The organism is Stutzerimonas stutzeri, assembly GCF_002890915.1.
Classification (GTDB): domain Bacteria; phylum Pseudomonadota; class Gammaproteobacteria; order Pseudomonadales; family Pseudomonadaceae; genus Stutzerimonas; species Stutzerimonas stutzeri_AF.
In genome coordinates this window covers 56,991-170,637 of sequence record NZ_POUT01000007.1, presented here as the reverse complement: position 1 = coordinate 170,637, position 113,647 = coordinate 56,991, and the positions used below count along the sequence as shown (strand labels likewise).

Below are 113,647 nucleotides of genomic sequence, written 5' to 3'. Positions count from 1 at the left end.
GGGCGGTACCGCCGGACGACCGATGCTGACGGCCATCGAAGGGCAGGATTTCGACCGGGTGGTGGTGGTGGTGATTCGCTGGTTCGGCGGGATCAAGCTCGGTACCGGCGGCCTGGCACGCGCCTATGGCGGCACCACGGCGAAATGCCTGCAGGCCGGTGAGCGCAGCGAACTGGTGGCGCGCTCGCGCTGCCGCTGCCATTGCCGGTTCGCCGAGCTGGCCTTGCTCAAGGCACGCCTGGCGGACTTCGAAGCGCTGCTCGAGGGCGAGCAGTTCGATGCCGAAGGCGCCACCCTGGATATCGCCCTGCCCGCCGCCAACCTGCCGCCTCTCGAACGGCTGCTCGCCGACATCAGTCGCGGCCGCAGCCAGCTGGAAATGCTGGACGAATAAACCGCCCTTTCCTTGCTCAAGACGATCGGAGCCCTGTAGGTTGGCGCTGAGCGCCGCAAAGCCCAACAGGCTCTGGCTCGAACGTGTTGGGCGCGCCTCTGCGCGCCCCAACCCAATCTACATGCTATGCGGCATAGCTTTTTCTTTGCCCACAGATATTGTGGACGCGGCTGTGGATAACCCCTGGATGCCACGCTGCAACACCGGCCCTGCGCGGCCCGGCAGAAACTGATCGTTTTTTGAACGGCTCACCCTATACGTACCAGCGCTGGATCTTAACTTATTGAATTACGTGGTTTTCGACCGGCCAGCTCGATAATGACGGAATGCCATCCCCCATTATTCGCAAGGCCTGCAAGTTATGCCCGGATGACGTGGAGAACCTTGTGGATAACATTGGGAACAAACGCGCCGGCACCCGCCAGCACTGGGCTGCAGAGCGCTGGTCGTTTTTTCGCCAATCGCCGGTTCATCATCAAAGGGCAACGCTGCACGAGTAGAAGCGCCGCGGCGGCGTATCTTCTGCCACACGACATTCGAACTCGAATGCCCCATCGCCGGCACAGCCCACTAGAATGAGCCGATACCCGAACGACGAGAATCCAGCAATGTACGAATCGCTCAACAACCTGCCCAAGGCCGAACTGCACTTGCACCTCGAAGGCGCGCTGGAACCCGAACTGCTGTTCAGCCTGGCCGAGCGCAACAAGGTCGCCCTACCCTGGAAGGATGTGGAAACCCTGCGCAAGGCCTATGCCTTCAACAACCTGCAGGAATTCCTCGACCTCTACTACCGCGGCGCCGACGTGCTGCGCAGCGAGCAGGACTTCTACGACCTGACCTGGGCCTACCTGCAAAAATGCGAAGAGCAGAACATTATCCACACCGAGCCGTTCTTCGATCCACAGACGCATACCGACCGCGGCGTGCCGTTCGAGGCGGCGCTCAACGGCATCAGCGCGGCGCTGGCCGACGGCCGCGAGCTGCTCGGCATCAGTAGCGGGCTGATCCTCAGCTTCCTGCGCCATCTGCCGGAAGAGGCCGCCTTCAGGACGCTGGAGCAGGCCATGCCCTATCGCAACGCCTTCTTCGCCGTGGGCCTGGACAGCGCCGAAGTCGGCCATCCGCCGAGCAAATTCCAGCGGGTCTTCGACAAGGCCCGCGCCGAAGGCTTCCTCACCGTCGCCCATGCCGGCGAGGAGGGCCCGCCGGAATACATCTGGCAGGCGCTGGACCTGCTCAAGGTCAGCCGTATCGACCATGGCGTGCGCGCCGCCGAAGATCCCAGGCTGATCGCCCGGTTGATCGAGGAGCAGATCCCGCTGACCGTCTGCCCGCTGTCCAACACCAAGCTCAAGGTGTTCGCCGACATGCGCCAGCACAACATCCTGCAGCTGCTGGAACAGGGGGTGAAGGTCACGGTGAATTCCGACGACCCGGCCTATTTCGGCGGCTACGTCACGGAGAACTTCATGGCCCTGTACGAAAGCCTGGGGATGACCGAGGAGCAGGCCCGTCGCCTGGCGCAGAACAGCCTGGACGCACGCCTGGCGTACTGAGCCGCCGGCGCGCCGACCCTGCCGCGTCAAATAGAACCGAGGCGGTCGGCGGGTATTGATACCCATCAAAAGCGCAAGGCCCGGTCTCGACTAGACTGGGCTTTCCTTTTCCACGAGGTGATCGCCATGAACATTCTCGTCCGCCCCTTGGCCCCCTTCCCCGACAGCCCTTGGCAGGTGCGACTCGACCACCACAGCGTCACCTTCCGCAGTGAAGCCGAGGCCAAGGCCTTCGTCGATACCCTGCGCCAGCGCCTGAAAGCGCCGCACCCGCTGCCAATCAGCGCCTGAGCCGCCTCACTCGGTGCTGGCGCGTGCCGTACCGTAGGCAATCAGCGCCGCCAGCAGCCCGCACAGGCTGATGATCGCCGCCAGCGGCACCGCCGTGCCGTTGTGCAGCGCACCGACCGCCGAGGCGGTCGCCGCGGCGACGCCGAACTGCAGGCTGCCGAGCAGCGCCGAAGCGCTGCCGGCATTGGCGCGCTGATCGGCCATGGCACAGGCCGTGGCGTTGGGCAGCAGGCAGCCGAGGCAGGCCACGCAGCAGAACAGCGGGATCAGCAATGGCCACAGCGCTGCCGGTCGCGCCGCGGCGACGGCCAGCAACACCAGCGCACTGCCGAAGAAGAACCACACCCAGCGCCGTACCCAGAACTCCGGACCGCGCCGGCGCACCAGGCGTACGTTGACTTGCGACATCAGGATGAAGCCGGCGGCATTGATGCCGAACAACCAGCCGAAATGCTCGGCGGGCACGCCGTACAGTTCGATGAAGACGAACGGCGAGCCGGCGATATAGGCGAACATGCCCCCCATGCACAGCGCGCCGGTGAGCACGTGCCCAAGGAAGAAGCGATCCCGGAACAGCCGCCGGTACTGGCCCAGCGCGCCGGACATGGGCTGGCGGGCGAGCCCGGCCGGGTAGGTTTCCGGCAGCCACAGCGCCACGGCGGCCAGGCAGGCGGCACTGAACAACGTCAGCGCGATGAAGATCGAGGGCCAGCCGAACGCCGCCAGCAGCGCACCGCCGCCCAGCGGGGCGAGGATCGGCGCCAGCCCCATCACCAGCATCAGTTGCGAGAACACCTTGGCACTGGTCATCGGATCGCAGAGGTCGCGCACCACCGCACGCGCCACCACCATCCCGGCGCAGCCACCCAGGGCCTGGACGAAACGGACACCGATCAGCCAGTCCATCGAGGGCGCGAAGGCGCTCGCCAGCGAAGCCAGCGCGAACAGCACCACGCCGACCAGCAACGGGCCACGCCGGCCGTAGCGATCGGCCAGCGGCCCGTAGCCCAGCTGGCCGATCGCCAGCCCGATGAAATAGGCCGCCAGCGAAAGCTGCACATGCTCGACGCTGGTTGCAAAATGTCGCGCCAGGCTGGGGAAGGCCGGCAGGTACATATCGATGGCCAGGGGGCCGAAGGCGCTGAGCGCGCCCAGTATGAGGAGGATCCGCAGGGGCATCAGAGGCTCACAGGCAAGGGAAAATGGGGCACCGATGGCACTCGAGCCGACTCGAATGAAGACCCCGGACATTTACAGGAGTGCAAGATGCTGTTACATACACAACCGATTGTAAACCTGCAACGCGACGAGCCGCGCCATTACACTGCCCGGCCCCATCGCTGCTCCTGAAGCGGCTACCCGCCCGAACCTGTCGTCATGCGCCGAACCAAAGAAGAAGCCGAGAAAACCCGTCATGCCATCCTCGCATCCGCCGAGCGGCTGTTCCTGGACAAGGGCGTGGCCCATACCAGCCTCGACCAGATCGCGCGCGATGCCGGCGTGACGCGAGGTGCGGTGTATTGGCATTTCCAGAACAAGGCGCACCTGTTCCACGAGATGCTCGATCAGGTTCGCCTGCCGCCCGAGCAGATGACCGAACGGCTCTGCGCCTGCAATCGGCAACAATCGCTACAGTCGCTGATCGCCTTGCGCGACCTGAGTATCGAGGCCATCGGCGCCCTCGCCAGCAACGAACAGAAACGGCGCATCTTCACCATCCTGCTGCACCGCTGCGAGTTCACCGAGGAACTGCGCGATGCCGAGGAGCGGCACGAGGCCTTCATCAACCAGTTCATCGATATGTGCGAGAAGCTGATGGAGAACGCCGCCGAGCATCTGCGCCCCGGCGTCACGCCGCGACTGGCCGCGCTGTCGCTGCATGCATTGATGGTCGGCTTGTTCACCGACTGGACGCGCGATCCACAGCTGTTCGCAGCACAGACCGACGCCCGCGCCCTGATCGATCCGCTGTTCCGCGGCCTGGTCCGCAACTGGCCGGAACAGCTGGACCAAGCCTGACAGCACGGCCCCCTATTCCTCAGCGAACCTGATAGCCCTCCGCCTCGATCGCCTCGCGAATCACTTGCTCGTCCAGCGCGCTGTCGACCCGCACCGTACCGGCGGCCAGGTCCACCTGCACCTGCACCGCCGGGTCCAGCGCCTGGATCGCCTGGATCACCGCACGCTCGCAATGGCCGCAGCTCATGCCCGTCACATTGAATACTTGCATCGTTCTACTCCTTTAGCGGGTGGAGCGCCGATTCTCGACCTTGCCACCCTGGCAAGGTCAATGGGCGCAACTGTCGCAGGTCAAAGGCTTGACCTTTCCATAGGGTCAGGGTTGATCCTGTCCGCCATCGCCACCAGGAGTGCCTCACCCCATGTCCAGCGCTACCTATACCCTGCCGGTCAGCGGCATGACCTGCGCCAGCTGTGCCGGCCGCGTCGAACGCGCCCTGCTGAAAGTCCCGGGCGTGGAAGCGGCGAGCGTCAACCTGGCCAGCGAGCAGGTCCGCGTCGAGGCCGCCAGCGGCGATCTCGCCGAGCTGATCCAGGCAGTGGAAAAGGCCGGCTACGGGGTGCCGGCGCAGAGCCTCGAGCTGGCTATCGAAGGCATGACCTGCGCCAGTTGCGTCGGCCGCGTCGAGCGCGCCCTGCGCAAGGTCCCCGGCGTGCGTAGCGCCTCGGTGAACCTGGCCAGCGAACGCGCCCATGTCGAGGTGCTCGGCGCGCTGGAGCCAGCGGCACTGATCCAGGCCGTGGAGAACGCCGGTTACCACGCCACGGCCAGCGCCGACGCACAACCGCAGGCTGACAGGGCCGAACAGCGCCTGCGCCGCGAACGCTGGACGGTCATCGCCGGGCTGCTGCTGGCCGCGCCGCTGGTGCTGCCGATGTTCGCCGAGCTGTTCGGCGGACACTGGATGCTGCCGCCATGGCTGCAGTTCCTGCTCGCCACGCCGGTGCAGTTCGTCCTTGGCGCACGCTTCTACGTCGCCGGCTGGAAGGCGCTGCGCGCCGGGGCCGGCAACATGGACCTGCTGGTCGCCATCGGCACCAGCGCCGGCTACGGCCTGAGCCTCTACCAGTGGTGGGCGACGCCGGCCGGGCAGATGCCGCACCTGTATTTCGAGGCCTCGGCCGTGGTCATCGCCCTGGTGCTGCTCGGCAAGTACCTGGAAAGCCGCGCCAAGCGCCAGACCAGCGCGGCGATCCGCGCGCTCGAAGCGCTGCGTCCGGAACGCGCCACGCGGCTGGTCGACGGCCGCGAGGAAGACGTCGCCATCGCCGCTTTGCGCCTCGATGACCTGGTGCTGGTCAAGCCCGGCGAGCGTTTTCCGGTGGACGGCGAAGTGGTCGAGGGCGAAAGCCAGGCCGACGAGGCGCTGATCAGCGGCGAAAGCCTGCCGGTCAGCAAGCAGCCCGGCGATCGCGTCACCGGCGGCGCCATCAATGGCGAAGGCCGCCTGCTGGTGCGCACCACCGCGCTCGGCGGGGAAACCGTGCTGGCGCGGATCATCCGCCTGGTGGAGGACGCCCAGGCGGCCAAGGCGCCGATCCAGAAGCTGGTGGACAAGGTCAGCCAGGTATTCGTCCCGGCGGTGCTGATGATCGCCGTCGCCACCCTGTTCGGCTGGCTGCTGGCCGGCGCGCCGCTGGAAGTCGCGCTGATCAATGCCGTCGCCGTGCTGGTCATCGCCTGCCCCTGCGCCCTCGGCCTGGCCACCCCGGCGGCGATCATGGCCGGCACCGGCGTGGCGGCGCGCCATGGCATCCTGATCAAGGACGCCGAAGCGCTGGAGGTGGCTCATGCGGTGAATGCCGTGGCGTTCGACAAGACCGGCACGCTCACCTCGGGCAAGCCGCAGATCATCCATCTGCATACCGTGGACGGCGACGAATCCAGCCTGCTGCGGCTGGCCGGCGCCCTGCAGCGCGGCAGCGAGCATCCGCTGGCGCGGGCGGTGCTGGAGCGTTGCGAAACGGACGGCATCGAGGTGCCGGATGTCGAGAAAAGCCAGGCACTGAGCGGCCGCGGCATCGCCGGCAGCCTCGACGGCCGGCAACTGGCACTGGGCAACCGGCGCATGCTCGAAGAATTCGGCTTGCAGCCGGGCGAGCTGCTGGACACTGCCCAGCGTTGGGAAGCCGAGGGCCGCACCCTGTCCTGGCTGGTGGAAAGCGCGCCGCAGCCGCGCGTGCTCGGCCTGTTCGCCTTCGGCGACAGCCTCAAGGATGGCGCCGCCGCCGCCATCGCCGCGCTCGATGCCCGGCACATCCGCAGCCACCTGATCACCGGCGACAACCGCGGCAGCGCCCGCGTGGTGGCCGAAGCGCTACGCATCGACGACGTGCACGCCGAAGTGCTGCCGGCGGACAAGGCCGCCACCGTCGCCGCGCTGAAGCAGGGCGGCGCGGTGGTGGCGATGGTCGGCGACGGCATCAACGACGCCCCGGCACTGGCCGCGGCGGACGTCGGCATCGCCATGGGCGGCGGCACCGACGTAGCCATGCACGCCGCCGGCATCACCCTGATGCGCGGCGACCCGCGGCTGGTGCCGGCGGCGCTGGAGATCAGCCGGCGCACCTACCGCAAGATCCAGCAGAACCTGTTCTGGGCGTTCATCTACAACCTGGTGGGCATCCCGCTGGCGGCCCTCGGCTTTCTCAGCCCGGTGGTGGCCGGTGCGGCGATGGCCTTGTCCAGCGTCAGCGTGGTGAGCAACGCATTGCTGCTCAAGACCTGGAAACCGCAAGACTGAGCGAGGGCAATCCCATGAATATCGGCCAAGCCGCCAAGCACAGCGGGCTCACGGCGAAGATGATCCGCTACTACGAATCCATCGGCCTGCTGACGCCAGCCGGACGCGGCATCAACGGCTACCGCCACTACAGCGAGCGCGATCTGCATCAGCTGGCGTTCATTCGCCGGGCGCGGGACCTGGGTTTTTCGCTGGAGGAAGTCGGCAAGCTGCTGGCACTGTGGCTGGATCGCCAGCGGGCCAGCGCCGACGTGAAAGCGCTGGCCGGCGCCCATATCGAGAAGCTGAACCGCAAGATCAGCGAGCTCGTCGGCCTGCGCGATACCCTGCAGGAGCTGGTCAGCCACTGCCAGGGCGACGACCGCCCGGACTGCCCGATCCTCAAGGATCTGGAGTCCGGCGGTTGCTGCGGAACCGCGGAGTGATCGCCGCGCGGCCCGCCGCCGCCGATCAACTGGCCTGGGATTGCAGGTAGTTCTGCAGGCCGATGCGGTCGATCAGGCCCAGCTGCTGCTCCAGCCAGTAGGCGTGATCTTCCTCGGTGTCCTTGAGCTGGGCAGCGAGCAGATCACGGGTGGCGTAGTCGCCGTGCTGTTCGGCCAGGGCGATGCCCTTGGCCAGCGCGGCGCGCACCCTGTACTCCAGCGCCAGGTCATTGCGCAGCATCTCCGGTACGCTGTGGCCCGGATTGATCGGCTCCGGCGTCATGTCCGGCGTGCCTTCGAGGAAGAGAATCCGGGTCAGCAGGACATCGGCGTGCTGGGTCTCTTCCTCCATCTCGTGATTGATGCGCTCGTAGAGCCGGGTGAAGCCCCAGTCGGCGTACATGCGCGAGTGCAGGAAATACTGGTCGCGGGCCGCCAGCTCACCGCGCAGCAGCTCCTTCAGGTAGTCGATTACCGGTGCCTGGCCTTGCATTGCGTTCTCTCCATATCCGATGCCGCCCTTCAAGCGGGCAAGCATCCCCGTTGAGCCAGCGGGGGTCAAGCGCGCGAAAGCCGCAGCCGCGCCCACTGCAAGTGTGGCAGAGCCCCGGCGAAAGTCGACTGCCGCCGCCAATGCCTCAGGGCTCCGCCCGGCCCGTGCAGAGCTTTCTCATTTCGCCGCATATACCGGATAGTGGCGGCACAGAGCCGTCACCTGGTCTCGCACCCGGCGCGTCACCTCTTCGCCCGCACCGGATTCCAGCGAATCCAGCACGTCGCACAACCAGCCGGCCAGCCGCTCGCACTCGGCCACGGCGAACCCTCGGGTCGTCACGGCCGGCGTGCCGATGCGCAGCCCCGATGTCACAAAAGGCGAACGAGGGTCATTGGGGACCGAGTTCTTGTTCGCAGTGATATGGGCGGCGCTCAAGGCTCTATCCGCATCCTTGCCGGTATAGGGCCTGGCGGTCAGGTCGATCAGCATCATGTGATTGTCGGTGCCGCCGGAGACGATCCGGTAGCCGCGCTGCTGGAGCATGGCGGCCATGGCCCGGGCATTGGCCACGACCTGCTGCTGGTAGGTCTTGAAGCTGGGCGACAATGCCTCCTTGAAGGCGATCGCCTTGGCGGCGATCAGGTGCATCAGCGGTCCGCCCTGGATGCCAGGGAACACCGCCGCGTCGAGCCTCCTGTAGAAGGCATCACCCTGCGCGCTGGACAGGATGATGCCGCCACGTGGGCCACGCAACGTCTTGTGGGTGGTACTGGTCACCACGTGGGCATGGGGCAGCGGATCGGGGTACTCACCGGCCGCGACCAGGCCGGCCACGTGGGCCATGTCCACCCAGAAGAGCGCGCCCACCCGGTCGGCGATGGCACGCATGCGAGCCCAGTCCATCTGCCGGGAATATGCGGAGAAGCCGCCGATGAGCAGCCTCGGGCGGGTCTGAAGGGCGATACGCGCCATCTCGTCGTAGTCGATCAGCCCGGTCTCCGGGTCGAGGCCATAGGGAACGATCCGGTAGTGCCGACCGGAAAAGTTGGCCGGATTGCCATGCGTCAGGTGTCCGCCTTGGGCCAGGTTCATCCCCATGACGGTATCGCCGGGATTGACCAAGGCCAGGAAGACGGCGGCATTGGCCTGGGCACCGGCATGCGGCTGGACGTTGGCGTAGTCGCAGCCGAACAGCGCCTTGGCTCGCTCGATGGCCAGGCGCTCGGCTGCGTCGACGTATTCGCAGCCGCTGTAATAGCGTTTGCCGGGGTAGCCCTCGGCATACTTGTTGGTGAAGACCGAATCCTGAACGGCCATTACCAGCGGGCTGGCGTAGTTCTCGGAAGCGATCAGTTCGGCATGGTCTTCCTGACGGCGCTCTTCGTGCTGGACAGCCGCAGCGAGTTCGGCGTCGAATTCGGCAAGGGTCACCGACGATTCGTACATGTTGCCCCCATGGGTGGCTGGTGAATAGCGGTTGGCCCCGGCCGCCTGCCCGCAGGTTCCTGATGAATCCGGTCAGCGGGCCGAGCACCAGCGTTCAAGAGCAGCGCCAGGCGCGCCACGATGTCCTCTATCTGTGCCTCCTCGCATACCAGGGGCGGCAGCAGCCGGATGGTCCGCTCGCGCGTCACGCTGATCAGCAGGCGCTGCTCCTCCAGCGCGCGCCCGACCAGCTCGGTGCAACAGCGGTCCAGCTCGATGCCGACCATCAACCCCAGCCCCCGGATGGAGACGATGCCGGGGTGTCCGCCCAACGCTTCCCGGAGCCCCGCCAGCAAACGCCGCCCCAGCGTGGCGGCGCGCTCCGGGATACGGTCGCGTGCCATGATGTCGAGTACCGTGCAACCGACCCGACAGGCAAGCGGGTTGCCACCGAAGGTGGAACCGTGATGGCCGGGCGAAAACAGCTCCGCTGCCGATCCGCGGGCCAGGCAAGCGCCGACGGGAAAACCGTTGCCCAGCCCCTTGGCCAGGGTGATGACATCCGGTAGCACGCCCGCGTGCTGGTAGCCGAACCAGGTGCCGGTACGGCCCATTCCGGCCTGCACCTCGTCGATGATCAACAACCAATCGTGCCGGTCGCATAGCGCCCGCAGTGCCTCCAGGTAGCCAGCGGAGGGCGTGCGGACGCCGCCTTCACCCTGTACCGACTCGAGTAGCACCGCCACGATGTCCGGCGTGCTGCCAGCCGCGCGGCGGGCCGCTTCGATGTCGTCATAGGGAATGCGCAGGAATCCCGGCAGCAGTGGCTCGAAACCTCGCTGCACCGCCGGATTGCCGGTGGCGGCCAGGGTCGCGATGGTGCGACCGTGAAAGCTGTTTTCCATCACCAGCACCTGGGGCTGCTTCACCTTTCTTCGGTTGCCGTGCAACCGCGCCAGCTTGAGTGCGGTCTCGTTGGCTTCGGCCCCGGAGTTGCAGAAAAACGCCCGCTGCATCCCGGATAGCTCGCACAGCCGCTGGCCCAGGCGCTCCTGCCAGGCAATGCCGAACAGGTTCGAGGTGTGCAGCAGCAATCCAGCCTGCTCGGCGATGGCCGCGGCGACTTCCGGATGAGCATGGCCGAGGTTGGCGACAGCGACACCGGCGATGGCATCCAGGTATTCGACCCCGCGGTCATCCCAAAGGCGCGCGCCGCATCCACGAACGAAGGAAACCGACTGCCGTGCATAGGCCTGCATCAAATGAGCGTCGGCTGGGGGCATGGACGGAGCTGACGGCATCATTTACCCACCTCCTGACCGCCGGCGGGGGCGGCAGCAGGATCGAACGCGCTCGTGGAAGCGCCCTGGCGACGCGGCAAACGGCCATTGAGCAGCGCATAGGCCACCAGGCCGATCACCAGCCCCCAGAAGGCACCGCCAATCCCTAACAGGGTGATGTTGGCGGCGGCGGCCAGGAAGGTGATCAGGGCCGCTTCGCGGGTGTTCGGATCGGACATCGCACTGGCGAGGCTGCCGCCAAGGGTGCCCAGCAGGGCCAGCCCTGCCAGCGTGGTGATGAACGTCGCCGGAAAGGCCATGAACACGGCGGCGAGCGTGACGCCGAAGACACCGACGAGGATGTAGAAGACACCTGCCGCAACACCTGCAATCCAGCGCTTGGATGGATCCTCATGGGCCTGCTTGCCGGTACAGATCGCTGCGGTGATCGCTGCGATGTTGAATGCATGCGAGCCGAACGGAGCCATGAGCAGCGAGCCCAGCCCGGTGACGGTCACGATGGGATTGGCACTGGTGGTGTACCCGTCATTGCGCAGCACCAGCATGCCGGGCATGTACTGCCCGGTCAGGGTGATCAGGAATAACGGCAAGGCGACACTCAGCAAGGCGTTGAACGAAAACGCCGGCATGGTGAGGATAGGCGCGGCGAGCTCGAACTCCAGCCTCGACAGATCGACCCGCCCCTGAACGAGCATGAGGACCACCCCCAGCAGCAGGATGCCGACCACCGCGTAGCGTGCGGTCAGGCGCTTGAACGCGACATAGGCGACGATCAGCAAGCCCGCTAGCAGGGGATCGAGGCTCATCCCGCCGAAAGCGCCGATGCCGAACTGAAGCAGAATGCCGGCCAGCAGTCCGGCAGCCAGGCCCGGAGGGACTCGCTGGATGATCCTGTCGAAACAGCCCGATAGGCCGAGCGCCATGAAGGCAGCGGCCGAGATCAGATATGCCCCCACCGCCTCGGCATAGGACGTCGTCCCCAGCGCCACGACGAGAAACGCCACCGCCGGCGTCGACCAGGCGGTGATGATTGGCGCACGGGTGATCCAGCTGAGGAGTATCCCGCTCACCCCCACGCCGATGGACACGGACCACACCCACGAGGCCGTCAGTTGCGGGCTGAGTCCCGCCGCCTTGGCAGCCTGGAAGACCAGGATGAAGGTGCCACCATAGTTGACGATGACCGAAACGAGCCCCGCCACGATGGGATGGGTGAGATCGCCTGGGCGGATGGATGATGGTGCTGTGAAGGACGACATGTTCTATCCCCGACTCCTTGGAATATTGGCGCCTGGCCCGAAGTGAAGTAGGTTTATACGCCCGAAATGGAAGGCTGTTCCCCGCCACTTTCATGAAGGAAGGCAGACCAATTGTTCAAGCATTCCCAACTCGAATCCGTCAAAGCCTGGCTAGCGAACCCCGCACATGCAGCCTTTCCGCTGCATTCACGCATCCAGCGGGCGATCCGGCAGTTGATCCTCGATGGAGCGCTCGGCGTCGGGAAGCCGCTCCCGGCATCGCGGGCACTGGCCAAGTCGCTCGGCGTCTCCCGGGATACCGTCGAGGCCGCATACGGCCAGTTGCACGGCGAGGGTTACATCGAGCGGCGCGTAGGCAGCGGCAGCTTCGTTTCGCACATGGCGCAGCGCGTGCCGGGACGCCACCTGTCGCAGCGCCGCAAGCCGTCGCAGGCCCCGCCCCCCAACCTCAGCCGGCGCGGTAGCGCGATGCTTGAAGGGGGCGGAGTGCGTGATTTCCTGACACCCCGCCCGTTCGCACCGGGCGTGCCGGAAACGCGGGGGTTCCCTCTACAGATCTGGGAGCGCCTGGAACGGCAGGTTCTGAAGGAGTATGCAAACAAGGCCCTGCTGCATGGCCATCCACAAGGAATGGAACCGCTGCGCCGCGCCATTGCCGATTACGTCAATCTCGAACGTGGCGCACATGCTACGGCCGAGCGCGTGCTGATCCTGACCAGCTCGCAGCAAGCCATGACGTTGTGCGCCCACGTACTGCTCGATGCCGGCGACCGGATCTTCGTCGAAGATCCGCTATACCACGGGGCCCGCAAGGCATTCGATGCCGCCGGCCTCGCATGCCTCCCCATCCCCGTGGACGCTCACGGCATGCGGGTCGAAGTCCTGCGCAGTGCCTCGACCCCCGCCAAGGCGGTCTTCGTGACCCCGTCGCACCAGTTCCCGACCGGCACCACTCTGCCCCTGGACCGGCGGCTGTCGCTGATCGAATGGGCCAGGCAACACCCGGCCTGGATCATCGAAGACGACTACGACAGCGAATTCCACTATGCCGGCAAACCGACAGCCTGCGTTCAAGGGCTGGATTCGCACGAGCGCACGATCTATATCGGCACGTTCACCAAATCGCTGTTTCCCGGCCTGCGGATCGCCTATGCCGTGCTGCCCGCGCAACTGGTGCAGCCCATGACTGTCGCCCGCACGCTGCTCGACGGGCACAGCGCCACGATCCCGCAGCTGACCTTGGCCCGGTTCATCGAAGGCGGTCATTTCGGCGCGCATGTGCGCACCATGCGCAGCATCTATGCACACAGGCTCGCGACACTGGAGCGCCTCGTCCGCCAGCACCTTGGCGCCTACGTCGAGCCGAGTGTGCCGACCGGGGGCATGCAGATGCCCTGCCTGCTCACCAGCGGTCTTTCCGAGCAGGCGGCTATCAACGCCGCACGCCGGGCCGGCATCGAACTCATGGGGTTGACGGGGCTGCACGCGTCGAGCGATTGCAGGGCCGGATTCCTGATGGGGTTTGCCGCCTATACGCCCACCGAGCTGGAAGCGGCGGTCAAGCAGCTCGCCTGCGCGTTCCAGACGCTCGAAGACTGACTACGGCCCGCAACCACGCGCGCGCGAAGCGAACGCCGCGGCGGCGGCTTCACCCGCGCAGCCACGGCGGCGGCGGCTCGTCCCTCGGCGCCTCGTCGGCGTTGCGCAGCGCCTCGCGCCGCGCCTGCTCGGCCAGGGTCGCCTTGATCTCGCGCATCACCGCGGCGATGTCGGCGGCGTCCTCCGGCTCGGCGAACACGCCGGTGAGCGCCGTCTCCGGCGTCAGCTTGCCCTGCTCGTAGAGCGCCCACATCTCCTTGGCGTAACGGGTGTACTTGAGCTCCGGCGCGAAGCGGCCGAAATAGGCGGCCATGTTGCCGACGTCGCGTTCGAGCATCTCGAACGCGTGGTTGTTGCCGGCGGCATCCACCGCCTGCGGCAGGTCGATGATCACCGGGCCGTGCTCGTCGAGCAGCACGTTGAACTCCGACAGGTCGCCATGCACCAGCCCCGCGCAGAGCATCTTCACCACCTCGTGGATCATGAAGGCATGGAATTCGCGGGCATCGTCCGGATGCAGCTCGACGTCGTTGAGCCGCGGCGCCGCATCGCCATCCTCGCCGGCGATCATTTCCATCAGCAGCACGCCGTCGAGGAAATCGTAGGGTTTGGGCACCCGCACGCCGGCGTCGGCCAGGCGGAACAGCGCGGCGACCTCGGCGTTCTGCCAGCTCTCTTCCTTCTCCTTGCGCCCGTGCCGGGAACCCTTGGCCATGGCGCGGGCATCGCGGCTGTTGCGCACCTTGCGCCCCTCCTGATACTTCACGGCCTGGCGGAAACTGCGCTTGTTGGCTTCCTTGTAGACTTTGGCGCAGCGCAGCTCATCGCCACAGCGCACCACGTATACCGCCGCTTCCTTGCCGCTCATCAGCGGCCGCAGCACCTCGTCGATCAGGCCATCCTCGATCAGCGGTTCGAGTCGTTTAGGCGTTTTCATCAGCGGCTTGCAGGTCCTTCTCGTCAATGCGGTGCTGCAGGTTACGGTAATCGCCAGCGGGCTTCCATGTTCCCCATCGAGTTTGAAAGCACGCTTTGGATTGGCGCACAACCGGCCCAGGGACGACAATCGCACCATCGGATCATGGAGCACCGTCATGCTCGACCAAGACCGCTGCTGGCAAGCCCTGTGCGAACGCGACGCCGCCTTCGACGGCCGCTTCGTGTTCGCCGTGCGCTCGACCGGCATCTTCTGCCGCCCCAGCTGCCCGGCACGCCGGCCGCTGCGCGAACGGGTGAATTTCTATGACAGCGCCGCAGCGGCCGAAGCCGCCGGCTTTCGCCCATGCCGGCGCTGCTCGCCGCAGGGGCAGAGCCCGAGCCAGCAGCTCGATGCGCTGGTGATCGCCGCCTGTCGCCTGCTCGACGAAGCCAAAGGACCACTGCCCTTGCGGCAATTGGCGGCGCGCATCGGCCTGTCGCCGGCCTACCTGTCGCGCGCCTTCAAGGCGCGTACCGGGCTGACGCCGCGCGCCTGGACCGCAGCCCGGCGCCGCGAACGGCTGGAAGCGCAGCTGCCGGATGCCACGTCGGTGCTGGGTGCCGCCCTCGCCGCCGGCTATTCCGGAACCCGCGCGCCCTATACCGAAGCCACGGCGCTGACTCCGGCCCAACGCCGGCGCAAAGGCGCCGGGGAAAGCCTGCGCTACGCGCTGGCGCCCTGCCCGCTCGGCCTGCTGTTGGTCGCCGCCAGCGACAAGGGCGTCTGCGCGCTGCTGTTCGGCGACGACGAGGCGACGCTGGAGGACGAGCTGCGCACGCGCTTCGGCGCCGCCCGGCTACAGCGCGACCAGGCCGGGCTGGGCGACTGGCTGCAGGCGATCGTCGAGCAGTTGGAGGAGCCCCGGCACGCCGCACAGCTGCCGCTGGACCTGCGCGGCAGCGCCTTCCAGCAGCGCGTCTGGCAGGCGCTGCAGCAGATTCCGGTCGGCGAGACCCGCCGCTACGGCGAACTCGCCGAAGCGCTCGGCAGCCATGCCCGCGCGGTGGCGCGGGCCTGTGCCAGCAATCCGGTCGGGCTGCTGGTGCCCTGCCACCGGGTGGTCGGCAGCCAGCAGGCGCTGACCGGCTATCGCTGGGGGCTGGCGCGCAAGGCGGCGCTGCTCGAGCACGAGGCACGGCACAAGACGGGAGATTGAGCGAATTCTGGCGGTCGGATGGTTTAGCCCCCCGCGAAACCGAGAACCGCCATGACCGAATTGAAGCGCTACCGCATCCACTACCGCATCAATGGCCAGCCCGCCTCGCTGGTCATCAGCTCCTTCGAGCAGCCGGGTCTCGAGCAGGCCGAGCTGGAGATCCTCCTGCAGCACGTGCATGAGCCGCGTGCTGCGATCGATGCGCCGTGGGAGAGTCCGATCCGCCCGAGCGAGGAGAGCCGCATGGCCGAACTGGGTGTCAGCGACATCCAGATCGAGGAGGAAACCCGTTGATCCCGCGGTAGCATTGTCCTTACCCAGCCGCAGGTCGAACGGAATTTCATCGTGCAGTTGATCGACACCCACACCCACCTCGACTTCGAGCATTTCGATGCCGACCGCGAGCAGGTCCTGGCGCGCTGCGCGGCCAGCGGCGTCGAGCGCATCGTCGTGCTCGGCGTGCACGAAGGAAACTGGCAGCGGGTCTGGCTGCTGGCCTGCGAGCAGCCGGCGGTGCATGCCGCGCTGGGCCTGCATCCGGTGTTCCTCGAACGGCACCGCGACGAACACCTGCAGGCGCTGCACGGCTGGCTGCAGCGCCTGCATGGCGAGCGCAAGCTCTGCGCCATCGGCGAGATCGGCCTGGACTACTACATCGACGATCCCGACACCGAGCGCCAGCAGCGCCTGCTCGAAGCGCAGCTGGAGATGGCCGCGGAATTCGCCCTGCCGGTGCTGCTGCACGTGCGCCGCGCCCATGCGCCGATGATCGCCACGCTCAAGCGGCACCGGCTCGAACGGGCCGGCATCGTCCACGCCTTCAGCGGTAGCTGGGAGGAAGCGCGCGAGTACCTGCGCCTGGGTTTCAGGCTCGGCCTCGGCGGCGCCGGCACCTGGCCGCAGGCGCGGCGCATGCAGCGCGTGCTCCGCCAGTTACCGCTGGACGGCATCGTGCTGGAAACCGACGCCCCGGATATTCCGCCGGCCGGCCACGGCGGCGAGCGCAACAGCCCGGAGCTGCTGCCGGAAATCTGCCGGAGCCTGGCCAGCATCAAGGGCATCGACGCCGAGGAACTGGCCGCCGCCAGCTACCGCAACAGCTGCGAGCTGTTCGGCTGGCCTTGAGCCCGCCCCTCTCCTGACGCGGCCGTTTGTCGCCGAGCGCTCAGACGCGGAACGCCGCGATCAACGTCTGCAACCGCCCCACCAGCTGGGTCAGCTCGCGGCTGGCTTGTTCGGTGTGCCCGGCACCTTCGGCGGTGCGCTGGCCGGCCTCGTTGATGGCGACGATATTGCGGTCGATATCGTGCGCCACCGCGGTCTGCTGCTCGGCGGCGGCGGCGATCTGCTGGTTCTGGTCGACGATCAGGCCCACCGCGCCGAGGATGTTCTCCAGCGCCTGCTCCACCTGCGCCGACTGGCCGACGGTGTCCTCGGCCAGTGCGTGGCTGGCGTGCATGGTCTTCACCGCCGCGCCGACGCCCCCCTGCAGCCGCGCGATCATCTGCTCGATCTCCGCGGTCGACTGCTGCGTGCGCTGGGCCAGCCCGCGCACCTCGTCGGCGACCACGGCGAAACCGCGGCCCTGCTCGCCGGCCCTCGCCGCCTCGATGGCGGCGTTGAGCGCGAGCAGGTTGGTCTGTTCGGCGATGCCCTTGATCACGTCGAGCACCTGGCTGATCGCCTTGCTGTCGCCGGCCAGTTGATTGATCACGCCAACCGACTGCTCGATCTCCTCGGCCAGCCGCTGGATGCCGCCGACCTGCGCCACCACCAGGCTGCGACCGCTGACGGTTTCCTCGTTGACGCTCTGCGCGCTGCCCACGGCGGCCTCGGCACTGGTGGCGACGGCCTGGGCGGTGGCCGACATCTGGTTCATCGCCGTGGCCACCTGCTCGATCTGGCTGCGCTGCTCGGAGACCGTCTGGTTGCTCTCGCCGGAGACGCTTTCGACCCGGCCGGCCTGGCGCTCGACCTCGGCGACGGTCTGCCCGACCCGCTCGATCAACTCGCGGATCTGCGCCACGGTGGTGTTGAAGACCTGGCCCAGTTCGCCCAGCTCGTCGCGGCTCTGTACCGCGTAGCGCGCGGTCATGTCGCCGGCGGCGACCTGGTCCATGACCACGCCCAGGCGCTTCAGCGAGGCCCGCGTGGAGACATAGAAGCCGGCGTAGAGGTAAGCCACCAGCCCCAGCACCACCGCCAGCGCCGACAGCAGCAGGGTCATCAGCAGGCGCTTCTGCTCCAGCCGTTCGCCGAGCTGCACCTCGAGAAAATCGAGAATGGCGTCGTTCAGCTGGTAGGTCTTCGCCATCTCGGCGCTGATCTGGTCGTAGAACGCGTCCCAGGGGCGCTCGAAGGCATCGGCCATGATCACCTCGTCCTGGAAGATGTCCGCGCTGGCCTGCAGCGATTCGCGGCTGGCGCCGGCATGCACGTCCAGCCGGCTGCGCACGGCCGCGCTGCCGCCGATGGCGTCCTGCAGCTGCACCGCGTATTGCGCCTGCTGTTTCTCCAGCTCCAGCACGAGGTTGTCCAGCGTGTTGCTGGCATCGGAATTGAGGTAGCCCTGGCCGAAGGTGTACGCGCCCACCGCACGCCCCTGGCCCAGCAGCATGCTGATGGCCGGCGTCACCGAGGTCAGTAGCTCGGAGAGCTGGCGCACCTCGCGGTCGGCGTCCTGGCTCAGGCCCGATTGCCCGGCGACCAGCTTGATCAGTACCTGCGACTGGCCCAGCAGCACCTGCGCCATCGCCGCCTTCGACTGCAGCGACTGCTCGGCCTGGGCGGCGCCCAGCGCGGCGACGAGTTCGTCGCGGCGACCGTTGAACTCGGCCACCTGCTCCGCGGCGTCGCTGACCGGTTCGAGCGCCTGCAGCTGCGACGAGAGTTCGCCCTCCACCTGCTCCAGCCGGGCGATCAGCGTCTCGACGTTGCCGGCCTGGCCGATGATCGACTCGATCTGCACCAGGTCCTTCCAGTCCTCCATGCTGCGCCGCACTTGCAGCGCCGCGCCGAGCAGCTCGAGGCTGCGCAGCTCCGTGCGGGTGCCGACGAACTCCCGGTACGAATCGCGCACCAGGTAGAAGTTGCTCAACAGCATGGGAACGAAGAAGAGGACGCTGACCAGGCTGAACTTCATGCCGAAACTCAGCCGGTTCATGAACGCGACAGCGGGATATAGCAGGCTATTCACACGACGTCTCCCAAATATTATTGGTATCGCTTACGGCCGGCGCGGACCGTAGCAGGGTTCGTCAGAGAGGTGGCATCGAGCCGAGTTATACGGGATATCGGTTCGCTGTTTTGTAACTTAAGGTAATGGCCAGGTGATATCAGGCCGACGAGCGGTCGGCGGCGGATGGCAAGACGTCTGGCATGCGGGTTATGCGGATGCACCCCGAAACGATCATGGAACGATCGTATGAGTCGGTATTCAGATGGCAGGCTTTCACCACCACCAGGGCACGCTCGCAGGGCCGAGTATGCGCGAGTCTTTGTAGGGCACGATCGAAAGCGGCTTGCTCCGGCTCGTATCTGAAGCGCTGGCTCCCCTGGTAGGAGCAAGCCATGCCTGCGAACAGGATCGACACATCGATACGGCCGCTTTTTCGCGGGCATGGCCCGCGCCTACGACGCTCGGGAACCGAAACAGCAACAGCCGGCTAGGCCAGAATGGTCCAGATCGCGATGACCGCGTACCAGAGCACGCGGGTGCGCACCAGCAGCGCGGCCAAGCCATCGAGCCGGTCGATGCCGGCCTCACCGTCGCTCGCTGCCGGCAGGTCGGCGGCCAGCGGTCCGGCATCGGCGAGCAGGCGCGGGGCCGGGACGTCCCAGCTCAGCAGTTCGTGCAGCAGCGCGCGATTGACCGCGACGAAGTTGCCGACCAGGGCGAAGCTGGCCAGCAACAGGCGTACCGGCAGCCAGTCGAAAGCATGTCGCAATTGCTCGGCGCGCTCGCGCAACCCGGCCTGCTGCGCGTGCGCCATGCACAGCGCCAGCAGCCGATAGGCCAGCGCCGCCATCGGCCCGAGCAGCAGGTACCAGAAGATCACCGCGAAGAAGCCTTCGTAACTGCGCCACAGCAGGTGCGCCTGGACCGCCTGCAGCAGGCCCGACGGACTCTCCGCGCGCAAGCCGGCATCGCGCTCGGCGGCCAGCGCCGCGGCCTCCTCGTCACCGCGCCGCCAGGCATCGCGGAAGGCGCCGAGTTCGGCCTTGGCGTGGCCGCGGCCGAGGCTGTAGAGCAGCACCAGCAGGTGCAGCGGCAGGCTCAGCCAGCCGTAGGCCAGCGGCTCCAGCGCCAGCAGCAACAGGCCGAGCAGCAGCACCGGCAGCAGGACCAGCACCAGCAGCGCCAGCCAGGGCGTGGCGCTCAGGCGCGGGCTGGCTTCGACCTGGCGTAGCCGCGCGAGCCAGAAGCCATCGTGCTGCAGACGCGGCCGCCAATCGGAGAATTTCTCCACCAGCAGCACCAGCAGGACCACCAGAAAACTCATCTTCGCTTCCTTCCGTCAGCAGGTAATGGCGGCCGCGCGCAGGCGCGACCAGTCGAATGCAGGGCCGGGATCGGTCTTGCGCCCCGGGGCGATATCGCTGTGGCCGCAGACCCGCCCGGGGGTGATGGCCGGATAGGCCCGCAGCAGCAGCCGGCAGAGGGCGATCAGCGAACGGTACTGCGGCTCGGTGAAAGGCTCGCAGTCGGTGCCCTCCAGCTCGATGCCGAGGGAGAAATCGTTGCAGCCCTCGCGCCCCTCGAAACAGGACACGCCGGCGTGCCAGGCGCGGTCCAGGCAGGAAACGAACTGGGTGATGGTGCCATCGCGCTCGATGAGGAAATGCGCCGACACCTGCAGCCCGGCGATCTCCTCGAAGAACGGATGCTCGCCGCACGGCAGGCAGTTCTGGAAGAACTGCTGGACCTTGCCGGTGCCGAACTGGCCAGGCGGCAGGCTGATGTTGTGGATGACCAGCAGCGAAATCTCGCCATCCGGGCGCTGATTGAAGTTCGGTGACGGACAGTGGCGGATGCCGTGGCACCAGCCCGTCGCGGAGTCCAGGTGCATCGTACGGGCTCTTGCTGACTACTGCCTCGCAGGCTATCGCCAGCCGCCCGCCGGCTGCAAGCGTGCGAATGTATCGAGACACTGGCGCCCGGTGCAGCGGACGGCGCCCCTCATTCGATAGGTAGCCGCAGGCTGGCAGCCTTCTCGTCGCGGCGCGAGGCCAGGCGGTCGGCCAGCCGGGTCGGCTCGGGCAGGCGATAACGGGTCACGTACTGCATCACCAACTGCGGCGCCGTGGCCAGGCTGACGCGATTGCCCGGCGAGATGATCAGCGGTCGCACCTTGTCCTTGCTGCGCAATACGCTGCCGATCACCTCGCCGCTGCGCTTGTCGCGCAGGTCCACCCGTGCGCCACGCGCCAGGCCCAGCTCGTCGTGATCGCCGGTGAGAATCTTCTTCGCCACGCCGATGGTCGGCAGCCCGGTCACCACGCCGAGATGCGCGGCGATCCCCAGCCGCCGCGGATGGGCGATGCCGTGGCCGTCGGAGAAGATCAGGTCGGGCACTTCCGGCAGCGCCTCGAGGGCCTGCAATACCGCCGGCAGTTCGCGGAACGACAGCAGCCCCGGGATGTAGGGCATGCTGGTGGGAATCCGCGCCAGGCTCTGGGCGACCACCTCCAGCGTCCTCGCATCCAGCAGCACCACGGCGGCGCGGGTGATGGCGCCGCCTTCCTCGAAGCCGACATCCACCCCGGCGATCAGGCGCAAGGACGGAAAGTCGTCCTCCAACCGCACCTGCTCCGCCAGGGTCTTCTGCATTTGCCGCGCCGCGGCAGGCGTGCCGTCCCAGTCGCCGAACGGCGCGGCGGGATAGGGATGTTGCGCATCGCTCATGGTTTTCTCCTGCATGTCAGCCGTTCGACGTGTCGGCACAGGGGGCGGTTCAGTCACGCCGCGCTGGACAGCCACGCAAAAAAATAGGACGCTCCAGCCACCTTGCGGCAGTTTTACCGCACCCACAATAATCAGAATCGCATGCCCATGGCCAATTCCGAATCACTCAAGCACATCGGCATCCTCGCCAGCGAAGGTGTCTTCGCCTCGACGCTCATGCAGGCCAAGGACTTCTTCCACATGGCCAGCCTGCGCCACGGCAAGCAGCTCGGCCTGGACCTGACGCCCGCCTTCGAGACCCGCCTGGTCAGCCCGGACGGCAAGCCGGTGACCACCTTCAGCGGTACCGTCATCGACGTGGACGGCGCCTTGAGCGATGCCGACCTGATCATTCTGCCGGCCTTCTGGGGCGATTTCGATGCGCTACGCAAGCGTTACCCGCAGGTCACGCCCTGGCTGCGCGAGCGGCACGCCGCCGGCAGCGCGATCTGCGGCGAGGCCACCGGGGCGTTCTGGATGGCCCAGGCAGGCCTGCTGGATGACCGCGAGGCGACCACCCACTGGCGCTTCTGCAGCGAGTTCGCGCAGCGTTTCCCACGGGTGCAGCTCAGCACCGACAAGCACCTCACCGACAGCGACAACCTCTACTGCGCCGGCGGCACCACCTCGGCCTGCGACCTCTACATGTACCTGGTGGAGCGCTTCTGCGGCGCCAACGTGGCGCAGGGCATGGCCCGCGACGTGCTGTTCGAGCTGCAGCGCAGCTACAGCCCGGGGCGGCTCGGCTTCGGCGGGCAGAAGCTGCATCTGGATACGCGCATCCTGCAGATCCAGGAATGGCTGGAAGCCCACTTCGCCGATAAATTCCGCTTCGAGGACGTGGCGCGCCAGCACGGCATGAGCATTCGCAACTTCATGCGCCGTTTCCAGGCCGCCACCGGCGACAAGCCGCTGCACTACCTGCAGCGCCTGCGCATCGAGACGGCCAAGAGCCTGCTGGCCACCACCGGCAAGAGCATCAAGACGATCAGCTACGAAGTCGGCTACGACGACGCCAGCTTCTTCGCCCGCCTGTTCCGCCAGCACACCGAGCTATCACCGAACCAGTATCGGCAGCAGTACCGGCACAAGAGCAGCTGAAAGCTGGAAAGCGTTCGGCGCAGCGTAGAAAGACTGCAAGCTTGCACGGCTTCCTGTAGGAGCCAGCTTGCTGGCGATGCTGTTGGCGTGCCGATCGCCCGCAAGCGGGCTCCTACAGAGGGCCCTTTCGGAAGTCGAACGATTACTGAGACCGTAGAACAACCTGCCAAGCTTCTACTGCCTTTGCTTCCAGCTTCAGCTGCTTCCCTACGGCTTGTGCGGCCGCGCCAGGTATTCGTGGGACTGCATCTCCAGCAGGCGGCTGAGGGTGCGTTGGAATTCGAATTCCAGGCGGCCGCCGGCATAGAGGTCCTTGAGCTCCACTTCCGCGGAGAGGATCAGCTTGACGTTGCGGTCGTAGAATTCGTCGACCATGTTGATGAAGCGGCGGGCCATGTCGTCCTTGGCCACGTTCATCTGCTCGATGTTGGAAACCAGCACGGCCTCGAAGATCTTGCCCAGTTCGATGTAGTCGTTCTGGCTGCGCGGCCCGTCGCAGAGGGCGCGGAATTCGAACCAGGCGACATCGTTGGCGACCTTGCGCGCCATGATCTCGCGGTTCTCGATCATCAGCGCCTCGTTCTCCAGCACCGTGCAGTTTTCCGTCAGCAGGCTGCGGAAGCTCTTCTCCAGGCTCTGCTCGGCCTCGACGTCCAGCGGGAAGTGATAGAGCTCGGCCTGTTCCAGCGCGCGCAGGCGATAGTCGATACCGCTGTCGACGTTGACGATCTCGGTGTGCTTCTTCAGCAACTCGATCGCCGGCAGGAAGCGCGCGCGCTGCAGGCCGTCCTTGTACAGACCGTCCGGCACGATGTTGGAGGTCGCCACCAGACTCACACCGTTCTTGAACAGCTCGTCGAGCAGGGTGGCGAGGATCATCGCGTCGGTGATGTCGGAGACGAAGAACTCGTCGAAGCAGATCACCCGCGCCTCGTCGGCGAAGCGCTTGCCGATGATGGTCAGCGGGTTCTTCTCGCCCTTGAGGGTCTTCATTTCCTCGTGCACGCGCTTCATGAAGCGATGGAAGTGCGTGCGCATCTTCTGCTTGAACGGCAGCGCGTCGAAGAAGGTGTCGACCAGATAGGTCTTGCCGCGGCCCACGCCGCCCCAGAAGTAGATGCCCTTGATCGGCTCCGGCTGCTTCTTGCCGAACAGCTTGCCGAGCAGGCCGCTCTTGTTGCGGTCGTCGGCCACCAGATCGTCGTACAGGCGCTGCAGGTGGCGCACCGCGTTTTCCTGGGCGGCGTCGTGGAAGAAGTCAGGACGTTTCAGGTCGGCCTGATAGCGCGCAAGAGGAGTCATGGCGGAGTCTGGGTAGTGAAACGGGGCCGACACTTTAGCCGCGCCCTCGGTGGTTGGCAATTTACTCAGGTCGTTCAAGCGTCGGTCCTCCCGGGACTGCCGTGCAAGGGCGCAGTTCGCCGGGGCCGCGCCACGCGCAGCCCGGCGGGCGCCGTCGTTACTCGACGAGCGTGGCCAGTGCCTCGCGCACGCGCAGCATGGCGGCGTCGAGGGCGTCGGCGTTCTCGTAATGCGGGCTGTCGGCGATGCATTCGTCGTCCAGCCACAGGGTGAACTGATCGCCCTCGTCCTCGCGAAGTTCCAGGGCATCCGGGCCGCCGGCGATCAGCCGCTGGGTCAGCACGCCGATCGCCTTCGGGTTGCTCAGCGGCCGCGACAGCAGCAGTTCCTCGCCATCGGGGGCGAAGAAGCGGAAGCGGAAGGCGCCGTCGGCCTCGCGGAAACTGGCGAAGCGCGCCACCTTGCTGGCCTTCTTCTTCGCCGGCGCGGTGCTTTTCACCTCGCTACGGAAATTGCGCAGGCCCACCGCCTCGCGCAGTTCGCCGAGGAACGGCGTGGCGATCAGACGGGCCTTGGCGGCGCCGGCCTGGAGGATATCCTCCAGCTCGGCGGGCTTGGCGATCAACGCATGGTACAGCTCGCGCGCCTCGCCCAGCTCGTTGTCGAGCAGTTGGAACAGGCGCTGCTTGGCGTCGCCCCAGGCCAGCCCGTCGAGCAGTTCCTGGCGGAAGCCGGCCTGCTGCGCCGCGGTGGCGAAGGCCTGGTAGAGGGTGAACAGGTGCGAGCTGTCCGGGTCCTTGGGCTCGCCCGGCAGCCGGGAGTCGGTGACGATGCGGGCGATGGCGCCCTTCAGCTCCTTGGCGCTGCCGAACAGCGGGATGGTGTTGTCGTAGCTCTTGGACATCTTGCGTCCGTCCAGCCCCGGCAGGGTGGCCACGCTGTCCTCGATCACCGCCTCGGGCAGGGTGAAGAACTCCTTGCCGTTGCCGAACAGGTGGTTGAAGCGCTGCGCGATGTCCCGCGCCATCTCCACGTGCTGGATCTGGTCGCGCCCCACCGGCACCTTGTGCGCGTTGAACATCAGGATGTCCGCCGCCATCAGCACCGGGTAGCTGTACAGGCCCATGGTCACGCCGGCGTCCGGGTCCTCGCCGTTCTCGACGTTCTTGTCCACCGACGCCTTGTAGGCATGGGCGCGGTTGAGCAGGCCCTTGGCGGTGACGCAGGTCAGCAGCCAGGTCAGCTCGGGGATCTCGGGAATGTCGGACTGGCGGTAGAAGGTCACGCGCTCGGCATCCAGCCCGCAGGCCAGCCAGGTCGCGGCGATTTCCAGGCGCGAGCGCTGGATGCGCAACGGGTCGTCGCACTTGATCAGCGCATGGTAGTCGGCGAGGAAGTAGAAGGAGTCGGCCGCCGCATCGCGGCTGGCCAGGACCGCCGGCCGGATCGCCCCGGCGTAGTTGCCCAGGTGCGGCGTGCCGGTGGTGGTGATACCGGTAAGGATTCGGGTGTTCATGTGCAGTACGTCTCGCTCATTGCAGCCGGAGCCGGAAAAGTGCCTGGCGTTACAGCCGCGGAGCGACCAGCTCCTTCAGCTCGACCAGCTTGCCGTGAAAAAAGTGGCCGCATTCTGCCACTTTCAACAGCTCATGGGGGCGCTGCAGGCCGGCGGAAAAGGCATAAACCGACTCGGCGTCGATCACTTCGTCCTGCTCCGGCTGGATGATGGTCAGTTCGCAGCGCTCGGCCAACGGCCGGTCGAGCAGGCGCGATACCGCCGGCGCCACCATGACCAGGCGCTGCAGCGCCACGCCCTCGGCTTCCAGGCGGGCGGCCAGGCGGCCGGCGACGAAACCGCCGAAGGAAAAGCCCAGCAGGGTCAGCGGCAACCCGGGCTGCTGCGCCATCAGCCAGCGCAGCGACGCCTCGGCGTCGTCCACTTCGCCCTCGACCATGTCGTGCGTACCGGCGCTGGCGCCGACGCCGCGGTAGTTGAAGCGCAACGTGCTGTAGCCGGCATCGCGCGCCGTGCGCTGCAGGGTCGAGACGACCTTGTTCAGCATGGTGCCGCCCTTGACCGGGTTCGGGTGGCAGATCAGGGCCAGCCCCTTGGCCTGGGGCTGTTCGAAGTACAGACCTTCCAGCACACCGCAGGGGCCGTCGAGAGAGAGGGGGGTTTCGCGTTTCAACAAAGCAGGAACTCCGTGACCTTGGGACGAGTCGACTCGTCTTGCTAACTAGCTGCCGGTGACCGCCGCCTCGCGCCGCGGTATACAGAGCAGGTACGAGACGTTAACGTAAGCACAGCCGTTTATATAGAGGAAGGACTCGTGGAACAGACCCTCGCGACCTGGTTGCTCCCGATCGTCGGCCTGATCGCCGGCATCGCCATCGGTTATCTGGTGGCTCGCAGCAGCACGCCGAACCGCACACAGCGTCAAGTCGACGACCTGCAGGAGCGCTTCGACACCTATCAGAGTGAGGTGGTCACCCACTTCAACACCACTGCCAGCCTGCTACGCAAGCTCACCAGCAATTACCAGGACATCCAGGATCACCTGTCCGACGGGGCCAACCGCCTGGCGCTCGACGAACAGACCCGCCAACGCCTGCTGGCCTCGTTGCACAGCGAGGAGAGCAATGGCTCCCGCGAGCGCCTGTCCTCGCCGACCTTCACCGAGCCGCCGAAGGACTATGCGCCGAAAAGCGACGATACCCCCGGCACCCTGCACGAGAACTTCGGCCTGAAGAGCCGCCACTGATCGTTCCGCCTGGCGCAACGCCTCAGCCGTTTCGATACAGTGGATTGAAGTTCAAAAGCATCGCCCCGAGGTCGGGCCTCCCACAAAAGCAGCCTGCACACCTCCCTTGTGAGGAGGGCGCCCTCGCGGCGATGCAGGCCGAGGGCCTGCCAAAGACCTGAAGCCTACTGGCGCAGCCGCATCGACAGATCCACCGCATGCACATGCTTGGTCAGCGCGCCGATGGAGATGTAGTCCACGCCCGTTTCCGCGACGCGGCGCAGCGTCTCGTCACTGATCCCGCCCGATGCCTCCAGCTTGGCCCGGCCGGCGGTGATGCCAACCGCCGCACGCATGTCGTCCAGGCTCAGCTCGTCGAGCATGACGATGTCGGCGCCAGCCTGCAGGGCCTGCTCGAGTTCGTCGAGGCTTTCCACCTCCACCTCCACCGGCTTGCCCGGGGCGATGCGATGCGCGGCGGCGATGGCGGCGGCGATGCCGCCACAGGCCGCGATATGGTTTTCCTTGATCAGGAAGGCGTCGTACAGACCGATGCGATGGTTGTGGCAGCCGCCGCAGGTCACCGCGTACTTCTGCGCCAGGCGCAGCCCGGGAATGGTCTTGCGCGTGTCGAGCAGCCGAACCCCCGTCCCCTCCACCATGTCCGCATAATGACGGCAGCGCGTGGCGACGCCAGAGAGCATCTGCAGGAAGTTCAATGCGCTGCGCTCGCCGGTGAGCAGCGAGCGCGCCGGGCCTTCGAGCTGGAACAGCACCCGGTCCGCCTCTACCCGCTCGCCGTCGGCGACCTGCCAGTGCACGGCCACCCGCGGATCGATCTGGCGAAACACCGCATCGACCCAGGCCACACCGCTGATCACCGCCGTCTCGCGGGTGATGACCGCGGCATGCGCCAGGCGCTCGGCGGGGATCAATTGGGCGGTGATATCGCCGCTGCCGATGTCCTCGGCCAGGGCCCGGCGGACATTGGCGTCGATTTCGGCAGTCAGATCAGCAAGGGTGAGATTCGGCATGGTCGGCTCCTCAAGATTGCCGGGATTATAAGGGCTGCGCCGGCCGGACGCAGCGGCGGCCCCAGCCACGCTCACGAAGCGCCCACTGGCGATTTCTGACCGCTCGGCGGAAAAGCCGCGAGTATCTGTGAGCTGAGTCATGTCCAATGAAAAACCGGGGTTGGCATGCGATCATGATGCTTATAATGACCTCAAGAAAATTGACGCCACACAAATGACGATGTCCCGGCGGCGAGCACCGTTGTAAAACCGAAGCGCTCGACTATGCTGCGTTGGAATCCGGTTCGACAAGAGTTCTCCGCGCTGGATCGCGGGCTCGCCTGATTGCCTTTCGCCTTGCTCTGCCACCGTGCTTACCTTTATAAGACGCTGATCAAACAAAGCGTTCGTGACCGCCCCCAAGCCGGCGACCGCAGGAGAGTCTCGATGCGAACCGATGCGAAAGTGGTGCACCTGAACAAGGCCGCCCCTGAGCGCAAGCCCTCTTCACCGGCAGGAAGACTGCCCGTGGCGCTCATCAGCGTGCGCGACAAGGCCGCCCAGCACCTGCGCCAGGCCCTGCAGTCGCTTTTCGACAATGCCGATGACTCGCTTTTCGAGATCGCCGACCGCGCTACCAGCAACGCCGAGCAGAACGCCTTCTTCGAAGCCATGCGCGACCTGCGCATGAAGCGCCGCAACATCGAACGCGGGTTCCTGCAGCAACTGTTCGAATCCTTCGCCACACTCAATCAGTACGAGATCGGCAAGCCGCCGGCACTCGAAAACGTATCGTTCGACAACCTGTCCCTGGTGCAGAACGACGAACTGGAAGAGTCCGTCGCCGTCGATACCATGGTCGCCAAGGTCATGAGCCGTGCCGCGCAACCGCTGGGGCACCTGACCACCCGCATGAATGCGCTGATCAGCAAGAAGCTCGACGACAAGAACAATCCGCTCGGACCCCATGCGCTCTGCGACTATTTCATCGAAGCCTGCAGTAGCCTTGGCGTGGGCATCAAGGTCAAGCTGATCATCTTCAAGCTCTTCGAAAAATACGTGCTGGGCGACCTCGACCAGCTGTATGCCGAGGCCAACCAGACCCTGGTCGCCGCCGGCATCCTGCCGGAACTGCAGTCCGCACCGCCACGCCGCCAGCAGCGCCCCGGCATGCCAGCCGGCAGCCATGCACCGGCCGCATCGCTTGGCCAGGCCAGCCATGCCGACGAGGGCTTGCAGGAGGCCGCGTTCAGCGCCCTGCACAACCTGCTTTCGGAACTGCGCGGCAGCAGCGCCCTGCCCGCCCGCAGCATTCCCAGCGACGCCATTCCGATCTCCAGCAACGACCTGCTGCGTCTGCTTTCGCACATGCAGACCCGCACCCCGCAGGCCGTCGATGACTTCGACCTGCAGGAACAGCTCGGCAATCTGCTGAGCCGCGTCAGCGCCAAGAGCGGCAAGTCACGCGTGGTCGGCGAGATCGACGATGACGTCATCAATCTGGTCTCCATGCTGTTCGAATTCATCCTCGACGACCGCACCCTGCCGGACTCGCTCAAGGCCCTGATCGGACGCCTGCAGATTCCGCTGCTCAAGGTGGCGGTGCTGGACAAGACCTTCTTCAGCCGCGGCAGTCATCCGGCCCGCCGCCTGCTCAATGAAATCGCCGCTGCCGCCATGGGCTGGGGCGACCAGGACGAGGCCCAGCGCGACAGCCTCTACCAGAAGATCGAACAGATCGTGGCACGCCTGCTCAACGATTTCGTCGACGACCCCACCATCTTTTCCGAGTTGCTGGCCGACTTCCTCGCCTTCGTCGGCGACGAGCGGCGCCGCAGCGAACTGCTCGAGCAGCGCACCCGCGATGCCGAGGAAGGCCGCGCCAAGGCCGAGATTGCCCGCCAGGAAGTGGAGCAGGCGCTGAACCAGCGCCTGCTCGGCAAGACCCTGCCGGAAGTCGTGGTACGCCTGCTGCAGGAGGCCTGGAGCAAGGTCCTGCTGCTGACCTGCCTGAAACACGGTACCCAGTCCGCGGAATGGCAGGCCGCCCTGGACACCATGGATGACCTGGTGTGGAGCGTGACGCCCCACAACGATGACGCATCCCGCGAGCGCCTGCTCGAACTGGTGCCGAGCCTGCTCAAGGCCCTGCGCGAAGGCTTGGTCAGCGCCGCCTTCGACCCCTTCTCCACCGGCGATTTCTTCACCCAGCTCGAGGCGCTTCACGTCCAGACCCTGCAGCGCTATCAGCAGCCCGAGAGCCTGCCCGAGGACATCCAGCCCGCGACCGGCGAGCCGGAGGTTCATTCCGAAGCCCCTGCCGCGACCGAGACGGCGCCGGCGCCAGCCATGGTCGAAGTCGTCGAGCAGATCGTCCTGCTGGCGCCCGGCGAAAGCCGCGAACAGGAACCGGAAATCAACCTGCCGGACAATGACGCGGCCCTGATCCAGGTCGACAACCTGCGCGTCGGCAGTTGGGTCGAGTTCCAGGAGGACGAGGAACACAAGCTGCGCTGCAAGCTGGCCGCGGTGATCAAACCCACCGGCAAATACATCTTCGTCAACCGGACCGGCATGAAGGTCCTGGAAAAGACCCGCATGGGCCTGGCGAGCGAGTTCCAGCGCGGCGCCATCCGCCTGCTCAACGACACGCTGCTGTTCGATCGCGCCCTGGAGTCGGTCATCGGCAACCTGCGCAAGCTGAAGAACAGCTGACCGCCGACGGGCGGGCCGAGAGGCCCGCCATCCGTGCATCCCCGCCACCTCCCCGGCCACAACGCCCCGTAGTTCGCACTTGGCTTTTGATCCCGCACAGTTAGAATGCCTGCATTCCCTTCGAGGTGCTTATGCCCAGCCGCCTGAATCCCGAAGACCAGCAGCGCGTCGACGAATACCTGCGCGCACCCCAGCACCAAGTCGAGCGCCAGCCATTCCGTCCCTGGCTCCTGCTCCTGCTCGTGCTGGCCGTGGTGATCGGTCTCGGGCTGCTGAGCCGCCTCCTGAGCCGCCTGGTGTCATGAGCCCCGCTCCCCCAGACGCGCCGCCGATTTCCTTGCAGCCTATGAGTCATTTCCATGTCACATCGAATCGTAATCGTCGGCGGCGGCGCCGGCGGGCTGGAGCTTGCCACCCGCCTGGGTAGGTCCCTGGGCAAACGCGCCAAGGCCCGCATCACCCTGGTGGACGCCAACCTCACGCACATCTGGAAGCCCCTGCTGCACGAAGTCGCCGCCGGCTCACTGAACTCGTCCGCCGATGAGCTCAACTACGTGGCCCAGGCCAAATGGAACCATTTCGAGTTCCAGATGGGCCGCATGGCGGGGCTGGATCGCGCCAGCCAATGCATCCAGCTGGAAGCCACCCGGGACGAGTTCGGCATCGAACTGGTTCCCGCCCGCTCGCTGCACTACGACACCCTGGTCATCGCGGTCGGCAGCACCACCAACGATTTCGGCACGACGGGCGCTGCCGAGCACTGCATCTTCCTCGATACCCGCGAGCAGGCGGAGCGCTTCCACCGGCAATTGCTGAGCCACTACATGCGCGCCCACGCGGGCGAAAGCGGCTCCAGCGACATCAGCATGGCGATCGTCGGAGCCGGCGCCACCGGCGTCGAGCTCGCGGCCGAACTGCTGCATGCCGCCAAGGAGCTGGCCGCCTATGGCCTGGACGGCATCAAGCCGGAGAACGTGCGGATCACCCTGATCGAGGCCGGACCGAAGGTGCTGCCGGCGCTGCCCGAGCGTATCAGCCAACCCGTCCACCAGACGCTGCTCGACCTGGGCGTCAAGGTACTCACCGGAGCCGCGGTCAGCGATGTCAGCGCCGAAGGGCTGCATACCAAGCAGGGCGAATTCATTCCGGCCAGCCTCAAGGTCTGGGCTGCGGGAATCAAGGCGCCGGCCTTCCTGCACGAACTCGACGGCCTGGAAACCAACCGGATCAACCAGCTGGTGGTGCATCCCACCCTGCAGTGCACTCGCGACGACAATATCTTCGCCTTCGGCGACTGTGCGGCTTGCCCGCAGCCGGACAGCGACCGCAACGTGCCGCCGCGCGCGCAGGCAGCCCACCAGCAGGCTTCGCTGCTTGCCCGCTCGATCCAGCTACGCCTGGAGGGCAAGCCGCTGCCGGGCTACCGCTACAAGGACTACGGCTCGCTGATTTCACTGTCGAGCTTCTCGGCGGTGGGCAACCTGATGGGCAACCTCACCGGCAATGTCATGCTCGAAGGCTGGCTGGCGCGGATGTTCTATATCTCGCTGTACCGCATGCACCAGATCGCGCTCTACGGGATACCGCGGACACTGCTGATGATGCTGGGCGACAAGCTCAGCCGCAGTACCGAGCCTCGGTTGAAGTTACACTGAGGAGCCATGTGCACAGTCAGGTCGGAACCCGCAGCCCGAGGCGCACAGGCCGGGCCGGGGCGCGTAGCGTAGGTTGGGTCGGGGCGCGCAGCCTGGGGAGCGCAGCGACGAAGCCCAACACGTTCGTCGCCCCTGCTGGGCTTCGCTACGCTCAGCGCCAACCCACCCGTGAACGTCCGGGCCAGAATCCGAACCCAACACGTCCAGCAAGCCCTGCAACACAAAACGAGGACATAAAAAAGCTGGATGCCCTTTCGGATCATCCAGCTTTTTCCGCTTCCCGCGGAAGCTTCGTATGGTGGGTCGTGTAGGATTCGAACCTACGACCAATTGGTTAAAAGCCAACTGCTCTACCAACTGAGCTAACGACCCGCAAATGGTCGGGGTAGGGGGATTCGAACTCCCGACATCCTGCTCCCAAAGCAGGCGCGCTACCGGACTGCGCTATACCCCGATTGGAATTTGGCTCCGCGACCTGGACTCGAACCAGGGACCCAATGATTAACAGTCATTTGCTCTACCGACTGAGCTATCGCGGAACGACTCGCTATTCCAGCTCTTCAGCGGTTACGTTCCCGCCTCAGAGGCGCGCCATTTTACGGTTCCCGGCACCGCTGTCAAGCCTGGAAATACGATTCCTGACAATACTTTGCGTCTCTTCGAGGCAAACGCCCGAGATGCCCCGTTGACTGGAACGCGCCCCGGGCGTCGCCCCCCCCCCGGGGCGGCGTCGGCCAGTATCAGTCGAAGACGATCTGCTCGCCTTCGACCCGCGCCTTGACCGTGCTGCCCGGCGCGAACTGGCCGGAGAGGATCTGCTGCGCCAGCGGGTTCTCGATCCAGCGCTGGATCGCGCGCTTGAGCGGCCGCGCGCCGTAGACCGGGTCGTAGCCGACGGCGATCAGCTTGTCCATCGCCTCCTGGGTCAGCTCCAGGCTCAGCTCGCGTTCGGCCAGGCGCTTGCGCAGGCGGCCCAGCTGGATCTCGGCGATGCCGGCGATCTGCTCGTGGCCCAGCGGATCGAACACCACCACCTCGTCGATGCGGTTGATGAACTCCGGGCGGAAGTGATGAGACACCGCATCCATCACCGCCGCCCGCTGGGCTTCCGGATCGCCGACCAGCTCCTGGATCTGCGCCGAGCCGAGGTTCGAGGTCATCACCACCACGGTATTGCGGAAGTCCACGGTGCGCCCGTGGCTGTCGGTCAGGCGACCGTCCTCGAGCACCTGCAGGAGGATGTTGAACACGTCCGGATGGGCCTTCTCCACCTCATCGAGCAGGACCACCGAATAGGGCTTGCGGCGCACCGCCTCGGTCAGGTAGCCACCCTCCTCGTAGCCGACGTAGCCCGGCGGGGCGCCGATCAGGCGAGCCACCGAATGCTTCTCCATGAACTCGGACATGTCGATGCGAATCATCGCCTCCTCGGTGTCGAAGAGGAATTCGGCCAGCGCCTTGCACAGCTCGGTCTTGCCCACCCCGGTCGGACCGAGGAAGAGGAACGAGCCGCTCGGCCGGTTCGGGTCGGCCAGCCCGGCGCGCGAACGGCGCACGGCATTGGCCACGGCGACCACTGCCTCGTGCTGGCCGATCACCCGCTGGTGCAGCATGTCTTCCATGCGCAGCAGCTTCTCGCGCTCGCCCTCGAGCATCTTCGACACCGGAATGCCGGTCCACTTGGAGACCACCTCGGCGATTTCCTCGTCGGTCACCTTGTTGCGCAGCAGCTGGTTCTCCGCCTTGCCGTGCTGGTCGACCATCTGCAGGCTGCGCTCCAGATCGGGGATGATGCCGTACTGCAACTCGGCCATGCGCGCCAGGTCGCCCTTGCGCCGCGCGGCTTCGAGGTCGGCCTTGGCCTGCTCGATCTTCTGCTGGATCTGCGCCGAGCCCTGCACCTCGGCCTTCTCCGACTTCCAGATTTCCTCGAGGTCGGCGTATTCCTTCTCCAGCTTGGCAATGTCGCCCTCGAGCTTGGCCAGGCGTTTCTTGGTCGCCTCGTCGTCTTCCTTCTTCAGCGCCTCGCGCTCGATCTTCAGCTGGATCAGGCGGCGATCGAGGCGGTCCAGCTCCTCAGGCTTGGAGTCGATTTCCATGCGGATGCGGCTGGCGGCCTCGTCGATCAGGTCGATGGCCTTGTCCGGCAGCTGACGATCGGTGATGTAGCGATGCGACAGCTTGGCCGCGGCGATGATCGCACCGTCGGTGATGCTGACCCCGTGGTGCACCTCGTAGCGCTCCTTGAGGCCGCGCAGGATGGCGATGGTGTCCTCCTCGCTCGGCTCGTCGACCAGCACCTTCTGGAAGCGCCGCTCCAGCGCGGCGTCCTTCTCGATGTACTGGCGGTACTCGTCCAGCGTGGTGGCGCCGACGCAATGCAGCTCGCCGCGCGCCAGCGCCGGCTTGAGCATGTTGCCGGCGTCCATGGCGCCCTCGGCCTTGCCGGCGCCGACCATGGTATGCAGCTCGTCGATGAACAGGATGATCCGCCCTTCCTGCTTGGACAGCTCGTTGAGCACCGCCTTCAGGCGCTCCTCGAACTCGCCGCGGAACTTGGCGCCGGCGATCAGCGCGCCCATGTCCAGCGCCAGCAGGCGCTTGTCCTTGAGGCCGTCGGGCACCTCGCCGTTGACGATGCGCTGGGCCAGGCCCTCGACGATGGCGGTCTTGCCGACGCCCGGCTCGCCGATCAGCACCGGGTTGTTCTTGGTGCGCCGCTGCAGCACCTGGATGGTGCGGCGGATCTCGTCGTCACGGCCGATCACCGGGTCGAGCTTGCCGTCCTCGGCGCGCTTGGTCATGTCCACGGTGTACTTGTCCAGCGCCTGGCGCGACTCCTCGGCGTTGGGATCGTTGACCGCCTCGCCGCCGCGCAGGTTGGCGATGGCGTTCTCCAGCGCCTTCTTGCTCACGCCCTGGGCCAGCAGCAGCTTGCCCAGGCGGGTGTTGCCGTCGAGCGCGGCGAGCAGCACCAGCTCGCTGGAGATGTACTGGTCGCCCTTCTGTTGGGCCAGGCGATCGGCCTGGTTGAGCAGGCGCGCCAGGTCCTGGGACAGGTTCATGTCGCCGGTGGGATTCTGCAGCTTGGGCAGTTGGTCGAGTTCCTTGGTCAGCGCCTGGCGCAGGGCATTGATGTCGAAGCCGACCTGCATCAGCAGCGGCTTGATCGAGCCGCCCTGCTGCTCGAGCAGCGCCTGCATCAGGTGCAGCGGTTCGATGGAGGGGTGATCCAGGCCGACGGCGATGGACTGGGCGTCGGAGAGTGCAAGCTGCAGCTTGCTGGTCAAACGATCGATACGCATGGACGTTCATCCTCAAGGTAAAGGCAGGCCGGCGCCGTGAATCGCCATTACAGAAACCTGCGAGATGCAGCATAGATGAGGATGATTGTTGGAGATTCAAGGCGGATGACATTGATGCAGGTCATGCCCGGACCCGACAGTCACGCCTGGCGATGGTGCGCCGGGGGCTAGCGCTCCAGCCAGACCAGGCTGGCGAAGCGGCCGGTATGCGGGGTGCGGCGGTAGGAGTAGAAACGCGGATCGGCGAAGGTGCACAGGCCGCCGCCGTACACCGCGTTCACGCCACGGGCAGCCAGGCGGATACGCGCCAGCTGGTAGAGATCGGCCATGAAGCGCCCGGCATTGTGGCTCGGCGCGAATGCCTCGGCGGCGACCGCGTGCTGCGCCAGGAAGGCCTCGCGCACTTCGGGCCCGACCTCGAATGCCGCCGGGCCGATAGCCGGACCGAGCCAGACCAGCAACTCCTCGGCCGGCACCGCCAGCGCCTGCAGCGTCGCCTCCAGCACGCCGCCGGCCAACCCGCGCCAGCCGGCATGGGCCGCCGCCACCCGGGTGCCGGCGCGGTCGCAGAACAGCACTGGCAGGCAATCGGCGGTGAGCACCGCGCAGGCCTCGCCGGGTCGGTCGCTCCAGCTGGCGTCGGCCTGCGCGCAGACACCCGGCCCGGCCTCGATCGCCACGTTCGAATGCACCTGCGACAGCCATGCCGGACGGCAGCCGAGCGCCTGCTGCAGATGCCGGCGATTCCAGGCGACCGCGGCTGGATCATCACCGACGTGATCGCCCAGGTTGAAACTGTCGAACGGCGCGACGCTGACGCCGCCGCTGCGTGTCGTCACGCAGGCGCGAACCCCGGCCGGTGCCGGCCAGTCGGGCACCAGCCAGTCGGCGACCCAGGCACTCACCCGACGAAGGCCTCGCGATCCTGTTGCAGCAGGGTCAGCAACCAGACGAAATCGTCCGGCAAGGGCGACTCCCACTTCATCCGCTCGCCAGTGGCCGGGTGGTCCAGTTCGAGGAAGCGCGCATGCAGCGCCTGCCGCGGGAACTCACGCAGCGACTGCACCAGCGTCGGGTTGGCCGCCGGTGGAATACGGAAGCGCCCGCTGTAGAGCGGATCGCCCACCAGCGGGTAGCCGATATGGCTCATGTGCACGCGGATCTGGTGGGTACGGCCGGTTTCCAGCTTGACCCGTACATGGGTGTGCGAGCGGAAGCGCTCCAGCACGCGGTAATGGCTGACCGCCGGCTTGCCGCCCTCCACCACCGCCATGCGCTGGCGCTGCTGGCCGTGGCGGCCGATCGGCGCGTCGACGGTACCGCCGGTGATGACTACGCCGATGACGATGGCCTCGTAGATGCGGCTGACGCTACGCGCCTGCAGCTGCTCGACCAGACGGGTCTGCGCCTGCAGCGTCTTGGCCACCACCATCAGCCCGGTGGTGTCCTTGTCCAGGCGATGCACGATGCCGGCGCGCGGCACGTTGAGCAGATCGGGCACGTGGTGCAGCAACGCATTGAGCAGGGTGCCGTCGGCATGCCCGGCGGCCGGATGCACGACCAGGCCGGCCGGCTTGTCGATCACCAGGATGTGCTCGTCCTCGTAGACGATGTCCAGCGGGATCTCCTGCGCCAGCCATTCCCCTTGCGCCTGCTGCTCGGCACACAGCTCGAGCAGCGCGCCGGCATGCACGGTATCGCGCGGGCGCAGCACGGCGCCATCCACGGTCAGCAGACCATCCTTGATCCAGGCCGCGAGGCGCGAGCGCGAGTGCTCGGAAAAGAGCTGCGCCGCGATCTGGTCGAGACGTTGCCCGCCGAGCTCGAACGGCACCTCGGCGCGAAGTTGGATGGCCTGCTTGGAAGTCGTGGACATACGGGAAGATAGGTTCGTCTGAGAGAGGTGGGCAGCGTCCGGCGGCACTGGGACGGAGCCCCGGACCGCAGGCGTTGGAGCGGCCTTTGGTTTCGGCTACACGCTTGTGTTTAAATACCGCGTCTTTGTCCCGGCGCACCGGGGCGCTCATCATAACAGGACGGCTCCGCGCGAGACAGCCAGCCGTCACAGGGACGCAAGCCGCCATGCAAGTGAAACACCTGCTGCTGATCGCCATCCTCGCCCTTACCGCCGCCTGCTCGTCCAAGGAGCCGGTCAGCGAGAATCTGGGCGAGGCCGAGCTGTACCAGCAAGCACAGGCCGACCTGGACAACAAGAGCTACACCAGCGCCATCGAGAAGCTCAAGGCCCTGGAATCGCGCTACCCGTTCGGCCGCTTCGCCGAGCAGGCCCAGTTGGAACTGATCTACGCCTACTACCGCAACCTCGAGCCGGAAGCGGCCCGCTCGGCGGCCGAGCGTTTCATCCGCCTGCATCCGCAGCACCCGAACGTCGACTACGCCTACTACCTCAAGGGCCTGGCCTCCTTCGACCAGGATCGCGGCCTGCTTGCCCGCTTCCTGCCGCTGGACATGACCAAGCGCGACCCCGGGGCCGCCCGCGACTCGTTCAACGAATTCGCCCAGCTCACCAGCCGCTACCCCAACAGCCGCTACGCGCCGGATGCCAAGGCGCGCATGGTCTACCTGCGCAACCTGCTGGCGGCCAACGAGATCCACGTGGCGCACTACTACCTCAAGCGCCAGGCCTACGTCGCCGCCGCCAACCGCGGCCGCTACGTGGTGGAAAACTTCCAGGGGACGCCGGCAGTAGCCGACGGCCTGGCGGTGATGACCGAGGCCTATCAGCGCCTGGGCCTCGACGACCTCGCCGACAGCAGCCTGCAGACCCTGCAGCTCAACTACCCGGACCATGCGACGCTGGAGGACGGGAAATTCACCCCCATCGAGCGCGAGGAAGACACCCGCAGCTGGCTGAGCAAGGCCACCCTGGGCCTGATCGAAGGCGAGGCACCGCCGCCAGACACTTCGCGCGCCAACCGCGACGTCTTGCGCCAGTATGAAAGCGCCGCCCAGGACCTGCCCGAGGAGCTGCGTCCGGTGCTCAAGGAAGCGGAGCAACAGGGCGGGAAGCGCTCCTGGTGGAGCCGCCTGACCTTCGGCCTGTTCGACTGAGACGCAGGCCCAAGCGACCAATCCGGCGCCCGGCCGGCCAGCGCCGAACGGCGCCCTGGTGATCCGGCCACAGCCGGCAGCCGCCAGACGCCACGCTTTAAATCAGGGAGAAAACGTTATGGGTCTGTTTCGCCTGCTGTTCTGGATCGCCCTGATCGCCGCGGCCGTCTGGCTCTGGCGGCGTCTGTCGCGCAAGAGCGCCGCACCCAGGCGGCAACAAACCACCCTACCCATGGTCCGCTGCGCCCGCTGCGGTGTCCATGTGCCCCGCGATCAGGCGTTGCAGGCCGGCGAGCAGTGGTATTGCAGCCGCGCTCACCTCGAGCAGGGCAGCGAGCCTGGTGGGCACTGAGAACCTGAGCTTCCTGGGCGAGCAGGGGCAACGCATCCTCCGCCTGTACCATCTCTATCGCCTGACCATCGGCCTGGCGCTGGTCCTGCTGATCAGCAGCGACCTGCACAGCGACCTGCTGCAGATGAGCAATCCGCAGCTGTTCCAGTACGGCGCCTGGCTTTACCTGATCCTCAACATCGTCGTCGCCGTGCTGGTGCAGAACCCGCGGCGCGACCTGCCCGTGCTCGGCCTGGCGCTGATGGACGTGATCCTGCTGTCGGGGCTGTTCTATTTCGGCGGCGGCACGCCCAGCGGCATCGGCAACCTGCTGATCGTCGCGGTCGCCATCGCCAATATCCTCCTGCGCGGGCGCACCGGCCTATTCATCGCCGCGGTGGCCGCAATCGGCCTGATCTACCTGACCTTCTACCTCAGCATCAGCCGTCCCGCGGCGAGCAACCAGTATGTCCAGGCCGGCGCGCTGGGCACGCTCTGCTTCGCCGCCGCATTGCTGGTGCAAGGCCTGACCCGGCGCCTGCAGGCGAGCGAAAGCCTGGCGCGCCAGCGCGCCGAGGACGTCGCCAACCTCGAGGCACTCAACGCGCTGATCCTGCAGCGCATGCGCACCGGCATCCTGGTGCTGGATCCACGCCAGCGCGTGCTGCTGGCCAATCAGGGCGCCCTGCAGCTGCTCGGCCAGCCCGAGCTGGCCGGCGAGCGGCTCGCTCCGCGCTGCCCGGAACTGCTCAAGGCCCTGCAGCAGTGGCGCGACAATCCGACCCTGCGCCCACAGAACCTCAAGGCCACGCCCGATGGCCCGACCCTGCAACCCAGCTTCGCCGCGCTGCAGCATGGCGACAAGCTCGACACCCTGGTCTTTCTCGAAGACATCTCGCAGATCGCCCAGAAGGCCCAGCAGCTCAAGCTCGCCTCCCTCGGCCGGCTCACCGCCAGCATCGCCCACGAGATCCGCAACCCGCTCGGCGCCATCAGCCACGCCGCCCAGCTGCTGCAGGAATCCGAAGCGCTCGACGCGCCGGACCGGCGCCTGGCGACGATCATCCAGGACCACTCGCGACGGATGAACCTGGTGATCGAAAACATCCTGCAGCTGTCGCGCCGGCGCCAGGCCGAGCCGCAGCTGCTGGACCTCAAATACTGGCTGCACCGCTTCGTCAGCGAATTTCGCCAGGGGCTCGGCCCGCAGCAGCACGTGCATCTGGAAACCGTCGGCAGCTCGCTGCAGACTCGCATGGACCCGAACCAGCTGACCCAGGTGCTCACCAACCTGGTGCAGAACGGCCTGCGCTACAGCGGCCAGCAGCACGACGCGGCGCAGGTCTGGTTGCGCCTGTTTCGCGACGAGAGCAGCGACCTGCCGGTGGTGGAAGTACTCGACAATGGCCCGGGCATCGCCGCCGAACAGCTGCCGAACCTGTTCGAGCCGTTCTTCACCACCGAGAGCAAGGGCACCGGGCTGGGCCTGTACATTTCCCGCGAGCTGTGCGAAAGCAACCAGGCCCGCCTCGACTATCGCGAGCGCGGCGAAGGCGGCAGCTGCTTTCGCATCGTCTTCGCCCACCCACGCAAGCTGGGCTAGGGGCCGTTGCCGTTTCGTCGCGAGCCGCGCAACCCGAAGGGCCCGGCGGCCGAGCATGAAATGGCAACAGCCCGGGGTCGCGGCAGCGCATCACACATCGACCAATGCGACAGGCGCACCAGCCCGCTGCGGAGTTAACATGGTCGGCAGCCCGAGCAGCGGGTGACTGTCGCTTCACCAATCAAGAGCAGGACCATGACCGCGCGCCAGAAAGCATTGATCATCGACGACGAGCCGGATATCCGCGAACTGCTGGAGATCACCCTCGGCCGCATGAAGCTCGACACCCGCAGCGCACGCAACCTCAAGGAAGCCCGCGAATGGCTGGCGCGCGAGCACTACGACCTGTGCCTGACCGACATGCGCCTGCCCGATGGCAGCGGCCTGGAGCTGGTGCAACACATCCAGCAGCAGCACCCGCAACTGCCGGTGGCGATGATCACCGCCTACGGCAGCCTGGATACCGCCATCGGCGCGCTCAAGGCCGGCGCCTTCGACTTCCTCACCAAGCCGGTCGACCTCAACCGCCTGCGCGAGCTGGTCGGCACCGCCCTGCGCCTGCGTGCGCCCGCCACCGAGGAGCCGCCGGTGGACAGCCGCCTGCTGGGCGCCTCGCCGCCGATGAAGACCCTGCGCAAGCAGATCGGCAAGCTCGCCCGCAGTCAGGCGCCGGTCTACATCAGCGGCGAGTCCGGCAGCGGCAAGGAGCTGGTGGCCCGGCTGATCCACGAACAGGGCCCGCGCAGCGAGCGCTCGTTCGTACCGGTCAACTGCGGCGCGATCCCGTCGGAACTGATGGAGAGCGAATTCTTCGGCCACAAGAAGGGCAGCTTCAGCGGCGCCATCGAGGACAAGCCGGGGCTGTTCCAGGTCGCCAATGGCGGCACCCTGTTCCTCGACGAAGTGGCCGACCTGCCGCTGCCGATGCAGGTCAAGCTGCTGCGCGCCATCCAGGAGAAGGCCGTGCGCGCGGTCGGCGGCGCCCAGGAGGTGCTGGTCGACGTGCGCATCCTCTGCGCCACCCACAAGGACCTCGCCGCCGAGGTCGCCGCCGGGCGTTTCCGCCAGGACCTCTACTACCGCCTGAATGTCATCGAACTGCGCGTGCCACCGCTGCGCGAGCGCCGCGAGGACATCGGCCTGCTGGCCAACGCCATGCTCCGCCGCCTGGCGCAGGAGTGCGGCGACAGCAATGCGCGCCTGCATCCGGAAGCCCTCGCCAAGCTGGAAAGCTACCGTTTCCCCGGCAACGTGCGCGAACTGGAGAACATGCTCGAGCGCGCCTACACCCTCTGCGAAGGCGACGAGATCAAGGCCGGCGACCTGCGCCTGGCGGACAGCCCGGGCCTGCCGGAGAACGGCGACGCCAGCCTGGCGCAGATCGACAACCTCGAAGATCACCTGGAGGAGATCGAGCGCAAGCTGATCATGCAGGCGCTGGAGGAAACCCGCTGGAACCGCACCGCGGCCGCCCAGCGCCTCGGCCTGACGTTCCGCTCGATGCGCTATCGGTTGAAGAAGCTGGGATTGGATTGAGCTGCAAGCCAGCGTAGGGTGGATGTCGTTTTTTCACATCCACCATTACCCACTCGCCGGGTCGATGAAGCGTGATCCGGCCTACAGCTGGAAGCTGGAAGCTGGAAGCTGCTTCTATCCCTGCGACAACAGATTGCGCAGATCGATGATCGCCGCGTTGGCACGGGAGATGTAGTTGGCCATCACCAGCGAGTGGTTGGCCAGCACGCCGTAGCCGCTGCCGTTGAGCACCATCGGACTCCACAGCGGCTCCTGCGCGGCCTCCAGCTCGCGGATGATCTGCCGGACACTGATGGTGGCATTCTTCTTCGCCAGCACGTCGGCGAAATCCACCTCGATGGCCCGCAGCAGGTGCGACAGCGCCCAGGCCTGCCCGCGGGCCTCGAAGAACACGTTGTCGATCTGCAGCCAGGGCGTTTCCACCACCTGCTCCTTGACCTGCGGGACGATGCCCGCCCGTTCCTGCTCGGGAGCGATATCGGCATCCAGGCGTACCCGACCGACGCTGGCGGACAAGCGCTGCGACAGTGAACCCAGCCGGGTCGCGGCATCACCGAGCCAGCTGTTCAGGTTGTCGGCCCGCGTATAGAACAGCGCCTTCGGTTGCGGATCGCTGAGCCGCGCCAGATAGCGGTCCAGCGCACGGATGCCGTTGCGGTACTCGGACTCGGATGCCGGCAGCGTCCAGCTGCGGTTGTCGAAGTTGAACAGCGGCTCGCCCTTGGCCAGGTCCGGATCCTCGGTGGACTGCGATTGCGAACGAGCGAAGTCCTTGCGCAAGGCACGGCTGAGGTCGCGGACCTGCACCAGCACCCCGTATTCCCAACTGGGCATGTTGTCCAGCCACAGGCCGGGGGGCGCGATGTCGTTGCTCAGATAGCCGCCGGGCTTGTCCAGCAGGGTGCTGGCGACGCGTTTGAGGGTTTCCACGGTGGTATAGCCGCTGACCAACTGCCGCTGCGAGGCCTCGGCCGCCTGGCGGGCATTCTGCTGGACGGGGAACAGGTCCGGCTCGCGGCTCCAGTACCAGCCGAGCAGCAGCATGATCAGCAGATACAATCCGAGCAGACCGGCAAGAATCGGCAGGAGCGGGCTGCCAGCCCGGCGGTCGGCCACTCCCGGGGCGCCGCCCGAGCGGCCGAGACGGGCGAAGCGGTTCTTCCAGTCCAGCATGGGTGATGTGTCCTTCTCGCGAATTCAGGGGTTCGACCGCATGACGCCAAGGACGTTGCGGTGCAGGGTTTTCACTATAACGCAGCTCCCCGGCAGACTCAGCGCCAAATTGAGAACCACTACCGGCCGCGCGCCTTTCAAACCCGATGCGCGGTGATAGCATGAGGCCAGCAAAACGCCCGGACGGAAACCTGGCGTACCGGGAAGGCCACGATGTCGGAACAGGAAGAACTCAAGCAGTACTTCGCCCAGCGGGTGATCCACCAGGCGCGCGAAGTGCTGGAAGTCTGGCAACAGCTGCAGCGCAGCGAATGGAACGACGGCTACCACGCCGCCCTGAGCGAAGCCACGCTGCGCCTGCGACGCTTCGCCGAACGTTTCGAGCAGACCGAGCACAGCGAGCTGGCGCAGGGTATCGAGGACTGCCTGGGCGACATCCAGGACAACCGCGGGCGCCTGTCCAGCGACACCATCTCGAATCTCAGCCAGCTGATCTACCGCCTCGCCCGCACCGGCCTGCGCCATAGCGATCCGCAGAGCCAGTCCATCCTGCTGCCGCTGGGCAAGCCAGTCTACATCGCCCTGCAGGACCCCGAGCGCGCCGAACACCTGGTACGACAGCTGGATTTCTTCAGCATGGGGGCGCAGGCCTTCGCCAGCGACAGCGCCTTTCGCGCCGCGATGAACCAGCGCCACCCGGCCGCCATCGTCATGGAGGTCGACTTCAACGGCCCCGGTGAAGGCCTGCGGCTGGCCGAGAGGATCCAGCAAGGGCTGGAGGACAAGCTGCCGATACTGTTCTTCAGCCATGCCGAAACCGACACCCCTACCCGCCTGGCCGCCGTGCGCGCCGGCGGCCTGGAGTTCTTCACCGGCACCCTGGACGCCTCCAGCCTGCTGGAGAAGATCGAGATCTTCACCCGCACCGCGCACTACGAGCCGATCCGCGTGCTGATCATCGACGACTCGCGCGCGCAGGCGACGCACACCGAACGGGTGCTGAACAACGCCGGCATCGTCACCCAGACGCTGATCGAGCCAATCCAGGCCATCGGCGTGCTGGCCGAGTTCCAGCCGGACCTGATCATCCTCGACATGTACATGCCCGAATGCCTGGGCACCGAGCTAGCCAAGGTGATCCGCCAGCACGAGCGCTACGTCAGCGTGCCGATCATCTACCTGTCCGCCGAGGACGACCTGGACAAGCAGCTCGACGCCATGGGCGAAGGCGGCGACGATTTTCTCACCAAGCCGATCAAGCCGAGCCACCTGATCGCCACCGTGCGCACCCGCGCCGCCCGCGCCCGAAGCCTCAAGGCGCGCATCGTGCGCGACAGCCTCACCGGCCTGTACAACCACACCCACAGCCTGCAGTTGCTCGAGGACGCGCGCTTCCGCGCACGGCGCGACAACCGCCCGCTGAGCTTCGCCATGCTCGACATCGACCACTTCAAGCGGGTCAACGACAGCTACGGGCACCCCATGGGCGACCGGGTGATCAAGAGCCTGGCGCTGTTCCTCAAGCAGCGCCTGCGCAAGACCGACCATATCGGCCGCTACGGCGGCGAGGAATTCGCCGTGGTGCTGCCCGACACACCGGCGGAGGCGGCCTGCAAGGTGCTCAACGAGATCCGCCAGCGCTTCGCCGAGATCCGCTACCCCGCCCAGCCGCAGGACCTGAGCTGCACCTTCAGCTGCGGCATCAGCGAGCTGACGACCGACGCCGACGTCAAGACGCTCACCCAGCAGGCCGACGAGGCGCTCTATCGCGCCAAGCACGGCGGACGCAACCGCGTCGAGCGGTTCCAGTGACCCGATGCTTTGTCGGTTGGGTCGGGGCACGTAGGTTGGGTTGAGCGCAGCGAAGCCCAACGAGGGGAATGTTAGCCAGCGCTTCGGCGTGAGTTGGGCTTTGTCGCTTCGCTCCGCAACCCAACCTACGCGCCTCCTCGACCTACCGCTCACCTCCTCCGGCAACTCCGGTCACGCCCCGGCTGTCACGTGATTGACATCAAATTGCCATAGATTCCTAGCCTCCTGCACTGCCCTGCGAGGCGATGATGCGTCTGAAGTCGCTCACCACGCTCAACACCCTGCTGCTCATCGCGGTCTGCCTGGCGCTCGGCGCCACGCTCTGGTGGTCGGAGCGCGCCATGGAACGTCCCTACTTGCTGATGGCACGCTACCTCGGCCTGTCCCAGCAGTTCCAGCACCAGGCCGCGGACAATATCCGCGACTACCTGGCCAGCGGCGACGCCCTGCGCCATAGCCAGGCCCAGCAGGCGCTCGAACGGCTGCAGCAGGACATCGCCGGACTGCCCGCCGGTCTCGCCGACCGGCTGCGCCCCAGCCTGGAAGAACTGATCCAGTTCAGCGCCAACGACCTGCTCGCCGCTGGCAAGCTGGCGGGTGATCCGCAGGGCCTGCTGCTGCAGGCCGAACGCGAGATGGCCGGGGCCCTCTCGCAGCTCGACGACTACCGCACCCAGGCCAGCCACCCGCATGCACAGGATTACCAGCAGCCGCTGTTCGCTGCCGCCCAGCAGTTGCTGCGGCTGAGCCATGCCCGCGGCAAGCTGGTGAGCAGCGGCCGCGACGCACTGGCCAGCGAGGTCGAACAGGCGCTGCATGCCCTTGAACAGGAAGCCTCGCGCCTCGACGACCTGCCGCTGCTCGGCGTGCTGGCCGCACAGCAATCGACCGCCAGCAGCTTCGCCGCCCTGCTCGAGCTGGACACCGATACCGCACAGCAGAGCAGCGAGGACCGCGGCACCGCGCTCAAGCGCGAGCTCGCCAGCCTGGTCAAGCGCTACCCGGCCGAGCTCGAGCGCACCCGCCAGTTGATCCGCCAACGCGGCGAGCTGCTCGACAGCAGCGCGCGCCGGGTCGCCGCCGTGCAGCAGGCGCTGGCCGAACTGGAGCCCGCGGTCAGGGCCGAGCATGGCCGCATCCAGGCCGAGGTGCGGCTGATCCAGGGCGCCATCATCGCCCTGATCCTGCTCATCGCGCTGGCCATCGACCGCCTGCAGCGCCAGTTGACCCGCACCCTCGGGCAGCTGGTGCCAGCGCTATCGGCCTGGGCCGAAGGCGACTTCAGCCAGGACGCGCGCATCGAGTCGAAGATTCGCGAGATCGCCGACATCGAAACCTCGCTCAACCGCCTGCGCAGCTATCTGCTGCAGCTGGTCGGCACCCTGCGCCAGCAGGCCGAGCAGGTCGCCGCCAGCAGCCGCAGCCTGGACCGGATGAACAGCGACCTGCATGACGGCGCCCAGCGCCAGACCGGCGATACCGCGCAGATCCGCGATTCGCTGGGCGAGCTGGAAGCCACCATCCAGCAGGTTGCCGATGGTGCCGGCGAGGCAGCCGAAGCCAGCCGCGCGGCGGCGCGCGCCGTGCAGCAGGGCCAGCAGGTGATCGGCCAGAGCCTGACCGGGCTGCACGGGCTGGTCAGCGAAGTGCAGGACAATGCCGTGGCCATCGAGCGCCTGGCCGACGAAACCACCACCATCGGCAACGTGCTGACGGTGATCCGCTCCATCGCCGAGCAGACCAACCTGCTGGCCTTGAATGCCGCCATCGAGGCCGCCCGCGCCGGCGGCCATGGCCGTGGCTTCGCCGTGGTGGCCGACGAGGTACGCTCACTGGCACAGCGCACCAGCGGCGCCACCGAGGAGATCCAGCAACTGATCGGCCGCCTGCAGCAGGCCGCCCGGCAGTCGGTCGAGGCCATGCGCAGCCAGGTCGCCCACGCCGAAGGCACGGCGAACCTGGCGCAGAGTGCCGACCAGGCCCTGGATGAGATCGTCTCGACCATCGCCACCATCAGCCGCATGGCCGAGCAGATCGCCAGGGCCACTGCGCAACAGGGCGAGGCGGTCGGCGAGATCCGCGGACACAGCGAACGCATCCACCAGTTGGGCGACGCCAACCTGGAACACATCGGCCGCGGCCGGGAACAGAGCGCGCGGATGCTGCGCCTGGGCAGCGAGCTGGACCAGGCGACCCAGGCATTCAGGTTCTAGAACGGCCAGCCGCGGCTCAGCGCGGCGCCACCGGCCGCTGCGGCTTGCGCCCCTTGCCCGCCGGCTTGCCGCCACTGGCCGCCTTGCGCCGGGCCTCGGCGGCGGCCTTGGCCTGCTCGCGCTTGTCCCAGGCATTGCCGTCGTGGCTGCGCGGCGGCAGGCCAGTGTGCTGGGTGAGGATCTTGCCGCCCTGCCCGGCCTTCTTGCTGCCGGCCGGCGTGGAGTTCTTGCGCCGCGCGCTCTGGTAGCTGTCCACCGCCGGCTGGTGCGCGGGGATCAGCTGATGCTTGCCGCTGCCGATCAGATCGGCGCGGCCCATGCGGATCAGCGCCTCGCGCAAGAGCGGCCAGCCCTTGGGATCGTGATAACGCAGGAAGGCCTTGTGCAGGCGGCGCTGCTCCTCGCTCTTGACGATGGTGACGCCCTCGCTCTTGTAGGTCACCTTGCGCAGCGGGTTCTTGCCGCTGTGGTACATCGCCGTGGCGGTGGCCATCGGCGAAGGGTAGAAGGCCTGCACCTGGTCGGCGCGGAAGCCGTTGGCCTTGAGCCACAGGGCGAGGTTGAGCATGTCTTCGTCGGTGGTGCCCGGGTGTGCGGCGATGAAGTAGGGAATCAGGTACTGCTCCTTGCCCGCCTCCTTCGAATACTTCTCGAACATGCGCTTGAAGCGGTCGTAGGTGCCGATGCCCGGCTTCATCATCTTGTCCAGCGGGCCGCGCTCGGTGTGCTCCGGGGCGATCTTGAGGTAGCCACCGACGTGATGGGTGACCAGCTCCTTGACGTACTCCGGCGACTCCACCGCCAGGTCGTAGCGCAGCCCCGAGGCGATCAGGATCTTCTTCACCCCTGGCAGCGCGCGGGCCTTGCGGTACAGCTCGATCAGCGAGCTGTGGTCGGTGTTGAGGTTCTCGCAGATACCGGGGAACACGCAGGACGGCTTGCGGCAGTGCCTCTCGATGTCGTGGCTCTTGCAGGCCAGGCGGTACATGTTGGCGGTCGGCCCGCCGAGGTCGGAGACCACGCCGGTGAAGCCGCGCACCTTTTTCATTTCCTCGATCTCGTGGAGGATCGACTCGTGCGAACGGCTCTGGATGATGCGCCCCTCGTGCTCGGTGATCGAGCAGAAGGTGCAGCCGCCGAAGCAGCCACGCATGATGTTCACCGAGAAGCGGATCATCTCGTAGGCCGGGATCTTCGCGCCCGCGTAATCAGGATGCGGCACGCGCTGGAAAGGCGCGGCGAACACGTAGTCCATTTCCTCGGTGGTCAGCGGAATCGGCGGCGGATTCAGCCACAGCTCACGCTCGTCGTGGCGCTGCACCAGCGCGCGGGCGTTGCCGGGGTTGGTCTCCAGGTGCAGCACGCGGTTGGCGTGGGCGTACAGCGCGGGATCGTTGCGCACCTTCTCGAACGACGGCAGGCGGATCACCGTGCGCTCGCGCGTAAGCTTCGGGTGCGGCAGCAGCTCGATCGGCCGGGCTTCGTGCGGATCGTCCTGCACGCCCTTGTCCTGCTCGATGGCACAGGCCTGCAGGTCCTGGGTGTTGACGTAGGGGTTGACGATCTTGTCGACCTTGCCGGGGCGGTCGATGCGCGTGGAGTCGATCTCGAACCAGCCGGCCGGCGTGTCCTTGCGGACGAAGGCGGTGCCGCGCACGTCGGTGATCGCCTCGATCGCCTCGCCGCGCGCCAGGCGCTGCGCCACTTCGACGATGGCGCGCTCGGCGTTGCCGTAGAGCAGCAGGTCGGCGGTGGCGTCCATCAGGATCGAACGGCGCACCTTGTCCGACCAGTAGTCGTAGTGGGCGATGCGGCGCAGCGAGGCCTCGATGCCGCCGAGCACCACCGGCACGTGCTTGTAGGCCTCCTTGCAGCGCTGGCTGTAGACCAGGCTGGCACGATCCGGGCGCTTGCCGGCCAGCCCGCCGGCGGTATAGGCGTCGTCGGAGCGCACCTTGCGATCGGCGGTGTAGCGATTGATCATCGAGTCCATGTTGCCGGCGGCGACGCCGAAGAACAGGTTCGGCTCGCCGAGCTTCATGAAGTCGTCTTTGCTCTGCCAGTCCGGCTGGCTGATGATGCCGACGCGAAAGCCCTGCGCCTCGAGCAGGCGGCCGATGATCGCCATGCCGAACGACGGATGATCGACATAGGCGTCGCCGGTGACGACGATGATGTCGCACGAATCCCAGCCGAGCCGATCCATCTCCTCCCTGCTCATCGGCAGGAACGGCGCCGGGCCGAAACATTCGGCCCAGTATTTGGGATAGTCGAACAGCGGCTTGGCGGCTTGCATCACGGGCACCGGGTATCTCTGGGAATGAGGGCGCAAAAACGCGGGCGCGGAATATAGCACAAAAAATGACCAAGCCCGACCACCGCACAGGGTCTTTCGCCATCCTGGCGACAGGCGCGTGCAGTGGCCTTGGCGGTCGGTATACTCGCTCGTCACAAGCAACGCTTCGGCTCGGGAGTTTCTGGTGCGCGCAGTCCTTTTCCTCTTGCTCCTGAGTTTTAGCCTGGCTGTCGCCCACGCCGAAACGACACGCCTGGCCGCCGGCGACAGCGGCCGCAGCCTGAACGCGAACATCGCCCTGCTGGCGGACCCGGGCGCCGAGCTGAACGTGACCGACCTGCAACGGCCCGAGGTGCAGGCGCGCTTCGAACCGGCGCAGGGCAAGGCCAGCGTCGGCCAGAGCCCGCACCCCTGGTGGATCAGGGTCAGCCTGCAGCGCGAAAGCGATGCGCCGCGCCAATGGTGGCTGGAGGTCGGCTCGGTCACCCTGAAGGACCTTCGCCTGTACCTGCCGGACGGCGCCGGCGGCTGGCAGGAACGGCAGTCCGGCGAGCTGGTCGGGTTCGCAGAGGGCCGCGATCACCCCTACCGACGCATGCTGCTGCGCCTGCCCGAACTCGACGACCGTGCGCCCCTGACCTTCTATCTGCGCACCTACGATCCGGCAGGCAACTCGTTCCCCCTCAAGGCCTGGCAGCTCGATGCCCTGCAGCAGCAGGCGGTGGGGGAAAACCTGTTTCTCGGCCTGGTCTACGGCGTCATCCTGGCGATGCTGCTGTATAACCTGTTCATCTTCCTCAGCCTGCGCGACACCGCCTACTTCTGGTACGTGATGACCACCAGCGGCGCACTGCTGATGATCGTGGCGATGACCGGGCACGGCTTCCAGTACCTCTGGCCGCACGGGCCGGTGCCTTTTTGGCTGGACCGCATCAGCATCCCGGCGCTCTGGGGCTTCAGTGCCTGCCGCTTCACCCAGACCCTGCTGCAGACCCGCCGTTTCGCACCCTGGGCCCATCGCCTGCTGACCTTCGCCTTGTGCCTCTATGTCACGGCGGTGCTGCTCAACATCTTCGGCCTGCGCGCCTTCGGTGCCTGGGTGTTCGTGGTACTGGCGCTCACCGCGATCCCCGCCTCGCTCTGGGCATCGTTCCGGCGCTGGCGCCAGGGCTACTTTCCGGCACTGCTGTATCTGCTCGGCTTCGGCGTGATCCTGGGCAGCGTCAATCTGCTCCTGCTGCGCGCCACCGGCGTGATCCAGCCGGCGCCGTGGAATGCCCATATCTTCCCGCTGGCGGTGGCCGCCGAATCCATCCTGTTCTCCTTTGCACTGGCCTATCGCATCCAGATACTCAAGCAGGAAAAGGCCGCCGCGCTGGAGCATGCGGACCGGGAAAAGGCCGCGCGGCTGGAACAGGTCCAGGCCAGCGCCAAACAGCTCAGCCTGGCCGTGGAGACGCGCACCGCGGAACTGGCCCAGGCCAACCGGGAACTCAGCGAGCGGGAACGCGAATTGAAGCAGGCCGCCTTCCACGACCCGCTGACCGAGCTGCCCAACCGCCGCTATCTCATCGAACGGGTCGAGACGGCCCTGAGCGAGGCCCAGCTCAGCGGCGAATCCATCGCCCTGCTGCTGATCGACCTGGATCACTTCAAGCCCATCAACGACCGCCATGGCCACGATGCCGGCGACCTGCTGCTGCACACCCTGGCGCAACGGCTGCGCGGCCTGGTACGCGCCGGCGACATGGCGGCCCGCCTCGGCGGGGACGAGTTCGCGGTGCTGGTGACCGGGCCGAATGCCGAAGGCGATGCGCGCCAGGTCGCCGAGCGCCTGCTGCGCGAGCTGGCGAGCCCGGTGCCCTATCGCGACATGGCGCTGACCGTCACGGTCAGCGTCGGCGCGGCCTTCTATCCACGCCACGCCAGGCACTTCTCAGGGCTGTACAAGGCCGCCGACGAGGCGCTCTATCGCGCCAAGCACCAGGGCCGGGCGAACTGGGTGCAACAGGACGCGCAATGGGACGCGGTCGATCAGCCGACGTAGCCGCGCGGCACCCGGCCGGTCACCTTGGTCAGCAATTCATAGCCGATGGTGCCGCAGGCCTGGGCCAGCTCGTCGATCGGCATCTGCGCGCCCCATAGCTCCACCGCGTCACCGAGCTGCGCCTGGGGCAGGTCGGTCAGGTCGACGGCGAGCATGTCCATCGACACCCGCCCGGCCAACGGCACGCGCTGGCCATGGATCACCACCGAAGTGCCGGAGGGCGCGGTGCGCGGATAGCCGTCGGCATAGCCGCAACTGACGGTACCGATGCGCGACGGGCGCCGCGCCACCCAGCTGGCGCCGTAGCCGACGCTTTCGCCAACCTCCAGCTCACGGATCGCGATCAACGCGCCGGTCAGGGTCATCACCGGCTTCAGCCCCAGCTCCCGGGCGCTCAGTTCGGCGAAGGGCGTCGCGCCGTAGAGCATGATGCCGGGACGGATCCAGGCCATGTGCGCCTGCGGCAGGGTCAGCACCGCGGCGGAATTGGCCAGCGAGCAGTTGTCGAACGCCAGCGCCAGCAGCTCGCCGTAGCGCTCCAACTGGACCTCGGTCAGCGGATGGCCGCGTTCGTCGGCGCAGGCGAAGTGGCTGATCAGGTTCAGCTCGCCGACCGCCGCCGCGCCCTCGAGCCGGGCATGGCATTCGCGCAGCCCTTCGACCGTGAAGCCGAGGCGGTGCATGCCCGAATCCAGCTTGAGCCAGACGTTCAGCGGCCGCACCAGATCGGCCGCCAGCAGCCAGTCGGCCTGGCGCCGGTCCTGCACCGCGACGTCCAGGCCCAGCTCGGCCGCGCGCGGATACTCGGCGGGCTCGAAGCAGCCTTCGAGCAGCAAGATGCGCGCACCGGGCGCACAGGCGCGGACCTCCTCGGCCTCCTCCAGGCAGGCCACGGCGAAGCCGTCGGCGATCTCCCGCAACGCTGCCACCGCCTCGCGCGCGCCATGACCGTAGGCATTCGCCTTGACCACAGCGAAGGCCTTGCGCTCGGGGGCGCAGCGCTTGGCGAGAAGGTAGTTGTGACGAAGCGCGGCCAGATCGACCGTGGCAACCAGCGGACGCATGGGAAGGGTTCCTGTACAGCGGAGGTGAAGCGGAATCTTACTCCTGTCGGGGTCTTTGCGCAGGAGCTGGAAGCTGGAAAAGCGTTGAGGGCGAGGTTCACCCTGTCGAGCGTAAAGCCGACACCCCTTCCGTAGGAGCCGGGGGGATGCCGAGCCCTTGCGGGCGACCAGCATTTCGCAGCATCGCCCGCAAGCGGGCTCCTACAAAAAGCACACGCCATTGTCGCCAGGGATAGAGGCTTTTTCTTCCACCTTCAAGCTTCCGGCTTCAAGCTGCTTTATTCGTCATCGAACTGGTAGCTGCCCGGCGCCAGGTCCTCGAAGCGCGAATACTTGCCGAGGAAGGCCAGACGGGTGGTGCCGATCGGGCCGTTCCGCTGCTTGCCGATGATGATTTCGGCGACGCCCTTGTATTCGGTTTCCGGGTGATACACCTCGTCGCGGTAGACGAACATGATGATGTCGGCGTCCTGTTCGATCGCGCCTGATTCGCGCAGGTCGGAGTTCACCGGACGCTTGTTGGGGCGCTGCTCCAGCGAGCGGTTGAGCTGCGACAGGGCGATCACCGGGCAGTTGAATTCCTTGGCCAGGCCCTTGAGCGAGCGCGAGATCTCGGAAATCTCGTTGACCCGGCTGTCGCCGCTGGAACCCGGGATCTGCATCAGTTGCAGGTAGTCGACCATGATCAGCGCGATCTCGCCGTGCTCGCGAGCCAGGCGACGGGTGCGCGCGCGCATTTCCGAGGGGCTGATGCCGGCGGTGTCGTCGATGAACAGCTTGCGGTCGTTGAGCAGGTTGACCGCCGAGGTCAGCCGCGGCCAGTCGTCGTCGTCGAGCTTGCCCGCGCGCACCTTGGTCTGGTCGATGCGCCCGAGCGAGGCCAGCATACGAATGACGATGGATTCGGACGGCATCTCCAGGGAGAACACCAGCACCGCCTTGTCGGTGCGCAGCACGGCGTTCTCCACCAGGTTCATGGCGAAGGTGGTCTTACCCATCGACGGACGCCCGGCGACGATGATCAGGTCGGCCGGCTGCAGGCCGCTGGTCGCTTCGTCGAGGTCGGTGAAGCCGGTGGACAGGCCGGTGATCGCCTCACCGGCGTTGAACAGCGTGTCGATGCGGTCGATGGCCTTGACCAGGATGTCGTTGATGCCGATAGGGCCGCCGGTCTTCGGCCGCGCCTCGGCGATCTGGAAGATCAGCCGCTCGGCCTCGTCGAGGATTTCCTCGCCGGTACGCCCCTGCGGGGCATAGGCGCTGTCGGCGATCTCGTTGCTGATGCCGATCAGCTGGCGCAGCGTGGCCCGTTCGCGAATGATCTGCGCGTAGGCCTTGATGTTGGCCACCGAGGGGGTGTTCTTCGCCAGTTCGCCGAGATAGGCCAGGCCGCCGACCTGCGACAGGTGCCCTTCCTTGTCCAGCTGCTCGGACAGGGTCACCACGTCGAACGGCGAGTTGCGCTCGGCCAGGGCGAAGATGGCACGGAAGATGAGGCGATGATCGTGGCGATAGAAGTCGCCATCGGAGACCTGGTCGAGCACGCGCTCCCAGGCGTTGTTGTCCAGCATCAGGCCGCCGAGCACCGCCTGCTCGGCCTCGATGGAGTGTGGCGGCACCTTGAGCGCGGCGGTTTCCAGGTCGTATTGCTGGGGGACACTGATGTCGTTCATGGCACTCGGAATTCGAAACGGAAAAAACAAAGGGCACGTTCCACTCGCATGGAAGCGTGCCCGATGTTACGCGTCAGGCACCAGCGGTGCCAGACGAAGGCTTAGCCGGCGACGACGATCAGCTTGACGGTCGCTTCGACGTCGGTGTGCAGGTGCACGGCCACGTCGTATTCGCCGGTCTGGCGGATGGTGCCGTTCGGCAGGCGAACTTCGCTCTTGGCCACTTCGACGCCGGAGGCGGTCAGGGCGTCGGCGATGTCGGCGGTGCCGATGGAACCGAACAGTTTGCCCTCATCGCCCGCGGTAGCGGTGATGGTGACTTCCAGTTCGGCCAGCTGAGCGGCGCGAGTTTCGGCCGAAGCCTTCTTCTCGGCAGCGGCCTTTTCCAGCTCGGCGCGGCGGGCTTCGAACTCGGCAATATTGGCCGGGGTCGCAGCGGTAGCCTTGCCTTGCGGCAGCAGGTAGTTACGGCCGTAACCGGCCTTGACGTTTACCTTGTCGCCCAGGTTGCCCAGGTTGGCGATCTTTTCCAGCAGGATGACTTCCATTTGAGTCTTACCTCTTAACTTTTAACCTTCACCGTTCGCAGGTCCCGCGCCGTTCTTGCCGGAAGCGCGACCGCGAAAATCAAACAGACTGTCGACAATGGCCAACACGGCCAGTAGCGGATAAATCAACTGCATGAACAACACCAGCGTGACGTACAGCCCCACCAGCCAGAACCGCGGCAAGCGCCCCTGCGCCACCAGCCCGTGCATCAGCGCGACACCGGCGAACACCAGCGGAACGCTGCACAGCGGTGTCAGCACCGCCAGCTGCGCGCCGAGGTTCGGCCCCAGCAGCATGCCCACCAGCAGCAGGATCGCCAGCATCGGTGGGAACCGCAGCGCACGGAACTCGCCGCCGAAACCACCCGGGTTGTACAGCACGGCCTGCCAGTAACGCCCCAGCATCAGGCTCAGCAGCGTGACGATCTGCAGCAGCGCGGCCAGCAACCCGGTCAACACCGGCGCCAGCAGCGCCTCCAGCCGCGCACGCTCGTCCGGCGAGAGCTGCTGATAGGCGTCCGACAGCGTCTCGGGCAACACTTTCTGCAGTTCGCTGGCCAGCGCCGCGATGGGCTCGCCGAATACCGCACCGAGGGCCCAGACATACAGCAGTCCGAGACCTACGCTGCACAACATCACCCGCGACCACGACGCCTGGTTGCGCAACAGCAGCGCCAGCCCCAGCGAACCGAGCAACACCAGCAGCGTGCGCGGATCGCCGAAATACCACCAGGCCAGCGCCGGCACTATGGCCCAGACCAACACACCCAGCGCATCGTTGAGACCACGGCGCAACAGCACCAGGCTGCCCGCGGCAGCGCTCAACCAGAACAGCATGGGCAGCGCCGCGGCACCGGCCACCACGAAGATGGCCTGCATGCGGCCACGCATGATGAACTCGGCCAGGGCGCGCATGCGATCTATCCCTTACTTCTGTCGACCAGCCGGATCAACGGCCGTGGCTGTCGGTGTAGGGCAGCAGGGCCAGGTAGCGGGCGCGCTTGATAGCGGTGGCCAGCTGACGCTGATAACGGGCCTTGGTTCCGGTGATGCGGCTAGGAACGATCTTGCCGGTCTCGGAGATGTAGGCCTTCAGGGTGTTGAGATCCTTGTAGTCGATCTCTTTCACGCCTTCGGCGGTGAAACGGCAGAACTTACGACGACGGAAAAAACGTGCCATGAAATAGGCTCCTCAATAGATCCGTGGATTACTCGTCAGCGTTGCTATCGCTGTCACTGTCGCTCTCGTTGGAGCCGTCAGTGTTTTCAGGGCGATCACGACGCTCGCGGCGCTCGCTACGGTTTTCCTCAGCCTTGAGCATTTCGGACTGCTCGGTCACGGCTTCGTCGCGACGAATGATCAGGTTGCGGATGACGGCGTCGTTGTAGCGGAAGTTGTCTTCCAGCTCGGCCAGGGCCTTGCCGCTGCACTCGACGTTCAGCATCACGTAGTGAGCCTTGTGCACGTTGTTGATGGCATAAGCCAGCTGACGACGGCCCCAGTCTTCCAGGCGGTGGATCTTGCCGCCGTCTTCTTCGATCAGCTTGGTGTAACGCTCCACCATGCCGCCGACCTGCTCGCTCTGGTCCGGGTGAACCAGAAAGATGATTTCGTAATGACGCATAACTGCTCCTTACGGGTTGCAGCCTGCCGACGATGCGGTCAGGCAAGGAGTGAATGACTTGTTGTCTTGCCGGTTGAAGGGCGTGCAAACGCCTGCCAGCCGGGCAAGGGGCGCCATTCTAGAGAAGGGCCGACAGCGGCGCAAGGCGAATTGGTGAAGATTTAACCAGGCGCCTGGCCGCCCGGCTTCGCGCGCTCGAGCTGGATCGCATCGAGCAGATCGCGCACCTGATGAATGTCGTAGGGCTTGAGCATCGTGCGCAGCCGCTCCAGGCCGATCTCGGCGGCATTCACCGGATAGCCCGAGGCGATCACCAGCGAAAGCTGCGGATGGCGCGCCCCCGCCTGCTTCACCAGTTCCACCCCGCTCATACCGGCCAGGCCGACGTCGGTGAGCAACACGTCGAACGCCTGCCGCTCGAGGCATTCCAGCGCCTCCTCGGCCGTCTCGCTGAGCTCCACCTGGTGGCCGAGTTCGAGCATCACCTCGCCGGTCAGCATGCGCAGCGTCGGATCGTCCTCGACGAAGAGGATCTTCAACCCCGCGTCGCCTGTCGGCCCACTGGCCGCATGACTCATCTCATCGATCTCCTCGGCCGCATCCGACTGCCCGGCCGACCGGTCGTCGGTCGAATTCGCCGCCGCAGCGCTGCGCGGCAAGTGGACCTTCACCGTGGTTCCGCCCTCTTGCTCACTCTCCAGCGTGACGAAGCCGCCGCTCTGCCTGACGAACCCGTAGACCATGCTCAGCCCGAGCCCGGCGGCATTGCGCGTGCGCTTGGTGGTGAAGAACGGCTCGAAGGCACGGGCCCGCACGTCCTCGGTCATGCCAGTGCCCTGATCGATGATGCTCAACTGCACGTAGTCACCGGGCTGCACCTCCTGCCCCGCCAGCGCAGCCTCGTCCAGCGTGCGGTTGGCCAGCCGGATGAGCAGCTTGCCGCCATCGGCCATCGCGTCACGCGCATTGACCGCGAGGTTGAGCACCACGCTCTGCAGGTTGCCGACATCCACGAAAACCGGCCAGAGCTCGTCCGCCGCCTCCAGTTCGAGCTGAACGGCCGACCCCAGCGCTCCATCGAGCAGTTCGTGCATCTGCCCGAGCAATCGCCCCAGGTGCACCGGCTGCGGTTGCAGGGGTTGCCGGCTGGCGAACGCCAGCAGTTGCGAGGCCAGACGCGCGCCCTTCTCCACGCCACTGACCGCCGAATCCAGCCGTCGCAGCGCGGTTTCATCATTGCCGAGGCTGCGCCGCAGCAGCTGCAGGTTGCCGCCGATGATCTGCAGCATGTTGTTGAAGTCATGGGCGATGCCGCCCGTAAGCTTGCCTACCGCCTCGAGCCTCTGCGCCTGCAGCAGCGCCTTTTCGGTCGCCAGCCGCTCGACTTCGCTCTGCTGCAGTGCCTCGGTCCGCTCGCGCACCAGCTCCTCGAGATGCTCGCGGTAGCCGCGCAGCTCCTCTTCATTGCGCTGCTGCTCGGTCACGTCATGGCCCTGGACGAAGATGCCGAAAACCTCGCCATCGTGCTCGGTGATCGGCTGCAGGACGAAGTCCACGATCACCTTTTCCGGCTCGACGCCGGGCTGGCGCTGGAGGAAGAGCGACATCCGCTTACCGATGTAGGGTTCGCCCGTCCGGTAAGCGTGGTCGAGCAGCTCGACCAGCCCCTGCGCCTCGATCTCCGGCAGCCCTTCGCGGACCGGCTTGCCGAGCAGCTGACGGTGGCCGGTCAGGCGCCGGTAGGCATCATTGACTAAGGCAAAGACGTGCTCGGGCCCACGCAGAAAGCAGACGAAACCCGGCGCCTGGGCGAACAGCCGCCGCAGCTGGTTGCCTTCGGCCTGCAGCAGCCGTGCCCGGGACATCACGCCCTGCTCGAGCTGCTGCACCGGCTGCCGGCCGGCGGCGGCGCGGTGCGGCGAATCCTTCAGCAGCTCGGTGATGTCCGCGGTGTTCTGCAGGATCGCAGCGACCTCGCCCCGCTCGTCCAGGATCGGCGTGTGGGTGGCGCTCCAGTAGCGCTCCTCGCTCACCGGCCCGCCCGGCGTCTGGCGCACGATGGAATAGCGGATGACCGGCAGCGAGTCGACCGTCTTGTCGCTGAGCACCCGGGCGAATGAATCCAGCAGTTCCTGCACGTGGGTCGACTCCGGATGCTCAGGATCGACGGCGAATGCCTCGTGCAAGCGCTGGCCGCGAATGTCGTCCAGGCGACGCCCGGTGAGCGCCAGATAGGCAGGGTTGGCATCCAGGATCACCAACTCCGGATCGAGCAACACGTAGGCATTGGGAGAATGCCTGAACAGGCTTTCGAAGGACGGGCGGTGCTGCATACAACCTCCATGGTACGAGCCTGACGCCACGTAACGAACATTCAGGGCGGCTCCGGCAGCATCCGGAGCGTTTCATGCCGACAAGCGCAGCCGTTGTCTGCGGCCAGGGACTGGACAGCGATTGACCACGAAAAGGCCGATCCGTTTCAGCCGGCACCAGCGCCGGCCAGCAGAGCCTCGCCCACGGCGCAGGTCAGGCCGGCGCCGCGCCGGCCTTGCGCTGGCGCAGCGCCTCGAACAGGCAGACGCCGGTGGCGACCGAAACGTTGAGGCTGCTGACGCTACCGGCCATGGGCAGGCGCACCAGGTAATCGCAATGCTCGCGGGTCAGGCGCCGCATGCCCTTGCCCTCGGCGCCCATGACCAGCACGATCGGGCCGGTAAGGTCCTGCGCATAGAGCTCCTGCTCGGCCTCGCCGGCGGTGCCGACGACCCACAGCCCCTTCTGCTGCAGCTTTTCCAGCGTACGCGCCAGGTTGGTCACCGCCACCAGCGGAATCACCTCGGCGGCGCCACAGGCGACCTTGCGCACCGTGGCATTGAGCGTCGCGGACTTGTCCTTGGGCACGATCACCGCCAGCGCGCCGGCGGCATCGGCGGTACGCAGGCAGGCGCCGAGGTTGTGCGGATCGGTGACGCCATCGAGCACCAGCAACAACGGCGGTCCCTCGGCGCGATCGAGCAGTTCCTCGAGCATTGCCTCGCCCCAGACCTGGCTGGGGCTGACCTCGGCGATCACTCCCTGGTGCACGCCCTCCACCCAGGCGTCCATTTCGCGCCGCTCGCACTGCCCGACCCGCACCCGCGCCTGGGCCGCCAGTTCCAGCACGCCCTGCACCCTTGGATCGCCACGGCCCTCGGCCAGCCAGACCTGCTTGACGCGCTTGGGATGATGGCGCAACAGCGCCTCCACGGCATGCAGGCCGTAGATCCTCTCCAACTGGCTCATGACTTGGCCTTACGCTTTCTGGGGCCCGCGCCGCTGGCGGCCGGCTTGCTCGCCGGCTTGCCGCCCGCCTTGGGCTTGGCCGCGCCACGCTTGGCCTTGCCGGCCGAAGCCTTGCCGCCCTTGGCACTCCGGGCCTCGTCCAGCAGCGCCTTCTTCAGCTCGCGACTCTTGCGCACATCGGCATTGCCGGACTCCTGAGTCGCCCGCGAAGCACGGCCGGCCGGCTCGCGCTCGCCCTTGCCGCCGCGCTTGCGCTCCTCACCGGAGGTCTTGCTGCCGCCGCTGATCAGCTCGAAATCGATCTTGCGCTCGTCGAGATCGACGCGCATGACCCGCACCTCGACGCTGTCGCCCAGGCGGAAACTGCGACCGCTACGCTCGCCGGACAGGCGATGGTGCAGCGGATCGAAGTGGTAGTAGTCGCCAGGCATCGCGGTGACGTGCACCAGGCCCTCGACGTAGATGTCGGTGAGCTCGACGAACAGGCCGAAGCCGGTCACCGCGGTGATCACGCCCGGGAAGGTCTCGCCGACGCGGTCCTTCATGAACTCGCACTTGAGCCAGTTGACCACGTCGCGCGTGGCCTCGTCGGCGCGGCGCTCGGTCATCGAGCACTGCTCGCCCAGTTGCTCCAGCGCCGCCTCGTCGTACGGATAGATGCGCGCCTTGGGCATGCTCGCCGCGCCTTCGCGGCGCACGTGCGGGGTATCGCGGCGGGAACGGATGACGCTGCGAATGGCGCGATGCACCAGCAGGTCCGGATAACGCCGGATCGGCGAGGTGAAGTGCGCGTAGGCCTCGTAGTTCAGGCCGAAGTGGCCGTGATTCTCTGCGCTGTAGACGGCCTGGCTCAGCGAACGCAGCATGACCGTCTGGATCACGTGGTAGTCCGGGCGCCCCTGGATGCGCTCCAGCAGCGCCTGGTAATCCTTCGGCGTGGGACCTTCCTTGCCCTTGTGCAGGCTGAGCCCCAGCTCGCCGAGGAAGGCGCGCAGCTTTTCCTGGCGCTCCAGCGGCGGGCCGTCGTGCACGCGGTACAGCGCGGGGATGTCGTGCTTCTGCAGGAACGCCGCGGTGGCGACGTTGGCGCAGAGCATGCACTCCTCGATCAGCTTGTGCGCGTCGTTGCGCTCGGTCGGCTTGATCTCGGCGATCTTGCGCCCGGCGCCGAAGACGATGCGTGTCTCCTGGGTCTCGAAGTCGATCGCGCCGCGGGTATGGCGCGCCTTGAGCAGCACCTTGTACAGCGCATACAGCTGCTTGAGGTGCGGCAACACCTCGGCGTATTCGGCGCTCAGCCGCTTGCCCTCGGCGGACCTGGGCTGCTCGAGCATGCAGCTGACCTTGTTGTAGGTCAGCCGCGCATGGGAGTGGATCACCGCCTCGTAGAACTGATAGTCGGTCATCTTGCCCGACTTGCTCAGGGTGATCTCGCAGACCATCGCCAGGCGATCCACGCGCGGGTTCAGCGAGCACAGGCCGTTGGACAGCTCTTCGGGCAGCATCGGCACCACCCGTTCGGGGAAGTACACCGAGTTGCCGCGTACCTCGGCCTCCTTGTCCAGCGCCGAGCCGACCTTGACGTAGTGGGAGACGTCGGCGATGGCGACGTACAGGCGGAAGCCGCCGGTCAGCAGCTTCCAGCCGCCGGGCTTCTCGCAATAGACCGCGTCGTCGAAATCCCGCGCATCCTCGCCGTCGATGGTGACGAAGGGCAGGTGGCGCAGATCGACGCGCTTGTGCTTGTCCTTTTCCTCCACCTCGGGCTTGAGCCGGGACGCTTCCTTCAGCACCGCTTCCGGCCAGACGTGGGGAATGTCGAAGCTGCGCAGCGCCACGTCGATTTCCATGCCCGGCGCCATGTAGTTGCCGATCACCTCGACGATGTCGCCCTGCGGCTGGAAGCGCGGGGTCGGCCAGTGGGTGATCTTCACCTCGACGAACTGGCCGGGCTTGGCATTCAGCGCGCGCCCCGGCGTGACCAGCACTTCCTGCTGGATCTTGGGATTGTCGGGGATGACGAAACCGACGTCGCTCTCGATGTGGTAGCGCCCGACGATGCTCTCGTGGGCGCGGCTGATCACCTCGACGATCGCGCCCTCGCGTCGGCCGCGGCGATCGAGACCGGCAACCCGCGCCAGGCAGCGGTCGCCATCGAAGACCAGACGCATCTGCGCCGGACTGAGAAACAGGTCGTCGCTGCCATCGTCGGGAATCAGGAAACCGAAACCGTCGCGATGACCGCTGACGCGGCCGCAGACCAGGTCCAGCTTGTCCACCGGGGCATAGGTGCCGCGCCGGGTGTAGATCAGCTGGCCATCGCGCTCCATGGCGCGTAAGCGGCGGCGCAGCGCTTCGATGTCTTCTTCGGAGACGAGCCCGAACTCATCGACCAGCTGTTCGCGGGCGGCGGGAGAGCCACGCTCGCTGAGGTGCTGGAGGATCAGCTCGCGGCTGGGAATGGGGTTTTCGTACTTTTCCGCTTCGCGAGCGGCCTCGGGATCGAGGGATTGCCAATCGGCCATTAAGAGATGTCACCTTTCATTCATTTATAGGGACAGAACGTCCTGCGTCTATTGAAGCGCGAATCGCTCCCCGGCGGCAGCTTTCAGGCGAATTATTTTTCGCCGTCAGGGGTTTACAAGGCCAGACCTCGGCCGTATAGTTCGCGCCCACAATGTCTGGCAGACGTTGTAACACGGAAACGGCCAAGTATCATCGTTTCCCGTGCCCAGGTGGCGGAATTGGTAGACGCACTAGGTTCAGGTCCTAGCGGTGGCAACACCGTGGAAGTTCGAGTCTTCTCCTGGGCACCACTATTCGAATGAGACCCGCGACACGCGCGCGAGTCTCATGCAGAAACGAAGAATGCCGACTTCGGCTGGTTTCGACCGGCAAAACGGCAAAGCAAGTCGATGAGCGATCATCGCAATGTGCCCAGGTGGCGGAATTGGTAGACGCACTAGGTTCAGGTCCTAGCGGTGGCAACACCGTGGAAGTTCGAGTCTTCTCCTGGGCACCACTCTTCAAGAAAAAACCGAGCCAAGGCTCGGTTTTTTTATGCCCGCCGGTTGCGTAGCCGGCCGTAAGGCAACCTGTAGGGTGGGCATCAGCCCACCCTACGGATCCCGCCCGCCATGGCGGACGTCTCCTTCTCATATCCCAGACAGCGAAAGACCGCCCGAAAGCTAATGCCGATCAGATAAGGCTTTTTGTCCACTCTGTGGTTACGGCAGAGGGCGCTTTTTGTAGGAGCCTGGGGGACGCCCAGTCCTTGCCGGCGATCGGCGGTTCAACAGCATCGCCAGCAAGCTGGCTCCTACACAGGCCGACATTTCACGCTTAACTGACTGGCATTAGCCGAAGGCGGTCTCTGCATAGCGGCAAGGCTAGATCAGGCGTACGGGTGGCGCAGCACGATGGTCTCGTTGCGGTCCGGGCCGGTGGAGATGATGTCCACCGGCGCCTCGATCAGTTCCTCGATACGCTTGATGTAGGCACGCGCGTTGGCCGGCAGCTCGTCCAGGCTCTTGGCACCCACGGTCGACTCGTTCCAACCCGGCATTTCCTCGTAGACCGGCTGCAGGCCGTCGTAGCTGTCGGCATCGGTCGGCGCATCGACCAGCACCTCGCCGTTGCGATCCTTGTAGCCGACGCAGAGGCGGATGGTGTCCAGGCCGTCGAGCACGTCCAGCTTGGTCAGGCAGATGCCCGAGATGCTGTTGATCTCGATGGCCCGGCGCAGGATGACGGCATCGAACCAGCCGCAACGGCGGGCGCGGCCGGTGGTCGAGCCGAACTCATGGCCGCGCTCGGCCAGGCGGGCACCGGTGTCGTCGAACAGCTCGGTGGGGAACGGGCCGGAGCCGACACGCGTGGTGTAGGCCTTGGTGATACCGAGGATGTAGTCCAGGTACAGCGGGCCGAAGCCCGAGCCGGTGGCGGTGCCGCCGGCGGTGGTGCTGGAGCTGGTGACGTACGGGTAGGTGCCGTGGTCGATATCCAGCAGCGAGCCCTGGGCGCCCTCGAACATGATGCAGGCGCCCTGCTTGCGCAGCTCGTGCAGACGCGCGCTGACGTCGGTGATCATCGGCCGGAGGATATCGGCGTAGGCCAGCGCCTCGTCGAGGGTCTTCTGGAAGTCGACCGGCTCGACCTTGTAGAAATCCTGCAGGATGAAGTTGTGGTACTCCAGCAACTCGCGCAGCTTGACCGTGAAACGCTCGGGATTGAACAGGTCGCCGATGCGCAGGCCGCGACGCGCGACCTTGTCCTCGTAGGCCGGGCCGATGCCGCGGCCGGTGGTGCCGATCTTGCCTTCCGAGCGGGCCGCTTCGCGCGCCTGGTCCAGCGCCACGTGGTACGGCAGGATCAGGGTGCACGAGGGGCTGATGCGCAGACGCTCGCGCACCGGCACGCCCTTCTCCTCCAGCTTGGTGATCTCGCGCAGCAGTGCATCGGGAGCGACCACCACGCCGTTGCCGATCAGGCACTGCACGTTGTCGCGCAGGATGCCGGACGGAATCAGGTGCAGCACGGTCTTCTCACCATCGATGACCAGGGTGTGACCGGCATTGTGGCCGCCCTGGTAACGCACAACCGCAGCCGCCTGATCGGTCAGCAGATCGACGATCTTGCCCTTGCCCTCATCACCCCACTGGGTGCCCAGGACCACGACATTCTTACCCATAACCCTTTGTCCTCTTCGGCGAAGCATACCGGCCACAACCGGCGATAATCGAAACCTGGCCGCCGCCGCGAGAGCGCGGCGCCACAGCCATCAGGACGCCAGCGGAGCCACCGTCCAGACACCATTACTCAACAGCAACTGCCGATCACAGCCCAGCTGCGCGGCATCGCTCCGCGACTGACCATCCAGTGCCTGCACCACACGCTCACCCTGGCGCCGCAGCTCGCAAATCGCACTCCACAGCCCCGGCTCATCGCCGTGCGGCGCCCAGATTCCGGAAATCGGCGTGGTCAGATCGGCATTACCGAGACCGACCAGCGTTTTCAGGTCGGTGGAGAAGCCGGTCGCCGGCCGCGCACGGCCGAAATCGGCGCCGATATCATCGTAGCGCCCGCCCTGGGCGATCGACTGCCCCACGCCCGGCACGAACACCGCGAACACCACCCCCGTATGGTAGTGATAGCCCCGCAGCTCGCCCAGGTCGAAGTACAACGGCAACCGCGGATAGCGTGCCGCGAGCTGCTCGGCGATGAGCGTCAGCGTATCGAGCGCCTTCTGCACCTCGGCGGGCGCGCCCGCCAGCGCGACCCGGGCTTCGTCGAGTGCTTCCCGGCCACCGCACAGGCGTGCCAGCGCCCGCAACATCCCGGCCAGGGACGGATCGAGCGCAGCGGTCAATTCGGCGATCTCGTCCATCGCCTTGCGCTGCAGCGCGTCGAACAGGCGCTGCTCGGCCTCGCCACTCAGTGCGGCCGCCTTGGCCAGGCCGCGATAGATACCGACATGACCGAGGTCCATGTGCACGTCGGGCACATCGGCCAGCTCGAGCACCTCCAGCATCAGGCTGATGACTTCGAGATCGCTGGACGCAGAAGCATCACCGTACAGTTCTGCACCGAGCTGGATGGGGCTACGCGAGGTGGAGAGCGCCTGCGGCTTGGCATGCAGCACGCTGCCGGCGTAACACAGGCGGCTCGGGCCCTCGCGGCGCAGGGTATGCGCATCGACTCGCGCCACCTGCGGCGTGATGTCGGCACGCAGCCCCATCTGCCGGCCGGAAAGCGGATCGATCACCTTGAAGGTGCGCAGGTCCAGGTCCTGGCCGGAACCGGTCAACAGCGACTCGAGAAACTCCACGTGCGGGGTGATGACCAGCTCATAGCCCCAGCACTGGAACAGGTCCAGCACGCGACGTCGTGCGGTTTCGATACGCGCCGCCTCCGGCGGCAGCACCTCTTCGATGCCATCTGGCAGGAGCCAGCGGTCTACCGTTGCCATTCGCGAAATCACCTCTTCCGGTAAGCCCAGACGAAAACCGCGGCAGCAGCCTCGGCTGGCCTCCGGTCGCGTGCTGTCGTATTCGAACCATGGCATCCGAGCCATGCCCCTCGGGGGATCGGCATGACCAGCGCATGCCTGGGATAGTCTGCGACCACGGGGGCACAGACGCAAAAAAGCCGGGATTTTCCCGGCTGGCGGATCATAGCAATGTTTTGCCGACGGGTCACCCGGCGGGCGGCATTGCGCCGCCGGGTGGCTCTGCCAGCGCCATGACGCGCTACTTGCTGTTCTCCAGGTAACGGAAGAACTCGCTCTTGGGATCGAGCACCAGGACGTCTTCCTTGCTGGCGAAACTTTCGCGGTAGGCCTGCAGGCTGCGATGGAAGGCGTAGAACTCCTGATCCTGCCCATAGGCGGCGGCATAGATCGCCGCGGCCTGCGCATCGCCGTCACCGCGCATCTCCTCGGCCTCGCGGAAGGCCTCGGCGAGCAGCACGCGGCGTTGACGATCGGCGTCCGCACGAATGCCTTCGGCCAGCTCCTTACCCTTGGCGCGGTGTTCGCGCGCCTCGCGCTCGCGCTCGGAGCTCATCCGCTCGAACACGCTGCGATTCACTTCGCGCGGCAGGTCGATGCCCTTGACCCGCACGTCCACCACCTCGATGCCCAGCTCCTGCTGCGCAGCACGGTTCAGGCTGTTGGTGACCTGCGCCATCAGCTCGTCGCGCTGCCCGGATACCGACTCGTGCAGGGTGCGCTTACCGAACTGGTCGCGCAGCGCCGCCTCGAGACGGCGCGCCAGGCGCTCGTCGGCAATCTGCTTCATGCCGGAGGTCGCGGTGTAGAAGCGTTCGGCATCGTCGACCCGCCACTTGGCGTAGGAGTCCACCATCAGCGCCTTCTTCTCCAGAGTCAGGAAGCGGGAGGTGGTGGTATCCAGCGTCAGCAACCGCGCATCGAACTTGCGCACGCTGTTCACGTACGGAATTTTCATGTGCAGCCCCGGCTTCACGTCGGGCTCGACGATCCGGCCGAAGCGCAGCATCACGGCACGCTCGGTCTGCGAGACGATGTAGAAGCTGTTCCACAGCACCAGCGCCAGCACCACACCCACGATCAGGGCCGTCAGGGATTTATTGCTCATCAGCGGCTCTCCCTCGTACGCACTTCACGCGGGTCCAGTTCCTGCGGCAGGCGCGAACTCTGCGCTGCCGCGCCCGATGCCACTCCGGCCGGCGCCGGCGTGCTGGCGCCACGGCTGTTGATCATCTTGTCCAGCGGCAGATAGAGCAGGTTGTTCTGCCCGCTTTCGCCCGTGACCATGACCTTGCTCGTATTGCTCATGACTTCCTGCATGGTTTCCAGATACAGACGCTCGCGCGTGACATCCGGTGCCTTGCGGTATTCGGCGACCAGCTTGCTGAAGCGATCGGCCTCACCCTGGGCACGGGAAATCACCGCATCCCGGTAGCCGCTGGCCTCTTCCAGCATGCGCTGGGCCTGGCCGCGCGCCTCGGGAATCACCCCGTTGGCGTAGGATTCGGCCTGGTTCTTCTCGCGCTGCTCGTCCTCGCGGGCACGGATCACGTCGTCGAAGGCTTCCTGGACCTCACGCGGCGCCGCCGCGCTCTGCAGGTTGACCTGGGTGACGACGATGCCGGTGCCGTAGTTGTCGAGGAAACGCTGCAAACGCTCCTTGACCTCGCCAGCCATGGCCTCGCGACCCTCGGTCAGCACCTGGTCCATGGCGGTGGAGCCGACCACGTGACGCACGGCACTGTCGGTGGCGTGCTGCAGACTGACTTCCGGCTGGTCGACGTTGAGCACGAAGGACTGCAGGTTGCTGATCTTGTACTGAACGGTGAGCGGCACCTCGATGATGTTTTCATCCTCGGTGAGCATCTGCCCCTGCTTGCTGTAGGAGCGCTCGCGGGTGACGTTCTCCTGGAACTTGCGATCGATCGGCGGGAAATAGATGTTCAGGCCCGGCCCCACCGTCTCGTGATACTTGCCGAAGCGCAGCACCACCGCCTGTTCCTGCTCGTCGACGATGTAGATGGCGTTGAACAACCACACGGCCAGCAGCACGACCAGGGCGATCCAGACCAGGCCGAAACCGCCGCGCTTGCCGCTACCGCCGCCAAAACCGCCACCACGCTTCTTGCCGCCGAACATGCCGTTCAGGCTCTCCTGCAGCTTGCGGAACGCCTCGTCGAGGTCCGGCGGACCCTTCTGGTCGCCGCCACGACGACCGCCGCCGCCACTGCCCCAGGGATCCTGGTTGTTCGAGTTGCCACCCGGCTCATTCCAAGCCATAGCGCTCTCCATTCAAATAAAGCTAAAGGCGCGCCCACGGCGCGCCCGCCAATGCTACAGAAAGCCCCGAGCGCCCGGCAAAATTGCCGATGCGGGCTTTATTGCAAAGTGTGTTGCTCGAGAAAAGCGTCCAACGGCAAGCCTGCGCGGCTGATCAGGCGATTCAATTCGATGCGGGGCAGGCGGATCTCCAGCAGACTGCCACCCTCCTCGTCATGGGATTCGCGCTGCACCGCGCCGAGTTCGAAGAGCTGCGCCCGCAGGCGTCCGAGCCGCTGCGGCAGGCACAGCGTACCGACGAACAGATCGTCGCCGAGCAGTTCGGCAATCGCCTGGCGCAGCAGATCGAGCCCCAGCCCCTCACGCGCGGAAACCCAGACCCGCTGCGGCCTGCCATCGGCATCGCGCTGGATCTGCGGCTCGATGCCGTCCATCAGATCGACCTTGTTGTAGACCTCCAGCAGCGGCAACTCCTGGGCACCGATCTCGCCCAGCACCGCCAGCACCTGCTCGATCTGCTGGTCGCGCTCGGGCTCGTGGGCATCGATGACATGCAGCAACAGGTCGGCATTGCTGGACTCCTCCAGTGTCGCGCGGAAGGATTCCACCAATTTGTGCGGCAGGTGCCGGATGAAACCCACGGTATCGGCCAGCACCACCGCCCCGACGTCCTCGAGTTCCAGTCGACGCAGGGTCGGATCGAGCGTGGCGAACAACTGGTTCGCGGCGAAGACTTCGGACTCGGTCAAGGCATTGAACAGCGTGGACTTGCCGGCGTTGGTATAGCCGACCAGGGAAACCGAGGGAATGTCGGCGCGGCGTCGGCCACGCCGGGCCTGCTCGCGCTGACCGCGGACCTTTTCCAGGCGCTGCTTGATCTGGCGGATGCGTACCCGCAGCAGGCGCCGGTCGGTCTCCAGCTGGGTTTCCCCCGGGCCGCGCAGGCCGATACCGCCCTTCTGCCGCTCCAGGTGGGTCCAGCCGCGGACCAGCCGGGTGCTCATGTGCTCGAGCTGCGCCAGTTCGACCTGCAGCTTGCCTTCATGGGTTCGCGCACGCTGGGCGAAGATATCCAGGATCAGGCCGGTCCGGTCGAGCACGCGACACTCGAGCGCGCGCTCGAGGTTGCGCTCCTGGCTGGGGGTCAACGTGTGGTTGAAGATGACCAGCTCGACCTCGCCTTCCTTGACGAGATCATGCAACTCCTCGACCTTGCCGCTGCCGATCAGGAACTTGGCGGACGGCTGGTGACGGGCGACGTTGACGAAGCCAACCGCCTCGGCACCCGCCGAGCGGGCCAGCTCCTGGAATTCCTGGGGATCCTCGCGCGCCGCGGGGTCCTGACCATCCAGGTGCACCAGAATGGCCCGTTCACCACCGCCGGGACGTTCGAAGAACAAGGAAGCCCCCCTCAGTCGTTACCCGACTCGGATTGCTCGGCGTCACCCGCGGTAGGCAGACGCACGGGGCGGCCCGGAACGACGGTGGAGATCGCGTGCTTGTAGACCATCTGGCTGACGGTGTTCTTCAAGAGGATGACGAATTGGTCGAAGGATTCGATCTGACCCTGCAGCTTGATGCCATTGACCAGATAGATGGAAACCGGGACGCGTTCCTTACGCAGTGTGTTGAGGTAAGGGTCTTGTAGCGAATGCCCTTTTGACATGTGCCGCACTCCTTAGAGGATCTTTTCATTAGTTTTTAAAATTACAACCGACGATCCACTTGTTGAGAATAGACGGTCAATTTGCGATGTCAGCTCAATATGGTGAGCGATTGCAGGTATTTCAATGCGCGCGGCAGATTGTCGCAGGCCAGGCTATCCAGCCAGTGCGTTTCTCCCCAGCTCCGCAACCAGGTGAACTGCCGTTTGGCCAGTTGTCGGGTCGCGATGATGCCGCGCTGGATCATTTCGTCCCTGGACATGGAACCGTCCAGATACTCCCAGACCTGCCGATAGCCCACCGCTCTCATCGATGGCATGCCGGGATGCAGATCGCCGCGCTGGCGCAAGGCTTCGACCTCTTCGACAAAGCCCTGTTCAACCATATGAATGAAGCGCTGTTCGATGCGCTGGTGCAGGATGTGTCGCTGCGCCGGCGCGATGCTCAGGTGCGCGACAGTATAAGGCAAGACGCCCGCGCCTGGCGTCTGCGCAGCGGCTTTTTGCGACCTTTGTCGGGCGCGGTGCTCGCTCATGGTCAAACCGCTGACCCGATAAACCTCCAGCGCACGCACCAGCCGCTGCGGATCGTTCGGGTGAATCCGCGCAGCCGATTCCGGATCGACCTCGGCAAGCTGCCGGTGCAGTGCCGGCAACCCCTCGGCGGCGGCCTGCGCCTCGAGTTCGGCGCGCAGCGCCGGGTCGGCGCTCGGCATGTCGGCGAGCCCATCGCGTAACGCCTTGAAATACAACATCGTCCCGCCGACCAGCAGTGGAATCCGGCCGGCCGCCGTGATCTCGGCCATGGCCGCCAGCGCATCGTCGGCGAACTCGGCCGCCGAATAGCTCTGCGCCGGATCGCGGATGTCCACCAGCCGATGCGGAAACGCCGCCAGCACCTCGGGCGACGGCTTGGCCGTGCCGATGTCCATGCCACGATAGACCAGCGCCGAATCGACACTGATCAGCTCGCAGGGCAGCACACGGGCCAGCTCCAGGGCAAGATCGGTCTTGCCCGAGGCGGTGGGGCCCATGAGGAAGATGGCGGGAGGCAGGCGGGACATCGGCGGACTCGCAGCGAACGGCCGCATAGTTTCGGGCTGCAAGCTGCATGCTGCAAGCCCGTGTATCTTTGTAGGAGCGAGCCATGCTCGCGATCTCGACCATGCGAAGCTATCGCGGGCATGGCCCGCGCCTACAGCCTGCGTAGGGTGGATGTCGTTTCCCCCTTCCAGCATGGCCCAGCAACGTGACCCGACCTATGGTTGCATGCGAATCAGCCTGCGAGCAGGTCAGCACCCGGCACGCTCGAAGCTGCCCCTATCGCCCGCGCAGGAACAGCTTGTCCAGCTCGTCCATGCCCAGTTGCGTCCAGGTCGGCCGGCCGTGGTTGCACTGGCCGCTGCGCTCGGTGTGTTCCATGTCGCGCAGCAGGGCGTTCATCTCGGGCAGCGTCAGCCGCCGGTTGGCGCGCACCGCGCCGTGGCAGGCCATGGTCGCCAGCAGTTCGTTGAGGTGCGCCTGGATACGGTCGCTGGTGCCGTACTCCAGCAGATCGGCGAGCACGTCGCGCACCAGCTGGGTCGCCTCGGCCTGTTTCAACAGCGAGGGAATCTGGCGGATCGCCAGGGTTTCCGGGCCAAGCCGCTGCAGCTCGAAGCCGAGCTTCTGGAACCACTGCCCGTGCTCCTCGGCGCAATCGGCCTCGCGCTGGCTCACCGCGATGGACTCGGGCACCAGCAGCGGCTGGCCGCGCAGCCCCTCGCTGGCCATGGCGGTCTTCAGCCGCTCGTAGGTGATGCGTTCGTGGGCGGCGTGCATGTCCACCAGCACCATGCCCTGGGCATTCTCGGCGAGGATGTAGACGCCCTTGAGCTGCGCCAGCGCATAGCCCAGCGGCGGCACGTCGTCCTGGCTCGCCGGCAGCGGCGCGGGGCCGGGCTCGGCCAGCGGCGAGAAGAATTCCCGATAGGCGCCCTGGGTTTCGGCGGTATAGCCGCCGGATGCCGGACGCGGCGCCTGGTAGCCGGCCCCTGCCCCGCGCCAGGCCGGCGTCTCGCCCTGGGGCCGCTCGAGCACGCTGGCCGACAGGCTCATCTCGTTCTGCCCGGCGAACTCGCCGGCGGCCAATCCGCTGACCTGGGTCATCGGTGCGACGCTGGCCGGCGCCGCCAACTGGTCTTCCGGACGCACGTCGCCCAATGCGCGGTGCAGGGTACCGTAGAGGAAATCGTGCACCATGCGGCTGTCGCGGAAACGCACCTCGTGCTTGGTCGGGTGCACGTTGACGTCCACCACCGCCGGATCGACATCGAGGAACAGCACGAAGGTCGGATGCCGACCGTTGAACAGCACGTCGCGATAGGCCTGGCGCACCGCGTGGGCGACCAGCTTGTCGCGCACCATGCGTCCGTTGACGTAGAAGTACTGCAGGTCGGCCTGGCTGCGCGAGAAGGTCGGCAGGCCGACCCAGCCCCACAAGCGCAAGCCGTTGCGCTCGATCTCGACGGGCAGTGCCTGTTCGAGGAAGGCCGGTCCGCACACCGCCGCCACCCGCCGCGCTCGCGCGGCGCCGTCGGCGGCCTGGTGCAACGCCAGCACGCCCTTGCCGTTGTGCCGCAGGTGGAAGGCGACGTCGAAGCGCGCCAGCGCCAGGCGCTTGATCACTTCCTGCAGGTGGTCGAACTCGGTCTTCTCGGTACGCAGGAACTTGCGCCGCGCCGGGGTGTTGAAGAACAGGTCGCGCACCTCGACCGAGGTACCGACCGGGTGCGCCGCCGGCTGCACCCGCGCCTCCATCTCGCGGCCCTCGGTTTCCACCTGCCAGGCCTCGCCGGCCTCGGCGGTGCGCGAGGTCAGGGTCAGGCGCGAAACGGAGCTGATGGACGCCAGCGCCTCGCCACGAAAGCCCAGGCTCATCACCCGTTCGAGGTCTTCGAGGTCGCGAATCTTGCTGGTGGCATGGCGCGCCAGGGCCAGCGGCAGGTCGTCCGGCGGGATGCCGCAGCCGTCGTCGCGCACCCGCAGCAGCTTGACGCCGCCCTGCTCGACGTCCACCTCGATGCGCCGGGCACCGGAGTCCAGGCTGTTCTCCAGCAATTCCTTGATCACCGAGGCCGGCCGCTCGACCACCTCGCCGGCGGCAATCTGGTTCGCCAGCCGCGGGCTCAGCAGCTGGATGCGTGGCATCTCGCTCATGGCTGCGCCGCCAGTGTGGTGGCGGGAATCTGCAGGGTCTGGCCGATCTTGATCACGTCGCTGCGCAGGTTGTTGGCGCTGCGCAGGGAGGCCAGGCTGACCTGATAGCGCTGGGCGAGCAGCGCCAGGCTCTCGCCGGAACGCACCACATGCTCACGCGGGCCGCTGGCGACCTTGCCCGAATCGCGCAGCCAGGCGACGTAGCTGCCCGGTGGCGGATTCTCGTGGAAGAACTGCCGCACCCCGCTGTGGATCGAGCGCGCCAGCGCCTGCTGGTGGCTGGCGGTCTGCAGCTTGCGCGCCTCGGAGGGGTTGGAGATGAACCCGGTTTCCACCAGGATCGACGGGATGTCCGGCGACTTCAGCACCATGAAGCCGGCCTGCTCGACCCGGCGCTTGTGCAGCGGGGTGATGCGGCCCATGTTGCTCAGCACCTTCTGCCCGACGTTGAGGCTGGACGACAGCGAGGCGGTCATCGACAGGTCCAGCAGCACGCCGGCGAGCATCTGGTCCTTGTCACCGAGGCTGACGTTGCCGGCGCCACCGATCAGGTCCGAACGGTTCTCGCTGTCGGCCAGCCAGCGTGCGGTCTCCGAAGTGGCGCCGCGATCCGACAGGGCGAACACCGAGGCGCCATAGGCCGCCGAACGCGGCGCGGCATCGGCATGGATCGAGACGAACAGGTCGGCGCCCTTCTTGCGCGCGATCTCGGTGCGCTTGCGCAGCGGAATGAAGTAGTCGCCGGTGCGCACCAGCTCGGCGCGGAAGCCCTTCTCGGCATTGATCTGGCGCTGCAGCTCCTTGGCGATCTGCAGCACCACGTTCTTCTCGTAGACCTTGCCCGGGCCGATGGCGCCGGGGTCCTCGCCGCCATGACCGGCATCGAGGGCGATGACGATATCGCGCTTGCTGCTGGGTACCGCCGGCAGCTTCACCGCCGGCAGTGCCGGCGAGACCGGGGCCGCGGGCGTCGCCGCAGCGGCGGTGACCGGCGGTTCGGCGGCGCCAGGCACGACACTGCCCTGGTCGAACAGGTCGACCACCAGGCGATGGCCGTACTGCTGGTTGGGGGTCAGGCTGAAACTCTTCGGCGACACCGGGGCGTTGAGATCGACCACCACCCGCAGCGTATCGGCGTCGTACTGGCCGGCGCGTAGCGCGGCCACCGGGGTGTTCTGCAGCGGCAACTGATCGAGCGAGGCCTTGAGCGTGGCCCCCGAGACATCGATGACCAGGCGATCCGGCGCGGTGAGGGTGAAGACCTTGTGCTCGACCGGCCCGGACAGGTCGAACACCAGGCGGGTGTTGTCCGGCGCACGCCACAGACGCACGCTCTGCACATCGCTGGCGGCGAAGAGGTCCGCCGCCATGAGCGACAACGCCAGCCCAACGACCAGGGCGCGAATGCGCATACCCAACCCCATGTTATTCATAGCTCTCCATCGGTCAGGGCGGCACACCAGGCTTCGCCCCGCGCGGTGTGGGGCGACAGGCGCAGCGTACGGCCGGCCTCATGCGGCGTAATGGTAATGTCCATGTCCGCCTTTGGCAAAATGCCGACCCCGCGCTCCGGCCATTCCACCAGACACAGCGCATCGCCTTCGAAATAGTCGCGAATGCCGAAGAATTCCAGTTCCTCGGGGTCGACCAGGCGGTAGAGATCGAAGTGGAACACGCGCAGCGCGCCGATCTCGTAGGGTTCGACCAGGGTGAAGGTCGGGCTCTTGACCTTGCCTTCATGGCCGAAGCCGCGAATCAGCCCGCGCGACAGCGTGGTCTTGCCGGCGCCGAGATCGCCGTGCAGGTAGATCACGCCGCGACCGCCGGTCGCCCGGGCGATGCGCGCGCCCACGTCCAGCATCGCCGCCTCGTCTTCGGCGTATAGCGTCACTTCAGGCATGGCGACTGCTCCTCGAGCAACCGGCGGATCACCGGAATCAGATCGCTGGCCGCCAGCCCGCGGCCCTCGCCACCGAGCCGCTCGCCCGCCGCGGCATGCAGCCAGGCCGCCAGGCAAGCCGCCGCGAAGGGCGACAGCGCCTGGGCCAGCAGCGCGCCGACGACGCCGGCCAGCACATCGCCGAGGCCGGCGCTGGCCATGGCCGGATGCCCCCGGTCGCACAGCGCCAGCCGGCCGTCGGGGGCGGCGATCAGCGTGCCGGCGCCCTTGAGCAGTGCCACGCAGCCGTAGCGCCTGGCCAGCTCGCGCACCGCGGCCGGCCGATCGGCCTGCACCTCGGCGGTGGAGCACTGCAGCAATCGCGCGGCCTCGCCCGGATGCGGCGTGATCACGCAGCCGGCTGGCAGTTCGACGCTGCCGCTGGCCAACAGGTTCAGCGCATCGGCATCCCAGGTCTGCGGCACCTCACGCTGCGCCGCCAGCGACAGCAGGCTGCGGCCCCAGGGCGCCTGGCCGAGGCCGGGGCCGACCACCAGCACATCGGCGCGGTCGGCCAGTGCCGTAAGGCCGTAGGTCGACTCGACGCCGTGGCACATGATCTCCGGGCGCCGCACCAGCGACGCCGTGACATGCTCCGGCCGGGTCGCCAGCGTCACCATGCCGGCACCGCTACGCAGCGCCGCCTCGGCAGCGAGCAGCGCGGCGCCGCCGGTGCCGAGATCGCCGCCGATCAACAGCACCTGGCCGAAGCTGCCCTTGTGCGCCACCGGCGAACGTGGTGCGACCCGCGCCAGGGCCGGCCGGTCGAGTCGCACGGCCTCGCTTGCGACCTGCGCGACGACCTGTGGATCGGCCTGCAGGTCGTCGAACACCAGCGCACCGACGCGATCCGGCCCATCCGCGGTGAACAGGCCAAGCTTGAGGCCGATGAAGGTCACGCTGAGCTCGGCACGCACGGCCTGGCCCAGCACCCGCCCGGTATCGGCGCAGAGGCCGGAGGGCAGGTCGATTGCCAATACCGGCAGGCCGCTTTCGTTGATCGCGGCGATGGCGCCGGCATAGGGCTCGCGCACCTCGCCGCTGATGCCGGTACCCAGCAGCGCATCCACCAGCACACCGTGCAGCGGCGCATCCGCACGCCAGGGTTCGATGTGCACGCCGCAGGTGCGCGCCTCGGCGCAGGCCTGCGCGGCGTCGCCCTGCAGCGCCTGCGGCTCGCCCACCGCCAGCACCCGCACCTGCCAGCCGGCGCGCTGGGCCAGCGCCGCGACGAGGTAGCCGTCGCCGGCGTTGTTGCCGCGCCCGGCCAGCACCGTGAGCGCAGCGGCCTGCGGCCAGCGCCGGCGCAGCGCACGCCAGGCGGCATGGGCGGCGCGTTGCATCAGTTCGAAGCCGGGCGTGCCGGCGGCGATCAGGCGCGCATCGAGTTCGCGCACCTGGGCGGCGGTATACAGGGCGACAGGCAGGGCATCGGTCATCGGGGCAGGGATCATCGCGGCGGAATGTCTGGCAGAATTATACGCACCCGCCTACCAAGCCGTCGTACTCTCCGATGTCCAGTGCCGTTCTCGATCCCATCGCCCTCGCCCAGTCCATCAAGGAGTGGGGCCGCGAGCTCGGCTTCCAGCAGGTCGGCATCACCGATGTCGACCTCGGCGAGCACGAGGCGCATCTCGAAGCCTGGCTGGCTGCCGGCTACCAGGGCGAGATGGACTACATGGCGGCGCATGGCAGCAAGCGCTCGCGGCCGGACGAACTGGTGCCCGGCACGCTGCGGGTGATCTCGCTGCGCATGGACTACCTGCCCGGTGACACGCGCATGACGCAGCAGCTGGCCGCGCCGGAGAAGGCCTATGTGTCGCGCTACGCGCTCGGCCGCGACTATCACAAGCTGATCCGCAAGCGCCTGCAGCAACTGGCCGAGCGCATCCAGCAGGTGGTCGGCCCGTTCGGCTTTCGCGCCTTCGTCGACAGTGCGCCGGTGCTGGAAAAGGCCGCCGGGCAGCAGGCCGGGCTCGGCTGGATCGGCAAGAACACCCTGCTGCTCAACCGCAAGGCCGGCAGCTGGTTCTTCCTCGGCGAGCTGTTCGTCGACATCGCCCTGCCGGTCGACGAACCCACCGCGCGCGATCACTGCGGCAGTTGCCACGCCTGCCTGGACGTCTGCCCGACCGAGGCTTTCGTCGGCGAACGGGTGCTGGATGCGCGGCGCTGCATTTCCTACCTGACCATCGAACTGAAAGGGCCGATCCCCGTCGAGCTCCGCTCGAAGATCGGCAACCGCGTATTCGGCTGCGACGACTGCCAGATCGTCTGCCCGTGGAACCGCTTCGCCCGGCCCACCGAGCAGGGCGACTTCCAGCCGCGCCACAGCCTGGACAACGCCGAACTGGCCGCGCTGTTCCGCTGGAGCGAGGAGGAGTTCCTCAGCCGCACCGAGGGCTCGCCGCTGCGCCGCGCCGGCTACGAGCGCTGGCTGCGCAACCTGGCGGTGGGCCTGGGCAACGCGCCGTCGAGCATCCCGGTGCTGGAGGCGCTGCGAGCGCGCCGCGACGATCCCTCGGCGCTGGTGCGCGAGCACGTCGAATGGGCGCTGGCGCAACATGAACGACGGCGCCCGGCCGGCGCTGCGCAGGCTTGACGTAGCAGCGGCGAGTCACAAGGATGGGGGCTTTTCGCAGGAGCCCGCGCCATGAGCCTCGAATCCGTTCGCGCCTTCTTCGCCGAGAAGGCACCGGACATCGCGATCATCGAACTGGACAGCAGCACCGCCACTGTCGCCCTGGCGGCCGAGGCGCATGGGGTCGAGCCGGGCCAGATCGCCAAGACCCTGGCCTTTCGCATCGGCGAGCGCAACCTGCTGGTGGTGGCACGCGGCGATGCGCGCATCGACAACCGCAAGATCAAGGCCGCTTTCGGCGGCAAGGCGAAGATGCTCGACGCCGACAGCGTCGTCGCGCTGACCGGGCATCCGGTCGGTGGCGTCTGCCCGTTCGGCCTGGCCACTTCACTGTCGGTCTACTGCGATGAATCGCTGAAGGCCTTCGACCAGGTGTTACCGGCCGCCGGCGCCATCCACAGTGCCGTACGGATCTGCCCGCAGCGGCTGGCCGAGCTGGCCGACGCCCAGTGGGTGGACGTCTGCCAGGTCGTGGAAAACACCACGGAGGCCTGAACCGCCTCAGGTCGCCGGCTGCGGCTCGAGCCCTGCCAGCACGCGCAGCTCCGCGGCCTCCAGTGTCTCCTGCTGCAGCAGGCGCTGGGCGCAGCGTTCCAGCGATTCGCGGCGCGCCTCCAGCAATGCCAGGCTGCGCTGGAAGGTCGACTGCACCAGCTCCTGCACCTCCTCGTCGATCGCCGTGGCAGTGCTTTCCGCATAGTCGTGCTGCGGCTTGAGGCCGAGCATCGCCTCGTTGCCGAGGAACGAATTGGGTTCGCGTTCCAGCGCCATGTGGCCAAGGCGCTTGGACATGCCGTAGCGGGTGACCATGGCGCGGGCGATGTCGGTGACCTTGGCCAGGTCGTCGGCGGCGCCGGTGGACAGGTGGGAGAACACCAGCCATTCCGCGGCACGCCCGCCGAGTAGCACGGCCATCTTGTTCTCCAGTTCCTCGCGGGTCATCAGGAAGCGGTCCTCGATCGGCCGCTGGATGGTGTAGCCCAGCGCGCCCATGCCGCGCGGGATGATCGAGACCTTGTGCACCGGGTCGACGCCCGGCAGCGCCATGGCCACCAGCGCATGCCCCATCTCGTGGTAGGCGACGATCTCGCGCTCGCGCGGGTTGAGCAGGCGGTTGCGCTTCTCCAGGCCGGCGATGATGCGTTCGATGGCGGCGGTGAAATCCTCCATCGCCACCGCCTCGGCGTTGCGCCGGGTCGCCAGCAGCGTCGCCTCGTTGACCAGGTTGGCCAGGTCGGCGCCAGTGAAACCGGGCGTCAGCGCGGCGATCGCCTGCGGATCGACGTCACTGCCGAGCCGGGCCTTCTTCAGATGTACGGCGAGGATCTGCACCCGGCCGACCTTGTCCGGGCGGTCCACCAGCACCTGGCGGTCGAAGCGGCCGGCGCGTAGCAGCGCCGGGTCGAGGATTTCCGGGCGGTTGGTGGCGGCCAGCAGCACCAGGCCGCTGGAGGTGTCGAAGCCGTCCATTTCCACCAGCAGCTGGTTGAGGGTCTGCTCCTTCTCGTCGTGCCCGCCGGACAGCGGTCCGGCGCCGCGCGCACGGCCGAGGGCGTCCAGCTCGTCGATGAAAATGATCGCCGGCGCCTGCGCACGGGCCTGCTCGAACAGGTCGCGCACCCGCGCGGCACCGACGCCGACGAACATCTCAACGAACTCCGAGCCGGAGATGGAGAAGAACGGCACCTTCGCCTCGCCGGCCACGGCGCGCGCCAGCAGGGTCTTGCCGGTGCCGGGCGGGCCGACCAGCAGCACGCCCTTGGGCATGCGCCCGCCGAGGCGGCCGTAGGTCTGCGGGTCGCGCAGGAACTCGATGATTTCCTTGAGTTCGTCCTTGGCCTCGTCGACCCCGGCAACGTCGGCGAAGGTCACCTTCATGTCGGTCTCGACGTAGACCCGCGCCTTGCTCTTGCCGATCTGCATCATCCCGCCGCCGCCCAGGCCACTGCCGATGCGCCTGAGCAGGAACAGCCAGATGCCGAAGAACAGCGCCGCCGGGATGACCCAGGACAACAGGTCGCGCACCAGCGTGCTCTCCACCTTGCCGGTGTAGCGCACCGGGTACTGCTGCAGATGCTCGGCCAGCCGCGGCTCGACGCGGTTGGCGACGAAGCGCCGCTGGCCGCCCGGCAGCGGCTCCTTGAGCGTGCCCTCGATGCGCCGCTCGGTGATCGCCAGCTCGTCGACGCGGCCCTCCTTGAGGTGCTGCTCGAACTCGCTGTAGGGAATCACCGCCACTTCCTGCTGTATGGACAGCAGGTACTGGATGCCGAGGAACGCCAGGATGGCGATCATCCAGTAGCTCATGTGGAATTGGGCCTGCTCTTTCACCCTGCTCTCCTTATGCTGGCGACCACGCGCAACGCTGTCGGATATCGGCATTATGCCTGCCGAAGGGGCTGTCGGACCGGACGCGGATCAGTGCTTTTAAGCTTGAAACTCAAAAGCATCGCCGCGAGGGCGCGCCTCCCACAGGGTTCGGTGTGCCAGGTTGCTTTTGTGGGAGGCCCGACCTCGGGGCGATGCAGGCCGAAGGACTGCCAAAAAGCCTGAAGCCTGAAGCGTGGCCCCACCGTCAAAGACCACCGCTGACGCCCAGGCTCACGCCCAGCACCGTCGCCAGGGCGAAAGGCAGCAACAGGGTATCCACGACGGCGCTGGCCGGCAGGTCCAGCGCGGGATGCTTCGGCGCCTCGGCACCGAAGCGCTCGACCGGGCAGCAACCGCCATTGAGGCTGTACCAGTCCAGCCGGGTGCCGGAATAGACGATCGGCGCGCCGGGCTTGGCCGCATCCAGGGTGCGCAGCGTCGCGCAGCCGCCGAGCAGGCTCAGCGTCGTCAGCACCAGCAGCGTCCGACCGATCATCTCAGTCGTCGCTGACGATATGGTGCTCACCCCAGCGCGGCAGCATGTCCTGCGGGATATCGAGCAGATTGAGGATGCGCGCGACGACGAAATCCACCAGGTCGTCGAGGGTCTGCGGCTGGTGATAGAAGCCCGGCGAGGCCGGCAGGATCACCGCGCCGAGGTTCGACAGCTTGAGCATGTTCTCCAGGTGAATGCTCGAATAGGGCGCCTCGCGCGGCACCAGGATCAGCTGGCGGCGCTCCTTGAGGGTGACGTCGGCGGCGCGTTCGATCAGGTTGTTGCAGGCGCCGGTGGCGATCGCCGACAGCGTGCCGGTGGAACAGGGAACGACGACCATGGCCGTCGGCGCGCCGGAGCCGGACGCCGGCGGCGCCAGCCAGTCTTCCTTGGCGAACACGCGGATCTGCCCGGCGGCGGCCCCGGTGTATTCGGACAGGAACGCCTGCATCGCCTGCGGCTTGGCCGGCAGCACCACATCGGTCTCGGTGGCCATCACCAGCTGCGCCGCCTTGGAGATCAGAAAGTGCACCTCGCGGTCTTCCTGGATCAGGCAATCGAGCAGGCGCAGGCCGTATTGCGCGCCGGAGGCGCCGGTCATGGCCAGGGTGATGCGTTCCGGTCCGCTCATACAACCTCCAGTCTCGAATCCCAACGCGTGGAAATGCCTTCGGCGATTTCCACCCTACTGCGATGTCGTAGGGTGGAAAACCGCGAAGCGTTTTCCACCGTTAACGCCCGACGTGCGTGCTTTCGTCGCCGCAACCCTACGCGTGGAAAAGCCTTCGGCGTTTTCCACCCTACGCCAGGGCCTCGGCCAGCTTGCCGTGCAGGCCGCCGAAGCCGCCGTTGCTCATGATCACCACCTGGGTACCCGGCGCCGCGTCGGTCTTGACCTTGGCGATGATCGCCTCCAGCGAGTCGCAGACCGTGGTGGCGACCGGCGAGCCGGCCACCGTCGCCGCCAGGTCCCAACCGAGATTCGCCGGCGCATACCAGATCGCCTGGTCGGCCAGCGCTACCGATTCGGCCAGGCCCTCGCGGTGCGCGCCGAGCTTCATCGAATTGGAACGCGGCTCGATCACGGCGATGATCGGCGTGTCGCCCACGCGCTTGCGCAGCCCGTCGAGGGTGGTGGCGATGGCGGTCGGGTGATGGGCGAAATCGTCGTAGAGGGTCACGCCATTGACCTCGGCGACCTTCTCCATGCGCCGCTTGACGCTCTTGAATGCGCTGAGCGCCTCGGCGCCCTGCTTCGGCAGCACGCCGACGTGCCGCGCCGCCGCCAGTGTGGCCAGGGCATTGTCGACGTTGTGCCGGCCAGTCAGCGCCCAGTCCACCACGCCCTGCACGGCACCGTCGAAGATCACCTCGAAGCGCGAGCCGTCGGCGCTGAGCAGGTTGGCCTGCCACTGGCCGCCATCCCCAGTGGTCTGCACCGGCGTCCAGCAGCCCATGTCGATGACGCGCTTGAGCGCTTCTTCCGACTGGGGATGGATGATCAGCCCCTGTCCCGGCACGGTGCGCACCAGATGATGGAACTGCCGCTCGATGGCCGCCAGGTCAGGGAAGATATCCGCATGGTCGAACTCCAGGTTGTTCAGGATCACGGTCCGCGGGCGGTAGTGGACGAACTTGCTGCGCTTGTCGAAGAAGGCGCTGTCGTACTCGTCGGCCTCGACCACGAAGAACGGCGTGCCGCCCAGCCGCGCGGAAATGCCGAAGTTCTGCGGCACCCCGCCAATCAAGAAACCCGGGCTCATGCCGGCATGCTCCAGCACCCAGGCCAGCATGCTGCTGGTGGTGGTCTTGCCATGGGTGCCGGCGGCGGCCAGCACCCAGCGACCCTGCAGCACGTGGTCGGCCAGCCACTGCGGGCCGGAGACGTAGGGCAGGCCCCTGTTCAGCACGTGCTCCACCGCCGGATTGCCGCGCGACAGCGCGTTGCCGATCACCACCAGGTCCGGCGCCGGCTCCAGGTGCGCCGGATCGTAGCCCTGCATCAGTTCGATGCCCTGGGCTTCGAGCTGGGTGCTCATCGGCGGGTAGACGTTGGCGTCGGAGCCGGTGACGCGATGGCCGAGTGCTTTGGCGAGCACCGCCAGCGAACCCATGAAGGTGCCGCAGATGCCGAGAATATGGATGTGCATGAGTGACCTCGAAAAGCGCCGCTGTCGAGCCCGCCGGAAGTGCTCCGACCCTCATCGACGGGCTGATGGATTGCGCCGCAGATTAGCACAGCGCACCCGCTACGGCGCCTGCTCCGCCTTGTCCGCGGCGCTGGCCGGCCATGGCGACAGCCCACCGGCGGCGACGCGCCGCACGTCGCTCAGGGAGCCGACCAACGGGCCTTGATCTACGCTGAATCCACAGCAGTCCACCACTATTACAAAATCCGGAGACTCGTCATGCGCTACGCCCATCCCGGCACCGAGGGTGCCAAGGTCAACTTCAAATCCCGCTACGGCAACTACATCAATGGCCAGTTCGTCGAGCCGGTGGGCGGCCAGTACTTCACCAACCTGTCGCCGGTCAACGGCCAGCCGATCGCCGAGTTCCCGCGCTCCGACGCCGCCGACATCGACAAGGCGCTGGACGCCGCCCACGCCGCGGCTGACGCCTGGGGCAAGACCAGCGTGCAGGCACGCTCGCTGATCCTGCTGCAGATCGCCGACCGCATCGAGCAGAACCTCGAACTGCTGGCCATCACCGAGACCTGGGACAACGGCAAGGCCGTGCGCGAAACGCTGAACGCCGACATCCCGCTGGCCGCCGACCACTTCCGCTATTTCGCCGGTTGCATCCGTGCCCAGGAAGGCACCGCCGCCGAGATCGACGAGCACACCGCCGCCTATCACTTCCATGAACCGCTGGGCGTGGTCGGGCAGATCATCCCGTGGAACTTCCCGATCCTGATGGCCGCCTGGAAGCTCGCCCCGGCGCTGGCCGCCGGCAACTGCGTGGTGCTCAAACCGGCCGAGCAGACCCCACTGGGCATCAACGTGCTGCTCGAATGCATCGGCGACCTGCTGCCGCCGGGCGTGCTCAACGTGGTGCACGGCTACGGTCGGGAAGCCGGCGAAGCGCTGGCCTCGAGCAAGCGCATCGCCAAGATCGCCTTCACCGGCTCCACCCCGGTGGGCTCGCACATCATGAAGCGCGCCGCCGAGCACATCATCCCGAGCACCGTGGAGCTGGGCGGCAAGAGCCCGAACATCTACTTCGAGGACATCATGCAGGCCGAACCGTCCTTCATCGAGAAGGCCGCCGAGGGGCTGGTGCTGGGCTTCTTCAACCAGGGCGAGGTGTGCACCTGCCCGTCGCGGGCGCTGGTGCAGGAATCGATCTACGCGCCCTTCATGGAAGCGGTGATGGCCAAGGTCACGCAGATCAAGCGCGGCGACCCGCTGGACACCGAGACCATGGTCGGCGCCCAGGCCAGCCAGCAGCAGTTCGACAAGATCATGTCCTACCTGGAGATCGCCCGCGAGGAAGGCGCCGAGGTGCTCACCGGCGGCGCCGCCGAGGCGCTCGAAGGCTCGCTGGCGACCGGCTATTACATCCAGCCGACGCTGCTCAAGGGCACCAACAAGATGCGCGTGTTCCAGGAGGAGATCTTCGGCCCGGTGATCGGCGTTACCACCTTCAAGGACGAGGCCGAGGCGCTGGCCATCGCCAACGACACCGAGTACGGCCTCGGCGCCGGTGTCTGGACCCGCGACATCAACCGCGCCTACCGCATGGGCCGCGGCATCAAGGCCGGCCGGGTGTGGACCAACTGCTACCACCTGTACCCGGCGCACGCGGCGTTCGGTGGCTACAAGAAGTCCGGCGTCGGCCGCGAGACGCACAAGATGATCCTCGACCACTACCAGCAGACCAAGAACCTGCTGGTCAGCTACGACATCAATCCATTGGGCTTCTTCTAGGCCACGGCGAAACGTAGGAGCCGGCTTGCTGGCGATCAGCGATACCGAGCCGCCATGATCGCCGGCAAGGACTCGGCGTCCCCCCGGCCCCTACAGGCCCAGTGATGCCGCTCGAACCAGACGCCACGTGGCATCGCTGTGGTGCCGGTCGGGCACATGCGGCGCCGCGCTGGTGCAGCGCTCCTCGCCTCGGCAGGGGCCGCCCTGCAAACGACGCCAGGAGAACGCAGGGCACAGGCTTTGCTTGGGCAATCCGTACTGTATCGACGGAGATCGCGATGGCCGGCTTTACCCATGGTGTCGGCGGCACCACCTGGCGCTTCGACAGCCTGCGCGAACTGCTGGCCAAGGCCAGCCCGGCGCGTTCCGGCGACTGCCTGGCCGGTATCGCCGCCGGCAGCGATGCCGAGCGCGTCGCGGCGCAGATGTGCCTGGCCGAGGTGCCGCTCAGGCGCTTTCTCGACGAGGCGCTAATCCCCTACGAAAGCGACGAGGTGACCCGCCTGATCATCGACGGCCACGACGCGGCCGCCTTCGCCCCGGTCGCCCACCTCACCGTCGGCGACTTCCGCGACTGGCTGCTCGGCGACGCGGCGGACGAAACCACGCTGGCCGCCCTGGCACCGGGGCTGACGCCGGAAATGGTCGCCGCGGTCTCCAAGCTGATGCGCGTGCAGGACCTGATCCTGGTGGCGCAGAAGGTCCGCGTGGTCACGCGCTTTCGCAACACCATCGGCCTGCGCGGGCGGATGTCCACCCGCCTGCAGCCCAACCACCCCACCGACGACGGCGCCGGCATCGCCGCGAGCATCCTCGACGGCCTGCTCTACGGCAACGGCGACGCGGTGATCGGCATCAACCCGGCCACCGACAACACCCAGGGCATCTGCGAGCTTTTGAAGATGCTCGACGCCATCATCCAACGCTACGAAATTCCGACCCAGGCCTGCATCCTCACCCACGTCACCACCTCCATCGCGGCCATCGAGCGCGGCGCGCCGGTGGACCTGGTGTTCCAGTCCATCGCCGGCAGCGAGGCGGCCAACGCCAGCTTCGGCATCAGCCTGGCGACCCTGCAGGAAGGCTACGCGGCCGGCCTGTCGCAAAAGCGCGGCAGCCTGGGCGACAACCTGATGTACTTCGAGACCGGCCAGGGCAGTGCGCTCTCGGCCAACGCCCACCACGGCGTCGACCAGCAGACCTGCGAGGCCCGCGCCTATGCGGTGGCCCGTCAGTTCAAGCCGCTGCTGGTGAATACAGTGGTCGGCTTCATCGGCCCGGAGTATCTCTACGACGGCAAGCAGATCATCCGCGCCGGGCTGGAGGACCACTTCTGCGGCAAGCTGCTCGGCGTGCCCATGGGTTGCGACATCTGCTACACCAACCACGCCGAAGCCGACCAGGACGACATGGACATGCTGCTGACCCTGCTCGGCACGGCCGGCATCAACTTCATCATGGGCATCCCCGGTTCCGACGACGTGATGCTCAACTACCAGACCACCTCCTTCCACGACGCGCTCTATGCCCGCCAGGTGCTGGGCCTGCGGCCGGCGCCGGAGTTCGAGGAATGGCTGGCGAAGATGGACATCCTGCGCCAGGACGGCAACCGCCTGCGGCTCGGCCGGGAACTGCCCGAACCCTTCCGCCGGGCGCTGGAGCGGCTGGCGTGACGAGCCGGACCGCAAGGACCACAATTCGCGCCAACCGCTCAATCGGTGGAAAACGCTGCGCGATTTTCCACCCTACGCCGGCGCACCTCACCGCAGCCGTAGGGTGGAAAACGACCGCAGGTCTTTTCCACGCGTCTCGCCGTGATACCTGAAAACGAGGTAGCCATGTCCGACCGCTCCCCCGCCACCGAAAACCCCTGGCAGCATTTGCGCCAGCTCACCCCGGCGCGCATCGCCCTCGGCCGCGCCGGCACCAGCCTGCCCACCGCGGCGCAGCTGGATTTCCAGTTCGCCCATGCCCAGGCGCGCGACGCCGTGCACCTGCCGCTCGATTGCGCGGCGCTGGCCGGCGAACTGCAACGGCACGACCTGGAATATCTGCACCTGCACAGCGCCGCCGCCGACCGGCAGACCTACCTGCAGCGCCCGGACCTCGGCCGCCGCCTGGATGCGGCCAGCGCCACGGCGCTCGACGCGCGTGCCGGCGAGGGCTGCGATCTCGCCCTGGTGATCGCCGACGGCCTGTCCGCCCTCGCCGTGCAGCGCCATGCCTTGCCGATGGCCCTGAAGATCGCCGAGCACTGCCGCACCGAGGGCTGGTCGCTCGGCCCGATCGCCCTCGTCGAGCAGGGCCGGGTCGCCGTCGCCGACGAGATCGGCCAGCGCCTGCGGGCGCGCATGGTAGTGATCCTGCTCGGCGAGCGCCCCGGGCTCAGCTCGCCGGACAGCCTCGGCCTGTACTTCACCTGGGCGCCGCGGGTCGGCCGCCACGATGCGCAACGCAACTGCATCTCCAACATCCGCCCCGAGGGGTTGAGCTACAACCTGGCCGCCCACCGCCTGCTCTACCTGATGCGCGAAGCCTGCCGCCGCCAGCTCTCCGGCGTGCAACTCAAGGACGAGGCCGAGCTGCCGACGCTGGAGGGCGCGCCCGGCGCCGGCAACTTCCTGCTCGGCTGAGCCGCTTCAGGCCGTGGCTAGCATGCGGGCTCACGCCGAGCGCGCCGCTCCGCACATCGCTCTGCGAAGACCTGCCAGCCCGCCCACGGCGGTAGGCTCGTGGCGGCACGCCCTACGCGTCCGGCAGCACCAGCACCGCCTCGATCTCGAACAGCATGCCGTCCAGCGCCAGGAGCGGCACCGGGATCAGCGTGCAGGCCGGCTTGGGTTGCGCCCCCAGCGCGCGCACCAGCTCCTCGCCGAATACCTGCAGGCGCGCCTCGCTATGGTCGACGACGAGCACGCCGAGCCTGGCGATTCGGTCCGGCGTGCCGCCCACCGCTTCGATGGCAATGCACAGGTTGGCCAGGGCCTGGCGCACCTGCTCGCGGAAATCGGTGGACAGTCGGCCGTCGGCGGTTTCGCCGCCCTGCCCGGCGATAAAGGCGATCCGCGCCCGGGTGGCAACAGGGCCACGTGGGAATAGCCGTTGGGCGCCGGGTCGTAGAGCCCCGGTGGATTGAGCAATGTCAGGCCGCTGCGGCCCGCGAGCGAGTTCATGGCGTGCTCCTATCGATCGTTGTTGCGCAGGTCGGCGAAACGTTCCAGCGCGTGGCCCAGTGCCGCGTCGAGATCGCCGGACCGGTACTGCCCCGGTTCGCGGCCGAAGGCAATGTTGAGCCGGTTCCAGCCGTTGATGACGATGATGGCGAAGGTCAGCCGAGTAATCGCGCGAGGCGAGAAATGCTCGGCCAGTTCACCGTAGCAACGGTCGAGGGTTTCGCCAGCCGGCAGTCGGGTGAGCGCCTCGGTCCAGGCCAGCGCCGCCCGCTCGGCCGGGCTGTAGACGTTGGCCTCGCGCCAGGCCGGCAGCAGATGCAGGCGCGGCAGCGGCGTATCCAGCGCCAGCAGGTCCTTGCTGTGCATGTCGATGCAATAGGCACAGCCATTGAGCTGCGAGGCGCGCAGCTCAATCAGCGCCAGCAGCTGCGGCTCCAGGTCGGATTCGCGCAGGTAGCCGCTGATGGCCGTCAGCGCCTGCAGCGGCAGTGGGTCGGCATGCTTGAGGTAATCGAGTCGAAGGGTCATGGCGTACTCCAGCGTATGTCGGAAGCGACACGACCAGGACGCAGCCCGGAGGCAATCTGTGACAGCGCGCCTCTTCCGCCGGAGGGCTGTCACAGCGCGCCGCGCCGCTGCGTCCATACTGGACGCACAAGACGAGGAACCACCGTGCAAGACAAGGCCGATTTCTATCAAAGGCTGCGCCCCAAGCTGCTGGGCCTGGCGTACCGTCTGCTGGGCAGCCGGGTCGATGCCGAAGACCTGCTGCAGGACGCCTGGTTCAAGTGGAGCGAGGCCGCCCCGGCAACGATTCGTGATGCCGAGGCCTGGCTGGTCACCGTGGTGACCCGGCTGGGCATCGATCAGCTACGCCAGCGCCGCGCCCGCCGCGAAGACTATTTCGGCCCCTGGTTGCCCGAACCGCTGCTGGGGCTGGGCGACAACGAGGCCGAGCGATTGCTCGACCGGCATGGCGACCTCTCCATGGCCTTCATGGTCGCGCTGGAGCGGCTGGCGCCCGAGGAGCGCGCGGCCCTGCTGTTGCGCGAGGTGTTCGACTGCAGCCATGACGACATCGCCGAGGTGCTGGGCAAGAGTACGGTGGCCAGCCGGCAGATCGTCAGCCGGGCGCGCAAGCGGGTGCGCGACGAGCAACCGCGCTTCAGCGTCGACCGCCAGGCCCACCGGCGGCTGGTCGAGCGATTCGCCGAGGCCCTGCTCGGGCAGGACAGCGACGCCTTCGTCAGCCTGCTGGCCGAGGAAGTGAACTGGATCGCCGATGGCGGTGGCCGGACCACCGCCGCCTCCAAGGTGGTGCGTGGCATCCGCGCCGCCACACGCCTGGCCAACGGCATCGCCCGGCGCGCCGCCGGCCAGTGGAGCGCCCACATCGAGAACATCAACGGCGAACCCGGCGTCGTCGTGCGTTGCGGCACACAGATCCGCGCCGCGATGACGCTGGTCAGCGACGGCCAGCGCATCCTGCGCATCTATTCGGTGGTCAACCCGGACAAGCTGGGGCCGGCGGCACGGCAACCGGCGTACTGACTTGTCGCCCGCCGGCCGCGCGCTTAATGTGGTCGCCCTTCCGGCAGGAACCTCGTCCATGTGGTCATTACGCGCCTGGCAGCGCAAACGCATCCTCGCCCGCAACCCGGTCGATGCCGACCTGTGGCAGCGGGTGCTCGACAGCCTGCCGATCCTCGATGGCCTGGGCGACGACGAACTGGCCCGCCTGCGCGAGCGCGCTGTGCTGTTCCTGCACGACAAGCGCCTCACCGCGCTGCCGGGCGTCGAACTGCAAGCCGAGGGCCGCCTGCGCCTGGCGCTGCAGGCCCAGCTGCCGCTGCTGCACCTGGCTGATCTCGGCTGGTACCGCGGCTTCCACGAGATCGTCATCTACCCGGACGACTTCCTCAGCCCGCAGAAGCACCGCGACGCCGCTGGCGTCGAGCACGAGTGGGACGCCGAGCACAGCGGCGAGGCCTGGCTGCAGGGCCCGGTGATCCTCGCCTGGCCCGGCGTGCAGGAAAGCGGCGGCTGGGAAGGCTACAACCTGGTGATCCACGAGCTGGCGCACAAGCTGGACATGCTGGGCGGCGACGCCAACGGCCTGCCGCCGCTGCACCGTACCATGCGCATCGACGCCTGGGCCGGCGCCATGCAGGGCGCCTACGACCAGCTCAACGCCGTACTGGATGCCGACCCGGAGGCCGAGACGCCGATCGATCCCTACGCCGCCGAGGACCCGGCCGAATTCTTCGCCGTCACCAGCGAATACTTCTTCAGCGCACCGGACCTGCTGCACGCCGCCTTCCCCGAGGTGTACCGCCAGCTCGCCGCGTTCTACCGGCAGGATCCGCTCGCCCGCCTGCAGCGGCTGCAGGCCGAACACGCGGACTACAGGGAACCTGCCTGAGCCGGCGCCGTCGAAGCCGGCGTGGCAATGCAGGCGCCAATGCGCCTATAATCGCGCCCACTTTTTTAGCCCCAGGCCGCGCTGGCCGATCACGGAGCCCATCGTTCATGAGCTACAGCAAAGTCCCGGCTGGCAAAGACCTGCCGAACGACATCTACGTCGCCATCGAGATCCCGGCCAACCACGCGCCGATCAAGTACGAGATCGATCACGACACCGACTGCCTGTTCGTCGACCGCTTCATGGCCACCCCGATGTTCTACCCGGCCAACTACGGTTTCATCCCGCACACCCTGGCCGACGACGGCGACCCGCTGGACGTGCTGGTGGTGACCCCCTACCCGGTCGCCCCGGGCTCGGTCATCCGCTGCCGCCCGGTCGGCGTGCTGAACATGACCGACGAAGCCGGCGGCGATGCCAAGCTGATCGCCGTTCCCCACGACAAGCTGAGCCAGCTGTACGTGGACGTGAAGGAATACACCGACCTGCCCGCCCTGCTGCTCGAGCAGATCAAGCACTTCTTCGAGAACTACAAGGATCTCGAGAAGGGCAAGTGGGTCAAGGTCGAGGGCTGGGGCAACGCCGACGAAGCCCGCGCAGCAATCACCAAGGCGGTTGCGGCCTACCAGAAGTAAGCCAACGCCACCCCCTGAAAGCCGGCCACAAGCCGGCTTTTTTATGCCCGCAGGTTTATCCGCCGCCCGCGGGGCACGTTCAGAGCCAGCCCTTGAGGGGGTATTCGAAGACCAGGTAGAGGCGGTCGATGTCAGCCCCGGCCTGGGCGTCGTTGCCGCGATGGCTGACATGCGCCAGGTTCAGGCTGAGGTCCTTCGCCGGACCGGACGGGACGACGTAGCGCAGGTCCAGGTCGCGCTCCCAGTGGCGCCCGCCCCTGCCCTGCTGCGGGACGGGCAGGCCGCTGAGCGGGTCCAGCGGGTTGTAGGCGCCGCCGACCGGCGCCTTGCTGCCGTCGATGCCGCGCCCGCTGACATAGCGCGCCATGAAGGTCAGGCCGGGAATGCCGAAGGTCGCCAGATCCAGGTCATAGCGGGCCTGCCAGGAACGCTCGTGCGGGCCGTTGAAGTCGGCATACTTGATCGAATTGGCCAGGTAGATCGAGTCGCCGCCGACGAAATCGAACGGCGTGTCGCCGCGCACCTGCTGGAAGGCGACGCTGAACGCCTGGCTGCCGAGCCGGTACCTGGCCAGCAGGCTCCAGGCCAGGGTATCGATGTCGCCGGCGCGGGCGGCGCCCTGTTCGCGGGTCTTGTAGAGGTTGCCGTCGAGCGTCACGGCACCCTGCTGGTAGCTCAGGTTGAGGTAGCCCTGGCGCCAGGTGTCGTCCAGTTGCGCGGCGTAGAGCGCGGCGCCGAACGGCGCATCGCTGACGAGGCGGGCGCCGACGAAGCCGATCGCGCTGTCGCGGGTGGACGCCCCGTAGCCGTCGAAATCGCCGTGCCCGGAACTGGCGTTCTGGTTCTTGAAGCGGGTGAACCGCCCCGCCTGCAGGTGCAGGTTGGCGAGATCCTCGCTGTCGAGCAGCAAACCGCTGGCGTATTCGGGCTGCAGGCGCTTGTCGCCCGTGTCGAACACCGGCGTCTCGACGATCATCTCGCCATAGCGGAGCAGGCTTTGCCCCAGACGCAGCTTCAGCGCCGCGCCGGCGCTGGAATAGTCGTCGACGGCGCGGCCATCGCCATCGCGCGGCAGCAGGCCTGTGCCGGCGTGCCCACGGCCGCCGTCCAGCTTGAGGCCGAGAAAACCATGGGCGTCGACGCCCAGGCCGAGGGTGCCGGGAGTGAATCCCGACGTGACCTCGGCGATGAAGCCTTGCGCCCACTCCTGCTGGTAGCTCTGGCCAGAGCCGGAAGGGCTGCGGAAATCGTTGTGCAGGAAATAGTTGCGCCCCAGCAGGGACCAGGCGGCATTGTCGCCGGACGGGCTGACAGGAACCGCCCAGGCCTCGAACGTGGCGGCCAGTAGTGCCGGCAAAACCAGACGTTGTACGGCCAGGGCCATGCCTGCCAGCCTCCTCGGGAAGAAAACGGGCCGGAAGCCGGCTCGCTGGTGATGACCAACCATAGCCGATCAGAAGGCGAAGCAGGAGCAACCGAAGGCGCCCCAGAAGCCCGGGTACTCGCTGACCGGCACTCTCGCCAGGCCCACCCGCCATGCTGCTGGGCATGGACGGCACAGGCGCCGACGACACTACCCTGCGCGCATCATGCGGGGCAGCGCTTCCAGCACCTCGGCCTATATGCAGAGCGCGTCATTTGGCCGCTGCGATCCAGGCCAAGCAATAGCTGCAGGGCCGCGGCCTAAGCCCTCGTGTAGCATTTCAAAAGATTTCACACACAGACAAAGGGGGGATTTCCTCGCCTCATCGGCTCGGCTATGGTGGCGTTCAAACATCATGGACGTGACCGATGAGTCGGGCTCTTCTCTTGCTTGTCTGCATGACCCTGCTGGGCTGCCAACCGCAGGCGGATTCCCTGCGCATCGGGACCAACCGCTGGCTCGGTTATGCCCCGTTGTACCTGGCCGACGACCTGGGCTGGACGGCCCCCAGCGGCCTGCGCCTGGTCGAGTACCCAAACACCACCGGTGTGCTGCGCGGCTTTCGCAACGGCTTGCTGGATGCGGCGATGCTGACCCTCGACGAAACCCTCGCCCTGCAGGACAGCGCCGGCGAACTGGACCTGGAAATCATCCTGGTCAGCGATGTATCGGCGGGCGCCGACGTGCTGTTCGCCCGCGCGCCGGTGACCACCCTGCGGGATCTCAAGGGCCGGCGCATCGGCGTGGAAAACACCGCGCTGGGCGCCTACATCCTCTCGCGGCTCCTCGATCAGGCGCAGTTGCACATCGACGATCTGAGCGTGGTCAGCCTGCCGGTGCACGAGCAGGCCGCGGCGTTCACCGCCAACCGTGTCGACGCCGTGATCAGCTTCGCCTCGGAAGGTCCGGTGCTGGAAGCCCAGGGCGCCCGGCGAATCTTCGACAGCCGCCTGCTGCCAGGCGAGATCGTCGATGTCATGGTCATCGACCGTCGACGGGTCAGCGCCGAACAGCGCAGGCGGCTCAAGGCGCTCTGGCTCGATGCGCTGCGCACCTGGCAGGAAACCCGCGATGAGAGCGATCCACGCCTGCGCAAGCGCCTGGGCCTGAGCGCCGAAGCCCTGCAGGTCACCCTCGATGGCCTGCTCATGGGCGATGCCCCGCTCAACCGCGAGTGGTTCGAGGGCGGCCAGCTGAAGCGCAGCATCGAGCAACTGAGCCAGTACATGAGCGAGCGGCGCCTGCTGAGCGGTACCGGCCGGGCCGACGGGCTCATCGCCCGCTGCGGGGTGAGTGCATGCTGACGCAACTGTCGCTACGCAAGTCGCTGCCATTGCTACTGGGGCTCTTCGGGCTGCTATTCACCATCCTGCTGACCGCCTGGCACCTGCCCACGCGGATCGAAGAGACCCTGACCCACTGGCGCAACCACACCCATCAGCATTTCAGCCTGCTGCAGAGCAGCCTGAGCGACCACCGCCGCCTGGGGCGCAACGCCGAACTGGAAACCGAGCTGGCCGACCTGGCCAGCCTGCAAGGGGTGCGCTGGGCGATGGTCATCGACCAGCAACTGCAGGTGATCGCCACCACCCGCCTGGGCCTGGATCCACGGCAGCTCAGCCTGATCACGCCCGCCGAGCTCGGCGGCTACGTGGGTAATGGCCGCGCCGGCTGGATCGGCCAAGCCCCCGATCGGCAGCTGGCCATCTACCCGCTGGACCGGGTCGCGGACGATGGCACGCCGCTGCGCGAAGCCCTGCTGGTGGAATACGATTTCACCCCGACTCTCGCCCAGACCAAGTACGAGGCCTGGTTCTACCTGGCCCAGACCCTGGCCCTGCTGCTGTTGCTCGGCCTGGTCCTCAATCTGCTCTACAACCGCCTGCTCACCCGCCGCCTGGCACGCATCGACCAGGCCGCCCGCCGCTTCGCCGTCGACCAGCAGCCGCAGCCGCCGGCAATCGGCGGCCGCGATGAAATCGGCCGGCTCGCCGCCACCCTCAGCCGCATGATGCGCCAGCTGCATGAGCGGCAACTGGCGCTGAGCGAAAACGAGCAACTGATGCGCGACCTGATCGACACCGCCCCGGTCGGCATGCTGGTGGTCGACCGGCAGCTGCGCGTCCAGCAGGCCAACCCGGCCGCCGCCGCCCTGTTCGGCTGCACGCCCGCCGAGCTGGTGGGCAACCTGCCCGCCGACCGTCTGGCCGAGGCCGACGCCGCCGCCCGCATCCTGGGTACGCCGCTCAACACGCCGCTCGAGCTCAGCGGCCGGCGCCACGGCCATGAAGTCCCGCTGGAGATCACCTGCACGCCGTTCCAGCGCGCCGGTGCGCAGCACTACCTGATCCTGCTGCGCGATATCGGCGATCGCCTGCGCGCCGAACAGCGCCTGCGCTTCCTGGCGCATTTCGACCCCCTCACCCAGCTCGCCAACCGCCATTACCTGGTGCAGCGCATGGAGCAGCTGCTCACCGCCCGGCTTCCGCTGAGCCTGCTCTACCTCGATCTCGACCACTTCAAGCGCATCAACGACACCCTCGGCCACGAGATCGGCGACAAGCTGCTGGTACAGATCGGCGAGCGTCTCAGCCGCCTGGCGCCGCCCCCCGCGCTGCTGGCCCGCTCCGGTGGCGATGAATTCATGGTGCTGCTCGAGGGCTGGCGCATCGAGCAGGCCGAGCAACTGGCGCAGCGCATCGTCGAGGGCTTCAGGCCGCCGGTGCGGATCGGCCAGTACGAGTGCTTCGTCAGCCCGAGCATCGGGGTTGCCGAAAGCGATGGCCGGCACAGCGTCAACGACCTGCTCAAGCAGGTCGACCTGGCGCTGTACGCGGCCAAGGACGCCGGCCGTAACTGCACCGCCAGCTACAGCGAGGAACTCAGCGCCGCCGCTGCCCGCCGCCGGCAGCTGGAGCAGGCCCTGCGCCGCGCGCTCGACCAGCAGGAGTTCGTGTTGCACTACCAGGCGCAGGTCAACACCCAGGGCGAGCCCGAGGTGATGGAGGCATTGCTGCGCTGGTGCTCGCCGGAACGCGGGCTGGTGCCGCCGGGGGAATTCATCCCGGTGCTCGAAGACAGCGGCCTGATCATCGAGGCGACGCGCTGGGTGTTCCGCGAAGCCTGCCGCCAGGCACGGCAGTGGCATGACATGGGTCATGCGCTGCGCATAGCGGTCAACCTGTCGCCGCTGGATTTCCGCCAGGCGGACCTGGCCGGCAGCCTGCTGGCCATTCTCGAAGAAGAAGGCACGCCGCCGCACCTGCTGGAGCTGGAGATCACCGAAAGCGCGCTGCTGGAAGCCGACGAACACGTGCAGCAGACGCTCACGCGCCTCAAGGCCGCCGGCATGCCGCTGCTGCTGGACGACTTCGGCACCGGCTATGCCTCGCTGACCTATCTGCAGCGCTTTCGTTTCGATGGCATCAAGATCGACCGCGAGTTCGTCGCCGGCCTGCCGGACAGCGAACAGTCGGTCGCGCTGGTGCGCGGCATCCTGACCATGGCCAGCCATCTCGGCCTGCACGTGGTCGCCGAAGGCGTCGAGAACGAGCGCCAGGCGGCCTTCCTGCGCCTCAACGGCTGCCCCAGCCTGCAGGGCTACCACTATGCTCGCCCACTGCCTGCGGAACAGTGCCGGCTGGCGCGCCGGGGGCCGCTGCCGGTCAACCTGCAGTTGCCGCTGGACGGCTGACCCGGGCCGAGCGCCGTACGAGACGCTGGCCGGAAGACCATGGCTTGGATACCCTGCATCCTTTTGGTGCATGGATAGCTAAATGGTGTTCGAGATTCTGCTACTGATCGCCGCCGGTTTCGCCGCGGGTGGAATGAATGCCCTCGCTGGCGGCGGTACCTTTTTCTCCTTCCCCGCCCTGCTCGCCATCGGCCTGCCGCCGGTGACCGCCAACGCCACCAATGCCGTGGCACTCTGGCCGGCCAGCCTCGCCGGCGCCTGGGCCGCGCGCGCGAGCCTGCGCCCGCTCGGGCCGTACCTGCTGCCGCTGCTGCTGGCTGGCCTGGCCGGCGGCCTGCTCGGTGGCCTGGCCTTGCTGGCCGGCGGCGACGACGTCTTCAGCCTGCTGATTCCCTGGCTGCTGTTGCTGGCCACCGCGCTGTTCACCGCCAGTCCCTGGCTCAGCCGCTGGTTGGCAGCGCGGCGCCGGGAAGCGAGCGCGGTGCCGCCGCACTCCACCGGCTCGATGGCGGCCCATGGTCTGGTCTCGATCTACGGCGGCTACTTCGGCGCCGGCATGGGCATCCTGCAACTGGCGGCCTTCTCCATCGAGGGCCATCAGCTGGTGCGCGCCAACGCGCTGAAGAACCTGATCTCGGCGGTGATCTACAGCGTCGCCAGCATCACCTTCATCGTCGCCGGCCGGGTCAGCTGGTACGAGCTGCTGATCCTGCTCGGCGGCGCCACCCTCGGCGGCTACGCCGGCGGCGCGCTCAGCCAGAAACTGCCGGCCACCTGGCTGCGCGCCTTCGTCATCCTGGTCGGCAGCGGCATGACCCTCCATTACTTCTGGGCCACCTACGCCGGCTGAGCGCCTTGCCGGTGGCGAACCTTGTGGCTGCGCCGGGCCTTCTTTGCTAATGTCGCGCCCGGTTCAGACTCGCCGCACACGACAGGTTCCCGCCATGGCCCGCAAGAAAGTCGCCCTTGATTTCGAACAATCGCTCGCCGAGCTGCAGCAGCTGGTGGAGCGCCTGGAAAGCGGCGAACTGTCGCTGGAAGACTCGCTGACCTGCTTCGAACAGGGCATCGGCCTGACCCGCGACTGCCAGGCGGCGTTGAGCCAGGCCGAGCAGAAGGTGCAGATCCTGCTCGAGCGCGACGGCACGCTGCAGGAAGCACCCTTCGACACGGACGCCGAAGCATGACGATCGGCGAGTACCAGAAGCGCTGCCAGCAGCGCGTCGACGGCTGTCTCGATGCCCTCTTCGTCGCGCCGCAAGCGCCGCTCGAACGGCTCTACCAGGCCATGCGCTACAGCGTGATGAACGGCGGCAAGCGGGTGCGCCCGCTACTGGTCTACGCCGCCAGCGAGGCCCTGGGTGGCGACAAGGCCCAGGCGGATGGCGCCGCCTGCGCGGTAGAGCTGATCCATGCCTACTCGCTGGTGCACGACGACCTGCCGGCCATGGACGACGACGACCTGCGTCGCGGCCAGCCGACCACCCACAAGGCCTTCGACGAGGCCTGCGCGATTCTCGCCGGCGATGGCCTGCAGAGCCTGGCCTTCGACGTGCTAGCAGCAGCGCAATCCAACCCCGCGGACCCGCTGCTGCGCCTGCGGATGTTCGGCGTCCTGGCGCGCGCCGCCGGCCCGGCCGGCATGGTCGGCGGCCAGGCCATCGACCTCGGCTCGGTCGGCCGCAAGCTCGATCGCGCCGCACTGGAGCAGATGCACCGGCACAAGACCGGCGCCCTGATCGAGGCCAGCGTGCAGCTCGGCGCCCTTTCCAGCGGCCGCGCCGATGCCGACAGCCTCGCCTCGCTGAACCAGTACGCCCAGGCCGTCGGCCTGGCCTTCCAGGTGCAGGACGACATCCTCGACGTGGAAAGCGACACTGCCACCCTCGGCAAGCACCAGGGCGCCGACATCGCCCGCGACAAGCCCACCTATCCGGCGCTGCTCGGCATGGACGCGGCCAAGGCCTATGCCCTGGAGCTGCGCGACCTGGCGCTGCATGCGCTACGCCCGTTCGATATCGCCGCCGAGCCGCTGCGCGAGCTGGCACGCTATATCGTCGCGCGGCGCAACTGAGGCGCCCGCGCGGTATTCGGGCTGGAGCCAGGCCTGCGGCCTGCAATCGCCGCGAGGGCGCGCCTCCCCCAGGGTTCGGTGTGGGCTGCCTGCTTTTGTGGGAGGCCCGACCCCGGGGCGAGGCTTTTGGGCTTCCGGCAGGCCTGCGGCCTGCAATCGCCGCGAGGGCGCGCCTCCCACAGGGTTCGGTGTGGGCTGCCTGCTTTTGTGGGAGGCCCGACCCCGGGGCGATGCTCTTGGGCTTCGTCGCGGTGCTCCTCAGGCTACGCACCCCACGCAGCCTGCGGACTGCGCGAACAGCATGCGCTGGACGCAGGGTCGTTCTTATCGCAGGGCCCATCGGTTAAACTGCCGCTCTTTTTTCGACAAAAACGATTCGCCCGATGCCCAAGACGTTCCATGAGATTCCTCGGGTACGCCCCGCGACGCCCATCCTTGACCGCGCGGCCACGCCCGAGCAACTGCGCCGGCTGGGCGAGGCGGAACTCGAAGAACTGGCCAACGAACTGCGCCAGGACCTGCTGTTCAGCGTCGGCCAGACCGGCGGCCACTTCGGCGCCGGCCTCGGCGTGATCGAACTGACCATCGCCCTGCACTACGTCTACGACACCCCGGACGACCGCCTGGTCTGGGACGTCGGCCATCAGGCCTACCCGCACAAGATCCTCACCGGGCGCCGCGCGCGCATGGCCAGCCTGCGCCAGAAGGACGGCCTGGCGGCCTTCCCGCGGCGTTCGGAAAGCGCCTACGACACCTTCGGCGTCGGCCATTCCAGCACCTCGATCAGCGCCGCCCTGGGCATGGCCATCGCGGCACGCCTGCAGGGCAGCAAGCGCAAGTCCATCGCCGTGATCGGCGACGGCGCGCTGACCGCCGGCATGGCCTTCGAAGCACTCAACCACGCCCCGGAAGTCGGCGCCAACATGCTGGTGGTGCTCAACGACAACGACATGTCGATCTCGCGCAACGTCGGCGGGCTGTCCAACTACCTGGCCAAGATCCTCTCCAGCCGTACCTATTCGAGCATGCGCGAGGGCAGCAAGAAGATCCTCTCGCGCCTGCCCGGCGCCTGGGAAATCGCCCGTCGCACCGAGGAATACGCCAAGGGCATGCTGGTGCCCGGCACCCTGTTCGAGGAGCTCGGCTGGAACTACATCGGCCCCATCGACGGCCACGACCTGCCGACCCTGATCGCCACCCTGCGCAACATGCGCGACCTCGACGGCCCGCAGTTCCTCCACGTGGTGACCAAGAAGGGCAAGGGCTTCGCCCCGGCCGAGGCCGACCCGATCACCTGGCACGCCATCAGCAAGCTGGAGCCGGTGGATGCGCCGGTCGCGCCGAAGAAGCCTGCCGGGCCGAAATACTCCAACGTCTTCGGCCAGTGGCTGTGCGACATGGCCGAGGCCGACCCGCGCCTGACCGGCATCACCCCGGCGATGAAGGAAGGCTCGGACCTGGTGGCCTTCAGCGAGCGCTTCCCGCAGCGCTACTTCGACGTCGCCATCGCCGAGCAGCATGCCGTGACGCTGGCCGCCGGCATGGCCTGCGAAGGCATGAAGCCGGTGGTGGCGATCTACTCGACGTTCCTCCAGCGCGCCTATGACCAGCTGATCCACGACGTCGCGGTGCAGAACCTCGACGTGCTGTTCGCCATCGACCGCGCCGGGCTGGTCGGCGAGGACGGCCCGACCCATGCCGGCAGCTTCGACCTGTCCTACCTGCGCTGCATCCCCGGCATGCTGGTGATGACCCCCAGCGACGAGAACGAGATGCGTCGCATGCTCACCACCGGCTACCACTTCGAAGGCCCGGCGGCGGTGCGCTACCCGCGCGGCAGCGGGCCGAACGCGCCCATCGAGCCGGGGCTGGCGCCGCTGGAAATCGGCAAGGCGGTGACCCGCCGCCGGGGCGGCAAGGTGGCGCTGCTGGTCTTCGGCGTGCAGCTGGCCGAGGCGCTGCAGGTCGGCGAGGCACTGGACGCCACGGTGGTCGACATGCGCTTCGTCAAACCGCTGGACGAGGCGCTGCTGCGCCAGCTGGCGACCAGCCACGAACTGCTGGTGACCATCGAGGAGAACAGCGTCATGGGCGGCGCCGGCAGCGCGGTGGCCGAATTCCTCGCCGGCGAAGCCATCGTCCTGCCTATGCTGCACCTGGGGCTGCCGGACCAGTACGTCGAGCATGCCAAACCCAGCGAGATGCTCGCCGAATGCGGGCTGGATGCCGCCGGCATCGAAGCCGCCGTGCGCCAGCGCCTGGCGCTGCTCGGCAACGCCCGAGGCAGCGCCAGGCCGTAGGGTGGAAAACGGCGCAGCCTTTTCCACCGGCGCATGAGGGCGACCACGAGGCCGCCTGGGGGTAAAGCGTGCAATCTTCCTGCATCGCCTGGTGGATGAGCAAAGCGTCATCCACCCTACGCTCTGCCTGGCACACCGTAGGGTGGAAAACCGCGCAGCGTTTTCCACCGCTTCGGCCAGCTCTACATCCGCGCACTCAGCCGCGCAGCAGCAGGTCGCCCTCGATCGGCACGTAGCGCGTGGCGGCGCGGATCAGCGACTGCGCGGTGAGCCCGGGCACGCCATAGGCCGTCGCCTCGGCGCCGCCGGCGCGCACCCGCTCCAGCAACAGGTCGAAATCGCCGTCGCCGGAGGCCAGCACCACCTCGTCGACCCGCCCCGCCGCGTCCAGTACGTCGATGGTGATGCCCACGTCCCAGTCGCCCTTGGCCGAGCCGTCGCTGCGCTGGATGTAGGGCTTGAGCTTCACCGTGAAGCCGAGGTTGCGCAGGATCCGCTGGAACTGCTGCTGGCGGGCGTCGCCGCGCTCGATGGCATAGGCGTAGGCCTCGACGATCTCGCCGCGCCTGCCGACGTCCGCCCACAGCGCCGCATAGTCGAAGTGGCAGCCGTAGGCCTGGCGCACCGTGTAATAGAGGTTCTGCACATCGGCGAACAGGGCGATCTTTCTCACGGTAGCCAGCCTGCGATCATTGACGGGTCTCCAGTATGGACGGCGACATCGCGCATGTCCCGGCACTTCGGCTACAGTGGCGCCCCGATCGATCCACACTGCCGATTTGCAATGAATGTCTTTGCCATCCTGCGCGACGCCTGGTTCTTCTATTCTCGCCATTTCATCGCCATCGCCCGCCTCTGCCTGCCGTTGATCCTGCTCGAGAGCGCCACGCGCCTGGGCGTCGACCACTGGCTCGGCAAGGGCGCGCTGCCGGCGCAGGAACTGCTCGTCGGCCTGATCTTCTATCCGCTGTACATCGGCGCACTGATCCTCTACCTCGATGCCCGCAGCCGCGGCCACGACCCGGCGCCGCGCGCGGTCCTGGCCCGTGCCCTGCCGCTGTGGCCGGCGCTGGCGGTGCTCTCGGCGCTCGGCACGCTGCTGATCCTGCTCGGTGCCTCGCTGTTCGTGCTGCCGGGCATCTGGGTCATGGTCAGGATCGCCTTCGCCGAATACCTGCTGGTGCTGCGCGGGCTGTCGCCGCTGGCCGCGCTCAAGCAGAGCTTCATCCTCACCCGCGGGCATTTCCTGCTGGTGCTCGGTTGCGTGCTCAGCGTGCTGCTGCCGCTGTGGGTTCTCGAGGCCTGGATCGTCGCGCAGGCCTGGGCCGGCGAGGCCCCGCCAGCGCTGCCGGCGATCCTGCTCGACGGCGTCATCGGCCTGCTGCAGCTGCTGCCCACGGTGATGCTGTTCCGCTGCTTCATGCTGTGCACCGCGCAGCCTGCGCGCGAGCGCGACGCCGCCTGAAGCGGCGCGCTCCGTTAGGCCGGCGCCACGGCCGGATCGTGGTGGCCTGCTAGGCTTCTCCGGCCAGTCATCCGGAGGCTCCAGCCATGGCCGAACAGAATCCCAGCATCCTCTCGCACATCTCCCTCGGCACCGACCGCTTCGACGAGGCGGTCGCCTTCTACGACCGGGTGCTGCCCAGCCTCGGCTGCAAGCGCATTCTCGAACACCCCGGCGCTGTCGCCTGGGGCCGCGAATTCCCCGAGTTCTGGATCCAGACACCGATCGACGGCGCCCCGGCATCGGTGGGCAACGGCACCCATGTCGGCTTCTTCGCCGCCGACCAGGCCGCGGTGGATGCCTTCCATCGTGCAGCCATCGCCGCCGGCGCCCGCGACGAAGGCGCCCCGGGGCCGCGTCCGGAATATGGCGAGCCGTACTACGGCTGCTTCGTGCGCGACCTCGACGGGCACAAGATCGAGGCGGCCTACTGGGATGTGGCCCTGATGCGCCAACTCTACGGCGACCGCTAGGCTCGTGGCGCGCCCGTGCCAGCGCCCTACGATCTGTTGCCGAGCAGGCGCGGCAGCAGCAGGTTCTGGTAGAGGCGCGGGAAGCAGCGCGCCAGCAGCTGCGCCTTCCAGTCGAGATTGGACAGCACCAGCAGCCGGCGCCGGCGCAACGCGCCCTGGTAGATCGCCTCGGCGACATCCTGCGCCGAGAAAACCCGGCCGATGATGTCCAGCACCGGCTGCGGCGCCGTGGAGCCATCGCCGACCAGCACGTTCTTGCGCAAGTCGGTGGCGGTGTAGCCCGGGCATACCAGCATGACGTTGACCTCGGAGCCCTCGAGCTCGCCGCGCAGCGTCTCGAACAGCCCGTGCAGTGCATGCTTGCTGGCGTTATAGGCGGCGCGGTTGGGCACCGGGGCGTATTGCGACAGCGAGCTGAGCACGATGATCTGCCCCTGCCGCGCGATCAGGCTCGGCAGGGCGGCCTGGGTACAGTGCAATGCGCCATAGAAATTCACCGCCATGACCCGCTGGAACACCGCCAGGCTGGTTTCCGCCACGCGGCTGCGATGGGTGATCCCGGCATTGTTGATCAGCACGTCAATGCCGCCGTAGCGCTCGACGACCAGCGCCACCGTGCGCCGGACCGCTTCGGCATCGCTGACGTCGCAGCGCAGGCCGAGCGCCTCGGCATTGTGGTGGTCGGCCAGATGCTGGACCAGACCATCCAGCGCGTCCTGATCGAGATCGAAGATCACCAGCCGCGCGCCGGCCTGCGCCATGCGCACCGCCAGGGCGCGGCCGATGCCGGCGCAGCCGCCGGTAATCAGCACCACCTTGCAGTCGAACACCTTGCGGTCGAATACCTTGCGCTGCATACACTCGCTCCTTCGTGCCTCGGTGCCCGAACATCCCCGGCACCCCGGTTTGAGCATAGGTCGATGTTCGCCGACATTCCCGTTCCCGCGGCAAGACGCATCATCGACAATCGCTCGTCGGCGGCGCACCCTAGTGACGGTTGCTCGTGACGCCTCGCGCCAGAAGCTGTGCCGTCCCGACGGAAAACCAGGCCATCAATTCACCCAGCGCAGGGCAATGACCACCCCGTGAAACCGCTTCTATTCCTCGCCCTGGCCATCGCCCTCGTTCCCGTCACGGGGCGGGCCGAGCCGGCCTCCCAGCGGGTGCTGAACGTCGGCTACTACGAATTCGCCCCGGCCATCTACAGCGATGCGCGCGGGGTGGCGCGCGGCGAGGTGGCCGAGCTGACGCGCAGGGTGGCCAAGCACGCGGGCTACGGCGTGAGCTTCCGCGCCCTGCCCAGCGCGCGGCTCTATGCGGCGCTGGAAAACGGCAGCATCGACCTCTGGCCCGGTGCCCAGGGCAAGCCGGAGCTGGCCGCACATACGCTGGAAGGACGCCACACGCTGAGCCACATCAACCTCAACCTGTACTTTCGCCCGGACACGCCGGTACCGCGGATTCCGGACGATCTCGCCGGGCAGGCGCTGATCCTCATCAATGGCTACAGCTACTGGCCACGCATCACCGGGATGCTCGACGATCCCGCCCTGAACCTGCGCCTGTTGCGCACCAGCACCCATGTCTCGGCACTGGAAATGCTGCGGCGCCGGCGCGGCGACTACCTGCTCGACTACCAGATCCCGGTGGAACAGGCCCGTCAGCGCCTGCAGATGGAGGCGCTGCCACACCTGCGCGTGGAGCAGGTGCCGATCCGCTTCATCGTGTCCCGCCATGCCCGCGGCAGCGCGCAAATCGTCGCCGCACTCGACCGCGCCTACGAGGAACTACGCGCCGCCGGCGAGGACCTCAGCCTGCCGACGGACTGACGGGCGCTACTGCCCGCGCGGCTTGGCCCTGGCGGTGGGCTCGGCGACCAGCGGGTCGTCCGGCCAGTAGTGCTTGGGATAGCGGCCCTTGAGGTCCTTCTTCACCTCGGCGTAAGTGTTGGCCCAGAAGCTCGCCAGGTCCTGGGTGACCTGCACCGGCCGCCGCGCCGGTGACAGCAGGTGCAGCTTGACCACCTGCCGGCCGCCGGCGATGCGCGGCGTGTCGGCCAGGCCGAACAGCTCCTGCAGGCGCACCGCCAGCACCGGCGGCGACTCGGCGTAGTCCAGGCGAATCCGCGAGCCGGACGGCACCGCCAGGGCCACCGGCGCCTGCTCCTCCAGGCGCTGCGGCAACGGCCAGGGCAGCAGCGTGGCGAGCATGCCGGGCAGGTCCAGCTGGGCGAAATGCGCCAGCCGCGACACCTTGCCGACATAGGGCAGCAGCCAGTCCTCCAGCCGCACGAGCAACGCCGCGTCGCTGACGTCCGGCCATTCGCTGGCGCCGCCATTGGCCAGGTCCAGTTGCCGCAGCAGGCCGATGCGTGCCTGCCACTGGCGCAGCTCGGGCGTCCACGGCAGCAGTTCCAGGCCCTTGCGCCGTACCAGTTCGAGCAACGCGCGGGCGCGAGCCTGGTCGTCGAGCCCAGGCAATGGCTCGCGGGCCAGCACCAGCTCGCCGATCCGCCGCTGGCGCTCGGCGCGCAGCGCCCCCTCGCGCTCGTCCCACTGCAGCTCGTCGCGCTGGCTGACCTGCTCGGCCAGCACCCCGTCGAACAGCACCGGGTCCAGCGCCACCGCGCGGTAGATGCGCTCCTCGCGCTGGCCCTGGTGGCTGCCGAGTTCGGCGATCACCAGCCAGGGCTCCTTCATCAGCGCATCCGCTTCGCCGAACTGCGCCGCCCGGCCATTGGCCAGGCGGTACGCGCCGCCGCCCTCGCGGCGCTGGCGGGCGACCCGGTCGGGATAGGCGAAGGCCAGCAGCGCGGCGAGGGCCTGGCGCTCGTCCAGCGCGCCCGTCGTGTCGCCGCCCGGCCCGCGCAGCAGGCCGCGGAACTGCCGGGCCAGCTGGCGCACCCGCTGCACGCCGCCGCCACGTGCGCTCTGCAGCTGGTGCAGGCGCAGTGCCAGGTCGGCGCCACCGTCGCGCTGCCCGCCGGGTTGAATGTCGCGCTCCACCAGCAGCGCGGCGACGTCCGCCGCCAGCGCACCGAGGCCCAGCGCCTGGCCGCGCAGCAGCATGTGCGCCAGGCGCGGATGCGCCGGCAGTTCGGCCATCGCCTGGCCGTGGGCGATCAGTTGCCAGCCGCCACGGGCATTGCGCGCCAGCGCGCCGAGACGTTCGAGCAGCGCCTGGGCCTGGGCGTAGGCCGCCGCCGGCGGGGTGTCGAGCCAGGTCAGCTCGTCCGGCTCGCCCCCCCAACGCGCCAGCTGCAGCGCAACGCCGGCAAGATCCGCCTGGAGAATCTCCGCCTCGCCGTAGGCCGCCAGCTGTGCGTGCTGCTCCGCGGACCATAGCCGGTAGCACACCCCCGGCTCCAGACGCCCGGCGCGCCCCGCCCGTTGCGTCGCCGAGGCGCGGGAGATGCGCCGGGTTTCCAGGCGGGTCATGCCGCTGCCGGGGTCGAAGCGCGGCACCCGCGCCAGGCCGGCATCCACCACCACCCGCACGCCGTCGATGGTCAGGCTGGTCTCGGCGATATTGGTGGCCAGCACCACCTTGCGCATGCCAGCCGAGGCCGGCTCGATCGCCGCGCGCTGGGCCGCCAGTTCCAGCTCGCCGTGCAGCGGGCAGAGCAGTACATCGCCGCGGCCGTCCAGCTGTTCGGCCAGCGCCTCGTTCACCCGGCGGATCTCCGCCTGCCCGGGGAGGAACACCAGCACGCTGCCGTGCTCGTCCTGCAGCGCCTGCAGCACCGTCTGCACCACCCGCGGCTCGACGCGCTCGCCCGACGCCAGCGGGCGTCCCCAACGCTGCTCCACCGGATGCATGCGTCCCTCGCTGCGCACCACCGGTGCATCATCGAGCAACGCCGACAGGCGCTGGCCCTCCAGCGTCGCCGACATCAGCAGCAGCTTGAGCGGCTCGTCGCGCAGCAACTGACGCGCATTGAGGGTCAGCGCCAGCGCCAGGTCGGCGTCCAGGCTGCGTTCGTGGAATTCATCGAAGATCACCAGGCCGACGCCTTCCAGCGCCGGGTCGTCCTGCAAGCGGCGGGCGAGGATGCCCTCGGTGACCACCTCGATGCGGGTGCGCGGTCCGACTTTGCTGTCCAGGCGGATGCGGTAGCCGACGGTCTCGCCGACCCGCTCGCCCAGCTCGCTGGCCAGGCGCTCGGCGGCGGCACGTGCTGCCAGCCGGCGCGGTTCGAGCATGACGATGGTTTGCCCGGCCAGCCAGGGCTCATCCAGCAGCGCCAGCGGCACGCGGGTGGTCTTGCCGGCGCCTGGCGGCGCCTCGAGCACGGCTTCGTCGCGCTGACACAGGGCCTGGCGCAGCGCCGGCAGGGCTTCGTCGATGGGGAGGGAATTCATGAGCACTCGCTTCGGACTGGACGATTCGATGACGGCAACGCCCACTCGCCGCGAAGCACATCAGTTGATGCTGTAACCGTGGCCGGACGAGCGCACGCTGGCAGGGGCGCTGGCCGCGCGCCGACATCATAGCGCGTGGCCGCGCAGGCCAGCAGCGAACACCCGCTGACGCCATGCGGTCTGATGTCGAGAAAACATCATCCGGCCCTTGTATAGTTGCGCCAGAATTTTCCAGGAGGTCCCTATGCATACTCGTTCCCGTGTCATCGGCGGCGTGTTGGCCGTTTCCCTGTTCACCCAGCTGGCGGCCTGCGGCACGCTGTTCTATCCCGACCGCCGCGGCCAGATCGAGGGCCGTATCGACCCGGCGATCGCCGTGCTCGACGCCGTCGGCCTGCTGTTCTACGTGATCCCCGGCCTGATCGCCTTCGGCATCGACTTCGCCACGGGGGCGATCTACCTGCCCGACGATCAATACTCCATGGCCCCGGAAAAGCTGCAGCAAGCCATCGGTGCCGACGGCCAGATCGACCAGGCCCGGCTGAAGGCCATCATCGAGCAGGAAATCGGCCGCAGCCTGCCGCTGGATGACCCGCGCCTGATCCAGCACAGTGGCAGCATCGAACAACTGGCGGCCTTCGGCCTGCGGCCTGCCGCATGACTACGGCTATTGGCGCACGCCACCGATGAGTATCGATAACGGACACGCCCGGCTCATGCGCCGGGCCACCGGTGCGGCGCTGGCGACGGCGATCCTGCTGGCGCTGAGCAAGGCAGTGGCCTGGTGGCTGAGCGGTTCGGTGAGCCTGCTCGGCGGCCTCACCGACTCGCTGCTCGACGGCGCTGCCTCGCTGCTCAACCTGCTGGCGGTGCATTACTCGCTGCGCCCGGCGGACGACGACCATCGCTATGGCCACGGCAAGGCCGAGGCCCTCGCCGGGCTCGGCCAGGCGGCGTTCATCTGCGTCAGCGCGATCCTGGTCGGGGTCCAGGGCGTCGACCGGCTGCTGCATCCGCAACCGCTGGGCGCCCAGGGCATCGGCATCGCGGTCATGCTGTTCTCGCTGCTGATGACTGCCCTGCTGCTGTCCTACCAGCGCCATGTGGTCAAGGTGACCGGCTCCACCGCGATCCGCGCCGACTCGCTGCACTACCGCTCGGACCTGCTGCTCAACAGCAGCATCCTGCTGGCCCTGGTGCTCGCCGGTTTCGGCTGGGAGCGCACGGATGCGCTGTTCGGCATCGGCATCGCCTTCTACATCTTCTGGAGCGCCGTGAGCATCGTCCGCGAAGCCGGAGCGGTGCTGATGGACACCGAGCTGTCGACCGAGATCAGCGAGCACATGCAGCAACTGGTGGGCGAAGTACCGGGCGTGTACGGCTGCCATGATTTCCGCACGCGGGTCTCCGGGACGCGCTGGTTCGTGCAGATGCACCTGGAACTGCCCGGCGAGCTGTCGCTGTCGCAGGCCCACGACCTGTGCGTGGCGGTCGAGCAGGCGATCAGCACGCGCTATCCGCAGGCCGAGGTGCTGGTGCACGCCGATCCGCTGGAGGTCTCGCCGCCGCATCGGTGAGCGTGGCTGGAACGAAAAAGACCACGCCGGGGCGTGGTCTCTTCGATTCGTCAGGCCGATGATAACGGCTGCTTCGCACGGCGCCTCGTGAGCACCGGGGGCCCGGACCGTCGGCCTGGATAAGGCCTTCGGCAGTCACGGCGGGGATCGCGTGCCGTGCCCGTTCTGCCGGGGGCTGAAGTTGGGATAAAGCTTACGCCTGCCGGTCCGACAGTGGATTGCGAAGATTGCTTTCAATGGCACCGCTTGCGCAACAAGTCGTCTTCAATCCATCATCTTGCGCAACAAACATCCGGAAGTACCTGTCCATGAGCAAACTCGACCGCTACGACCTGCGCATTCTCGCGGAATTGCAACACGACGCCCGCCTCTCCAACCAGGAACTCGCCGAACGCATCGGCCTGTCGCCATCGCCCTGCTCGCGGCGCGTCAAGCAACTCGAGGACGACGGCTACATCGCCCGCCAGGTCGCCCTGCTGGACCGCAAGCAGCTCGGCCTGACGCTCACCGCCTACGTGCTGATCGGCATGGACCGGCATACCCCGGAGCGCTTCGAGCACTTCGAGGAGATCATCGGCAAATGCCCACAGGTGCTGGAGTGCAGCCTGGTCACCGGCATGGACGCCGACTACCAGCTCAAGGTCGTGGTGCCGGACATGGAGCACTACCAGCAGTTCCTGCTCGGCACCCTGACGCGCATCGAGGGCGTCTCCAGCGTGCGTTCCAGCTTCGTGTTGCGCCAGGTGGCCTCCAGCACCGAGCTGCCGCTGGAGCATCTGCGCAGCTGAGAGACCGCTCACGAATCGAAGCAACACGCGCCGGTTGCATTGCGTATAATTCGCGCCGCCTTGCTATGCCCCGCGCGCGTCTATCCAAAAAGAGCTGCCCGCTCGCCTATAAGTATTGCTTCCCGCCGCTGCCATAGCTGATGTCGTCTGAGTTTCAGACCTAGCCATGCGGAGGACGCAATGGACCCAGCTGTTTTCGAAGAGTGGATGATGATCATCCTGGTCAGTGGCTTGGTGGCCTTCATGGCCTTCATCGTCTGGGATCTGGCCAAGCAATCGAAGGCCGGTCGCTACGGCACCCTGGTGCTGTTCGGCGCACTCGGGCTGGGCGTGCTGGGCTTCGTCATCAAGACGCTGGTGATCGGCAGCCTCGAAGGCATCTGACCGCTCACCTCCCGTTCATCCCTTTCCAGGCTGCGTCGCACCGACGCGGTCCGTGATTCGTTTTGCCCAAGGAAACCCCATGAAAGACACCGACCGCGTCATGCAGAGCTATGGTCGCTGTTGCGCCAGCCCGAGCTTCTTCGACGACTTCTACGTCAACTTCCTGTCCAGCTCGCCGGCGGTGCGCGACAAGTTCACCAATACCGACATGGTCGCGCAGAAGCAGCTGCTGCGCGCCGGCATCCTCAATCTGGTGCTGTTCGCCCGCGGCATGCCCGACAGCAAGCTCAAGGCGCTCGGCCAGAGCCACAGTCGCGATGGCTTCGACATCCGCCCGGAACTCTACGACCTCTGGCTCGTCGCGCTGCTGAAGACCGTGCGGCAGCACGATGCGCAAGCCGGCAAGCCGGAGCTGGATGCCTGGCGCGGCGTCCTAGGCAAGGGCATCGAAGTGATCAAGTCGTACTACTGAGGCAGCGCCGGCGCTATAGCCGCGCCGGCACCTCGCGCCACGCGCCCGGCTGCAGGCCGTCCAGCGTCCAGGGTCCGATACGCACCCGCACCAGCCGCAGGGTCGGCAGGCCGACCGCCGCCGTCATGCGCCGCACCTGGCGGTTGCGCCCCTCGCGAATCACCAGCTCCAGCCAACTGGTCGGCACGCTCTTGCGAAAGCGCACCGGCGGGTGGCGCGGCCACAGTTCAGGCTCCTCCAGGCGCCGCGCCTCGGCCGGCAGGGTCATGCCGTCGTTCAGCTCGACGCCCTGGCGCAGCCGCTCGAGCTGCGCCTCACCCACCTCGCCTTCCACCTGTACCCAGTAGGTCTTGGCCAGCTTGTGCTTCGGGTCGGCGATGCGCGCCTGCAGCCGGCCGTCGTTGGTCAGCAGCAACAGGCCCTCGCTGTCGCGATCCAGCCGCCCGGCCGGGTAGACGCCGGGGACCGGCACGAAATCCTTCAGCGTCGCACGCCCGTCGGCATCGGCGAACTGGGTCAACACATCGAACGGCTTGTTCAGCAACAGCAGCCGCGGCTCGGCTGGCGGTGCCTTGGCGGCACGCCGCGGCGCGGCCGGGCGGGCCGGCCTGACGGGCGAACGCGAGGATGGGGAACGCGGTGGGCGGGGCATGACGGCTCGTCTCGAAGCGGGCCGGTCATGCTAGAAGCCCCGCCCGGCAGCGGCAAGTAGCGACCCGTCCGGCAGGCGGCACCGAAAGCGGGCAAAGCGGGCCTTGGCAGTGCACCACGCGCCCTGCGATGCACCAGCATGGCTCACCGCCCAGACCAACCGGCACCATGCCTCTCCACGCCAGCCCGCGCCACTGCTGGCTTTGCGTCATTTGGCACGGATGCTGCCCTTGCTCCTGGCGTTCCGAAGTATTCAGCCCACAGTTGCGCACGGACAGCCAAGGAGCCCCCTATGAAACGTCGTCCCCTGATCAAGACCACCCTCGCCGCCAGCGCCCTGATGCTCAGCGGCCTGTTCCCCTTCACCCTGCAGGCCGCCGAGACCATCAAGGTCGGCATCCTGCATTCGCTGTCCGGCACCATGGCCATCTCCGAGACCTCGCTCAAGGACATGGCGCTGATGACCATCGACGAGATCAACGCCAACGGCGGCGTGCTCGGCAAGCAGCTCGAGCCGGTGGTGGTCGACCCGGCTTCCAACTGGCCGCTGTTCGCCGAGAAAGGCCGCCAGCTGCTGACCCAGGACAAGGTCGCGGTGACCTTTGGCTGCTGGACCAGCGTGTCGCGCAAGTCCGTGCTGCCGGTTTATGAAGAACTCGACGGCCTGCTGTTCTATCCCGTGCAGTACGAAGGCGAGGAACTGTCGCCGAACGTCTTCTACACCGGTGCCGCACCGAACCAGCAGGCCATCCCGGCCGTCGAGTACCTGATGAGCGAAGACGGCGGCAGCGCCGAGCGCTTCTTCCTGCTCGGTACCGACTACGTCTACCCGCGCACCACCAACAAGATCCTGCGCGCCTTCCTGATCAGCAAGGGCGTGCCGGAATCCAGCATCGAGGAGGTCTACACCCCCTTCGGTCACAGCGATTACCAGACCATCGTCGCCAACATCAAGAAGTTCGCCGCCGGCGGCAAGACCGCCGTGGTGTCGACCATCAACGGCGACTCCAACGTGCCGTTCTACAAGGAACTGGCCAACCAGGGCCTGGAAGCCACCGACGTGCCGGTCGTCGCCTTCTCGGTCGGCGAAGAGGAGCTGCGCGGCATCGACACCAAGCCGCTGGTCGGCCACCTGGCCGCCTGGAACTACTTCCAGTCGGTGGAGAACCCGGTCAACGAGCAGTTCGTCGCCAAGTGGAAGGCCTACGCCAAGGCCAAGGGCCTGCCGGGCGCCGACAAGGCGGTGACCAACGACCCGATGGAAGCCACCTACGTCGGCATCCACATGTGGGCGCAGGCGGTCGAGCAGGCCGGCAGCACCGAGGTCGGCAAGGTGCGCGACGCGCTGGCCGGACAGACCTTCGCAGCGCCGAGCGGCTATACCCTGACCATGGACGAGAAGAACCATCACCTGCACAAGCCGGTGATGATCGGCGAGGTCCAGGAGGACGGTCAGTTCTCGGTGGTCTGGGAAACCGAAAGCCCGGTCCGCGCCCAGCCGTGGAGCCCGTACATCCCCGGCAACGACAAGAAGCCGGATTACGCGGTGAAGTCGAACTGACAGCGATCGTCGCGGTGGATGGGTGACGCGCCGACTCCGCGTCACCCATCCACCTGTCGGCCGCCACAAGCTCCATCAAGAGAGCACCCGGCCTCCCCTGGGGAATACACAGATGAACACTGCCCTGCACCGAATCCTTCTGCTGCTCCTGCTCGCCCTGCCTTGGGCGGCGCAGGCCGGAGACGCAGCCGACTACGCCAAGGCCAGCCCGGCCAAACAGGCCAGGCTGCTGGAAAGCTGGGCCGCCGCGCCCGCGCCTGAGCGGCTGCCGCTGATCGAGGCGCTGCGCGCCAATCGCGTGGCCATCGACCAGCACAAGACGCCCTTCATCGAGGAAAACGGCGCCTACCGTGCCCTCGAAGGTGATATCGAGCCGGTCGGCACGCCGAAGAAGCTGCGCCTGAACAACCGCCTGCGCGGCCTGCTCAACACCGCCCTGGCGAGCCACCAGCTGTTCGCCGAAGACCCCGCGCAGCGCCTCGCCGCGGCCAAGCGCCTGCAGCGCAGCGGCCAACCGGAACAGCTCGAGCTGCTCCAGCAGCGCCTGGACGCCGAGGACGATGCCGCCGTCAGCGAAGCGTTGACCCTGGCGCTGGCCAACCTGCAGCTGACCGCAAGCGACCCCGCAGTACGCCTCGCCGCGGTGCGCCTGCTCGGCGAAACCGGCGCGCCCATGGCGCGGGTGCGCCTGGAGAACCTGCTGGCCGACGAGGCGGAAACAGACGCCAACGTGCGCAAGGCCGCCGAGACCAGCCTGGCTCAGGTCAAGCGCAAGCTCCTGATCGGCGAGCTGCTCGGCCAGGCTTTCAGCGGCCTGTCGCTGGGCTCGATCCTGCTGCTCGCCGCCCTCGGCCTGGCGATCACCTTCGGCCTGCTCGGGGTGATCAACATGGCCCACGGCGAGATGCTCATGCTCGGGGCCTACACCACCTACATGGTGCAGGTGCTGATGGCGCGGCTCGCCCCTGACGCCCTCGCCTTCTACCCGCTGGTGGCGTTGCCGGTGGCCTTCTTCGTCACCGCCGCGATCGGCATGGCGCTGGAACGCACAGTGATCCGCCACCTCTACGGCCGCCCGCTGGAAACCCTGCTGGCGACCTGGGGCATCAGCCTGATCCTGATCCAGCTGGTGCGGGTGCTGTTCGGCGCGCAGAACGTCGAGGTCGCCAACCCGGCCTGGCTGTCCGGTGGCCTGCAGGTGCTGCCGAACCTGGTGCTGCCGTACAACCGCATGGTGATCATCGGCTTCGCGCTGTTCGTGGTGCTCCTGACCTGGCTCTTGCTGAACAAGACGCGCCTGGGCCTGAACGTGCGCGCGGTAACGCAGAACCGCAACATGGCCGCCTGCTGCGGGGTGCCCACCGGGCGCATCGACATGATGGCCTTCGGACTGGGTTCCGGCATCGCCGGCCTCGGCGGCGTGGCCCTGAGCCAGATCGGCAACGTCGGCCCGGACCTCGGCCAGAGCTACATCATCGATTCCTTCCTGGTGGTGGTGCTCGGCGGTGTCGGCCAGCTGGCCGGCAGCATCTTCGCCGCCTTCGGCCTTGGCATCGCCAACAAGATCCTCGAACCGCAGATCGGCGCCGTGCTGGGCAAGATCCTCATCCTCGCGCTGATCATCCTCTTCATCCAGAAGCGTCCGCAGGGGCTCTTCGCTCTCAAGGGGAGGGTCATCGATTGAACCAGCCACTTACCCTCACCGCCGCGCAGAAAGCCGGACCGAAAGCCACGGTCATCGCCCTAGGCCTGGCGCTGGCCGTCCTCGTCGCCATGCCGCTGCTGCACCTGCTGCCGGCCGAGCATGCCCTGCACGTTTCGGCCTACACCCTGACCCTGGTGGGCAAGATCCTCTGCTACGCCATCGTCGCCCTGGCACTGGATCTGGTCTGGGGTTACGCGGGGCTGCTGTCCCTCGGCCACGGCCTGTTCTT

The 113,647-nt window shown here is 67.2% G+C and carries 97 protein-coding genes, 5 tRNA genes and 1 pseudogene (2 of these 103 only partly in view); 49 read left to right on the top strand and 54 right to left on the bottom strand.

What is annotated here, in order from left to right; all coding sequences use genetic code 11:
• From CXK94_RS13805 to CXK94_RS22430, 3 genes are all read left to right on the top strand, one after another.
• Positions 1 to 394, top strand: the 3' portion of a protein-coding gene (locus CXK94_RS13805; protein ID WP_102894774.1) for an IMPACT family protein. It extends 197 nt beyond the left edge of the window; only the last 394 of its 591 coding nucleotides appear in the window; the start codon falls outside the window, past its left edge; it ends in the stop codon at positions 392 to 394.
• Positions 395 to 1,002: 608 nt separating this feature from the next.
• A complete protein-coding gene (locus CXK94_RS13800; RefSeq protein ID WP_102894773.1) occupies positions 1,003 to 1,953 on the top strand; it encodes an adenosine deaminase in 951 nt (316 codons plus the stop codon).
• 126 nt (positions 1,954 to 2,079) lie between these two features.
• Positions 2,080 to 2,244: a hypothetical protein gene (locus CXK94_RS22430; RefSeq protein ID WP_164838449.1), complete on the top strand. Its 165-nt coding sequence runs from the start codon at positions 2,080 to 2,082 to the stop codon at positions 2,242 to 2,244.
• A gap of 6 nt (positions 2,245 to 2,250) precedes the next feature.
• Here the strand turns inward: CXK94_RS22430 and CXK94_RS13795 are convergent, their stop codons facing one another.
• Positions 2,251 to 3,423 carry a Bcr/CflA family multidrug efflux MFS transporter gene (locus tag CXK94_RS13795; RefSeq protein ID WP_102894772.1) on the bottom strand — a complete coding sequence of 391 codons (1,173 nt, stop codon included), beginning with the start codon at positions 3,421 to 3,423 and terminating at the stop codon, positions 2,251 to 2,253.
• A 198-nt stretch (positions 3,424 to 3,621) separates the two neighbouring features.
• Between CXK94_RS13795 and CXK94_RS13790 the strand changes: the two genes are divergently transcribed.
• Positions 3,622 to 4,263 carry a TetR family transcriptional regulator gene (locus CXK94_RS13790; RefSeq protein ID WP_102894771.1) on the top strand — a complete coding sequence of 214 codons (642 nt, stop codon included), beginning with the start codon at positions 3,622 to 3,624 and terminating at the stop codon, positions 4,261 to 4,263.
• A 19-nt stretch (positions 4,264 to 4,282) separates the two neighbouring features.
• Here CXK94_RS13790 and CXK94_RS13785 read toward each other — a convergent pair whose 3' ends face one another.
• A complete protein-coding gene (locus CXK94_RS13785) occupies positions 4,283 to 4,474 on the bottom strand; it encodes a heavy-metal-associated domain-containing protein (RefSeq protein ID WP_102894770.1) in 192 nt (63 codons plus the stop codon).
• A 151-nt stretch (positions 4,475 to 4,625) separates the two neighbouring features.
• On the opposite strand from CXK94_RS13785, the gene CXK94_RS13780 reads away from it, so the two are divergent.
• Both CXK94_RS13780 and cueR read left to right on the top strand, forming a co-directional pair.
• Positions 4,626 to 7,007 (top strand): heavy metal translocating P-type ATPase, encoded by a 2,382-nt coding sequence (locus CXK94_RS13780; RefSeq protein WP_102894769.1) that lies wholly within the window; start codon positions 4,626 to 4,628, stop codon positions 7,005 to 7,007.
• Between the two features lie 14 nt (positions 7,008 to 7,021).
• A complete protein-coding gene (gene cueR, locus CXK94_RS13775) occupies positions 7,022 to 7,432 on the top strand; it encodes a Cu(I)-responsive transcriptional regulator (RefSeq protein WP_102894768.1) in 411 nt (136 codons plus the stop codon).
• A 25-nt stretch (positions 7,433 to 7,457) separates the two neighbouring features.
• Here the strand turns inward: cueR and bfr are convergent, their stop codons facing one another.
• The 4 genes from bfr to CXK94_RS13755 all read right to left on the bottom strand — a co-directional run bounded on the left by bfr (position 7,458) and on the right by CXK94_RS13755 (position 11,913).
• On the bottom strand, positions 7,458 to 7,925 hold the full coding sequence (bfr, locus tag CXK94_RS13770; RefSeq protein WP_102894767.1) for a bacterioferritin: 468 nt from the start codon (positions 7,923 to 7,925) through the stop codon (positions 7,458 to 7,460).
• A 177-nt stretch (positions 7,926 to 8,102) separates the two neighbouring features.
• Complete coding sequence (gene glyA, locus CXK94_RS13765; RefSeq protein WP_102894766.1) at positions 8,103 to 9,374, bottom strand: serine hydroxymethyltransferase; 1,272 nt, start codon at positions 9,372 to 9,374, stop codon at positions 8,103 to 8,105.
• Positions 9,356 to 10,636, bottom strand: a complete 1,281-nt coding sequence (locus CXK94_RS13760) for an aspartate aminotransferase family protein (protein WP_102894765.1) — start codon at positions 10,634 to 10,636, stop codon at positions 9,356 to 9,358. Before CXK94_RS13760 ends, glyA begins: the two co-directional genes overlap by 19 nt.
• Positions 10,637 to 10,653: 17 nt before the next feature.
• Positions 10,654 to 11,913, bottom strand: a complete 1,260-nt coding sequence (locus CXK94_RS13755) for a benzoate/H(+) symporter BenE family transporter (RefSeq protein WP_102894764.1) — start codon at positions 11,911 to 11,913, stop codon at positions 10,654 to 10,656.
• Between the two features lie 111 nt (positions 11,914 to 12,024).
• Here CXK94_RS13755 and CXK94_RS13750 point away from each other — a divergent pair, with 111 nt between their 5' ends.
• A complete protein-coding gene (locus CXK94_RS13750; protein ID WP_102894763.1) occupies positions 12,025 to 13,512 on the top strand; it encodes a PLP-dependent aminotransferase family protein in 1,488 nt (495 codons plus the stop codon).
• A gap of 49 nt (positions 13,513 to 13,561) precedes the next feature.
• Here CXK94_RS13750 and CXK94_RS13745 read toward each other — a convergent pair whose 3' ends face one another.
• A complete protein-coding gene (locus CXK94_RS13745; protein ID WP_102894762.1) occupies positions 13,562 to 14,449 on the bottom strand; it encodes a PA4780 family RIO1-like protein kinase in 888 nt (295 codons plus the stop codon).
• A 157-nt stretch (positions 14,450 to 14,606) separates the two neighbouring features.
• Here CXK94_RS13745 and ada point away from each other — a divergent pair, with 157 nt between their 5' ends.
• The 3 genes from ada to CXK94_RS13730 are packed head-to-tail and all read left to right on the top strand — an operon-like array spanning position 14,607 to position 16,772.
• Complete coding sequence (gene ada, locus CXK94_RS13740; protein WP_102894761.1) at positions 14,607 to 15,647, top strand: bifunctional DNA-binding transcriptional regulator/O6-methylguanine-DNA methyltransferase Ada; 1,041 nt, start codon at positions 14,607 to 14,609, stop codon at positions 15,645 to 15,647.
• 51 nt (positions 15,648 to 15,698) lie between these two features.
• The gene (locus CXK94_RS13735) at positions 15,699 to 15,941 is read left to right on the top strand and encodes a hypothetical protein (RefSeq protein WP_037040451.1); all 243 of its coding nucleotides are present in this window, start codon (positions 15,699 to 15,701) and stop codon (positions 15,939 to 15,941) included.
• A gap of 51 nt (positions 15,942 to 15,992) precedes the next feature.
• A complete protein-coding gene (locus CXK94_RS13730) occupies positions 15,993 to 16,772 on the top strand; it encodes a TatD family hydrolase (protein ID WP_102894760.1) in 780 nt (259 codons plus the stop codon).
• A 40-nt stretch (positions 16,773 to 16,812) separates the two neighbouring features.
• On the opposite strand, the gene CXK94_RS13725 is transcribed toward CXK94_RS13730, so the two are convergent.
• The 4 genes from CXK94_RS13725 to nfi form a co-directional block, all read right to left on the bottom strand.
• Positions 16,813 to 18,843, bottom strand: coding sequence for a methyl-accepting chemotaxis protein (locus CXK94_RS13725; protein ID WP_102894759.1), 2,031 nt, complete (start codon positions 18,841 to 18,843; stop codon positions 16,813 to 16,815).
• 469 nt (positions 18,844 to 19,312) lie between these two features.
• A complete protein-coding gene (ampE, locus tag CXK94_RS13720; protein WP_102894758.1) occupies positions 19,313 to 20,149 on the bottom strand; it encodes a regulatory signaling modulator protein AmpE in 837 nt (278 codons plus the stop codon).
• 15 nt (positions 20,150 to 20,164) lie between these two features.
• Entirely contained in the window at positions 20,165 to 20,716 is a 552-nt protein-coding gene (gene ampD / locus CXK94_RS13715; RefSeq protein ID WP_102894757.1) for a 1,6-anhydro-N-acetylmuramyl-L-alanine amidase AmpD, read from the bottom strand.
• A gap of 110 nt (positions 20,717 to 20,826) precedes the next feature.
• Positions 20,827 to 21,552, bottom strand: coding sequence for a deoxyribonuclease V (gene nfi / locus CXK94_RS13710; RefSeq protein WP_102894756.1), 726 nt, complete (start codon positions 21,550 to 21,552; stop codon positions 20,827 to 20,829).
• Between the two features lie 147 nt (positions 21,553 to 21,699).
• Here nfi and CXK94_RS13705 point away from each other — a divergent pair, with 147 nt between their 5' ends.
• Positions 21,700 to 22,692, top strand: a complete 993-nt coding sequence (locus tag CXK94_RS13705; RefSeq protein WP_037040498.1) for a GlxA family transcriptional regulator — start codon at positions 21,700 to 21,702, stop codon at positions 22,690 to 22,692.
• 207 nt (positions 22,693 to 22,899) lie between these two features.
• On the opposite strand, the gene zapE is transcribed toward CXK94_RS13705, so the two are convergent.
• The 3 genes from zapE to CXK94_RS13690 form a co-directional block, all read right to left on the bottom strand.
• Positions 22,900 to 23,994: a cell division protein ZapE gene (gene zapE / locus CXK94_RS13700; protein WP_102894755.1), complete on the bottom strand. Its 1,095-nt coding sequence runs from the start codon at positions 23,992 to 23,994 to the stop codon at positions 22,900 to 22,902.
• 157 nt (positions 23,995 to 24,151) lie between these two features.
• Positions 24,152 to 25,510, bottom strand: coding sequence for a tryptophan--tRNA ligase (locus CXK94_RS13695; protein WP_102894754.1), 1,359 nt, complete (start codon positions 25,508 to 25,510; stop codon positions 24,152 to 24,154).
• A 49-nt stretch (positions 25,511 to 25,559) separates the two neighbouring features.
• The gene (locus CXK94_RS13690) at positions 25,560 to 26,186 is read right to left on the bottom strand and encodes an alpha/beta hydrolase (RefSeq protein ID WP_102894753.1); all 627 of its coding nucleotides are present in this window, start codon (positions 26,184 to 26,186) and stop codon (positions 25,560 to 25,562) included.
• 138 nt (positions 26,187 to 26,324) lie between these two features.
• On the opposite strand from CXK94_RS13690, the gene CXK94_RS13685 reads away from it, so the two are divergent.
• Entirely contained in the window at positions 26,325 to 26,756 is a 432-nt protein-coding gene (locus CXK94_RS13685; RefSeq protein ID WP_102894752.1) for a YhcB family protein, read from the top strand.
• Between the two features lie 164 nt (positions 26,757 to 26,920).
• Here the strand turns inward: CXK94_RS13685 and nadC are convergent, their stop codons facing one another.
• Positions 26,921 to 27,769 (bottom strand): carboxylating nicotinate-nucleotide diphosphorylase, encoded by an 849-nt coding sequence (gene nadC, locus CXK94_RS13680; protein WP_102894751.1) that lies wholly within the window; start codon positions 27,767 to 27,769, stop codon positions 26,921 to 26,923.
• Between the two features lie 426 nt (positions 27,770 to 28,195).
• On the opposite strand from nadC, the gene CXK94_RS13675 reads away from it, so the two are divergent.
• From CXK94_RS13675 to CXK94_RS13665, 3 genes are all read left to right on the top strand, one after another.
• Complete coding sequence (locus tag CXK94_RS13675) at positions 28,196 to 30,463, top strand: DUF1631 domain-containing protein (protein WP_102894750.1); 2,268 nt, start codon at positions 28,196 to 28,198, stop codon at positions 30,461 to 30,463.
• 131 nt (positions 30,464 to 30,594) lie between these two features.
• The gene (locus CXK94_RS13670) at positions 30,595 to 30,768 is read left to right on the top strand and encodes a DUF3094 family protein (RefSeq protein ID WP_037040433.1); all 174 of its coding nucleotides are present in this window, start codon (positions 30,595 to 30,597) and stop codon (positions 30,766 to 30,768) included.
• A 54-nt stretch (positions 30,769 to 30,822) separates the two neighbouring features.
• Positions 30,823 to 32,118, top strand: a complete 1,296-nt coding sequence (locus CXK94_RS13665) for an NAD(P)/FAD-dependent oxidoreductase (protein ID WP_102894749.1) — start codon at positions 30,823 to 30,825, stop codon at positions 32,116 to 32,118.
• Positions 32,119 to 32,414: 296 nt separating this feature from the next.
• Here CXK94_RS13665 and CXK94_RS13660 read toward each other — a convergent pair.
• From CXK94_RS13660 to rluD, 6 genes are all read right to left on the bottom strand, one after another.
• A tRNA-Lys gene (locus CXK94_RS13660) sits at positions 32,415 to 32,490 on the bottom strand.
• A 5-nt stretch (positions 32,491 to 32,495) separates the two neighbouring features.
• Positions 32,496 to 32,572: transfer RNA gene (locus CXK94_RS13655), tRNA-Pro, on the bottom strand.
• A gap of 9 nt (positions 32,573 to 32,581) precedes the next feature.
• Positions 32,582 to 32,657 (bottom strand) — tRNA-Asn (locus tag CXK94_RS13650).
• A gap of 201 nt (positions 32,658 to 32,858) precedes the next feature.
• Entirely contained in the window at positions 32,859 to 35,423 is a 2,565-nt protein-coding gene (gene clpB, locus CXK94_RS13645) for an ATP-dependent chaperone ClpB (protein ID WP_102894748.1), read from the bottom strand.
• 167 nt (positions 35,424 to 35,590) lie between these two features.
• A complete protein-coding gene (gene pgeF / locus CXK94_RS13640; RefSeq protein WP_102894747.1) occupies positions 35,591 to 36,328 on the bottom strand; it encodes a peptidoglycan editing factor PgeF in 738 nt (245 codons plus the stop codon).
• Positions 36,325 to 37,299: a 23S rRNA pseudouridine(1911/1915/1917) synthase RluD gene (gene rluD, locus CXK94_RS13635; RefSeq protein WP_102894746.1), complete on the bottom strand. Its 975-nt coding sequence runs from the start codon at positions 37,297 to 37,299 to the stop codon at positions 36,325 to 36,327. The genes pgeF and rluD overlap by 4 nt, the downstream gene beginning before the upstream one ends.
• Positions 37,300 to 37,505: 206 nt before the next feature.
• Between rluD and CXK94_RS13630 the strand changes: the two genes are divergently transcribed.
• The 4 genes from CXK94_RS13630 (at position 37,506) to CXK94_RS13615 (ending at position 41,965) form a co-directional block, all read left to right on the top strand.
• Entirely contained in the window at positions 37,506 to 38,495 is a 990-nt protein-coding gene (locus CXK94_RS13630) for an outer membrane protein assembly factor BamD (protein WP_102894745.1), read from the top strand.
• Positions 38,496 to 38,613: 118 nt separating this feature from the next.
• Positions 38,614 to 38,847, top strand: a complete 234-nt coding sequence (locus CXK94_RS13625; RefSeq protein ID WP_037041425.1) for a PP0621 family protein — start codon at positions 38,614 to 38,616, stop codon at positions 38,845 to 38,847.
• On the top strand, positions 38,837 to 40,429 hold the full coding sequence (locus tag CXK94_RS13620; RefSeq protein ID WP_102894744.1) for a sensor histidine kinase: 1,593 nt from the start codon (positions 38,837 to 38,839) through the stop codon (positions 40,427 to 40,429). The genes CXK94_RS13625 and CXK94_RS13620 overlap by 11 nt, the downstream gene beginning before the upstream one ends.
• Positions 40,430 to 40,624: 195 nt before the next feature.
• Entirely contained in the window at positions 40,625 to 41,965 is a 1,341-nt protein-coding gene (locus CXK94_RS13615) for a sigma-54-dependent transcriptional regulator (protein ID WP_102894743.1), read from the top strand.
• A 114-nt stretch (positions 41,966 to 42,079) separates the two neighbouring features.
• On the opposite strand, the gene CXK94_RS13610 is transcribed toward CXK94_RS13615, so the two are convergent.
• On the bottom strand, positions 42,080 to 43,138 hold the full coding sequence (locus CXK94_RS13610) for a DUF2333 family protein (protein WP_102894742.1): 1,059 nt from the start codon (positions 43,136 to 43,138) through the stop codon (positions 42,080 to 42,082).
• Between the two features lie 213 nt (positions 43,139 to 43,351).
• On the opposite strand from CXK94_RS13610, the gene CXK94_RS13605 reads away from it, so the two are divergent.
• Complete coding sequence (locus tag CXK94_RS13605) at positions 43,352 to 44,950, top strand: response regulator (RefSeq protein WP_102894741.1); 1,599 nt, start codon at positions 43,352 to 43,354, stop codon at positions 44,948 to 44,950.
• Between the two features lie 248 nt (positions 44,951 to 45,198).
• Positions 45,199 to 47,163: a methyl-accepting chemotaxis protein gene (locus CXK94_RS13600; protein WP_102894857.1), complete on the top strand. Its 1,965-nt coding sequence runs from the start codon at positions 45,199 to 45,201 to the stop codon at positions 47,161 to 47,163.
• Positions 47,164 to 47,179: 16 nt separating this feature from the next.
• Here CXK94_RS13600 and CXK94_RS13595 read toward each other — a convergent pair whose 3' ends face one another.
• Positions 47,180 to 49,459 (bottom strand): YgiQ family radical SAM protein, encoded by a 2,280-nt coding sequence (locus CXK94_RS13595; protein ID WP_102894740.1) that lies wholly within the window; start codon positions 49,457 to 49,459, stop codon positions 47,180 to 47,182.
• Between the two features lie 184 nt (positions 49,460 to 49,643).
• Here CXK94_RS13595 and CXK94_RS13590 point away from each other — a divergent pair, with 184 nt between their 5' ends.
• On the top strand, positions 49,644 to 51,506 hold the full coding sequence (locus tag CXK94_RS13590; RefSeq protein ID WP_102894739.1) for a diguanylate cyclase domain-containing protein: 1,863 nt from the start codon (positions 49,644 to 49,646) through the stop codon (positions 51,504 to 51,506).
• Here CXK94_RS13590 and alr read toward each other — a convergent pair.
• The 9 genes from alr to rnr all read right to left on the bottom strand — a co-directional run bounded on the left by alr (position 51,494) and on the right by rnr (position 62,223).
• The gene (gene alr / locus CXK94_RS13585; RefSeq protein ID WP_102894738.1) at positions 51,494 to 52,570 is read right to left on the bottom strand and encodes an alanine racemase; all 1,077 of its coding nucleotides are present in this window, start codon (positions 52,568 to 52,570) and stop codon (positions 51,494 to 51,496) included. The genes CXK94_RS13590 and alr overlap by 13 nt on opposite strands.
• A gap of 278 nt (positions 52,571 to 52,848) precedes the next feature.
• Positions 52,849 to 54,243, bottom strand: a complete 1,395-nt coding sequence (gene dnaB / locus CXK94_RS13580) for a replicative DNA helicase (protein ID WP_102894737.1) — start codon at positions 54,241 to 54,243, stop codon at positions 52,849 to 52,851.
• Positions 54,244 to 54,344: 101 nt separating this feature from the next.
• Positions 54,345 to 54,791, bottom strand: coding sequence for a 50S ribosomal protein L9 (gene rplI / locus CXK94_RS13575; protein ID WP_011914672.1), 447 nt, complete (start codon positions 54,789 to 54,791; stop codon positions 54,345 to 54,347).
• A 21-nt stretch (positions 54,792 to 54,812) separates the two neighbouring features.
• On the bottom strand, positions 54,813 to 55,706 hold the full coding sequence (locus CXK94_RS13570) for a hypothetical protein (protein ID WP_102894736.1): 894 nt from the start codon (positions 55,704 to 55,706) through the stop codon (positions 54,813 to 54,815).
• 34 nt (positions 55,707 to 55,740) lie between these two features.
• The gene (gene rpsR, locus CXK94_RS13565) at positions 55,741 to 55,971 is read right to left on the bottom strand and encodes a 30S ribosomal protein S18 (protein WP_003283112.1); all 231 of its coding nucleotides are present in this window, start codon (positions 55,969 to 55,971) and stop codon (positions 55,741 to 55,743) included.
• Positions 55,972 to 55,999: 28 nt separating this feature from the next.
• Positions 56,000 to 56,416, bottom strand: a complete 417-nt coding sequence (gene rpsF / locus CXK94_RS13560; RefSeq protein ID WP_037041442.1) for a 30S ribosomal protein S6 — start codon at positions 56,414 to 56,416, stop codon at positions 56,000 to 56,002.
• Between the two features lie 161 nt (positions 56,417 to 56,577).
• Positions 56,578 to 58,749 (bottom strand): PAS domain-containing protein, encoded by a 2,172-nt coding sequence (locus CXK94_RS13555; protein ID WP_102894735.1) that lies wholly within the window; start codon positions 58,747 to 58,749, stop codon positions 56,578 to 56,580.
• A 193-nt stretch (positions 58,750 to 58,942) separates the two neighbouring features.
• Entirely contained in the window at positions 58,943 to 59,698 is a 756-nt protein-coding gene (gene rlmB / locus CXK94_RS13550; protein ID WP_102894734.1) for a 23S rRNA (guanosine(2251)-2'-O)-methyltransferase RlmB, read from the bottom strand.
• A complete protein-coding gene (gene rnr, locus CXK94_RS13545) occupies positions 59,695 to 62,223 on the bottom strand; it encodes a ribonuclease R (protein ID WP_102894733.1) in 2,529 nt (842 codons plus the stop codon). Before rnr ends, rlmB begins: the two co-directional genes overlap by 4 nt.
• 204 nt (positions 62,224 to 62,427) lie before the next feature.
• Here rnr and CXK94_RS13540 point away from each other — a divergent pair.
• Both CXK94_RS13540 and CXK94_RS13535 read left to right on the top strand, forming a co-directional pair.
• Positions 62,428 to 62,514 (top strand) — tRNA-Leu (locus CXK94_RS13540).
• Positions 62,515 to 62,633: 119 nt separating this feature from the next.
• Positions 62,634 to 62,720 (top strand) — tRNA-Leu (locus tag CXK94_RS13535).
• Between the two features lie 372 nt (positions 62,721 to 63,092).
• On the opposite strand, the gene CXK94_RS13530 is transcribed toward CXK94_RS13535, so the two are convergent.
• From CXK94_RS13530 to CXK94_RS13480, 11 genes are all read right to left on the bottom strand, one after another.
• Positions 63,093 to 64,388 carry an adenylosuccinate synthase gene (locus CXK94_RS13530; RefSeq protein WP_102894732.1) on the bottom strand — a complete coding sequence of 432 codons (1,296 nt, stop codon included), beginning with the start codon at positions 64,386 to 64,388 and terminating at the stop codon, positions 63,093 to 63,095.
• A gap of 90 nt (positions 64,389 to 64,478) precedes the next feature.
• Positions 64,479 to 65,666, bottom strand: a complete 1,188-nt coding sequence (locus tag CXK94_RS13525; RefSeq protein WP_102894731.1) for an ATP phosphoribosyltransferase regulatory subunit — start codon at positions 65,664 to 65,666, stop codon at positions 64,479 to 64,481.
• Positions 65,667 to 65,946: 280 nt separating this feature from the next.
• Positions 65,947 to 66,813 (bottom strand): protease modulator HflC, encoded by an 867-nt coding sequence (hflC, locus tag CXK94_RS13520; protein WP_102894730.1) that lies wholly within the window; start codon positions 66,811 to 66,813, stop codon positions 65,947 to 65,949.
• Positions 66,813 to 67,985 carry an FtsH protease activity modulator HflK gene (gene hflK, locus CXK94_RS13515; RefSeq protein ID WP_102894729.1) on the bottom strand — a complete coding sequence of 391 codons (1,173 nt, stop codon included), beginning with the start codon at positions 67,983 to 67,985 and terminating at the stop codon, positions 66,813 to 66,815. The genes hflC and hflK overlap by 1 nt, the downstream gene beginning before the upstream one ends.
• Positions 67,986 to 68,083: 98 nt before the next feature.
• Positions 68,084 to 69,385 carry a ribosome rescue GTPase HflX gene (gene hflX, locus CXK94_RS13510; protein ID WP_102894728.1) on the bottom strand — a complete coding sequence of 434 codons (1,302 nt, stop codon included), beginning with the start codon at positions 69,383 to 69,385 and terminating at the stop codon, positions 68,084 to 68,086.
• 11 nt (positions 69,386 to 69,396) lie between these two features.
• A complete protein-coding gene (gene hfq, locus CXK94_RS13505; protein WP_003283098.1) occupies positions 69,397 to 69,651 on the bottom strand; it encodes an RNA chaperone Hfq in 255 nt (84 codons plus the stop codon).
• 89 nt (positions 69,652 to 69,740) lie between these two features.
• Positions 69,741 to 70,712 carry a tRNA (adenosine(37)-N6)-dimethylallyltransferase MiaA gene (gene miaA / locus CXK94_RS13500; protein ID WP_037041452.1) on the bottom strand — a complete coding sequence of 324 codons (972 nt, stop codon included), beginning with the start codon at positions 70,710 to 70,712 and terminating at the stop codon, positions 69,741 to 69,743.
• Positions 70,713 to 70,968: 256 nt separating this feature from the next.
• Complete coding sequence (gene mutL / locus CXK94_RS13495; protein WP_102894727.1) at positions 70,969 to 72,846, bottom strand: DNA mismatch repair endonuclease MutL; 1,878 nt, start codon at positions 72,844 to 72,846, stop codon at positions 70,969 to 70,971.
• Positions 72,843 to 74,258 (bottom strand): N-acetylmuramoyl-L-alanine amidase, encoded by a 1,416-nt coding sequence (locus tag CXK94_RS13490; RefSeq protein WP_102894726.1) that lies wholly within the window; start codon positions 74,256 to 74,258, stop codon positions 72,843 to 72,845. The genes mutL and CXK94_RS13490 overlap by 4 nt, the downstream gene beginning before the upstream one ends.
• A 17-nt stretch (positions 74,259 to 74,275) precedes the next feature.
• Positions 74,276 to 74,746, bottom strand: coding sequence for a tRNA (adenosine(37)-N6)-threonylcarbamoyltransferase complex ATPase subunit type 1 TsaE (gene tsaE / locus CXK94_RS13485; RefSeq protein WP_102894725.1), 471 nt, complete (start codon positions 74,744 to 74,746; stop codon positions 74,276 to 74,278).
• Positions 74,734 to 76,224, bottom strand: a complete 1,491-nt coding sequence (locus CXK94_RS13480; RefSeq protein ID WP_102894724.1) for an NAD(P)H-hydrate dehydratase — start codon at positions 76,222 to 76,224, stop codon at positions 74,734 to 74,736. The genes tsaE and CXK94_RS13480 overlap by 13 nt, the downstream gene beginning before the upstream one ends.
• A 74-nt stretch (positions 76,225 to 76,298) precedes the next feature.
• Here CXK94_RS13480 and queG point away from each other — a divergent pair, with 74 nt between their 5' ends.
• Positions 76,299 to 77,387 (top strand): tRNA epoxyqueuosine(34) reductase QueG, encoded by a 1,089-nt coding sequence (gene queG, locus CXK94_RS13475; RefSeq protein ID WP_102894723.1) that lies wholly within the window; start codon positions 76,299 to 76,301, stop codon positions 77,385 to 77,387.
• A gap of 51 nt (positions 77,388 to 77,438) precedes the next feature.
• Positions 77,439 to 77,921 carry a YbaK/EbsC family protein gene (locus CXK94_RS13470; protein ID WP_102894722.1) on the top strand — a complete coding sequence of 161 codons (483 nt, stop codon included), beginning with the start codon at positions 77,439 to 77,441 and terminating at the stop codon, positions 77,919 to 77,921.
• 6 nt (positions 77,922 to 77,927) lie between these two features.
• Here CXK94_RS13470 and ftsH read toward each other — a convergent pair whose 3' ends face one another.
• The 4 genes from ftsH to mpl form a co-directional block, all read right to left on the bottom strand.
• Positions 77,928 to 79,757, bottom strand: coding sequence for an ATP-dependent zinc metalloprotease FtsH (gene ftsH / locus CXK94_RS13465; RefSeq protein ID WP_102894721.1), 1,830 nt, complete (start codon positions 79,755 to 79,757; stop codon positions 77,928 to 77,930).
• A gap of 244 nt (positions 79,758 to 80,001) precedes the next feature.
• On the bottom strand, positions 80,002 to 80,292 hold the full coding sequence (locus CXK94_RS13460; protein ID WP_102894720.1) for a YceK/YidQ family lipoprotein: 291 nt from the start codon (positions 80,290 to 80,292) through the stop codon (positions 80,002 to 80,004).
• 1 nt (position 80,293) lies between these two features.
• A complete protein-coding gene (gene ubiX, locus CXK94_RS13455; RefSeq protein ID WP_102894719.1) occupies positions 80,294 to 80,923 on the bottom strand; it encodes a flavin prenyltransferase UbiX in 630 nt (209 codons plus the stop codon).
• A 169-nt stretch (positions 80,924 to 81,092) separates the two neighbouring features.
• Positions 81,093 to 82,442, bottom strand: coding sequence for a UDP-N-acetylmuramate:L-alanyl-gamma-D-glutamyl-meso-diaminopimelate ligase (gene mpl, locus CXK94_RS13450; protein WP_102894718.1), 1,350 nt, complete (start codon positions 82,440 to 82,442; stop codon positions 81,093 to 81,095).
• A 258-nt stretch (positions 82,443 to 82,700) separates the two neighbouring features.
• Here mpl and exaC point away from each other — a divergent pair, with 258 nt between their 5' ends.
• The 3 genes from exaC (at position 82,701) to eutC (ending at position 86,854) form a co-directional block, all read left to right on the top strand.
• Positions 82,701 to 84,221, top strand: a complete 1,521-nt coding sequence (gene exaC / locus CXK94_RS13445) for an acetaldehyde dehydrogenase ExaC (RefSeq protein WP_102894717.1) — start codon at positions 82,701 to 82,703, stop codon at positions 84,219 to 84,221.
• A gap of 278 nt (positions 84,222 to 84,499) precedes the next feature.
• Entirely contained in the window at positions 84,500 to 85,894 is a 1,395-nt protein-coding gene (locus tag CXK94_RS13440; RefSeq protein WP_102894716.1) for an ethanolamine ammonia-lyase subunit EutB, read from the top strand.
• A 165-nt stretch (positions 85,895 to 86,059) separates the two neighbouring features.
• The gene (gene eutC, locus CXK94_RS13435; protein WP_037043531.1) at positions 86,060 to 86,854 is read left to right on the top strand and encodes an ethanolamine ammonia-lyase subunit EutC; all 795 of its coding nucleotides are present in this window, start codon (positions 86,060 to 86,062) and stop codon (positions 86,852 to 86,854) included.
• Positions 86,855 to 86,966: 112 nt separating this feature from the next.
• Here the strand turns inward: eutC and CXK94_RS13430 are convergent.
• Positions 86,967 to 87,394, bottom strand: a pseudogene (locus CXK94_RS13430) (RidA family protein).
• 9 nt (positions 87,395 to 87,403) lie between these two features.
• A complete protein-coding gene (locus tag CXK94_RS13425; RefSeq protein WP_102894715.1) occupies positions 87,404 to 87,922 on the bottom strand; it encodes a carboxymuconolactone decarboxylase family protein in 519 nt (172 codons plus the stop codon).
• Between the two features lie 144 nt (positions 87,923 to 88,066).
• Between CXK94_RS13425 and sigJ the strand changes: the two genes are divergently transcribed.
• From sigJ to ppa, 3 genes are all read left to right on the top strand, one after another.
• A complete protein-coding gene (gene sigJ, locus CXK94_RS13420) occupies positions 88,067 to 88,945 on the top strand; it encodes an RNA polymerase sigma factor SigJ (protein ID WP_102894714.1) in 879 nt (292 codons plus the stop codon).
• A gap of 58 nt (positions 88,946 to 89,003) precedes the next feature.
• Positions 89,004 to 89,816: a zinc-dependent peptidase gene (locus tag CXK94_RS13415; RefSeq protein WP_102894713.1), complete on the top strand. Its 813-nt coding sequence runs from the start codon at positions 89,004 to 89,006 to the stop codon at positions 89,814 to 89,816.
• Positions 89,817 to 89,923: 107 nt separating this feature from the next.
• Entirely contained in the window at positions 89,924 to 90,451 is a 528-nt protein-coding gene (ppa, locus tag CXK94_RS13410) for an inorganic diphosphatase (RefSeq protein WP_037043522.1), read from the top strand.
• Positions 90,452 to 90,530: 79 nt separating this feature from the next.
• Here the strand turns inward: ppa and CXK94_RS13405 are convergent, their stop codons facing one another.
• Positions 90,531 to 91,835 carry an OprD family porin gene (locus CXK94_RS13405; RefSeq protein ID WP_102894712.1) on the bottom strand — a complete coding sequence of 435 codons (1,305 nt, stop codon included), beginning with the start codon at positions 91,833 to 91,835 and terminating at the stop codon, positions 90,531 to 90,533.
• A gap of 407 nt (positions 91,836 to 92,242) precedes the next feature.
• On the opposite strand from CXK94_RS13405, the gene CXK94_RS13400 reads away from it, so the two are divergent.
• From CXK94_RS13400 to dxs, 6 genes are all read left to right on the top strand, one after another.
• The gene (locus CXK94_RS13400) at positions 92,243 to 93,178 is read left to right on the top strand and encodes an ABC transporter substrate-binding protein (protein WP_102894711.1); all 936 of its coding nucleotides are present in this window, start codon (positions 92,243 to 92,245) and stop codon (positions 93,176 to 93,178) included.
• Positions 93,172 to 95,568, top strand: coding sequence for a putative bifunctional diguanylate cyclase/phosphodiesterase (locus tag CXK94_RS13395; RefSeq protein ID WP_102894710.1), 2,397 nt, complete (start codon positions 93,172 to 93,174; stop codon positions 95,566 to 95,568). The genes CXK94_RS13400 and CXK94_RS13395 overlap by 7 nt, the downstream gene beginning before the upstream one ends.
• A gap of 82 nt (positions 95,569 to 95,650) precedes the next feature.
• Positions 95,651 to 96,418, top strand: coding sequence for a sulfite exporter TauE/SafE family protein (locus CXK94_RS13390; protein ID WP_102894709.1), 768 nt, complete (start codon positions 95,651 to 95,653; stop codon positions 96,416 to 96,418).
• A gap of 94 nt (positions 96,419 to 96,512) precedes the next feature.
• On the top strand, positions 96,513 to 96,755 hold the full coding sequence (locus CXK94_RS13385; RefSeq protein WP_102894708.1) for an exodeoxyribonuclease VII small subunit: 243 nt from the start codon (positions 96,513 to 96,515) through the stop codon (positions 96,753 to 96,755).
• Positions 96,752 to 97,642 (top strand): polyprenyl synthetase family protein, encoded by an 891-nt coding sequence (locus CXK94_RS13380; RefSeq protein ID WP_102894707.1) that lies wholly within the window; start codon positions 96,752 to 96,754, stop codon positions 97,640 to 97,642. The genes CXK94_RS13385 and CXK94_RS13380 overlap by 4 nt, the downstream gene beginning before the upstream one ends.
• A 383-nt stretch (positions 97,643 to 98,025) precedes the next feature.
• Entirely contained in the window at positions 98,026 to 99,942 is a 1,917-nt protein-coding gene (gene dxs / locus CXK94_RS13375; RefSeq protein WP_102894706.1) for a 1-deoxy-D-xylulose-5-phosphate synthase, read from the top strand.
• A gap of 196 nt (positions 99,943 to 100,138) precedes the next feature.
• On the opposite strand, the gene CXK94_RS13370 is transcribed toward dxs, so the two are convergent.
• The gene (locus tag CXK94_RS13370; RefSeq protein ID WP_037044752.1) at positions 100,139 to 100,615 is read right to left on the bottom strand and encodes an NYN domain-containing protein; all 477 of its coding nucleotides are present in this window, start codon (positions 100,613 to 100,615) and stop codon (positions 100,139 to 100,141) included.
• A gap of 111 nt (positions 100,616 to 100,726) precedes the next feature.
• Here CXK94_RS13370 and CXK94_RS13365 point away from each other — a divergent pair, with 111 nt between their 5' ends.
• Positions 100,727 to 101,407 (top strand): YciC family protein, encoded by a 681-nt coding sequence (locus CXK94_RS13365; protein ID WP_102894705.1) that lies wholly within the window; start codon positions 100,727 to 100,729, stop codon positions 101,405 to 101,407.
• A gap of 86 nt (positions 101,408 to 101,493) precedes the next feature.
• Positions 101,494 to 101,919 (top strand): VOC family protein, encoded by a 426-nt coding sequence (locus CXK94_RS13360; protein WP_037044754.1) that lies wholly within the window; start codon positions 101,494 to 101,496, stop codon positions 101,917 to 101,919.
• Positions 101,920 to 101,945: 26 nt separating this feature from the next.
• On the opposite strand, the gene CXK94_RS13355 is transcribed toward CXK94_RS13360, so the two are convergent.
• Positions 101,946 to 102,776 (bottom strand): SDR family oxidoreductase, encoded by an 831-nt coding sequence (locus tag CXK94_RS13355; protein WP_102894704.1) that lies wholly within the window; start codon positions 102,774 to 102,776, stop codon positions 101,946 to 101,948.
• A 198-nt stretch (positions 102,777 to 102,974) separates the two neighbouring features.
• Here CXK94_RS13355 and CXK94_RS13350 point away from each other — a divergent pair, with 198 nt between their 5' ends.
• A complete protein-coding gene (locus CXK94_RS13350; protein ID WP_102894856.1) occupies positions 102,975 to 103,748 on the top strand; it encodes a substrate-binding periplasmic protein in 774 nt (257 codons plus the stop codon).
• Between the two features lie 6 nt (positions 103,749 to 103,754).
• Here CXK94_RS13350 and hrpB read toward each other — a convergent pair whose 3' ends face one another.
• Positions 103,755 to 106,280 (bottom strand): ATP-dependent helicase HrpB, encoded by a 2,526-nt coding sequence (hrpB, locus tag CXK94_RS13345; protein ID WP_102894703.1) that lies wholly within the window; start codon positions 106,278 to 106,280, stop codon positions 103,755 to 103,757.
• Positions 106,281 to 106,524: 244 nt separating this feature from the next.
• On the opposite strand from hrpB, the gene CXK94_RS13340 reads away from it, so the two are divergent.
• The 5 genes from CXK94_RS13340 (at position 106,525) to CXK94_RS13320 (ending at position 109,501) form a co-directional block, all read left to right on the top strand.
• On the top strand, positions 106,525 to 106,941 hold the full coding sequence (locus tag CXK94_RS13340; RefSeq protein ID WP_102894702.1) for a polyribonucleotide nucleotidyltransferase: 417 nt from the start codon (positions 106,525 to 106,527) through the stop codon (positions 106,939 to 106,941).
• A 25-nt stretch (positions 106,942 to 106,966) separates the two neighbouring features.
• Positions 106,967 to 107,857, top strand: a complete 891-nt coding sequence (locus CXK94_RS13335) for a cation diffusion facilitator family transporter (protein ID WP_102894701.1) — start codon at positions 106,967 to 106,969, stop codon at positions 107,855 to 107,857.
• A 308-nt stretch (positions 107,858 to 108,165) separates the two neighbouring features.
• Positions 108,166 to 108,645, top strand: coding sequence for an Lrp/AsnC family transcriptional regulator (locus tag CXK94_RS13330; RefSeq protein WP_037045164.1), 480 nt, complete (start codon positions 108,166 to 108,168; stop codon positions 108,643 to 108,645).
• A 180-nt stretch (positions 108,646 to 108,825) separates the two neighbouring features.
• Positions 108,826 to 109,029 carry a DUF2788 domain-containing protein gene (locus CXK94_RS13325; RefSeq protein WP_102894700.1) on the top strand — a complete coding sequence of 68 codons (204 nt, stop codon included), beginning with the start codon at positions 108,826 to 108,828 and terminating at the stop codon, positions 109,027 to 109,029.
• 79 nt (positions 109,030 to 109,108) lie between these two features.
• On the top strand, positions 109,109 to 109,501 hold the full coding sequence (locus tag CXK94_RS13320; RefSeq protein ID WP_102894699.1) for a globin: 393 nt from the start codon (positions 109,109 to 109,111) through the stop codon (positions 109,499 to 109,501).
• A gap of 13 nt (positions 109,502 to 109,514) precedes the next feature.
• Here CXK94_RS13320 and CXK94_RS13315 read toward each other — a convergent pair whose 3' ends face one another.
• Positions 109,515 to 110,153, bottom strand: coding sequence for a pseudouridine synthase (locus CXK94_RS13315; RefSeq protein ID WP_102894698.1), 639 nt, complete (start codon positions 110,151 to 110,153; stop codon positions 109,515 to 109,517).
• A gap of 291 nt (positions 110,154 to 110,444) precedes the next feature.
• Between CXK94_RS13315 and urtA the strand changes: the two genes are divergently transcribed.
• The 3 genes from urtA to urtC all read left to right on the top strand — a co-directional run.
• Positions 110,445 to 111,713, top strand: a complete 1,269-nt coding sequence (urtA, locus tag CXK94_RS13310) for an urea ABC transporter substrate-binding protein (RefSeq protein WP_102894697.1) — start codon at positions 110,445 to 110,447, stop codon at positions 111,711 to 111,713.
• A gap of 112 nt (positions 111,714 to 111,825) precedes the next feature.
• Positions 111,826 to 113,397, top strand: coding sequence for an urea ABC transporter permease subunit UrtB (gene urtB / locus CXK94_RS13305; protein ID WP_102894696.1), 1,572 nt, complete (start codon positions 111,826 to 111,828; stop codon positions 113,395 to 113,397).
• Positions 113,394 to 113,647, top strand: the 5' portion of a protein-coding gene (gene urtC / locus CXK94_RS13300) for an urea ABC transporter permease subunit UrtC (protein ID WP_102894695.1). The gene runs 826 nt beyond the window's last position; 254 of the gene's 1,080 nt are visible here — the first part of the coding sequence; it begins with the start codon at positions 113,394 to 113,396; its stop codon lies beyond the right edge, outside the window. Before urtB ends, urtC begins: the two co-directional genes overlap by 4 nt.

Excerpts from the sequence above, each read along its gene's own strand:
- CXK94_RS13315 (WP_102894698.1), bottom strand. The coding sequence starts at position 110,153 with ATGCCCCGCCCACCGCGTTCCCCATCCTCGCGTTCGCCCGTCAGGCCG.
- CXK94_RS13735 (WP_037040451.1), top strand. The coding sequence starts at position 15,699 with ATGACCGAATTGAAGCGCTACCGCATCCACTACCGCATCAATGGCCAG.
- CXK94_RS13605 (WP_102894741.1), top strand. The coding sequence starts at position 43,352 with ATGTCGGAACAGGAAGAACTCAAGCAGTACTTCGCCCAGCGGGTGATC.
- hflK (WP_102894729.1), bottom strand. The coding sequence starts at position 67,985 with ATGGCTTGGAATGAGCCGGGTGGCAACTCGAACAACCAGGATCCCTGG.
- CXK94_RS13780 (WP_102894769.1), top strand. The coding sequence starts at position 4,626 with ATGTCCAGCGCTACCTATACCCTGCCGGTCAGCGGCATGACCTGCGCC.
- CXK94_RS13415 (WP_102894713.1), top strand. The coding sequence starts at position 89,004 with ATGTGGTCATTACGCGCCTGGCAGCGCAAACGCATCCTCGCCCGCAAC.
- CXK94_RS13385 (WP_102894708.1), top strand. The coding sequence starts at position 96,513 with ATGGCCCGCAAGAAAGTCGCCCTTGATTTCGAACAATCGCTCGCCGAG.
- CXK94_RS13675 (WP_102894750.1), top strand. The coding sequence starts at position 28,196 with ATGCGAACCGATGCGAAAGTGGTGCACCTGAACAAGGCCGCCCCTGAG.
- mpl (WP_102894718.1), bottom strand. The coding sequence starts at position 82,442 with ATGCACATCCATATTCTCGGCATCTGCGGCACCTTCATGGGTTCGCTG.
- CXK94_RS22430 (WP_164838449.1), top strand. The coding sequence starts at position 2,080 with ATGAACATTCTCGTCCGCCCCTTGGCCCCCTTCCCCGACAGCCCTTGG.
- CXK94_RS13570 (WP_102894736.1), bottom strand. The coding sequence starts at position 55,706 with ATGCGCGCCCTGGCCGAGTTCATCATGCGTGGCCGCATGCAGGCCATC.
- dnaB (WP_102894737.1), bottom strand. The coding sequence starts at position 54,243 with ATGAACGACATCAGTGTCCCCCAGCAATACGACCTGGAAACCGCCGCG.
- rpsR (WP_003283112.1), bottom strand. The coding sequence starts at position 55,971 with ATGGCACGTTTTTTCCGTCGTCGTAAGTTCTGCCGTTTCACCGCCGAA.
- tsaE (WP_102894725.1), bottom strand. The coding sequence starts at position 74,746 with ATGCCTGAAGTGACGCTATACGCCGAAGACGAGGCGGCGATGCTGGAC.
- rplI (WP_011914672.1), bottom strand. The coding sequence starts at position 54,791 with ATGGAAGTCATCCTGCTGGAAAAGATCGCCAACCTGGGCAACCTGGGC.
- CXK94_RS13695 (WP_102894754.1), bottom strand. The coding sequence starts at position 25,510 with ATGAACACCCGAATCCTTACCGGTATCACCACCACCGGCACGCCGCAC.
- CXK94_RS13355 (WP_102894704.1), bottom strand. The coding sequence starts at position 102,776 with ATGCAGCGCAAGGTATTCGACCGCAAGGTGTTCGACTGCAAGGTGGTG.
- zapE (WP_102894755.1), bottom strand. The coding sequence starts at position 23,994 with ATGACTCCTCTTGCGCGCTATCAGGCCGACCTGAAACGTCCTGACTTC.
- CXK94_RS13755 (WP_102894764.1), bottom strand. The coding sequence starts at position 11,913 with ATGTCGTCCTTCACAGCACCATCATCCATCCGCCCAGGCGATCTCACC.
- rpsF (WP_037041442.1), bottom strand. The coding sequence starts at position 56,416 with ATGCGTCATTACGAAATCATCTTTCTGGTTCACCCGGACCAGAGCGAG.
- cueR (WP_102894768.1), top strand. The coding sequence starts at position 7,022 with ATGAATATCGGCCAAGCCGCCAAGCACAGCGGGCTCACGGCGAAGATG.
- nfi (WP_102894756.1), bottom strand. The coding sequence starts at position 21,552 with ATGAGCGATGCGCAACATCCCTATCCCGCCGCGCCGTTCGGCGACTGG.
- bfr (WP_102894767.1), bottom strand. The coding sequence starts at position 7,925 with ATGCAAGGCCAGGCACCGGTAATCGACTACCTGAAGGAGCTGCTGCGC.
- CXK94_RS13595 (WP_102894740.1), bottom strand. The coding sequence starts at position 49,459 with ATGCAAGCCGCCAAGCCGCTGTTCGACTATCCCAAATACTGGGCCGAA.
- ada (WP_102894761.1), top strand. The coding sequence starts at position 14,607 with ATGCTCGACCAAGACCGCTGCTGGCAAGCCCTGTGCGAACGCGACGCC.
- urtB (WP_102894696.1), top strand. The coding sequence starts at position 111,826 with ATGAACACTGCCCTGCACCGAATCCTTCTGCTGCTCCTGCTCGCCCTG.
- glyA (WP_102894766.1), bottom strand. The coding sequence starts at position 9,374 with ATGTACGAATCGTCGGTGACCCTTGCCGAATTCGACGCCGAACTCGCT.
- CXK94_RS13340 (WP_102894702.1), top strand. The coding sequence starts at position 106,525 with ATGCATACTCGTTCCCGTGTCATCGGCGGCGTGTTGGCCGTTTCCCTG.
- CXK94_RS13320 (WP_102894699.1), top strand. The coding sequence starts at position 109,109 with ATGAAAGACACCGACCGCGTCATGCAGAGCTATGGTCGCTGTTGCGCC.
- CXK94_RS13670 (WP_037040433.1), top strand. The coding sequence starts at position 30,595 with ATGCCCAGCCGCCTGAATCCCGAAGACCAGCAGCGCGTCGACGAATAC.
- CXK94_RS13480 (WP_102894724.1), bottom strand. The coding sequence starts at position 76,224 with ATGACCGATGCCCTGCCTGTCGCCCTGTATACCGCCGCCCAGGTGCGC.
- ubiX (WP_102894719.1), bottom strand. The coding sequence starts at position 80,923 with ATGAGCGGACCGGAACGCATCACCCTGGCCATGACCGGCGCCTCCGGC.
- alr (WP_102894738.1), bottom strand. The coding sequence starts at position 52,570 with ATGCGTCCGCTGGTTGCCACGGTCGATCTGGCCGCGCTTCGTCACAAC.
- miaA (WP_037041452.1), bottom strand. The coding sequence starts at position 70,712 with ATGTCCCGCCTGCCTCCCGCCATCTTCCTCATGGGCCCCACCGCCTCG.
- CXK94_RS13470 (WP_102894722.1), top strand. The coding sequence starts at position 77,439 with ATGAGCCTCGAATCCGTTCGCGCCTTCTTCGCCGAGAAGGCACCGGAC.
- CXK94_RS13330 (WP_037045164.1), top strand. The coding sequence starts at position 108,166 with ATGAGCAAACTCGACCGCTACGACCTGCGCATTCTCGCGGAATTGCAA.
- CXK94_RS13600 (WP_102894857.1), top strand. The coding sequence starts at position 45,199 with ATGCGTCTGAAGTCGCTCACCACGCTCAACACCCTGCTGCTCATCGCG.
- hfq (WP_003283098.1), bottom strand. The coding sequence starts at position 69,651 with ATGTCAAAAGGGCATTCGCTACAAGACCCTTACCTCAACACACTGCGT.
- CXK94_RS13440 (WP_102894716.1), top strand. The coding sequence starts at position 84,500 with ATGGCCGGCTTTACCCATGGTGTCGGCGGCACCACCTGGCGCTTCGAC.
- hflC (WP_102894730.1), bottom strand. The coding sequence starts at position 66,813 with ATGAGCAATAAATCCCTGACGGCCCTGATCGTGGGTGTGGTGCTGGCG.
- CXK94_RS13405 (WP_102894712.1), bottom strand. The coding sequence starts at position 91,835 with ATGGCCCTGGCCGTACAACGTCTGGTTTTGCCGGCACTACTGGCCGCC.
- CXK94_RS13555 (WP_102894735.1), bottom strand. The coding sequence starts at position 58,749 with ATGCAGCACCGCCCGTCCTTCGAAAGCCTGTTCAGGCATTCTCCCAAT.
- CXK94_RS13490 (WP_102894726.1), bottom strand. The coding sequence starts at position 74,258 with ATGCGCATTCGCGCCCTGGTCGTTGGGCTGGCGTTGTCGCTCATGGCG.
- rnr (WP_102894733.1), bottom strand. The coding sequence starts at position 62,223 with ATGGCCGATTGGCAATCCCTCGATCCCGAGGCCGCTCGCGAAGCGGAA.
- CXK94_RS13625 (WP_037041425.1), top strand. The coding sequence starts at position 38,614 with ATGGGTCTGTTTCGCCTGCTGTTCTGGATCGCCCTGATCGCCGCGGCC.
- nadC (WP_102894751.1), bottom strand. The coding sequence starts at position 27,769 with ATGCCGAATCTCACCCTTGCTGATCTGACTGCCGAAATCGACGCCAAT.
- CXK94_RS13460 (WP_102894720.1), bottom strand. The coding sequence starts at position 80,292 with ATGATCGGTCGGACGCTGCTGGTGCTGACGACGCTGAGCCTGCTCGGC.
- dxs (WP_102894706.1), top strand. The coding sequence starts at position 98,026 with ATGCCCAAGACGTTCCATGAGATTCCTCGGGTACGCCCCGCGACGCCC.
- CXK94_RS13400 (WP_102894711.1), top strand. The coding sequence starts at position 92,243 with ATGAGTCGGGCTCTTCTCTTGCTTGTCTGCATGACCCTGCTGGGCTGC.
- CXK94_RS13365 (WP_102894705.1), top strand. The coding sequence starts at position 100,727 with ATGAATGTCTTTGCCATCCTGCGCGACGCCTGGTTCTTCTATTCTCGC.
- CXK94_RS13790 (WP_102894771.1), top strand. The coding sequence starts at position 3,622 with ATGCGCCGAACCAAAGAAGAAGCCGAGAAAACCCGTCATGCCATCCTC.
- queG (WP_102894723.1), top strand. The coding sequence starts at position 76,299 with ATGTCCAGTGCCGTTCTCGATCCCATCGCCCTCGCCCAGTCCATCAAG.
- CXK94_RS13530 (WP_102894732.1), bottom strand. The coding sequence starts at position 64,388 with ATGGGTAAGAATGTCGTGGTCCTGGGCACCCAGTGGGGTGATGAGGGC.
- CXK94_RS13785 (WP_102894770.1), bottom strand. The coding sequence starts at position 4,474 with ATGCAAGTATTCAATGTGACGGGCATGAGCTGCGGCCATTGCGAGCGT.
- ppa (WP_037043522.1), top strand. The coding sequence starts at position 89,924 with ATGAGCTACAGCAAAGTCCCGGCTGGCAAAGACCTGCCGAACGACATC.
- mutL (WP_102894727.1), bottom strand. The coding sequence starts at position 72,846 with ATGAGCGAGATGCCACGCATCCAGCTGCTGAGCCCGCGGCTGGCGAAC.
- CXK94_RS13335 (WP_102894701.1), top strand. The coding sequence starts at position 106,967 with ATGAGTATCGATAACGGACACGCCCGGCTCATGCGCCGGGCCACCGGT.
- CXK94_RS13760 (WP_102894765.1), bottom strand. The coding sequence starts at position 10,636 with ATGCCCCCAGCCGACGCTCATTTGATGCAGGCCTATGCACGGCAGTCG.
- CXK94_RS13390 (WP_102894709.1), top strand. The coding sequence starts at position 95,651 with ATGGTGTTCGAGATTCTGCTACTGATCGCCGCCGGTTTCGCCGCGGGT.
- urtA (WP_102894697.1), top strand. The coding sequence starts at position 110,445 with ATGAAACGTCGTCCCCTGATCAAGACCACCCTCGCCGCCAGCGCCCTG.
- CXK94_RS13705 (WP_037040498.1), top strand. The coding sequence starts at position 21,700 with ATGGCCAATTCCGAATCACTCAAGCACATCGGCATCCTCGCCAGCGAA.
- CXK94_RS13395 (WP_102894710.1), top strand. The coding sequence starts at position 93,172 with ATGCTGACGCAACTGTCGCTACGCAAGTCGCTGCCATTGCTACTGGGG.
- clpB (WP_102894748.1), bottom strand. The coding sequence starts at position 35,423 with ATGCGTATCGATCGTTTGACCAGCAAGCTGCAGCTTGCACTCTCCGAC.
- CXK94_RS13630 (WP_102894745.1), top strand. The coding sequence starts at position 37,506 with ATGCAAGTGAAACACCTGCTGCTGATCGCCATCCTCGCCCTTACCGCC.
- CXK94_RS13665 (WP_102894749.1), top strand. The coding sequence starts at position 30,823 with ATGTCACATCGAATCGTAATCGTCGGCGGCGGCGCCGGCGGGCTGGAG.
- CXK94_RS13795 (WP_102894772.1), bottom strand. The coding sequence starts at position 3,423 with ATGCCCCTGCGGATCCTCCTCATACTGGGCGCGCTCAGCGCCTTCGGC.
- CXK94_RS13745 (WP_102894762.1), bottom strand. The coding sequence starts at position 14,449 with ATGAAAACGCCTAAACGACTCGAACCGCTGATCGAGGATGGCCTGATC.
- CXK94_RS13360 (WP_037044754.1), top strand. The coding sequence starts at position 101,494 with ATGGCCGAACAGAATCCCAGCATCCTCTCGCACATCTCCCTCGGCACC.
- CXK94_RS13525 (WP_102894731.1), bottom strand. The coding sequence starts at position 65,666 with ATGGCAACGGTAGACCGCTGGCTCCTGCCAGATGGCATCGAAGAGGTG.
- CXK94_RS13380 (WP_102894707.1), top strand. The coding sequence starts at position 96,752 with ATGACGATCGGCGAGTACCAGAAGCGCTGCCAGCAGCGCGTCGACGGC.
- exaC (WP_102894717.1), top strand. The coding sequence starts at position 82,701 with ATGCGCTACGCCCATCCCGGCACCGAGGGTGCCAAGGTCAACTTCAAA.
- eutC (WP_037043531.1), top strand. The coding sequence starts at position 86,060 with ATGTCCGACCGCTCCCCCGCCACCGAAAACCCCTGGCAGCATTTGCGC.
- CXK94_RS13615 (WP_102894743.1), top strand. The coding sequence starts at position 40,625 with ATGACCGCGCGCCAGAAAGCATTGATCATCGACGACGAGCCGGATATC.
- hrpB (WP_102894703.1), bottom strand. The coding sequence starts at position 106,280 with ATGAATTCCCTCCCCATCGACGAAGCCCTGCCGGCGCTGCGCCAGGCC.
- ampE (WP_102894758.1), bottom strand. The coding sequence starts at position 20,149 with ATGAGTTTTCTGGTGGTCCTGCTGGTGCTGCTGGTGGAGAAATTCTCC.
- rlmB (WP_102894734.1), bottom strand. The coding sequence starts at position 59,698 with ATGAGCCAGTTGGAGAGGATCTACGGCCTGCATGCCGTGGAGGCGCTG.
- ampD (WP_102894757.1), bottom strand. The coding sequence starts at position 20,716 with ATGCACCTGGACTCCGCGACGGGCTGGTGCCACGGCATCCGCCACTGT.
- CXK94_RS13610 (WP_102894742.1), bottom strand. The coding sequence starts at position 43,138 with ATGCTGGACTGGAAGAACCGCTTCGCCCGTCTCGGCCGCTCGGGCGGC.
- CXK94_RS13425 (WP_102894715.1), bottom strand. The coding sequence starts at position 87,922 with ATGACCCTTCGACTCGATTACCTCAAGCATGCCGACCCACTGCCGCTG.
- CXK94_RS13325 (WP_102894700.1), top strand. The coding sequence starts at position 108,826 with ATGGACCCAGCTGTTTTCGAAGAGTGGATGATGATCATCCTGGTCAGT.
- rluD (WP_102894746.1), bottom strand. The coding sequence starts at position 37,299 with ATGTCCACGACTTCCAAGCAGGCCATCCAACTTCGCGCCGAGGTGCCG.
- CXK94_RS13800 (WP_102894773.1), top strand. The coding sequence starts at position 1,003 with ATGTACGAATCGCTCAACAACCTGCCCAAGGCCGAACTGCACTTGCAC.